This is a genomic window from Streptomyces caelestis (assembly GCF_001279005.1).
Classification (GTDB): Bacteria; Actinomycetota; Actinomycetes; order Streptomycetales; family Streptomycetaceae; genus Streptomyces; species Streptomyces heliomycini.
The window spans coordinates 56912-168443 of the sequence record NZ_LGCN01000002.1 but is presented as its reverse complement, the minus strand read 5'-3'; the positions used below and the strand labels follow the sequence as shown (position 1 = coordinate 168443).

Below are 111532 nucleotides of genomic sequence, written 5' to 3'. Positions count from 1 at the left end.
ATCGACTGCGACACGGATCACCCGGTGCCGCGGAGGCGCCACGCCCTCGCGGCACCGGGAGCGCGAGGGACCGCGTGGCTCCAGCCGCCCACCCAGGGGGACCGGCGTGCAGCCGTCGGCGCCACGCCGGGTCACGGCGCTTCGGCGGTCGGGGGCGCCGAGCCGGGGCGGATCCCGCTCGCCCGCACGTGTGAGGCCCTCTCGGAGCGGGAGGTGCCTCCCGGGACCCTGGAGGCATTGGGAGCCACGACTGCCTCCGGGGCGGGACGGCCCACCGGCGCCGGGCCGGGCGGCGGGACGCCCGGAGATACCGCGGGGCCGGGGCGGTCAGAGGGATCCGGCGGAGCGGGTCGCGGCGGCCGCCGCCTGCTCCAGCTCCTCCGCGGCGCGGCCGATGCGGCGGGCCGAGTCCGTGACCTGCCTGCCGAGCCGTTCCGCCTCGACGAAGACCCGGACGGCGAGCACCCCCAGCACCAGCAGACCCAGGAACCCCACGGCAACCGCGAACATCGGCCAGAACATGAGGGCGAGCCTAGACGGTCGAGTGCAGCCGCAGCGTCCGGACCCCGCCGCCGGTCAGCAGCTCCACGATCCGCTCCCCCGCCGGCTTGCGGACGGCCGCCCCGCACTCGGGGCAGGTGAAGGAGTAGAAGGTGGTGCGGCTGCTGGCGCCGATGGCCAGGCGCAGCGCGCTCGCGGCGAGCTCGAAGCGCTCCCGGCAGTCCGGGCAGCCCGCCCGGAACATCACCGGGGCCACGCTCCTCATCCCCGCGAACGCGGACGCCGCCGTCATGGTCCGCGCACCGGACGTCGCCGACTCGCTCAAAGCCCTCGCTCCTGCCTGTCGTCCTGTCCGTGCGGCTCTGTCCGTCCGGCCGCCTCGACCCCGTCGTACGCCGCCAGCGCCTCGCGGGCCGCCCGCCGGGCGCTGTCGGCCAGCCCGGTCGGCTCGACGATGCGGCCGTCGCGGCCGAGCCGCAGCGCCAGCCGTCTGAGCGAGGCCGGGTCGGGCGTGCGCAGGGTGATGCGCAGCCCGCCGTCGGGAAGCTCGTCCGCGCTGTCGTGCGGGTAGTACTCGGCGACCCAGCGACCGCCCGGTCCGACCTCGACCACCACCTCGGGGTCCTCGGCCGCGGGCTGCACCAGCGCCTCCGACAGGTCCCGCAGCTCGACCTCGGGCGGCGCGGACGGCTCGTCGAGGATGCGGATCTCGGCGACCCGGTCGAGCCGGAAAGTGCGGCGCGCCTCGGAGCGCCGGCACCAGGCCTCGACGTACGTGTGCCCGACGCTGACCAGCCGGATGGGGTCGATCTCCCGCTCGGTGACCTCGTCGCGCGCGGGCGAGTAGTAGCGGATCCACAGTCTGCGGCGCTCGGCGATGGCCCGGTCGACGTCCGCGAAGACGCCGCCCTCGGACTCGAAGGTCACCGACAGCCGGGAACTGGCGCCGGCCGCCTCGCCGGCCGCGGTCTCCACCTTCGCGGTGGCCCGCAGCAGCGCCTGCCGGTCGCCCTCGCGCAGTCCGGGCAGCGTGGCCACGGCGCGGGCGGCGACCAGCAGCGCGGTGGCCTCGTCGGCGGCGAGCCGCAGCGGCTCGGCCGCCTCCGCGCCGAGGGCGGCCGGGTTGTGCCACCAGATGCGCTCGCCGTCGGTGTCGATGTCCAGCAGATCGCCGCCGCGGAAGCTGGTGCCGCACATCGGCAGCACGTCGAGGTCGGAGACCAGCTCGTCCTCGGTGATTCCGAAGGCGCGCGCCACGTCCTCGATCCGGGCGCCGGGGCGCTCCCGCAGATACGTCACCAGGGACAGCATCCGCCGGGTCTGGTCGATGGCGTTCACGGGCCTGACCGGTTTGCCTGCCACGTTCTTGTCCGCTCCCCCTCAGCCCTTGGCCACGGCACGCAGCCGGTCCACCACGTCGGCCCGCAGCTCGGCGGGTTCCAGGACCACCACGTCCGGTCCGAACTCCACCAGCCAGGCGTCCAGGCCGTGCCCGTACGGAATCTCCAACTCGTCCCAGCCGTCACCGAGTTCCCGCACCACCGTGGCCTTCGCCCGAAGGGGGTAACCGGCGTCGGAGCGCAGCCGGATCCGCGCCGAGCGGTCGGCGGTCTCCCCCGCCCAGCTCGCCACGGTCTCCCGCACGGTGACGACGTCCGGCACCGGGACCGTGAACCGGCCGCCGCGCGAGCGCACCTTCCCGGTGATCCGGGAGAGCCGGAAGACCCGCTCGGCGCCCCGGTCGCGGTCCCAGCCGGCCAGGTACCAGTGGCCGCGCCAGCACTCCAGCGCCCACGGTTCGACGTGCCGCTGCCCGGGCTGGGCGGCGTTGGCCTTGCGGTAGTCGAAGACGACCGGCCGACGGTCGCGACAGGCCAGCATCAGCGGCTCGAACGCCGCCTCGTGCACCGGGATGCGCGGCTCCAGCGCGCCATGGGCTCCGTACGGGTCGACGTCCTCGGGGAGGCCGGCCGCGCGCAGCTTCTGCAGGGCGCCGCTGGCCGCTCCGGCGAGCCGGGCCTGCTGCCACACCTTGGCGGCGAGCCCGAGGGCGGCGGCCTCCTCGGCGTCGAGGGTGATGGGCGGCAGCCGGTTGCTGTCGCGGCGGGCGAGGTAACCGACCTCGCCGTCGAGGTTCTCCACGGTCTCGATCACCAGTCCGAGCTCGCGCAGATCGTCCTTGTCGCGCTCGAACATACGGTTGAAGGAGTCGTCCGAGCCCGCTTCGAGGTACGCCTCGATGGACTCGCGCAGCTCACGCTTGCTGAGTGGCCGCCGCGTCCCGAGCAGACACAGCGCCAGATTCATCAGCCGCTCGGCCTTGGCAATGGCCATCGACCCGCTTCGCCTCCCTATGGTGCTTACGACCGACGACCGTACCGCCCCGAGGTGGCGCGGTAAAAGCCGAGGGCCCACGCCCGGACAGGCATGGGCCCCGGATGATCGGCTCCGGTCGGATCAGACGCCGAGCAGGTCGACCACGAAGATCAGGGTCTCACCGGGCTTGATCGCCGGGGTGGGGCTCTGGTTGCCGTAGGCGAGGTGGGCGGGGATGGTCAGCTGACGGCGGCCGCCGACCTTCATGCCCTGCACGCCCTGGTCCCAGCCCTTGATGACCCGGCCGCCGCCCAGCGGGAAGCGGAAGGGGGTGCCGCGGTTCCAGCTGGCGTCGAACTCCTCGCCCGTGCTGAAGGCCACGCCGACGTAGTGCACGGTGACGGTCTGGCCCGCCTGCGCCACCTCGCCGTCGCCCTCCCAGATGTCCTTGATCTCGAGGTCCGCCGGGGGCTCGCCGCCCGGGAAGTCGATCTCGGGCTTGTCGATGCTCACGTCTAACGCTCCTGCTTGTCTGCGGAAAGGCGAACACGCACAGTCTTACATCCTCACGGCGTCACAGCTTCGCGAGGATGTCCACCGAGAAGACCAGGGTCGAGTCCTTCTTGATGCCGCTGCCCTCCGGCGGATTGTCCCCGTAGCCCAGCTCCGGCGGGATGACGATGAGGACCCGGCTGCCGACCTTCTTGCCGGTCAGCCCCTGCGCCCAGCCCTTGACGACCTGCTGCAGCGAGAACGACGTCAGCTGGCCCCGGCCGTACGTGGAGTCGAACTCCTTGCCGCCGTCCCACAGCACCCCCTTGTACTGCACCAGGACGCTGTTCTCGGCGCCGACCTCCTCGCCGTCGCCCTCGATGACGTAGCTCGACACGAGCTTCTTCGGGGCGTCCGCGTCCGGCACCTCGATGGCGGGGGCCTTGCCGTCGGTGTTGGTGCCGACCTCGGGCAGGGCCTTGTCGTCCTGGGCCACCTCGGTGCCCTTGGCGGAGCTCTTGGCGTTGAACGCGTCCTGCACGTCGACCACGAACACCAGCGTGTCGGTGCCCTTGATCCCCGCCTGCTCGTTGCCCTGCTCGCCGTACCCCCACGTGGGCGGGACGGCCATCTGGACGCGGCTGCCGGTCTTCTTGCCGGTCAGCGCGTACCGCCAGCCGTCGATGATGGCGCCCTGGGCGAGCTGGATGGCCAGCGGGCTCTTGCGGTCGTAGGAGTTGTCGAACACCTTCGCGGTACTCCACACCTGGCCCAGGTAGTGGGCGACGATGAAGTCGTTCTCCGCCACCGTCTTGCCGCCGCCCGCGATGACCGTCTTGACCGCGAGGTCCTTGGAGGGGTCCCCGCTGCCCTTGGCGACCGTGGGCTTCTCACCGAACTCCGTGCCCGCCGTGATCGCCGGCAACGGCCCGTCGACGATCTTCGGCGGGGGCGCCGCGGACGTCCGGGGCGCCGAGGGCGACGCGCTGTCGCTGGCCTTGCCCGAGTCGGACTTGTCGTCGCCGCACGCGGCGAGGGTGGCCAGTCCAGCGGGAACGGCAATGAGAAGTGAGCGTCGGCGCACGGTGGGGGCCTCGTAATCATCGATCTTGTGGATGGCGTCCGCGCAACTCTACGGCGTGAGAAGGGCGCCGCACGGTGTAACGTACGGCGCCCGTGTGACGTTCCGGGAATTTTGGGATCCCCCGGTGGAACGTGCCACTCACATTCCGGCGATCAGCTTCTCCACCCGTTCGTCCACCGAGCGGAACGGGTCCTTGCACAACACCGTGCGCTGGGCCTGGTCGTTGAGCTTGAGGTGCACCCAGTCGACGGTGAAGTCGCGGCGCTGTTCCTGGGCCCGCCGGATGAAGTCGCCCCGCAGCCGGGCCCGAGTCGTCTGCGGCGGAACGGACTTGCCCTCGAAGATCTTCAAATCGTTGCAGATCCGGGCCGCTTGCCCCTTTTTCTCCAGCAGGTAGTACAGGCCCCGCCGACGGTGGATGTCGTGGTAGGCGAGGTCTATCTGCGCGACCCTCGGGTGCGACATCGTCATGTTGTGCTTGGCCCGGTACCGCTCGAGGAGCTTGTACTTCATGACCCAGTCGATCTCGGTCCCGATGCGGTCGAGGTCCTCGGACTCGATCGAGTCCAGCGTACGGCCCCACAGCTCCAGCACCTGCTCGATGGTGCCGGTGCGGATGCCCCGGCGCTCGCAGAAGTCCAGCGCCTTCTCGTAGTACTCGCGCTGCACCTCCAGCGCGGAGGCCTCCCGGCCGCTGGCCAGGCGCACCTTGCGCCGCCCCGTGATGTCGTGGCTGACCTCGCGGATCGCCCGGATCGGGTTCTCCAGGGTGAGGTCGCGCATCACGGTGCCCGCCTCGATCATGCGCAGCACCAGGTCGGTGGCGCCGACCTTGAGCAGCATGGTCGTCTCGGACATGTTCGAGTCGCCCACGATGACGTGCAGCCGGCGGTAGCGCTCGGCGTCCGCGTGCGGCTCGTCGCGCGTGTTGATGATGGGCCTCGAACGGGTCGTCGCCGAGGAGACGCCCTCCCAGATGTGCTCGGCGCGCTGGCTGACGCAGTACACCGCCCCGCGCGGCGTCTGCAGCACCTTGCCGGCCCCGCAGAGCAGCTGGCGGGTGACCAGGAACGGGATGAGGATGTCCGCCAGCCGGGAGAACTCCCCGTGCCGGGCCACCAGATAATTCTCGTGGCAGCCGTAGGAGTTGCCGGCGGAGTCGGTGTTGTTCTTGAAGAGGTAGACGTCGCCCGCGATTCCCTCCTCGTGCAGGCGTCGTTCGGCGTCCACCAGGAGCCCTTCGAGAATGCGCTCGCCGGCCTTGTCGTGGGTGACCAGCTCGGTCACGTTGTCACATTCCGGCGTTGCGTATTCCGGATGTGATCCCACGTCGAGATAGAGGCGGGCGCCGTTCCGCAGAAAGACATTGCTGCTGCGGCCCCATGACACGACACGGCGGAAGAGGTACCGCGCCACCTCGTCAGGCGACAGGCGGCGCTGTCCCCTGAACGTGCACGTGACGCCGTACTCGTTCTCCAGCCCGAAAATGCGGCGGTCCATGAGGGAACATTACGCCCGATCACCCGACCTGAAACGAGGTTCGACGGCACGATTTGGATCATTTTCCGAACGAGCCGCGACCACCGCCCTTCCGGCGGGAACCGCCATTACCCGTCCCGTGGCGATCAAAACCAGCAGCGACACGCCGCCCGCGGCCCCCGGCACGGCGAATCCCCACAGCGCCCCGCCCGCCTCGACCACCGGGCCGGTGAGGCCCGTTCCGACCGACGCGCCGACGGTGAAGGTGGTCACCAGCCAGGAGAACGCCTCCGTGACCGTGCCGCGCGGCGCGTGCCGGTCGACCAGCACGAAGGCGCAGGCGATGGCCGGGGCGAGGAAGAGACCGGCGACCACGGTGAGCAACGTCATGGCCACAGCATCCGGCATCAGCATCAGCGGCAGATAACACACCGCCAGAAGGGCCACCAGCACACGCAGTCGCCGCGCGGGCTCACCGCTCCACTGCCGCGCGCCGTACACCGCCCCGCCGATCAGGGCGCCCAGCCCGATCCCCGCCATCAGCCAGCCGTACACATGCTCCCCGCCGTGCCCGTCCGCGTACGTCGCGGCCGCCACGGTAATGGACCCCAGCGCCATCCCCACGGTCAGGAAGGCGCCCAGCAGCGCGAGCAGCCCCGGCGAGCGCAGCGCGCCCAGCCAGTGCGCCTCGCGCGGCGCCGACCGCCAGGCACGCGAGGGCGGCGAGACGACCACGGAGAGGGCCCCCAGCACACCGATGACGTTCAGCACGAGCAGCGCGGCCTGCGCCGACCACAACGAGGTGCACACCGTCACCAGCAGCGGCCCGACGGTGAACATGACCTCCTGGGCCACCGCGTCCATGGCGTAGGCCCGGTGGACATGACCCTCCTCGGGCAGCACGGACGACCACAGGGCGCGCAGCCCGCCCTCCAGGGGCGGGGTGAAGAGCCCCGCCGCGGCCACCGCGCCGTAGGCCACCGCGAGCGACCCGGTCCCCGCGAAGGCGAACAACGCCATCGCCAGCGCCGACAGCACGGCGGCCGGCAACTGCACCCGCGGCTGCCCGCGCAGATCCACCAGCCGCCCCAGCACCGGCTGCCCCACGGCGTTGGCGACGCCGTACACCGCCGCCAGGGCGCCGGCCAGGCTGTACGTACCGCCCTCCGCGCGCACGAACAGCACGATCGCGATGGGGGCGGCCGCGTTGGGCAGCCGTCCCACGAGCGTGCCCACGAGCAGCCGGGCGGCGTGCCGCGCCCGGAGGATCTCCAGGTATCCCGTGGCCATCCCGGCCCCTCCACTGGAAGTTTTACGTATAACGAAGAGCTCCATACGTACCATGGCCGCTGTTCACCAGTCCAGACGAAGGAGCCGCCCGACGATGCCCCGAGCCGGCACCCGCCCCACCAGCCGGGACGTCGCCCGGGCCGCCGGCGTCTCACAGGCCGCGGTCTCCCTGGTCCTCGGCGACAAGTGGCGCGGCCGGGTGTCCGAGGCCACGGCGGAACGCGTCCGCGAGGCCGCGCGCACCCTGGGCTACCGCCCCAACCTGGCCGCCCGCAACCTCCGCCTGGGCCGCACCCGCACGGTCCTCCTGGTCGTCCCCGCCCTCACCACGGAATTCTTCGCCGGCGTCTACACCGGGGCCGCCCGGGTGGCCTCCCGGCACGGCTTCGGCGTGGTCCTCTACCCCTCCCCCGAGGGCATCGGCCCCGCCCGCGACCCCTTCGCGTCCGCGCAGGCCGCCCTGGACGGCGTCATCGCCTCCTCCATGGCCGCGGAGGCCCTCACCGCGATCCGCGGCGACCAGCTGCCGCTGGTGATGCTGGACAGCGACCCCGAGGGCAGTGTGGGCGCGGCCACGGTCAACCTCGACATCGCCGACGGCGTCCGCCAGGTCACGGACCACCTGCTCGGCCTGGGCCACCGGCACTTCCTCCACCTGGCGGCGGACGTGGCGTCCTGGACCTTCGAGGTACGCGCGCGGGAACTGGCGGCACGGCTGCGGGAGGTTCCGGGCACCTCGTTGCGCACCGTGCGGGCGCCCATCTCGATCAAGGGCGCGGAGGCCTCGGCGGAGGCCGCGCTCTCCGGGGCGCCGGCACCTCGTCCGACCGCCGTGATCTGCGACGACGACCAGCTGGCGGCCGGCGCCTACAAGACGGCGCGGCGGCTGGGGCTACGGGTCCCGGAGGAGCTGTCCGTCACCGGAGTGGACGACCTGGCGCTGGCGACGGCGATCGATCCGGAGCTGACGACCGTCCGGCTGGACGCGGAGCTGTTCGGGGAGCGGGGGATGCAGGCGCTGCTGGCGGTCCTGGAGGGACGCGTGCCCTCGGCGGGCGACATCCCGGTCGAGCTGGTGGTACGGGGCTCCACGGCCCCGGCGCGTTCCCCGCGCTGACGGCTTGCAGCCGGCCGGGGGATTCGCGCGGCCCGGTACTCACGGGGTGCCGTCGCCTCGGTGCTCACCGGGGGGGCCGCGCACCCTGGCGCTTGCGGAGCGCCCCGCGCGAGTGTGGGCCAGAGGGTGTTCGCGCAACCCGGCGCTTATGGGGGTGCCTCCCCCACTCTCGGCTTCGCTCGAGCGGGGGACCCCCATGAGCGGGAGGGTACCCCCATCGCCCACCCGTGCCGCCCTGGGGGCACCTCCCAGACCCTTAAGGCACTGGGGGAGGCACGACTGCCCGCGACTGACGCGGCATGCGACTGCCCGCGGGAACGGCTGACGCGGCATGCGACTGCTGGCGGGAACGGCGGCGTGGAATGCCCGCGGAAGGCGGGGAAGACGGCAGGTGGCCGGGTACGGCGGGAAGGGGACGGGGCGGGGGTGGCCGCGTACGGCGCGGAGGGGACGGGGCGGGGGTGGCCGCCCGCAGTGGCCGGCGCGTCCGCACCCCGCACCCCTTCCCGCAGACGTGATCCGCGCCGGTCCGAGGACGGACACCCCCGACGCGGCCCCACCCCACCCACCGGCATCAGGCGCTACCCGAGCCCTCACCTGACCGCACGATGCGCCGCAGGCACAGCCAGCCGCGCTACTCGACGTCTCCGCCGGAGTCCGCCTCCGCCTCGGAGGCCGTCTCCGCGCCACCGGCTTCCAGCAGACGGGACAACTGACGCCCCCCGATCCGCTTGAACTTCCGCTTCTGCGGACGCGTACGATCCAGCACCGCCACCTCCAGCCGCTCCGCGGGAATCTCCCGCTCACTGCCGTTGGTGTCGCGGGACAACGACTGCACCGCCAGCTTCAGCGCCTCCGCCAGCGTCATCCCGTCCCGGTGCCGCTGATCCAGGTACCCGCTGATCTGCTCCGCGTTGCCCCCCACCGCCACCGAGCCGTGCTCGTCCACGATGGACCCGTCGTGCGGCAGCCGGTAGATCTGGTCGCCCTCCGCGGTCTCCCCGACCTCGGCCACCACCAGTTCCACCTCGTACGGCTTCTCCCCCACGCTCGAGAAGATCGTCCCCAGCGTCTGCGCGTACACGTTCGCCAGGCCCCGGGCCGTCACGTCGTCCCGGTCGTAGGTGTAACCCCGCAGATCGGCGTACCGTACGCCCCCGATCCGCAGATTCTCGTACTCGTTGTACTTACCGGCCGCGGCGAACCCGATCCGGTCGTAGATCTCGCTGAACTTGTGCAGCGCACGGGACGGGTTCTCACCGACGAACACGATCCCGTCGGCGTACTGCAGCACGACAAGGCTGCGGCCACGGGCGATGCCCTTGCGGGCGTACTCCGCCCGGTCCGCCATCGCCTGCTGGGGTGAGACATAGAACGGCGTCGACACCGGTTATCCGTCCCTTTCTGTCGAAGTCACTGGACCACCAAACAACCGAACAACCCGCCCCGCGCCTACAGCAGCGAGGCCCGCGGCCCGTCCGGCTGCTCCAGCCGCCGCTCCAGCACCGACCGGGCGATGACGGACGCCTCGTCCTCGGTGAGCCGGCGGAAGCCGTCGTCGGTGATCACGGTGACGATCGGATAGATCCGGCGGGCGACATCGGGACCACCGGTCGCCGAGTCGTCGTCTGCCGCGTCGTACAGCGCCTGCACCACCAGCGTGGTGGCCTCGGCCTCACTCAGGTCGTCCCGGAACAGCTTCTTCATCGCACCGCGCGCGAAGATCGACCCGGAACCGGTCGCGGCGTACCCGTGCTCCTCCGAACGCCCGCCCGTGACGTCGTAGGAGAAGATCCGCCCCTTCTCCCGGTCCACGTCGTACCCGGCGAACAGCGGAACCACGGCCAGCCCTTGCATGGCCATGCCCAAATTCGAACGGATCATCGTCGACAGCCGGTTCGCCTTGCCCTCCAGCGACAGCTGCGCGCCCTCGACCTTCTCGAAGTGCTCCAGCTCCAGCTGGAACAGCTTCACCATCTCCACGGCCAGCCCCGCCGTACCGGCGATCCCCACCGCCGAGTACTCATCGGCCGGGAACACCTTCTCGATGTCCCGCTGCGCGATGACGTTCCCCATGGTGGCCCGCCGGTCACCGGCGAGCACCACGCCGCCCGGGAACGTGACGGCCACGATCGTCGTCCCGTGCGGGGCCTCGATCACGCCCTTCACGGGCGGCAACGACCTCTTGCCCGGCAGCAGCTCCGGCTGGTGCTCGGAGAGGAAGTCCATGAAGGAGGAGGACCCCGGCGTCAGGAAGGCAGCCGGTAGACGCCCGGTGCTACGAGTGTTGGCTTCCACGAAGTTCCCTCCAAGTAGGCGGCAGCCCGACGAACAGCGTCAGGATCGTCTCCCAACTTGCCGATGGCCGAATTGCAGTTGAAGCACAGTACGCCACGGACCTTACCCGTCTTGTGGCAGTGATCCACGTGTACGGCCGGCGCCTTCGAACAGATCACGCAAAGGCCCATTCGAGAGTCGACCATCGCGTCCCGCCCGGCTTCGGCGAGGCCGTAGTGACGCTTCAGGTGCCGGGCCCGCCCTTCGATGGCCCGGCACGCCTTACAGGCTTTCGACAGACCGTCGGAAGCCGTCCTGTTGCGATCCCACTCGGAGTGCGGCTTGATCTTCTCGCAGCGCCGACAGTACTCATGCCCTTCCGGTGCGGCAGCCCTTGGGCGGGGCTTCCTGCCACAGGCATCCTGACGCTGCCGGCAGTACGCCGCAGAGCACTCCCGGCAGTACGCCTGAAGACCGTCTTTCATCGCCTTGTCACTCGCGAAGGCTGCTCGCGGCTTGGACTGCCTGCACCGCGAGCAGCGCTTCACGCTTCCGGCGGACAACCCCAACTCCTCCGTCGCGGCCTTCGAATCAAAGGAAGAGTCACTCTCCGCCCTTCTGAACGAAGGAACGCACGAAGTCCTCGGCATTAGCCTCCAAGACATCGTCGATCTCGTCCAGAACGTCGTCCACGTCCTCGCTCAGCTTTTCCTGACGCTCCTTGAGGTCCTCCGAAGCCTGCGCTTCCGCCGCCTGCTCCTCGACCTCCTCCGTGGACCGGGTGGCCTTCTGCTGTCCGCCGCCGGTGTCCTTGGTCGCCATCACCCTCACCCCGCTCGGTTCGCCCCACACACTTGCTCGGTCAAGATCAGACCCTACTCGCCGGGTCCGACAACGCCCCCGTGGTTGCTCCAACCTACGGGGACCACCTCGATGATTCCCGGACCCGGCGTTTTCCACCCTGTCCGGCCGGCCCTTCCCGGGTACCCCGGTACCCGCTCAGTTTCCCGACAGCACCCTGACCAGGTCTTCCGCCGTACGGCAGCGGTCCAGGAGCTCCTTGACGTGATTACGCGTTCCGCGAAGCGGTTCCAGGGTTGGGACCCTCTGCAACGAGTCCCGGCCCGGCAGATCGAAGATCACCGAGTCCCAGGAGGCCGCCGCGACGTCGTCCGCGTACTGCTCCAGACAGCGCCCGCGGAAGTACGCCCGGGTGTCCTCCGGAGGCTTCGTACGGGCCCGCTCGACCTCTCCCTCGTCCAGCAGCCGCTTCATCCGTCCCCGGGCCACCAGACGGTTGTAGAGGCCCTTCTCGGGGCGCACGTCGGCGTACTGCAGGTCCACCAGGTGCAGCCGGGCGGCGTCCCAGTCCAGGCCGTCCCTGCGCCGGTAGCCCTCCATGAGCTCCCGCTTGGCGACCCAGTCCAGCTCGCCGGCCAGGCTCATCGGGTCGTTCTCCAGCCGGGTGAGCGTGTCCTCCCAGCGGGCCAGCACATCCTTGGTCTGCTCGTCGGCGTCCGCCCCGAACCGCTCCTCGACGTACTTGCGAGCCAGCTCGTAGTACTCCATCTGGAGCTGCACGGCGGTCAGGGTCCGCCCGCTGCGCAGCGTGACGAGCCGCTTCAGGGTCGGATCGTGCGAGACCTGGTGGAGGGTGCGTACCGGCTGGTCCACCGCCAGGTCCACCGCGATGAACCCGTCCTCGATCATGGACAGGACCAGCGCCGTCGTACCCAGTTTCAGGTACGTCGAGATCTCGGAGAGGTTCGCGTCGCCGATGATCACGTGCAGCCGGCGGTATTTCTCCGCGTCGGCGTGCGGCTCGTCCCGGGTGTTGATGATCGGGCGCTTCAGGGTCGTCTCCAGGCCCACCTCGACCTCGAAGTAGTCCGCCCGCTGACTGAGCTGGAAGCCGTGCTCGTGGCCGTCCTGGCCGATGCCGACGCGGCCGGCGCCGGTGAAGACCTGGCGGGAGACGAAGAACGGGGTCAGGTGGCGCACGATGTCCGAGAAGGGGGTCTCCCGCTTCATCAGGTAGTTCTCGTGCGTGCCGTAGGAAGCGCCCTTGTTGTCGGTGTTGTTCTTGTACAGGTGGATCGGCTGGGCGCCGGGGAGCTGGCCGGCGCGTTCCGCCGCCTCGGCCATGATCCGCTCGCCCGCCTTGTCCCAGAGGACGGCGTCGCGCGGGTTGGTGACCTCGGGGGCGCTGTACTCCGGATGGGCGTGGTCCACGTAGAGCCGTGCGCCGTTGGTGAGGATGACGTTGGCCAGGCCGATGTCCTCGTCGGTGAGCTGGCTGGCGTCGGCGACCTCGCGGGCGAGGTCGAAGCCTCGCGCGTCCCGCAGCGGGTTCTCCTCCTCGAAGTCCCAGCGGGCCCGGCGGGCCCGGTGCATCGCCGCCGCGTAGGCGTTCACGATCTGGGACGAGGTGAGCATGGCATTGGCGTTGGGGTGGCCGGGGACGGAGATGCCGTACTCCGTCTCGATGCCCATTACTCGCCGTACGGTCATGCGGCCCTCCTTGCCCGGCGGCGTCCCCGGTCGGGGGCGCTGCTGTACCGCCGGCGCTCCGGTGCGTGTGCGGTGCCCGTCCCCGCACTGCGCGATTCGGCGGTACGGAAGAGCCTAGAACGCCTTTGTGCTGGTGGGGAGATCATTTGCGTCATTGCTGTGCTCCAGCCGTGGCCCGAAAAGCGGTCGGCTGCGGGTACCCGTCGAGGGCACCCGCAGCCGCCCTGGCTTTTACAGGTACTGACCGGTGTTCGCCACCGTGTCGATGGAGCGTCCGGTGTCCGCGCCCTGCTTTCCGGTGATGAGGGTGCGGATGTAGACGATCCGCTCGCCCTTCTTTCCGGAGATGCGGGCCCAGTCGTCCGGGTTGGTGGTGTTGGGCAGGTCCTCGTTCTCCTTGAACTCGTCCACGCAGGCCTGGAGCAGGTGGGAGACGCGGAGGCCCTTCTGGTTCTTCTCGAGGAAGTCCTTGATCGCCATCTTCTTGGCGCGGCCCACGATGTTCTCGATCATGGCGCCGGAATTGAAGTCCTTGAAGTAGAGGACTTCCTTGTCGCCGTTGGCGTAGGTGACTTCCAGGAAGCGGTTCTCCTCGGATTCGGCGTACATCTGTTCCACCGCGGTCTGGATCATGCTCTGGACCGTCATGGACTTGTCGCCGCCGTGCTCGCCGAGGTCGTCGCCGTGCAGCGGGAGGCGTTCCGTGAGGTACTTGCCGAAGATGTCCTTGGCCGCCTCGGCGTCCGGACGCTCGATCTTGATCTTCACGTCCAGCCGGCCGGGACGCAGGATGGCCGGGTCGATCATGTCCTCGCGGTTGGAGGCGCCGATCACGACCACGTTCTGCAGGCCTTCCACGCCGTCGATCTCGGCGAGCAGCTGCGGGACGATGGTGTTCTCCACGTCCGAGCTGACGCCGGAGCCACGGGTGCGGAAGAGGGATTCCATCTCGTCGAAGAAGACGATGACGGGGGTGCCCTCGCTGGCCTTCTCCCGGGCCCGCTGGAAGACCAGGCGGATCTGCCGCTCGGTCTCGCCGACGTACTTGTTCAGCAGCTCGGGGCCCTTGATGTTGAGGAAGAAGCTCTTGCCGGCGGCCTGGCCGGTGACCTCGGCGACCTTCTTGGCCAGCGAGTTGGCGACGGCCTTGGCGATGAGCGTCTTGCCGCATCCGGGGGGCCCGTAGAGCAGCACGCCCTTGGGCGGTCGCAGTTCGTGCTCCTTGAACAGGTCCGGGTAGAGATAGGGCAGCTCGACCGCGTCGCGGATGGCCTCGATCTGGCCGCCGAGGCCGCCGATCTGCTCGTAGCCGATGTCGGGGACTTCCTCGAGGACGAGTTCCTCGACCTCGCTCTTGGGGACGACCTCGTAGACGTATCCGGAGCGGGGCTCCATGAGCAGGGCGTCGCCGGGGCGGATGGTGACGTCCAGCAGCGGCTCGGCGAGCCGCACCACCCGTTCCTCGTCGGTGTGCCCGAGCACCAGGGCCCGCTCGCCGTCCTCGAGGATCTCCTTGAGGGTGACGATGTCGCCGACGCGCTCGAACTCCATGGCCTCGACCACGTTGAGCGCTTCGTTGAGCATCACTTCCTGGCCGCGCCGGAGCTCGTCGAGCTCGACGCTCGGGCTGACGTTCACCCGCAGCTTGCGGCCGCCGGTGAAGATGTCGGCCGTGCCGTCCTCGTTCGCCATGAGGAAGACCCCGAAGCCGGCCGGGGGCTGTGCGAGCCGGTCGACCTCCTCCTTGAGGGCCACGATCTGGTCTCGGGCCTCGCGGAGCGTGCCGGCGAGTCGTTCGTTCTGGGCGGACACGCCGGCCAGGTTGGTCTGCAGCTCGACGATCCGCTCTTCGAGAATCCTCGTGTGTCGCGGAGAGTCGGCGAGCTTGCGTCGCAGGACGGCGATCTCCTGCTCGAGATAGGCAATCTGCCCGGCCGGGTCGTCGGACCCGCGTCCTGGGCGGATGCCGCGGTTCATGTCGTCGTCGTGGGCTGCCACGGTCCTCACCTCCTCCAAGGGGAGCTGGACGCTTCCAGACCCTACCTGGGCGGGTGTCGATTGAAACCCCTAGATCACAAAGACGGTCGGGGTGTGTCCGATCTTCACCCTTGCGCTCTCCCTCACGCCAGGGGAATACCCACCGAAGATGATTGGAACCCAGGCGGAGGTAGGGTCGAAGTGTTCAACACCCGTCAGAGCTGGCCGGATTCCCGTTCGGTTCGACGCAGGAAACGGCAGGAGACATGAGCGTGCAGCAGGAGGCCGGAGTCGGTGGCGAGGCCCTGGAGGTCTGGATCGACCAGGACCTGTGTACCGGCGACGGCATCTGCGCCCAGTACGCGCCCGAGGTGTTCGAGCTGGACATCGACGGTCTGGCCTATGTGAAGAGCCCGCAGGACGAGTTGCTGCAGGACGAGGGGGCGACCACGCCCGTGCCGCTGCCGCTGCTCACGGACGTGGTCGACTCGGCGAAGGAGTGTCCGGGCGAGTGCATCCACGTCCGGCGGGTTTCGGACGGCGTCGAGGTGTACGGCCCGGACGCCGGGTGACCGGCTCGGCACGGCGCGTCACGTCCGTCCGATTTCTCACACGTGGGTGCGCGCGCTCCGCCGTACGCCCGCGCGCGGGTCACACGCTCCTGGCGCCGGACGGGGCGGACCGCACGAACGCGCCGTTCTCCCACCGCCATTTCACGCTCTCGCGCACATCGGGGCAGCAACTGGGCACGTCGGCGGAGGAGTAGCCGAGGAGTGCGGCGGTGACCTCGCCGTCACGTACGGCGAAGTCGTCGACGTTGGTGCGGTCCCCGGGGTCGACGAGGGTGGCCACCACGCGTGGTTCGGTGCCGTCTGCGGCCGGGGTGAGGACGTACACGCCGTCGGGCGGGGTGCCCATCGGGGCGTCGCAGTGGACCACGGCCACCGTCTCCGGGTGTCCGTCGCCGTCGAGGTCGCCGGACGCCTTCTTCTTCACCACGGCCTTCACCCGGCCGCAGTCGAGGGGGAACTCGGCGGCCGCGGGGTCGGGCGGGGCGATGTGCGCCGGGGCGCTCTTCGTGTGCGGTCCGGGGGTCGGGGCCGCGGTGGCGGCGTCGGGGCCCAGGACCGAGGAGAGGGCCACCACACCGGCGAGGGCCGTGGCGGTGGCGACCCAGTGGATGGGCCGGGTGTGCGTGTGGGCGAGCTCCGGGACGGCGGAAGGCTGCACGAGGAGTGTCTCCTGTGAGGGCTGTGCCGGTGGGGGTGGCCAGCATCGTGCCACACGTCACAGGACGGGGGAAACGGCGGGGGTGTGCGGTTCCGGTGCGGGGGAACCTGGAGGGGCTCCGCGCCCCCGTGCCGTCGGTCGGGTCGTCGGATCAACGTGGAAGCGCCGTGGCGTAGTTCCCGGCGATCGCCGGGAACTACGCCACGGCGCTTGTCCGTTGCGGGGTGGCGGGGCGCCTCAGCGGGCGGCGCCTCCGTCGGCGTTGGGGCCCGCGTAGTCCTCGCCGTAGGCTCCCTTGGCGGGGCGGCGGCGGCGCATGGGCGGCTCGACGCCGTCGGCGAGGCGGCGGGCGGTGAGCAGGAAGCCGGTGTGGCCGATCATCCGGTGGTCCGGGCGGACGGCCAGGCCCTCGATGTGCCAGTTGCGGATCATCGTCTCCCAGGAGGTCGGCTCGTTGAAGCAGCCGATCTCGCGGATGGACTCGACCGTCCGGGCGAGCTGGGTGGTGGTGGCGACGTAGCAGCACAGGATGCCGCCGGGGACGAGTGCCTTGGAGACGGCCTCCAGGCACTCCCAGGGGGCGAGCATGTCGAGGATGACACGGTCGACGTCGGCGTCGGACAGGTTGTCCTGGAGGTCGCCGACGGTGAGCTGCCAGGCGGGGTGCGGGCCGCCGAAGTAACGCTCGACGTTCTGCCGGGCGATGTCGGCGAAGTCCTCGCGGCGCTCGTAGGAGTGCAGCATGCCCTGGTCGCCGATGGCGCGCAGCAGGAAGCTGCTGAGCGAGCCGGAGCCGACTCCGGCCTCGACGACGCGCGCGCCGGGGAAGATGTCGGCGAAGGCGAGGATCTGCCCCGCGTCCTTCGGGTAGACGACGGCCGCCCCGCGGGGCATGGACAGGACGTAGTCGGGGAGCAGGGGGCGCAGCGCGAGATAGGCGACGTTCCCGGTGGTGCGGACAACGCTGCCCTCGGGAGCGCCGATCAGCTCGTCGTGGGGGAAGGAACCCTTGTGGGTGTGGAAGTTCTTCCCGGCCTCGAGCGTGAACGTGTAGTGGCGGCCCTTGGGGTCGGTCAGCTGAACCTGGTCCCCGACCTTGAAGGGCCCGCGCCTGCGGGCGGCACCGGTCGGTTCGGACATGTGAACAGCCTACCCGTCCCGGGAGGGGGCGCCGACCACCGCCGGTGCGGGCGGGGGGCTCAGCTGGGCCGCGCCATCGCCTTCACGAAGGCGCGCTCGACGTCGGCCGCGGACAGGACGCCGTAGATCTCGCCGGTGTCCTCGACCACCAGGTACTCGGTGGCCGGGGTGGCGCGCAGCGCGTCCAGGAGGTCCTCGCCGGCGAGCTCGGCGGAGACGTGCATGCCGTCGGTGAGGTCCTGGGCGAGGGTGCCGACCGGTACCCAGGGGCGGCGGTGCTCGGGTACGCCGACGATGGCGGCCTCGCGGACCAGGGAGAGGGGGACGCCGTCGGGGTCGACGACGACCAGGGCGCGGGCGCCGGCGGTGTTGGCGCGGCGCAGGGCCTCGGAGAGGGGCGTGTCGGTCTCGACGGGCACCGCGCGGCGGGTGAGGTTGCGGGCGCGCAGCTCGGGGAGGTGTTCGCGCAGCCGGGCCATGCGCAGGCTGTTGCCGGCGCCGGTCCAGATGATCGCGGCGAGGATGGCGGCGAGCAGGGCGTCCAGGACGGTGTCCATGCCCACGTTGTCCACGGCCTCGGAGCCGAGGGCGCCGGACTGGGTGAGCAGCGGGAGGCCGATCAGGACGACGACGGCGAGGGCGCGGCCGACCCAGGCGGCGGCGACGGTGCCGGTCATGGGTTTGCCGCTGATCGCCCAGACCACGGCGCGGAGCATGCGGCCGCCGTCCAGGGGGAGGCCGGGCAGGAGGTTGAAGACGGCCACGATGAGGTTGGAGATCATCAGGCCGGCCAGCAGGACGCCGGGGACGCTGCTGGGGTCGACGGCCAGCAGCGCGAGGTAGAAGAGGCCGGACAGGACGAGGGAGAGCAGGGGGCCGACGAAGGCCAGCACGAATTCGCGGCCGGGGGTCTCGGCCTCCTTCTCGATCTCGGAGACGCCGCCGAAGAACTGGAGCTGGATGCGGCGCACCGGGAGTTTGAAGCGGAGGGCGGCGAGGGTGTGGGCGAGCTCGTGGACGAGTACGGAGGCGTAGAAGGCGACCGCGAAGAACAGGGAGACGAGGTAGCTGGCGGCGCCGAGCTCGGGCAGCACCCGGTCGATCTGTCCGCCGAACACCCAGGTGATGAGGATGGCGACGAGGAACCAGCTGGGCGCCACGTACACGGGCACTCCGAACGGGCGCCCCATCAGCAGCCCGCCGCGCTGCTCCTGCGGCCGCTGCGGCGTCGCCGGCCGGCCGGCGCCGGAGCGGGCGGGCGGTCGTCCCCCGCCGTGTACGCCGTCCGGCCCGCCCGCGGACGCGGGGGGCTCGTCGGGCCCGGCGGCCGGCGCCCGGGAGCCGGTGCGGGTGCTGTCGGAGGCGGGCTCGTCCGCGGGACCGTCGGTGGGGCGGCCGGGCTCGGGGGTGGTCGGGGGCTGAGGGCCCGTGTGGTCGGGCGACTCGTCGTTGCCGGGTCGCGGCTGTCCGCGCCCGCCGCTTGCGTCCACCGGTGTCCCCTCGTTCGCTGCGTCTCCCGCGCCTGCCGGGCGGGAGGGTCTCGTGTCGATGGTATGCGGCCTGCGGCGCGTGTTCCGCCCCGGCACCCTGTCTCTTCCTCTCCCTCCCCTTCCCTCCCCGCCGTCACGCGCGGCGCCCACGACCGGTCGGGGGTCCGCCCTCGGACCGGCGGGCGAGCGGCCCGCCGCAGGGGTGCGGGGCGTGGACGCGCCGGCCGCCGCGGGCGGCGGCGCCCGCCCCGGTCCCTCCGCTCCGTCGGCGGTGCACGCTCTGTCGGTGGCGGGCCGTAAGGTCTGTGGCATGGAGACCAGCACCGAGGGCGAGGAGCGGGCCGACAGCGGCCCGGGCACCGTGGGCGTACGAGCGGACACGGCCGCCGTACCGCCGGCTTCGCTGTCCCCTTCGCGCGCGAGCGACTTCATGCAGTGCCCGCTGCTGTACCGGTTCCGGGTCATCGACCGGCTGCCGGAGAAGCCGAGCGAGGCGGCGACCAGGGGCACGCTGGTGCACGCGGTGCTGGAGCGCCTCTTCGACGTCCCGGCCGCCGACCGCACCGCGCCCCGGGCGAAGTCGCTGGTCCCGGGCCAGTGGGAGCTGCTGCGCGAGACCCGGCCGGAGGTCGTGGAGCTGTTCGCCGACGATCCGGAGGGCGAGCGGCTGGCGCGCTGGCTGGCGGAGGCGGAGCGGCTGGTCGAGCGGTGGTTCTCGCTGGAGGATCCGAGCCGGCTGGAGCCCGCCGAGCGGGAGCTGTTCGTCGAGGCGGAGCTGGACTCCGGACTGAGGCTGCGCGGCATCATCGACCGGGTGGACGTCGCGCCGACCGGCGAGGTGCGGATCGTCGACTACAAGACGGGCAAGGCGCCCCGGCCGGAGTACGCCGAGGGCGCGCTGTTCCAGATGAAGTTCTACGCCCTGGTGGTGTGGCGGCTGAAGAAGGTGATCCCGCGCCGGCTCCAGTTGGTGTACCTCGGCAGTGGTGACGTGCTGACCTACGACCCCGTGCGCGCGGATCTGGAGCGGGTGGAGCGCAAGCTGCTCGCGCTGTGGGACGCGATCCGGCTGGCGACCGAGACGGGTGTCTGGCGTCCGCGGCCCACGAAGCTGTGCGGCTGGTGCGACCACCGGGCGCACTGTCCGGAGTTCGGCGGCACTCCCCCGCCGTACCCCCTGCCGGTGAGGGCGCCCGAGTCCGGCGGGGCCCAACAGGGCAGAATGGGGCCGGACTAGCGAAGGAGACTCAGGTGGCCATCCGCGTCCTACTGGTCGACGACCAGCCGCTGCTGCGTACCGGGTTCCGGATGATTCTGGAGGCCGAGCAGGACATCGCGGTCGTCGGCGAGGCCGGAGACGGCCTCCAGGCCCTGGACCAGGTGCGGGCGCTGCAGCCCGATGTGGTGCTGATGGACATCCGCATGCCGCGGATGGACGGGGTGGAGGCGACCCGGCAGATCACCGGGCCCGAGCGGGACGGGCCGGCGAAGGTGCTGGTGCTGACGACGTTCGATCTCGACGAGTACGTGGTGGAGGCCCTGAGGGCGGGGGCCAGCGGCTTCCTGCTGAAGGACGCCCCGGCAGGCGAGCTGGTGCAGGCGATCCGTGTGGTGGCCGCCGGGGAGGCGATGCTCGCGCCGAGCATCACGCGCCGGCTGCTGGACAAGTACGCCACGCACCTGCCGTCCGGTGACGAGCCGGTGCCGGACACGCTGCACACGCTGACCGAGCGTGAGGTCGAGGTGCTGAAGCTGGTGTCGCGCGGGCTGTCCAACGCGGAGATCGCCGCGGATCTGTTCGTCAGCGAGACCACCGTCAAGACGCACGTCGGCCATGTCCTGACCAAGCTGGGGCTGCGCGACCGGGTGCAGGCGGCGGTGTACGCCTACGAGAGCGGGCTGGTGCGCCCCGGCGCGCAGTAGCGCGGCAGTCGCCGGTACGGCGTCAGCTCCTGCCGGTCTCCCGGAACCGGAACACGGTCGAGGCAGCGCTCCAGGCCGTACACGCCGTCCTGGACGACCGCGTACTGCTCGGCCTGCCGGACCGGGAGGGCGGGGACGTCCTCGGCGACGGGGTCCTGGATCCGGCCGAAGTCCTCGTCGGTGGCGGAGCGGTCGCTCCGGGCGGCCGTGCGCGGGAGGAGCGATTCGGTGATCGTGTCGGCGTCGTAGTCGTCGTCCGGCACGTTGCCCTCGCCGAGGAAGGGCCCGGTGAAGTCGTCGGCGTCCGGGTGGTCGGGCACCCAGCCCTTGACGTGGACGCCGTACGTGCCGGCCGCGATGTCCTTCTCGTACGGGGCGAAGGGGACGGACTCGACGTCGCGTCGAGGAGTCCGCCGGCGTCGAGCCGTCCGGCGGTCGCCTTCGGTTCCTGGTCGGTGGCCGGCCGGCTCCCTCGGGGAAGCTGAGCAGCGGCTGGAAGACGCCGTTGAACAGCGGCCGGGAGCCGGGGTCGTGGCCGGAGGCGGGGTCGGTGGACAGGACGTCGTCGGACATCCCCACCACGACGCCGGAGCCGTTGGCCCCGGTGTCACCGCTCTCGGTGCCGCAGCCGGTCGACAGGCCCGTGGCCAGTCCCGCCGCGAGGGGCGGGACTGGCCACGGGTGACGCGCATTCACGTGCTGCGCCTTGTCGTTCTTGCTGCCCGGATCGTGCTACCGGTCCGGGTTCGTGCGGTTTCGTCACTCGGTGACGCCGCGCGCGAGCTCCCACAGCTGGAGGGACGAGGAGGAGTTGAGCGCGTAGGCGGTGCCGGTGACGCCGTCGCGGGCGGCGACGTACTGCTTGCCCTGCCACAGCGGGAGCAGCGGGACGTCCTCGGCGACGATGTTCTGGATCTCCGTGAGGCTGTCGGAGGCGGACAGCCGGTCGGCCTGGCGGCGCGACTCGGGGATCAGCTCCTTGATGATCTTGGGGTTGGCGTAGGGCGAGCTGAGGAAGTTGTCCTCGCCGAGGAAGGGGGCGGTGAAGGCGTCGGCGTCCGGGTAGTCGGGGAACCAGCCCATGCCGTAGACGTCGTACTTCTCGTTCTGGGCAGCGGTCTTGAACTTGTTCCAGGTCTCGCTCTTGATGTCGGTCTCGAACAGACCGCTGTCGTTGAGCTGCTTGCTCAGCTGCTCGAACTCCGACTTGGCGGCGGGACCGTAGTGGTCGTGCGTGTAGTGCAGCGTCAGCTTCACCGGGGTGGTGACGCCGGCGTCCTCCAGCAGCTCGCGGGCCTCGGCCACGCTCGGGTCGCCGTACGTGTTGAAGAACGCGTTGGTGTGACCGGTGACGCCGGCGGGGACCAGCGAGAACAGCGGCTCGGCCTGGGAGCCGTAGACGTTGCCGACCAGCTCGCCGCGGTTGATGACCTGGGCCATCGCCTGGCGGACGGCCTTGTCCTTCACGGTGGCGGCTTCGGTGTTGAACGCCAGGTACCGGATCTCCAGACCGGGCGACTCGACCACCTCGATCTCGTCGTCGGTGTTGTTGCTGAGCTCCTGGATCTGCTCGGGCGACATGGTGCGGGTCGCCATGTCGATGTCGCCCTTCTTCAGCGCCTCGCCCATGGCGTCGGCGCTGTCGTAGGAGACCATCTCGACCTTGTCGTTGTTCACCTTCAGTGCGCCCTTGTAGGAGGGGTTCTTGGTGAAGGTGGCGCTGACCAGCGTGCTGTCCTCGACCTTGCCCTCGAAGGTGTACGGACCGGAGCCGTCGATCTCGAAGCCCTCGCGCAGCTTGCCCTTGTCGTAGTTGTCCGGGTTGACGATGCCCGCGACCGGGGTGGACAGCTTGTACGGGAAGGTGGCGTCGGCGCTCTTGAGGTGGAAGATCACCTCGCGGTCGCCCTGCGTCTCGACGGTGTCGACGGTGGACAGCAGCGCGAACACACCGCTGTCGCCCTCGATGGAGATGGCGCGCTCGATGGAGAACTTCACGTCCTCCGCGGTGATCGCGTCGCCGTTGGAGAACTTCAGTCCGTCCCGCAGGGTGCAGCTGTAGCGCTCGTTGCCGGCGTCGGTGAATCCGCACGACTCGGCGGCCTCGGGCACCGGCTCGCCGTCGCCCCGGGGCTGGACCATCAGGGTCTGCACGGTCTGCCGCAGGATGTTCCAGGTACCGACGTCGTAGGCCCAGGCCGGGTCGAGGGGCGCGGGACCGTCCTCCTTGGATGCGGTGAACCGGTCCGTGGTGCCCACGACGATCGCTTCGCCGTCTCCGCTCCCGCCCTCGGTGTCGCCGCAGGCGGCGAGCACCGGCGCGAGCAGGCCCATCGCGGCCGCCAGCACCAAAGTCTTGCGGTTCATGCTCGAGTTTCTCCAGGACTGTCGACTCCGTGTATCCGGCATGCGGGGTTGTTGCAGCGGATCACGGGGATGGGGGCGAGGTTCTCGCGATGACATTAGTCCGCGCCCGCAGGAGGGTTCGCGGCCGCCGGAGTTGAGGGCACATCACGCAGTGGAACCAGGTGTGAACGCACCGGTAAAGGCGCCCGGGGAAGGATTGGTGCACCTTCTCATGAATCAGGACACAAGGGCGCGTCGACGACCTCCGAAATGGTGCGGAAGGCACAGGCGGACATCGCTGTCGACCCCCCTCCATGTGGCGAACCTCACATGCTGAAACGGGCTCGCCGGTACCGGAATTCAGCCATCGCCCAGCGGGCCGAATTCTCCCGGGCGCGCGCCCGGGAGCCCTCGAAGCCGGGCGGCGGGAATTCCGGCGGTAACGCCGCTGCGCTGGGTGAACGCCTAGCGCATTTCCGTCATCACACCATGCAGGAATGTCAGGTCCACGACTTCCAGGGAGGGGACGACCGTCCGCCGGGCGGCCGGGGCGATCGGACCCACCGAGGGCACCGCGACGACCTGGCAGCCCGCCGCCTCGGCGGCGGCGACACCGGTCGCGGTGTCCTCGACGACAGCGCACCGTACGGGGTCCACGCCGAGGCCGGCGGCGGCCGCGAGATACGGGTCGGGGTGCGGCTTGGTGCGCGGCACCTCGTCGCCGGCGATCGACAGCGCGAAGTGCCGGTGGCCCAGCGTGTTCAGCACCCGGTCGATGATGCGCCGGTGGGAAGCGGAGACCAGCGCGGTGGGCATCTCGTACTCGGACAGCTCGGCGAGCAGTCGCGCGGCGCCCGGCATCAGCGGCAGGGCCTGGTCGATGCGGTCCTCGAAGCCGTCGTTGAGCAGCACCGTCAGCTCCGGGAGGTCGATGTCGGCACCGGTGGCCTCGATGAGGAATCCCGCGCTGCGGGTCATGGGGCCGCCGACCACGACATGGCGCCAGGACTCGTCGAGGGTGTGGCCGAGGGAGGCGAAGACCTCCTTCTCGACGTCCCACCAGAAACCCTCGGTGTCCACCAGGGTGCCGTCCATGTCGAGGAACACGGCCTGAAGGGCCGAGCCCTCGGCCGTCTGGGTTCCGAGCGCGGGGACCGTACTGGTCATCCACGTACCTCCTTCACAGGGACGACCAGGCCGGTTCCCACGGGGGGAACCGGCCTGCGGTGGACCGACCAGTGTACGTCGTGCGGGACGCGAACGCCCGGTGTGCCCGGTGGCGCCTCAGCGGGCGTTGAAGTACTTGGCCTCCGGGTGGTGGATGACGATGGCGTCCGTGGACTGCTCGGGGTGCAGCTGGAACTCCTCGGAGAGCCGCACGCCGATGCGCTCGGGTTCGAGCAGTGCGGCGATCTTGGCGCGGTCCTCCAGGTCGGGGCAGGCGCCGTAGCCGAGGGAGAAGCGGGCGCCCCGGTACTTCAGGGCGAACATGTCCTCCATCGCGGCGGGGTCCTCGCCCGCGAAGCCGAGCTCGGAGCGCACGCGCGCGTGCCAGTACTCGGCGAGGGCCTCCGCCAGCTGCACGGAGAGCCCGTGCAGCTCCAGGTAGTCGCGGTAGGCGTCGGCCTCGAACATCCGGGCGGTCTCCTCGCCGATCCTCGATCCGACGGTGACCACCTGGAGGCCGACCACGTCGGTCTCGCCGGACTCCTCCGGGCGGAAGAAGTCGGCCAGGCACAGACGGCGGCCGCGGCGCTGGCGCGGGAAGGTGAAGCGGGTGCGCTCGTTGCCCTGCTCGTCCAGGATGATCAGGTCGTCGTCCTTGGAGACGCACGGGAAGTAGCCGTAGACCACGGCCGCCTCCAGCAGGTTCTCCGTCTGGAGCCGGTCGAGCAGTCCGCGCAGCCTGGGCCGGCCCTCGGTCTCGGCCAGCTCCTCGTAGGTCGGCCCGTCGCCGGTGCGGGCCTGCTTCAGGCCCCACTGGCCCTTGAAGAGGGCGCCCTCGTCGAGCCAGCTCGCGTACTCCTTGAGCTGGATGCCCTTGATCACGCGTGTGCCCCAGAAGGGCGGGGCGGGGACCGGATTGTCGGTGGCGACGTCGGAGCGGACGTGCCCCTCCTCGGGACGCTCCTCGATCTCCACGGTGGCCGCGCGGACCCGGCGCTGCCTCAGTTCGGGCAGCTGTGCGCCGGGCACTCCGCGCTTGATGCCGATGAGGGCGTCCATCAGGCGCAGGCCCTCGAAGGCGTCGCGGGCGTAGCGGACCTCGCCCTGGTAGATCTCGTGCAGGTCCTGCTCGACGTAGGCGCGGGTGAGGGCGGCGCCGCCGAGGATCACCGGATAGTCGGCGGCCAGACCGCGCTGGTTGAGCTCCTCCAGGTTCTCCTTCATGATCACCGTGGACTTCACCAGCAGCCCGGACATGCCGATGACGTCGGCCTTGTGCTCGTCGGCTGCGTCCAGGATCGCGGAGACCGGCTGCTTGATGCCCAGGTTGACGACGTTGTAGCCGTTGTTCGACAGGATGATGTCGACCAGGTTCTTGCCGATGTCGTGCACGTCGCCGCGCACGGTGGCCAGCACGATCGTGCCCTTGCCCACGGCGTCCTCACCGTCTGCGACTTTCTCCATGTGCGGCTCGAGGTGCGCGACGGCGGTCTTCATCACCTCGGCGGACTGGAGCACGAACGGCAGCTGCATCTGGCCGGAGCCGAACAGCTCACCGACCACCTTCATGCCGTCCAGGAGGGTGTCGTTGACGATGTCGAGGGCCTTGCGGGTCGTCAGGGCCTCGTCCAGGTCCTGTTCGAGGCCGTTCTTCTCTCCGTCGATGATCCGCCGCTTGAGGCGCTCCTCCAGGGGAAGGGCCGCCAGCTCCTCGGCCTTGCCGGCCTTCAGCGACTTCGCCGTCGCCCCCTCGAACAAGGCCATCAGCTTCTGCAACGGGTCGTAGCCCTCACGGCGCCGGTCGTGGATCAGGTCCAGCGCCGTTTGGACCTCTTCCTCGCTGAAGCGGGCGATGGGCAGGATCTTCGACGCGTGGACGATCGCCGAATCCAGTCCGGCCTTGACGCACTCGTCGAGGAAGACCGAGTTCAGCAGGATGCGGGCGGCCGGGTTGAGGCCGAAGGAGATGTTCGACAGGCCGAGGGTGGTCTGCACCCGCGGGTGGCGCTCCTTCAGCAGGCGGATGCCCTCGATGGTGGCCAGGCCGTCCTTGCGGGACTCCTCCTGGCCGGTGCAGATGGTGAAGGTCAGACAGTCGACGAGGATGTCCTCCTCGCGGATGCCCCAGTTGCCGGTCAGGTCGTCGATCAGCCGTTCGGCGATCTCGACCTTCTTCTCGGCGGTGCGGGCCTGGCCCTCCTCGTCGATGGTGAGCGCGATCAGCGCGGCGCCGTGCTCCTGCGCCAGCCGCGTGACCTTGGCGAACCGCGACTCGGGCCCGTCGCCGTCCTCGTAGTTCACCGAGTTGATCACCGCGCGGCCGCCGAGCTTCTCCAGCCCGGCCCGGATGACGTCGACCTCGGTGGAGTCGAGGACGACGGGCAGGGTGGAGGCGGTGGCGAAGCGTCCGGCCAGTTCCTCCATGTCGGCGACGCCGTCGCGGCCCACGTAGTCCACGCACAGGTCCAGCATGTGCGCGCCCTCGCGGATCTGCTCGCGGGCCATCTCCACGCAGTTGTCCCAGCGGCCCTCGAGCATCGCCTCGCGGAACTTCTTCGATCCGTTGGCGTTCGTCCGCTCGCCGATCGCCAGGTAGGCGGTGTCCTGGCGGAACGGGACGCTCTGGTAGAGGGAGGCCGCGCCGGGCTCCGGGCGCGGGTCGCGCTCGGCCGGGGCGAGGTCGCGCACGCGCTCCACGAGCCGGCGCAGGTGCTCGGGCGTGGTGCCGCAGCAGCCGCCCACCAGGGACAGGCCGTAGTCGCGTACGAAGTTCTCCTGGGCGTCCGCCAGCTCTCCGGGGGAGAGCGGGTAGCGGGCGCCGTCCTTGGTGAGCTCCGGCAGGCCGGCGTTGGGCATGCAGGACAGCCGGACGCGGGAGTGGCGGGCCAGGTGGCGCAGGTGCTCGCTCATCTCGGCCGGGCCGGTGGCGCAGTTCAGGCCGATCAGGTCGATGCCCAGCGGTTCCAGGGCGGTGAGCGCGGCGCCGATCTCGGAACCGAGCAGCATGGTGCCGGTGGTCTCGACCGTGACCGACACGATCAGCGGGACCTCGAACCCGGCGGTCCCCATCGCGCGGCGGGCGGCGATCACGGAGGCCTTGGTCTGCAGCAGGTCCTGGGTCGTCTCCACCAGCAGCGCGTCCGCGCCGCCCGCGAGCAGGCCCTCGGCGTTCCGCTGGTAGGCGTCCCGGATGGCGGAGAAGGTGGTGTGGCCGAGGGTGGGCAGCTTGGTGCCGGGGCCCATCGAGCCGAGCACCCAGCGGGTGCGGCCGTCCCGCGCGGCGTACTCGTCCGCGGTCTCGCGGGCGATGCGGGCGCCCGCCTCGGACAGCTCGGCGACGCGCTCCGGGATGTCGTACTCGCCGAGGGCGGTGAGGTTGGCGCCGAAGGTGTTCGTCTCCACGCAGTCGACTCCGGCGTCGAAGTACTCGGAGTGGACCGAACGGACGATGTCCGGGCGCGTCAGGTTCAGGATCTCGTTGCAGCCCTCGAGGTTCTGGAAGTCCTCGAGCGTGGGGTCCTGGGCCTGGAGCATGGTGCCCATGGCTCCGTCGGCGACCACCACCCGGGTGGCGAGCGCCTCGCGGAGGGCGGACACACGGGTCCGGCTGTCGGCGGAAGGGGTCTGCGGCAACGAGGCCATGAAAGGGGCTCCCTCTGGGTGCGACGGCTGTCGGCTTTGCGGCTGCCCGGGATCCCCTCACGGAGCGTCCCCGGCTGGGCGCACCTCGCCAGGGTATCCGGGACCGTTCTCCGATGTTCAGGGCGTCCACGGGGCGGACGATGATGGCCGAGAGCCGACGTACGGAGTACGAGTGGCGGAACCGATCACGACCGATCATTAGCGAGAGGTCGACATCGACCGGTAGTGTTCGGCATTGCCGAACAGCGGCAGCGGCACGTCGCGGGTGGACGGCCGAAGGGGACGGAGGCAGTACGGCGATGGCACGGAACATCCAGTCGCTCGAACGGGCGGCGGCGATGCTGCGGCTGCTCGCGGGTGGCGAGCGGCGACTCGGCCTGTCGGACATCGCCTCGTCACTGGGCCTCGCCAAGGGCACCGCCCACGGCATCCTGCGCACGCTCCAGCAGGAGGGGTTCGTCGAGCAGGACGACGCCTCCGGGCGCTATCAGCTGGGCGCCGAGCTGCTGCGCCTGGGCACCACCTACCTCGACGTGCACGAACTGCGGGCACGCGCCCTGGTGTGGACGGACGACCTGGCCCGCTCCAGCGGCGAGAGCGTCTACCTCGGCGTGCTGCACCAGCAGGGCGTGCTGATCGTGCACCACGTCTTCCGGCCGGACGACAGCCGGCAGGTGCTGGAGATAGGGGCCATGCAGCCGCTGCACTCCACGGCCCTGGGCAAGGTGCTGTCGGCCTACGACCCGGTGGCCCACAGCGAGGCCCTGGAGTCCGAGCGCAAGGCCTTCACCGACCGGACGGTGTGCGACCCGGACGGCTTCGAGCACATCCTCGACCTCACCCGCGCGCGCGGCTACGCGGCGGACGTGGAGGAGACCTGGGAGGGCGTCGCCGCCGTCGCCGCCCCCATCCACGACCGGCGGCGCATGCCGGTGGGCGCGGTGGGCATCACGGGGGCGGTGGAGCGGCTGCGCCGGGACGGCGAGCTGCGGCCCGAGCTGATCGCGGCGGTACGGGACTGCGCCCGCGCGGTCTCGCGGGACCTGGGCGCCGGGCGGTTCTGAGCGGAACACGGAGGTGACCGGGGCGCCGCACGGCGTCCCGGTCGCCGTCATGCCCGGGGCGGGCATACCGGGCGCGAGCGGAAGCAACCGCCGCGAAGATCGACAACTCGGGACGCTCCATAACGATCGCGTTTTCGACAACCGAACTCTTGACGCCCACGGGGTGTCGGGAAAGACTCCCGTCCATCGGTCGGCATTGTCGAACACCTACCGGCAATACGAGTTAGAGTGTGACAACGCCAAGGGCCGGCATCGCTCTCATCCCCTGAGGGCGCCAATCCCCGGTGGGACCCGGGGGTCGGCTTCCCTGGACGAAGGACAAAGGAGTCGCGGGTGTCCAGCTCCGACATCTTCATCGGCGAGACCATCGGTACCGCCATACTCATCCTGCTCGGCGGCGGTGTCTGCGCCGCCGTGACGCTGAAGGCCTCCAAGGCCCGTAACGCCGGCTGGCTCGCCATCGCCTTCGGGTGGGGCTTCGCCGTGATGACGGCGGTGTACATCGCCGGACCGCTCTCCGGCGCCCACCTCAACCCGGCCGTCACCGTGGCGCTCGCCCTCAAGGACGGCGAGTGGGGCAACGTCCCGGTCTACTTCGCCGGAGAGTTCCTCGGCGCGATGATCGGCGCGACTCTGGTCTGGGTGGCCTACTACGGCCAGTTCCTGGCCCACCTCACCGACAAGGAGATCGTCGGCGGTCCGGGCGCGCAGGCCACCGCCGCCAAGGCGGTCGAGGCGCAGGAGAAGGGCGCGGGCCCGGTGCTCGGCGTCTTCTCCACCGGTCCGGAGATCCGGCACACGGTGCAGAACCTCGCCACGGAGATCGTCGGCACCTTCGTGCTGCTGCTGGCCATCCTCACCCAGGGCCTGAACGACGCGGGCAACGGCCTGGGGGTGCTGGGCGGTCTGATCACGGCGCTCGTCGTCGTCTCCATCGGCCTGTCGCTGGGCGGCCCGACCGGGTACGCCATCAACCCGGCCCGCGACCTCGGTCCGCGCATCGTGCACGCCCTGCTGCCGCTGCCCAACAAGGGCGGCTCCGACTGGTCCTACGCCTGGGTCCCGGTGGTCGGTCCACTGATCGGCGGCGCCCTCGCGGCCGGTCTCTACAACGTCGCCTTCGCGTAGGCCCCGCATCATGTGACAGCGCTGTACGTACCGCCCCGTAACCAAGGAACTCCCAGGAGCACACAGTGACCGACGCCCACACCGCCGGCCCGTTCATCGCCGCCATCGACCAGGGCACCACCTCCTCCCGCTGCATCGTCTTCGACCGCGACGGGCGCATCGTCTCCGTCGACCAGAAGGAGCACGAGCAGATCTTCCCCAAGCCGGGCTGGGTCGAGCACGACGCCACCGAGATCTGGACCAACGTCCAGGAGGTCGTCGCCGGAGCCGTCGAGAAGGCCGGCATCACCCGCGACGACATCAAGGCCATCGGCATCACCAACCAGCGCGAGACCACCGTGCTGTGGGACAGGAACACCGGTGAGCCGGTCCACAACGCCATCGTCTGGCAGGACACCCGCACCGACGCCCTCTGCCGCGAGCTCGGCCGCAACGTCGGTCAGGACCGCTTCCGCCGCGAGACCGGTCTCCCCCTGGCCTCCTACTTCGCCGGTCCCAAGGCCCGCTGGCTGCTCGACAACGTCGACGGCCTCAAGGAGCGCGCCGAGGCGGGCGACATCCTCTTCGGCACCATGGACACATGGGTCATCTGGAACCTGACCGGCGGCACGGACGGCGGCCGCCACGTCACCGACGTCACCAACGCGTCCCGCACCATGCTGATGAACCTGCACACCATGCAGTGGGACGAGAGGATCGCCGAGTCCATCGGCGTCCCCGCCGCGATGCTGCCCGAGATCCGCTCCTCGGCCGAGGTCTACGGCGAGATCAAGGGCGGCAGACTGGGCGAGCTGCTCGGCGGCATCCCGGTCGCCTCCGCGCTGGGCGACCAGCAGGCGGCCCTGTTCGGCCAGACCTGCTTCGCCGAGGGCGAGACCAAGTCGACGTACGGCACCGGCACCTTCATGGTGATGAACACCGGCGACAAGATCATCAACTCCTACAGCGGCCTGCTGACCACGGTCGGCTACCAGATCGGCGACCAGAAGCCGGTCTACGCCCTGGAGGGCTCGATCGCCGTCACCGGCTCGCTGGTGCAGTGGATGCGCGACCAGATGGGCCTGATCTCCACCGCCGCCGAGATCGAGACCCTCGCGCTCTCCGTCGAGGACAACGGCGGCGCCTACTTCGTGCCGGCCTTCTCCGGCCTGTTCGCCCCGTACTGGCGCTCCGACGCCCGCGGTGTGATCGCCGGCCTCACCCGGTACGTCACCAAGGCGCACCTCGCGCGCGCCGTGCTGGAGGCCACCGCCTGGCAGACGCGGGAGATCGCGGACGCCATGACGAAGGACTCCGGCGTGGAGCTGGCCGCCCTCAAGGTCGACGGCGGCATGACCTCCAACAACCTGCTGATGCAGACGCTCTCGGACTTCCTGGACGCCCCCGTGGTGCGTCCGATGGTCGCCGAGACCACCTGCCTCGGCGCCGCCTACGCCGCCGGCCTCGCCGTCGGCTTCTGGAACAGCACCGACGACCTGCGCGCCAACTGGCGGCGGGCCGCCGAGTGGACCCCCCGCATGGACGCGGAGACCCGCGACCGTGAGTACAAGAGCTGGCTCAAGGCCGTCGAGCGGACCATGGGCTGGCTCGAGGACGAGGAGTAAGAACCGCCATGACCAGCCAGTCCACCCTGCAGTCCGTGCCTGCCCTGGGGACGCACCCGGCGTCCGGCTCGAACCCGAGCCGCGCCGAGACCCGGGAGCAGCTCTCCAAGGCGTCGTACGACCTCCTCGTGATCGGCGGCGGCATCCTGGGCATCTCCACCGCCTGGCACGCCGCGCAGTCCGGCCTCAGGGTGGCTCTGGTGGACGCCGGCGACTTCGCCGGCGCCACCTCCTCCGCCTCCTCCAAGCTGCTCCACGGCGGTCTGCGCTACCTGCAGACCGGTGCGGTGAAGCTGGTGGCGGAGAACCACTTCGAGCGCCGTGCGGTCTCCCGCCAGGTGGCCCCCCACCTGGCGAACCCGCTCACGTTCTACCTCCCCGTGTACAAGGGCGGGCCGCACGGCGCGGCGAAGCTCGGCGCCGGTGTCTTCGCGTACTCGGCGCTGTCCGCCTTCGGCGACGGCGTCGGGCACCTGCTCTCGCCGGCCAAGGCCGCGCAGGACGTGCCGGAGCTGCGCACCGACAACCTCAGGGCCGTGGCCGTGTACGGCGACGACCAGATGAACGACGCGCGCATGGCGCTGATGACGGTCCGCGCGGCGGCCGAGTCCGGCGCGGTCGTCCTCAACCACGCCGAGGTGACGGGGCTGCGCTTCACCCGGGGCCGGGTCACCGGCGCCGAGCTGCGCGACCGTCTGACGGGCGACGAGTTCGGCGTCGACGCCCGCCTGGTGCTGAACGCGACCGGCCCGTGGGTCGACCACCTGCGCCGCATGGAGGACCCGAAGGCCGCGCCGTCCATCCGCCTGTCGAAGGGCGCGCACCTGGTCCTGAAGCGGACCTCCCCGTGGAAGGCCGCGCTGGCCACGCCGATCGACAAGTACCGGATCACCTTCGCCCTCCCCTGGGAGGACATGCTGCTGCTCGGCACCACCGACGAGGAGTTCGAGGGCGACCCGGCGGACGTCGCGGTCACCGAGAAGGACACCGCGCAGATACTCGACGAGGCCGCGTTCTCCATCCGCGACCAGCAGCTCGACCGGGACCTGATCACCTACGCCTTCGCGGGACTGCGGGTGCTGCCCGGCGGTCCCGGGGACACGGCCAAGGCCAAGCGGGAGACGGTCGTCACCGAGGGCCGGGGCGGGATGCTGTCCGTCGCGGGCGGCAAGTGGACCACCTTCCGCCACATCGGCCGTACGGTGATGCGCAAGCTCCAGGAGCTGCCCGGCCACCCGCTGGGCGAGGACTTCGAGCCGATCGCCTCGCTGCCGAAGAAGCTGCCGCTGCCGGGCGTGGCCAACCCCCGCGCGGTGGCCCACCGGCTGCTGGTCGACAGCCCGGCGCCCGGCCCGCGCATGGCCGCGGACACCGCCCGGCACCTGGCCACCCACTACGGTTCGCTGGCCTTCGACATCGCTCGCCTGGCCAACGACGACCCGGCGCTCGCCCGGCGCGTCCACCCGGACGCCCCGGAGATCTGGGCGCAGGTCGTCTGGGCCCGCGACCACGAGTGGGCCGAGACCGCGGACGACGTGCTGCGCCGCCGCACCACCCTGACGATCCGGGGCCTGGCCACGGACGAGGTCCGCGCGAACGTCCAGGAGCTGCTCGACAAGAAGTGACCGGTGCTCCCCCGGCTCCCCCGCACGGGAGCCGGCATCCGGGTCAGGGGCGGCTCCGCGCCGACGGAGCCGCCCCTGACCCGTACATAATGGGCTGGATACATCGGAGGTCTGGTCCGCAGGGAGGCGCGGTATGGCAGTGACCGACGAGGCGATCGAGAAGATCAAGGGAATGATCGTCTCGGGCGCGCTGCGTCCCGGCGCCCGGCTGCCCAAGGAGAGCGAGCTCGCGGCCGAGCTGGGGCTGTCCCGCAACTCGCTGCGCGAGGCGGTGCGCGCCCTGTCGCTGATCCGCATCCTGGACGTGCGGCAGGGCGACGGCACCTACGTCACCAGTCTCGACCCGCAACTCCTGCTGGAGGCGCTGAGCTTCGTCGTCGACTTCCACCGCGACGACACGGTCCTGGAGTTCCTCGCCGTACGCCGCATCCTGGAGCCGGCCGCGACGGCCCTCGCGGCCACCCGGATCGGCGAGGAGCAACTGGACGCTCTGGCAGAGCAGTTGGACAGGCTCGGCGACGAGCCGTCGGTGGAGGACCTGGTCGCCGCCGACCTGGAGTTCCACCGGGGCATCGTGCGCGGCTCCGGCAACTCCGTGCTGTGCTCCCTGCTCGACGGCCTGTCCGGCCCCACCACGCGGGCCCGGATCTGGCGCGGGCTCACCCAGAAGGACGCGGTCGGCCGCACCCTGCACGAGCACCGGGCCATCCTCGCCGCCCTGCGGGACCGGGACGCGGAGGCGGCGCGGTCCTGGTCGACGGTGCACATCGCGAGCGTGGAGCAGTGGCTGCGGTCCACGCTGTGAGTGGTGTTTCCGGGGGTACGGCGGGGCAGTGATGGGGCACTCCCCTTGTGAAGGGGACTGCGGGCGCTCCTCCGGGCACGCCGTAAGGTTGGGGCGTACGCGAGGGCACGTCGGAAGGAGGCGCTGGGTGATCGAGCTCGAGGGGGTTCCCGAGCTGGTCGACCCGGTCATGGTGGCCGCGTTCGAGGGCTGGAACGATGCCGGTGACGCCGCCTCCACCGCGGTCGCGCACCTGGACCGGGAGTGGAAGGGCGAGGTGTTCGCGGCGCTGGACGCCGAGGACTACTACGACTTCCAGGTGAACCGCCCCACGGTGTTCATGGACGGCGGGGTCCGCAAGGTCACCTGGCCGACCACGCGGTTGTCGGTGGTCCGGGTCGGCGGCGAGAAGCCGCGCGACCTGGTGCTGGTCCGCGGCATCGAACCGTCCATGCGGTGGCGTTCGTTCTGCAACGAGATCCTCGGCTTCGCGCACGAACTCGGCGTGGAGCTGGTGGTCGTGCTGGGCGCGCTGCTCGGTGACACCCCGCACACCCGGCCGGTCCCGGTCAGCGGGACCACGTCCGACCCGGACCTGGCCCGCCGCATGGACCTGGAGGAGACCAAGTACGAGGGCCCCACGGGCATCGTCGGCATCCTCCAGGAGGCGTGCGCGCACGCGGGCGTGCCCGCGGTGTCGCTGTGGGCGGCGGTCCCGCACTACGTCTCGCAGCCGCCCAACCCGAAGGCCACCCTGGCCCTCCTCAACCGCCTGGAGGACCTGATCGACGTGCGGATCCCGCTGGGCGAGCTGCCCGAGGACGCGCGCGCCTGGCAGGTGGGCGTGGACCAACTGGCCGCGGAGGACAGCGAGGTGGCCGAGTACGTCCAGACGCTGGAGGAGGCCCGGGACACCGCCGAGCTGCCGGAGGCGTCGGGCGAGGCGATCGCCCGCGAGTTCGAGCGCTATCTGCGGCGCCGTGACGGGGCGTCGGGCCCGCCCGGCGGACACGCCACGGCCGACGGCTCGGACGGTACGTCGTACCGGCGGGAGGGCCCGGGCGGGCGCACCCGCCCGCCGAAGCCGCCGAAGCCGGGGACGGACTTCGATCCGGACCAGGACCCGGGCTCCGGCGGCGACGAGTCGTCGGAGGACTGAACGAAGGGGCGCCCCGTTCACCACGGGGCGCCCCTTCGTCGTCGTGTCCGGTTACAGCGCCACGCCGAGCAGCGCGTCCACCGCGCGGGAGACGACACCGGGCGCGCCGGTGTCCGTGCCGCCGCTCTCCTCCTGGAGCACGGTCCAGCGGTCGACGGCGGCCAGCGCGGCCGGAGCGTCCAGATCGTTGGCCAGGGCCTCGCGGATCTCCTCGACCAGTGCCTCGGCGGGCGGGCCGTCGGGGCGGGAGACCGCGGCACGCCAGTGGTCGAGGCGGGTCACGGCGTCCTGGAGGACCTGGTCGGTCCACTCCCAGTCGGCGCGGTAGTGGTGGGCGAGCAGCGCCAGCCGGATCGCCGCCGGGTCCACCCCGTCGCGCCGCAGCCGGGACACGAAGACCAGGTTGCCCTTGGACTTGGACATCTTCTCGCCGTGCAGGGCGACCATGCCGGCGTGGACGTACGCCTTGGCCATGGGGAACTCGCCGGTGAGCACCTGGGCGTGCGAGGCGCCCATCTCGTGGTGCGGGAAGACCAGGTCGGATCCGCCGCCCTGGACGTCGAAGCCCATGCCGAGGTGGTCGAGGGCGATGGCCACGCACTCGATGTGCCAGCCGGGGCGGCCCCGGCCGAGCGAGCCGCCGTCCCAGCTCGGCTCGCCCTCGCGGGCGGCCATCCAGAGCATCGGGTCGACGGGGTTCTTCTTGCCCGGACGGTCCGGGTCGCCGCCGCGTTCGGCGGACAGCAGCCGCATGGCGGCGGCGTCGAGGTTCGAGACCTGGCCGAAGTGCGGGTCGGACTCGACGGAGAAGTAGATGTCGCCCTCGATCTCGTACGTCGCGCCGAGCTCGCGCAGTCGTTCGACGAGCGGGACGATGCCGGGTATCGCCTCCACGGCGCCTATGTACTGCCGCGGGGGCAGCATCCGCAGGGCCGTCATGTCCTCGCGGAACAGCGCGGTCTCGCGCTCGGCGAGCGCGGTCCAGTCGACGCCGTCCCGTTCGGCCCGCTCCAGCAGCGGGTCGTCGACGTCCGTGACGTTCTGGACGTAGTGAACCTGCCGCTTGGTGTCGAGCCACACGCGCTGCACGAGGTCGAACGCGTTGTAGGTCGCCGCGTGTCCGATGTGGGTGGCGTCGTAGGGGGTGATGCCGCAGACGTAGATGCGGGCGACGGGACCGGGGTCGGAGGTGACCAGGCCCCCGGTCGCGGTGTCGTGGATCCTCAGGTCGCGGCCCTGACCGGGCAGGGCGGGGACCTCGGAAGCGGGCCAGGCATGCATGCCATGAGCCTAACCGGACCGCGGTTCGGAAAACGAACGGGAGCAGGCCGGATGACCGGGAAGGCGCTCTTGCGCCGCGCCGCCCGGCGTGCTGCCGGTCTTGTCCCGGGCGGGTGGTCGTCCCGTTCCGGAGGGGCCGCCGTTGCGTCCGGACAGACCGTCGTCCCGTTCAGACCGGGGGCCAGGGGATGGCCGGCCAGTCGCCGGCCGGCTGCGGGTGGGTGCCGGTGGTGAGGAGGGTCTCCACGCGTGCGCGGGTGGCATCGATCTCCGCGCGGGTGAGGAGGGGGGTCAGGGCGGCGGTGAGGGCGCCGGTGCCGGTGAGGGCCGTTCTGAGGCCCCCGAGGACGTCCAGCGCCTCCGCGGTCAGGGGCTCGCCCGCCCAGCCCCACAGCAGGGTGCGGAGCTTGTTCTCGGCGTTGAAGGTGACCCCGTGGTCGATGCCGTACAGCAGGCCCTCCGCGGTGGGCAGCAGGTGCCCGCCCTTGCGGTCGGCGTTGTTGATCACCGCGTCGAGGACCGCGAGCCGGCGCAGCCGCTCGTCGTCGGCGTGCACGAGCAGCGCGGTGCGGCCCTCGCCGGCCTCGGCGAAGCCGATCGCCTTCCAGCCCGGCTCCGGTTCCTCGCCGTCGACCAGGGCGAGGAGCTCCGCGCCGGGCGCCGTCTCGATCCACAGCTGGCACATGCCCTCGCCGTAAGGGCCGTCGCGGAGCACGGTGGGCGGGACCAGGCCCCAGCCGGTCGCCTCGGAGACCGCGTGGGCGGCGACCTCGCGCCCGGCGAGCGTGCCGTCGGGGAAGTCCCACAGGGGCCGCTCCCCGGCGACCGGCTTGTAGACGCACGCGGCTTCCCGGCCCTCGTGCGTCACGGTGCAGTACAGCGCCGCGTTCGAGGCCTCGCGGATGCGTCCGCGCACGGTCAGCTCGCCCTCGGCGAGCAGCACCGTGACGGCCGGGTCGGCGGCCGTCACGCCCCGCGGCGGTATCCGTTCTGGCGCGGACATACGTGTCCTTCCGGGTCGAGCGGGAGGCTGCACAGCGGGCACGGCGGCCGCCCGGCGTTGACGACGTCGAGGGCGCGCTTGGCGAAGGCCCGGGCCTGCGCGCCGGTGAGCCGGACGCGGAGCATCGGGGGCCCGTTCTCCTCGTCCTGGAGCAGCCGCTCCTCGGCCTCGGCGAGGTCCTCCTCGGACTCGGCGTCCAGTTCGACGAGCGCCTGCGCCTCGACGATCATGCGCTGCTCCTCGCCGTCCCAGGCGAGCGCCATGGTGCCGACGCGGAACTCCTCCTCCACGGGGGTGTCCAGCGGGGCGCTGTCGGTGATCTCGGCCGGCGTCATCGCGGGCACCGCGGCGCTGCCGCCGCTGCGGCGCACGACCTCGTCGAGCAGTTCGTCCATCCGTTCGGCGAGCGCCGCGACCTGGGTCTTCTCCAGGGCCACGCTGGTCACCCGGGAGCCGGCGGAGGCCTGGAGGAAGAACGTACGGCGCCCTGGCAGCCCGACCGTACCGGCCACGAAACGTTCCGGTTGGTCGTAGAGGAACACCTGACGGGACACGTCCTGTCTCCATTGAGAGTCGTGGTGGGCGTGGGGGAAACGGGCGGCTGGTCGAAACGGGGACGCACTGCGGCGACCGCTTCACCCTACTGCGCCCGGCGATCACGGTGCGCCCGCGCCGCCCCCGACCGTGGCGTCGTCGGCCGGCGGCTCCTCGCACGGTGCCAGGGACGCGAAGTCGCCGGTGTCGCCGAGGCGGACGAGAAAGGGGCGCAACCGTGTGTAACGGATCGCGGTGATGGAACACGGTTCAACGGAAATCCGCTGGAAGAGGTCGAGATGAAGTCCGAGTGCGTCCGCGACGAGAGACTTGATGATGTCGCCGTGCGAGCACATGAGGTACACGGCGTCGGCGCCGTGGTCGCGCTCCACCCGCGCGTTCCACTCGCGCACCGCTTCGGCGGCGCGCGTCTGCATCGCGCGCATGGACTCCCCGCCGGGGAAGGCCGCCGCCGACGGGTGCGCCTGCACCACGTCCATCAGGGGCTCGTCCTTGAGCTCGGTGAGCTTGCGGCCCGACCAGTCGCCGTAGTGGCACTCGCCGATGCGGTCGTCGGTGTGCGGGGTGAGGCCGGGACGCGCCTCCAGCAGCGGCCGGAGGGTCTCCCGGCAGCGCTGCAGCGGGCTGGTGACGATCTCGGCCAGCGGCAGCTCGGCGAGCCGTCCGGGCAGTGCGGCGGCCTGGGCGGCGCCGCGGTCGTCGAGGGCGACGCCGGGCGTCCAGCCGGCGAGCAGTCCCTCGGTGTTGGCGGTGGAACGTCCGTGCCGGACCAGGAGCAATGTGGGCATGCGGCCCAGGGTAGGCGCACGCGTGTGTGGTGTGTTCGTCGTGGGAAGGGAGAAGGCGTTTCGTGATCGTCGACTGTGCCATCTATCGGGAGGGGCGACGGTCGGAGGGGCCCCACGACTTCTCCGACGCGCTGGACGAGGCCCGGTCGGCCGGGGGGTTCGTCTGGATCGGGCTGCACGAGCCGACGGCGGACGAGTTCGACCTGGTCGCGCAGGAGTTCAGTCTGCATCCGCTGGCGGTCGAGGACGCCCTCAAGGCCCATCAGCGGCCCAAGCTGGAGGTGTACGACGACTCGCTCTTCGTGGTGCTGAAACCGATCGTGTACGAGCCGCGGAGCGACACCGTCTCGTCCGGTGAGGTCATGATCTTCCTCGGGGACGCGTTCGTGGTGACCGTCCGGCACGGGGAGGGGACTCCGCTGGGAGCCGTGCGCAAGCGGCTGGAGCGGGAACCGGAGCTGCTGGGCGAGGGGCCCACGTCGGTGCTGTACGCGATCGCCGACGCCGTCGTCGACCACTACCTGGTCGTGGCGACCGAGCTGCAGACCGACCTGGAGGAACTGGAGGCGGAGGTCTTCACCCCCGACAGCGGGGGTTCACGGCACACCGCCTCCAGGATCTACACCTTCAAGCGGCAGATCCTGGAGTTCCGGCGGGCGACCGGGCCGCTGGCGATGCCGATGGCGCGGCTGGCGGGGGTGGGCACGTACGGGACGGGGGCGCCGTTCGTGGAGGACAGGGCGCGGCCCTTCTTCCGCGACGTGCACGACCACCTCACCCGGGTGAACGAGTCCGTGGAGGGACTGGACCGGCTGGTCTCGGACGTCCTCTCGGCTCATCTGGCGCAGATCAGCGTGCGGCAGAACGACGACATGCGGAAGATCTCCGCGTGGGCGGCCATGGCCGCGATCCCCACGATGCTCGCGGGGATCTACGGGATGAACTTCGAGCACATGCCGGAGCTACGCTGGGAGTGGTCGTATCCGGTGGTGATCCTGGTGATGGGCGTGCTGGAGGTGCTGTTGTTCCGCCTGTTCAAGCGGCGGGGGTGGATGTGAGGGGCCCGGTCCGGCGTCCGGGTGCGGCCACGTGAACTCCGGTTCCGGGTGCGGTCACGCGAACTCCGGTTCCGGGTTCGCCGGGCCGCCGAGCGCGTCGCGGCGGTCGGGCGTCCTCAGGGAGACCATGCGGCGCCAGCCGCCCAGGCGTTCGTACGCGTACACCGCGTGGATGCCCGCCGCGAGGACCGCCGCCTTGGGCCCGGGCCAGCCGAGGATGCGGCCCATGTGGGCCATCACCGCCAGGCTGACGTCCCGGTAGACGCGGATCTCCGCGAGCGCGCACGCGCGCAGCGTGCGCTGGATGGCGCGGCCGTGTCCGGCGTACGCGAAGCGCAGCAGTTCCTCGTGGCAGTAGGCGAGGTGGTTGTCCTCGTCGTCGGAGATCATCCTGACCGCGCGGCCGAGGTCGGGGTGGTCGGCGAAGTGCTTGCGGAGCAGTTCCATCTGCTCGGAGGCGCGCTGCTCGGTGACCCTGCTGTGGGCGAGGTAGGTGACGACGTCCTGGACGGTGAGCGGCTCGTCGCGCTTCAGCCGGCCGTGGGCCAGGCCGATGCCGTTGCGCTCCAGGAGCATGGTGTAGTCGGTCTCCGGGGGGACCGGGACGGGCTTCAGGCCGCGCTTCCTCATCAGGGCGTTGAAGATGCGGCCGTGCTTGTCCTCGTCGGCGCCGTGCCTGGTGATCTTGGGGGCGAGTTCGCGCTGGGTCTCGGGGACCAGCGCGGCGATACGGGCGTTCTCCCAGCCGCCCTGCGACTCGCCGCTCGCGGCGATGGAACAGAACAGGGCGAAGGACTCGTCGTTGTCGAGGATCTCCTGGAACAGACTCTTGGCCGAAAGCATGGTGGGCCACCTCTCCGCAGGTCCGCGGTTCCGCGAAGAACGAGTCAAGTGCGCGGGGCGGAGGGTGGCAACAGGTGCGCCGGGCGACTCCGCCGAAAGGAGTACGGGGGCGCGGGAGCGTGACCGGGCGGACCGGCGGGCGTTGTGGAGGGTGACGGCCGTGGCGGGGTGGACCCCCGAGCCCCCACCACGGCCGTGAGACCTACGCGAGGCCCGCGCGTTCCAGGGCCTCGGTGCCGGCGCGGAGCGAGGCGAGGCGCTCGTCGAGCGTGAAGCCGGCCGGGGCGAGGGTGAGGGTGGTGACTCCGGCGGCGGCGTAGGCCTTCATCCGGTCGGCGATGCGGTCGACCGAGCCGAGGAGGGTCGTCCTGTCGATCAGGTCGTGCGGGACGGCCGCTGCCGCGCCCTGCTTGTCGCCGGTGAGGTACTTGTCCTGGATCTCGGCCGCCTCGCGCTCGTAGCCCATGCGCCGGGCGAGCTGGTTGTAGAAGTTCTGCTTGCGGCTGCCCATGCCGCCGACGTACAGCGCGGTGTAGGGGCGGAAGGTGTCGGCGAGGGTGGTGAGGTCCTTGTCGTCGCCCACGGCGAGGGGGACGGTGGGGCAGACGTCGAAGCCGTCGAGGGTCTTGCCGGCCTTCTCGCGGCCGGCGCGGAGGTGCCGGACGGCGGTGTCCTCGAGGTGGTCGGCGGAGGGGAAGATCAGCAGGGCGCCGTCGGCGATCTCGCCGGTCTGTTCGAGGTTCTTCGGGCCGATGGCGGCGATGTAGAGGGGGATGTGCTCGCGCTGGGGGTGCACGGTGAGCTTGATGGGCTTGCCGGGGCCGCCGGGGAGGGGGAGCGTCCAGTGCTCGCCCTCGTAGGAGAGGCGCTCGCGGGTCATGGCCTTGCGGACGATCTCGACGTACTCGCGGGTGCGGGCGAGGGGCTTGTCGAACTTGACCCCGTACCAGCCCTCGGAGACCTGAGGGCCGGAAACGCCGAGGCCGAGGCGGAAGCGGCCCTGGGAGAGGGAGTCCAGGGTGGCCGCCGTCATCGCCGTCATCGCGGGCTGGCGGGCGGGGATCTGGAAGATGGCCGAGCCGACGTCGATGCGGCGGGTCTGGGCGGCGACCCAGGTGAGGACGGTGGCGGCGTCGGAGCCGTAGGCCTCCGCGGCCCAGCAGACGGCGTATCCGAGGCGGTCCGCCTCCTGGGCCACGACGAGGTTGTCCGCGTCCATTCCGGCACCCCAGTAGCCGAGGTTGATCCCTAGCTGCATGGCGGCTCTCCCCTTACCGATGAGTAACGTCGCTTGTGCGGAGACCTTATACCTCCGGCGGTCCTGTGGGATGCCCGCGGCGCGGGGTTCGGTCCGGTGGGGGCTGGGGTGGCGCCCGTGGTCGGTGGGTGGGTCGGGGCCGGGTCGGGGGTGTCCGTCCTCGGACCGGCGCGGATCACGCCCGCTGGAAGGGGCGCGGGGTGCGGACGCGCCGGCCGCTGCGGGCGGCCACCCCCGCCCCGCCCCCTGCGCGCCGTACGCGCCCACCCGCAGTCGTTCCCGCCGCTCTCGCGGGCAGTCGCATGCCGCGCCCTCTGCGGGCAGCCGCATGCCGCGTCAGCCGCGGGCAGTCGTGCCGCAGAGCGGCACGGGTGGGCGCGACGCCCCCCACAAGCGCCGGGCCGCGCTGACACCAGCCGGTCGGCACCGGCACGGGGCACCCCGTACGACGCCGGGGCACGTGGAGAGGTCGGCCCGCGCCGGCGTCGGACCGACCGGAAATCCCTTGTCCACAGGTCCCCACGCCCAAGGCTCCGGCCAGTAATCTCGGCGTTCATGGAGCAGAGGCATCTCGGCCGTACCGGCCTGCGTGTGTCCCGGATCGGGCTCGGGACTCTGACCTGGGGTCGGGACACCGACGAGCACGACGCCGCGGACCTCTTGAAGACCTTCTGGGAAGCCGGCGGGACCCTCGTCGACACCGCCGACGTGTACGGCGACGGAGAGTCCGAGTACCTGCTCGGCAGGCTGATGGACGGACTCGTGCCCCGCCGGGACCTCGTCATCTCGACGAAGGCCGGGAGCGTGGCCGACCCGGACCGCCGGGTCGACGGCTCGCGCGGCCATCTGCTCTCCGCCCTGGACGCCTCGCTCGCCCGCCTCGGTACCGACTACGTCGACGTGTGGCACGTCCACGCCTACGACCCCGCCACCCCGCTGGACGAGACGCTCGCCGCGCTCGACACCGCCGTCGGCAGCGGGCGCGTGCGCTACGCCGGGGTCTCCGACTTCTGCGGCTGGCAGCTGGCCAAGGCGGCGACCTGGCAGCTCGCCGCGCCGGGGACGCGGACCCGGCTGGCGAGCACCCAGATGGAGTACTCGCTGCTCCAGCGGGGCGTCGAGCGCGAGGTCCTTCCCGCCGCCCTCGACCTGGGGATCGGGCTGTTGCCGTCCTCGCCGCTCGGCCGGGGCGTGCTCACCGGCAAGTACCGCAACGACGCCGCCCCGGTGGATTCCCGGGGCGCCTCGCAGCACCTCGCCCCGTTCGTCGCGCCGTATCTCGACGACACGGCGAGCCGCATCGTGGACGCCGTGACCACGGCGGCGGACGGGCTCGCCGTGACCGCGCTGCAGGTGGCCCTCGCCTGGGTCCGTGACCGGCCCGGTGTGGCCGCCCCCGTCGTCGGCGCGCGCACCGCGCAGCAGCTCACGGCGGCGTTGTCAGTGGAGGCCCTTAGTCTTCCTGACGAGATCTGCCGGGCTCTCGACGACGTGTCGGCGCCCGTGCACCGCTATCCCGATCACGACTGGAGCACGCTGTGAGCACGGAGCCGCCCGAGACCGCGGAGGACGCCGAGGAGCCGGGGACGTCTGCCGAGGGCACGGAGGTGTCCGAGGCCGCGCAGGTGTCCGAGGCCGAGGCCGAGCTGGCCGCGCAGCGCCTGGAGCGGGAGCGGATCGAGCGGCGGAAGGCGGAGCGGCAGGGGCCGATCGAGGCCGGGGGCAAGCTGAGCGGCACGGCCGCGGATCTGCTGGCCGCCGTGCGGGCCGTGGAGAGCGGGGAGAAGCCGGCCGTCGCCGTGTTCGCGGAGGCCGCGCCCGCGCCGCGGCGGCCCGCTCCCGAGCCCGTGCGCCGGGTTCCGGCCGCGGCGCCGGGGCCGGTGGCTCCCGCCGCCGGCGCCGTCGAGGACCTGCGGGGGGTGCTGGTCCAGGGGGGCGCGCCGGAGGGGATCGCCGTACAGGCCGCCGGTGTGCTCGGGGACGGGGGCGCCGACGTGCTGCGCGCCGATCCCTGGCAGCTGCTGCGGGTCCCCGGGGTGCGGCCCGAGCAGGCGGACGGGTTCGCCCGGGCGTTGCTCGGGGCCGGGCCGGACGACGAGCGGCGGGGGCGGGCGGTCACCGTGTGGCTGCTGGAGCAGGCCGCGCTGGCCGGGCACACCGTGCTGGACATGGCCGCGCTGGTCGCCGCGCTGGGGCGGCAGAAAGTGCCCGAGGCCGAGGAGGCCGTGCAGAACGCCATCGCGGAGGGGGACGTGCTCGTCTTCCAGGACGCCGTCGGCGACGCCGGCGGCGCCGAGGAGGACGGGGAGCCGCCGGTGCGGGTGCTGGTGGGGCTGGAGCGGTGTGCGCTGGCCGAGGAGAGTCTGGCCGACGGACTGGCCCGCCTGGTCGACTCCGTGACCGCGCAGGACGGTGCGGGCGAGGAGTGGGAGCGTGCGGCCGTCTCGGCGGAGGGCTCCGCGGGTGGGCTGATCCGGGCGGTCGCCGGGCACGGGCTGGTGCTGCACACCGGTGGGGAGGCCTCGCTGGCCGAGCCGGCGGCCCTGGTGCGCGCCGCGCGGGGTCTGGGGCTGCGGGTCTGGGCCGCCGCCCACGGTCCGGTCGGGCGCGCCCGGTTCGCGGGCCTGGTCGAGGGGACCGGGGTCGCCACCGTCGCGGGGCTGCTGTCCGGTGCCGAGGGGCCCGGGCGGGACGCCGACGGGGCGCTGGACGTGGATCTGCTGGTGGTGCTCGACGCCCCGCAGCTGGACGTCGAGACCGCCGCGCTGGTGACGGAGTCGCTGCCGGACGGGGCGCGGCTGGTGCTGGCCGGGGATCCGGGAGTGCTGTGGTCGGCGGGGCCCGGGCGGGTGTTCGCGGATCTGCTGGCGGCGCGGGTCTGCCCGCAGGTCGCCTCGCGGCGGCCGGATCCCGGCCCGCTGGGCGAGCTGGTCTCGGGGGTCGGAGTCGGCGAGCTGAACCCGGTGGCGGCGCCCGGCAAGGAGGTCGTGATCGTGCCGGTGCGGGACGCCGGAGAGGCCGTGCACCGGACCGTGCAGCTGGTGGTGGACTCGGTGCCACGTGCCATCGGGGTGCCGGCCGAGGAGACCCAGGTGATCACCCCGGGGCACGGGGGTGCGGTGGGCACGCGGGTACTGAACGCCGCGCTGAAGGAACGGCTGAATCCAGGGCCGGGGCGCTTCGGCGGGTTCGATCCGGGTGACCGGGTCGCCTACTCCCCCGTTCCGGGACGTACGCTGCCGGGCCGCGTGGTGCGGGCCGACGGCGAGGGGCTGCATCTGGAGTGCGGCGGCGAGGAGGTCGTCGTACCCAGGGAGCGGGTGGAACCGTCCCTGCGGCACGGGTGGGCGCTGACCGCGCACCAGGCGGTGGGCTGCCGGTGGCCCGCGGTGGTCGTGGTGCTGCCCGGTGACGCCGTGCAGGCGCTGAGCCGGCCGTGGGTGTACACGGCGTTCAGCCGGGCCGACCGGCATCTGTCCGTGGTGCACGGTGCGGAGCAGGCGCTGCCGCGTGCCGTGGCCGAGGTGCCGGCGAAGCCGCGGACCACCCGGTTGCCGGTGCTGCTGGCCCCGCAGGTCCCGGTGACGGAGGGCTGAGCCGGGCCCGTAGGTGCGCGGGCGGCGGCACCGGGGGTGCCGCCGCCGTGCGGGGCGGGTGCGGTCAGCGGTCCGTGTCGAGGGGTTCCAGGTCCTCGTCCTCGTCCAGGCTCGGGTCGAGCTCGTCCTCGTCGTCGAGGTCCTCCTCGTCGTCGAAGACCGCGCTGACGTCGAAGCGGCACACCACCCGCTGCGGGTCCACCTGCTCGAACGGCGCCTCCAGCCACTCGCCGGGTTCCGCCGGGTCGTCCGATGCCGTCACCCAGAGCGTGGAGTCGCCCTCCTCCAGCCCGAACTCCTTGTGCCGGGAGGCGATCTCGTCCGGCTCGAACTCGCCGAACAGCAGGCCGAGCGCGCCGTGGACGGTGCCTGACACCTCCGCGCTCTCGTCGTCCGCCGCCTCGATCCGCTGGGCGTGCGCGCGCAGCCGCTGGGGTTCCACGACGGCGTAGTCGCGGCGGATCAGCACACTGAGCGCGGCCGGCTCATCGGGGCCGGTGTACGGCGGCGTGTCCTCCGCGCCGGGGATCTCGAAGGGGGTGACCTCGTCGTAGCGGTCGTAGAGCAGTTCGTCGTACGCCTCCGCGGCCGCGGCCAGCTGGTTGAACGCCTCGTAGACGGCCGGGTCGTCCTCCCCCGACCGGCGTTCGACCGCGGCCAGGTGGCGGTCGAGCGCGGTCTTCACCGCCTCGGCGGCGGCGCGTACCTCGGCAGCGGTGGGCTGCGCAGCATCAGACATAGTGCAGACGCTATCCGTACCGGGGCCCGGACCGCACAATAGATGCGATGCCGGAATACGAATTTGTCGACGTGCACGTACCGCGCGGGGTCTCCCGCAACGAGACGGCACGTCTACTGACGGACCATGCGGAGTACGGTCACTGGGAGTTGTACCGCCTGACGCTGATGCGTGACGGCAGTCGCAGGGTGCGGCTGCGGAGGCGGATCATCCGCCAGGTGCGCGCCACCTGGTGATCCTCGACACCCGACCGGAATCACACACGGAGCGGACCCCGCGATCGCGGGGTCCGCTCCGTGTGTCCGGCGTCACGCGGCGGTCCGCGCCTTGCGGTAGAGGACCGCGCCGGCGAGCAGCGCGCCCGCGCCGACGGGCAGGACGAGGCCCATCGGCAGCTCGCTGCCGGTCTGCGCGAGCTGTGCGTCGTGCCGGGGCCGGGTGAGGGAGTGGACGCCCCGCGGGTCGTCGGCCGACGGGCGGTCCGGGGTGCCCGGCCCGTCGCCGGGGCGCCCGGGGCTGCCGGGGCCGCCCGGTTCGCCGGGCTGTCCCGGGGTGTCGCGGTCCGAGCCGCCGTTCGCGCAGCCGCCGCCCTCGGTGGCGTTGCCGGCGCCGAGGATGTCGACGCTGTTGCCGCAGACGTTCACCGGGACGTGGATCGGGACCTGGATGTGGTTGCCGGAGCCCACGCCGGGCGAGCCGGTGTGTCCGTCGGCGTGCGAGCCGCCGTGGCCCCCCGGCGAGGGGGCCCCGCCCTGGTTGGCGCAGGAGTTCCCCACGGACGGGTTGAGGACACCGACGACATTGACCGTGTTGCCGCAGACGTTGACCGGCGCGTGCACCGGCACCTGCACCGTGTTCCCGGAGAGCACGCCGGGCGAGCCGGCGGCGTGGCCGTCGGCGTGCGCGCCGCCGTGGCCGCCGGAGCCGCCGTGGCCGCCCGAGGAGGAGCCACCCTGGTTGGCGCAGGAGTTCCCCACGGACGGGTTGAGGACACCGACGACATTGACCGTGTTGCCGCAGACGTTCACCGGCACGTCCACCGGCGCCTGCACCGTGTTCCCGGAGCCCACACCGGGCGAGCCGGCGGCATGGCCCGCCGCGCCGGAGTCGGCGTGGGCGACCCCGCCCGCGGCGGCGAGGACGCCCGTGGCCGCCGCCATCGTCATCAGGCCCTTGCGGGTGACCTGTCGCATTGCTGAAATCCCTGCCTTCGACCTGGTGCCGGGAATCGGCGTTCCGCAGGATTCCCGGTGTTCCGACGTTCGGTGAGACCCGTCGGCCCCGGAGCACATGGCGCGCGCTCCGGGGCCGACGGGCTCAAGCCCTCAGCGGGCGTTCCCTAGAGGGCGAGGCACGACGTCACTTGTTGATGCAGACGTTGCCGAAGGCGGGGTTCAGCAGCCCGATCACGGAGATCGTGTTGCCGCAGACGTTCACGGGGACGTGGATCGGGGCCTGCACGACGTTGCCGGAAAGGACACCCGGGGAGTGCACGGCGGCACCCTGGGCACCGGAGTCGGCGGCGGCCATGCCCGCGCCCGCGAGAACCAGACCACCGGTGGCAGCCGCGACGGCGACGATCTTCTTGAGCATTATTCCTCCTTGTTGGCAAAGCGATCCAAAGTCGCGGATCACATCACGGCTAACGAGGACGGAGTAATGAGGCTACGAGCTTATCGTCGCATTCACTCTTTTCAGTCAACTCCGCACGTCTGGGCGATTATTGAGGTCATCGGGTAACCGTCTCAGCTCGCGTCGAGGAAGCGGTCGAGCACCCGCACGCCGAACTTCAGACCGTCCACCGGCACCCGCTCGTCGACCCCGTGGAACATGCCGGCGAAGTCCAGCTCCGGGGGCAGCTTCAGCGGCGCGAAGCCGAAGCCCCGGATACCGAGGTCGTCGAAGGACTTGGCGTCCGTGCCGCCGGAGAGCATGTACGGGATGGCCTTCGCGGCCGGGTCCTCGGCCACCAGCGCGGACTGCATCGCGTCCACGAGGGCTCCGTCGAACGTGGTCTCGACGGCCTTGTCGGAGTGGACGTCCTCGCGCCGCACCTTCGGACCGAGGATCCGGTCGAGGTCGGCGAGGAACTCCTCCTCGTGTCCGGGCAGGAAACGGCCGTCCACGTGCGCGGTCGCCTCGCCCGGGATGACGTTGACCTTGTAGCCCGCGCCCAGCTGGGTGGGATTGGCGGTGTTGCTCAGCGTCGCGCCGATGAGCTTGGCGATGCCGCCGAGCTTCGCGAGGGTCCCCTCCATGTCCTCCGGGTCGAGCTCGGTCCCGAGGGCGTCGCCCAGTTCGTCGAGGAAGGCCCGGGTCGTCTTCGTGACGCGGACCGGGAAGGTGTGCCGGCCGAGGCGCGCGACGGCCTCCGACAGCTCGGTGATGGCGTTGTCGCGGTGGATCATCGACCCGTGCCCGGCGGTGCCGGCCACGGTCAGCTTCATCCAGTGCATGCCCTTCTCGGCCGTCTGGATCAGATACAGGCGGCGCTGCTCGCTGACGGTGAACGAGAAGCCGCCCACCTCGCTGATCGCCTCGGTGACGCCCTCGAAGAGGTGCGGGTGGTTGTCGACCAGGTGGCGGGCGCCGTACGTGCCGCCGGCCTCCTCGTCGGCGAGGAAGGCGAGGACGACGTCGCGCGGGGGCTTGCGTCCGCTGCGCAGCCGGTCGCGGACGACCGCGAGGGTCATCGCGTCCATGTCCTTCATGTCGACGGCCCCGCGCCCCCACACGCATCCGTCGGCGATCTCGCCGGAGAAGGGGTGGTGGGTCCAGTCGACGGCGTTGGCCGGTACGACGTCCGTGTGGCCGTGGATGAGCAGCGCGGGCCGGGACGGGTCCTCGCCCTCGATCCGGGCCACCGTGGAGGCGCGTCCGGGGTGCGACTCGAAGATCTCCGGTTCCAGGCCCACCTCGGCGAGCTTCTCGGCGACGTACTCGGCCGCCTTGCGCTCGCCGGGGCCCGAGTGGTCGCCGTAGTTGCTGGTGTCGATCCGGATCAGCTCGCGGCAGAGGTCCACGACCTCGTCCTCACCGGTGACGCTCCTGGCCGTGTCCGTCTCGCTCACGTGCTTCCTCCCGCTGCTGGTGTTCGCGCTGGTGGGTCGTCCTCATCCTCCCTCCCCCGCGGGCGTGCCCCAAGACCCGGCCCGGCCCGTCGTCCGCCGTTCCCACGACGACGCGGCCGGGCGGGGGTGATCGACCGCCCGGAACACCTGGTAATGTTTACGACGTCGCCGCGGGGGGAAACCCGCGCGACAGACACCTTGTCCGGGTGGCGGAATGGCAGACGCGCTAGCTTGAGGTGCTAGTGCCCTTTATCGGGCGTGGGGGTTCAAGTCCCCCCTCGGACACAAGAAGCGCGAGGGCCGCGACCACGAGGTCGCGGCCCTCGGGCGTTGTCGCGGAGGCCGACCATGACCATACGTCCCTGTCCCTGCGGGCTCCCCGAGGCGTACGAGGACTGCTGCGGGCGCTTTCACTCCGGGACCGCCGCCGCGCCCACCGCCGAGCGGCTGATGCGGTCGCGGTACTGCGCGTTCGTGCGGCGGGACGGGGCCTACCTGCTGCGGACCTGGCATCCGCGGACGCGACCGGAGCGGATCGACCTCGATCCCGGGACGCGCTGGACCGGGCTGGAGATCCTGGACACCGACGGCGGGTCCGCCTTCCACACCGACGGGACGGTGACGTTCCGGGCTTCCTACCGGGGCGGCTCGCTGCACGAGCGCAGCCGGTTCGAGCGGGTCGACGGAGCCTGGGTGTACGTCGACGGGGACTTCCTGAGCTGAGGCCGGGGGCGAGTCGGCCGTCCCGGCGCCGGGATCGGGACGCGGTGTCGTCGACGTCCACCGGCGCTTCGCCGGTCGCCTCCTCTCCATCGCCCTGTGCGCGTCGGCGGTGCGGGTGACCGGGTGTGAGGACGACGCGGCCCGGCGGACGGTCCGCGAGGCGGTGGGGCGTGCGGGGAACGGGCCTCAGGCGGGCAGCTTCGTGTCGATGACGAAAGCGATCTCGACGACCTGGCCGGGCAGGGTCAGTTCGGTGACGCCCACGACCGTGGCGGCCGGGCGGTGGTCGCCGAAGTACGCGAGGTTGCCCTCCGCCGCCGCGACGGCGTTGTGCCGCAGGTCCACCGCGTACAGGGTCTGCGAGACGATCTGGTTCCGGGTGGCGCCGTAGTGGCCCAGGACCCTGTCCATGTTGGCGTGGGTCCGCTCGAGCTGGGCGGCGAAGTCGCCCGCGTGGAGGAACTCGCCCGCCTCGTCGAACGCGAGCTGTCCGGAGACGTGGATCAGCTCGCCGGACCTGATCGCCTGTGCGTAGCCGAAGTCGCTCTCGGCCGGCACGCCGAAGGCGAAGACCTCACTGGCAGCCATGGAACTTGCCCTTCCGTTCACTCTCTTGTGGTGACTCGGAAACTGTAGGAGAGTCAGTTCCGGCCTGGAAGAACGCACTTTTCGGTGACTGAGGAACCTGATGGTGACCAAGCATCCGCTCAAGGGCCTGCCCGGGGACGCCGACCTCAGGCGCGCGGACTCCCTGGCGCGGGAGATCTTCTCGGACGTCGCCAACAAGTGGGCGCTCCTGATCATCGAGGCGCTCGGCGAGCGCACCCTGCGCTTCAGCGAGGTGCGCGACGAGGTCGAGGGCGTCAGCCACAAGATGCTCACCCAGAACCTGCGCATGCTGGAGCGCAACGGCCTGGTCGAGCGGAAGGTGCACCCCACCGTGCCGCCGCGGGTCGAGTACACCCTCACCGGGCCGGGCCGGGGCCTGCGCACCACGGTCGACGCGATGTGCGGCTGGACCCACGAGCACCTCGGTCACATCGAGCGGGCACGCGAGCGTTTCGACGCCTGACCGGTGCCCGGCGGCGGCGCGGTCAGGGCGCCAGGATGTCCAGTTCCTGGAGGGCGCCCTCGGTGATCTCGCGGGTCAGCTTCTCCGCGCGGGCGGCGTCGCGTTCGCGGACCGCCTCCGCGAGCTGGACGTGCAGGGTGACGGCGGCGGGGTCGGGGTCCTCGAACATCACCTCGTGGTGGGTGCGGCCGGACAGCACCTCGGCCACGACGTCGCCGAGGCGGGCGAACATCTCGTTGCCGGAGGCGGTCAGGATCACGCGGTGGAACGCCACGTCGTGGAAGAGGTACCCCTCCAGCCGGTGACCGCTGGAGTTGGCGACCATGCCGAGGGCGCACTCGGTCAGTTCGGCGCACTGCTCGGGGGTGGCGTTGCGGGCGGCCAGGCCCGCCGCGACCGGCTCGATCGCCGAGCGCAGCACCGTGAGGGAGCGCAGCTGGCGGGGGCGGTCCGCGCCGGCCAGGCGCCAGCGGATGACCTGGGGGTCGTACACGTTCCACTCGTGGGCCGGCAGGACCGTCACGCCCACGCGGCGCCGGGACTCGACCAGGTGCATGGACTCCAGGACGCGGACGACCTCACGCATCACGGAGCGCGACACGTCGAAACGGTGCGCGAGTTCGTCGGTGCGCAGGACGCTGCCGGGCGGGTACTCCCCCGCGGTGATCTCGGGGCCGAGGGTGTCCAGTACGCGGCCGTGCAGCCCCCGGCCCGTGGTGCTCATGCACTCAGAGTACGGGGCGGATCACGGGAACAAAAAGTCAGACTTATATGTCACAGACTCTTGAATTCGTCGTACCTAATGAGCTTCAGTTGCGTCGACATCACGTGTCGACGAAGACATCAGACAGCGAGGCAGCGATGAACACCCCCCATGTCGTCGTGGTCATGGGCGTCGCGGGCACCGGGAAGACCACCATCGGTCCCCTGCTCGCGGCCCGGTTCGGCGTCCCGTACGCCGAGGGCGACGATTTCCACCCGCCGGCCAACATCGCCAAGATGTCGGCCGGCACCCCGCTCACCGACGACGACCGGTGGCCCTGGCTCGACGCCATCGGCGACTGGGCCCACGGCCGGGCCGGTCTCGGCGGGGTGGTCAGCTGCTCCGCGCTGAAGCGGTCGTACCGCGACCGGCTGCGGGCCGCCGCGCCCGGCGTGGTCTTCGTGCACCTCACCGGTGACCGCGCGCTCGTCGAGGACCGGATGTCGCACCGGCAGGGCCACTTCATGCCCACGGCGCTGCTCGACTCCCAGTTCGCCACGCTCCAGCCGCTGGAGCCGGACGAGGCCGGAGTCGCCGTGGACGTGACGGGCAGCCCCGAGGAGATCAGCGAACGGGCGGCCACCGCCCTGAACGCCCTCCCCGAGCCCACCCCGTAGGTCCCTGACCGGACCCCAGTTCCCGGGGCGCCCCCCACCTCCCCGGTTCCTCCCCGACTCCCCCCTGCACACACAAGGAACCACCGTGACCAGACTCAGCGTTGAGATGCTGGCAGCGGACGCACCCGAGCCGATCACCTCGGCCGGCCACGCCCAGCTGGGCATCGCCGTGCTGCTGGGCATCGCCGTCATCGTCCTGCTCATCACCAAGTTCAAGCTGCACGCCTTCCTGTCGCTGACCATCGGCTCGCTGGCGCTCGGCGCGTTCGCCGGCGCGCCGCTCGACAAGGTGATCACCAGCTTCAGTGCCGGACTCGGCTCCACCGTCGCCGGCGTGGGCGTGCTGATCGCCCTCGGCGCGATCCTGGGCAAGCTGCTCGCCGACTCCGGCGGCGCCGACCAGATCGTCGACACCATCCTCGCGAAGGCGAGCGGCCGCACCATGCCATGGGCGATGGTGCTGATCGCCTCGGTGATCGGTCTGCCGCTGTTCTTCGAGGTCGGCGTGGTGCTGCTGATCCCGGTGGTGCTGATGGTCGCCAAGCGCGGCAACTACTCCCTGATGCGCATCGGCATCCCGGCGCTCGCCGGTCTGTCCGTGATGCACGGTCTGGTCCCACCGCACCCCGGTCCGCTGATCGCGATCGACGCGGTCGGCGCCAACCTCGGGGTGACGCTGGCGCTGGGCGTGCTCGTCGCGATACCGACGGTCGTCATCGCCGGTCCGCTGTTCTCGAAGTACGCCGCCCGCTGGGTCGACGTCCCCGCCCCGGAGCGGATGATCCCGCAGCGGCCCTCCGAGGACCTGGAGAAGCGTCCCGGCTTCGGCGCGACGCTGGCCACGATCCTGCTGCCGGTCGTGCTGATGCTGGCCAAGGCGCTGGTCGACATCGTCATCGACGACCCCGAGCACCAGGTGCAGCGCGTGTTCGACGTGATCGGCTCCCCGCTGATCGCGCTGCTCGCGGCCGTGCTGGTCGGCATCTTCACCCTGGGCGTGCCCGCCGGGTTCAGCCGGGAGCGGATCTCGCAGCTGGTCGAGAAGGGGCTCGTGCCGATCGCGGGCATCCTGCTGATCGTCGGCGCGGGCGGCGGTTTCAAGCAGACCCTGATCGACACCGGTGTGGGCCGGATGATCCTGGAGATCTCCGAGGACTGGTCGATCCCGGCGCTGCTGCTGGCCTGGCTGATCGCGGTGGCGATCCGGCTGGCGACCGGTTCGGCGACGGTGGCGACCGTCTCGGCGGCCGGTCTGGTGGCGCCGCTGGCGGCCGACATGTCGACCACGCACGCGGCCCTGCTGGTGCTGGCGATCGGCGCCGGTTCGCTGTTCTTCAGCCACGTCAACGACGCCGGGTTCTGGCTGGTGAAGGAGTACTTCGGGCTGAACGTCGGACAGACGATCAAGACCTGGTCGATCATGGAGACGATCATCTCGGTGGTCGCCGGCGGTCTGGTGCTGCTGCTGTCACTGATCATCTAGGCGTACGGCCGCGCCTTCCGGCGCACGCCGGCCAAGGGCCCCGGCACCTCGTCGAGGTGCCGGGGCCCTTGCGCGTCCGGGGGCGCGACGGCGCCCTACGAGGTGCGCTCGGCCTCCTTCTCCAGCCGGAACGCCTCGTTGCCGAGCCCGATGCGGGCGTGCTTCTCGGGGGCGCGGGCGCGCAGGACGGCGCCCTGGACCAGGCCGGCGACCAGGGCGAGCCCGATGATGCCGGGCAGGATCCAGCTCAGCGCGGAGCCGGGGCCGGCGCCGACCAGGACGTCGAAGTCCTTGACCGTGTAGCCCGCGATGACGGCCAGGGCGATCCCCGCCAGCGCGGAGGTGACCAGCCGCCGGCTCTGCGCGCCCGCGGCGCCGCGCCGGACGAAGAAGACGACGACGGACAGGGAGGCGATGGCCATCAGCACGATCACGCCGAGCGCGCCGACGTTGCCGCCCCAGGTGAACAGGTGCAGGACCGGCGCGGTCGGGTCGCCGGTCGGCTTGTCGTCGGTGAGCGCGAAGGCGAGGACGAGCACGGCGGCGACGACGGTCTGGAGCAGGGAGCCGGTGCCGGGGGCGCCGCTGGCGCCGGTGGTGCGGCCGAAGGCGGCGGGGAGCAGGCCCTCGCGGCCCATGGCGAAGGCGTACCGGGCGACGACGTTGTGGAAGCTGAGCATGGCCGCGAACATGCCGGTCACGAAGAGGACGTGCAGGACGTCGGTGAAGGTGGAGCCGAGCCGGTCCTCGGTGAGGAAGAACAGCAGTCCCGCGCTCTGCTCCCGGGAGGCGCCGACGATCCCGGAGGGGCCGGTGGCGACGGTGAGCGCCCAGCTGCTGAGGGCGAAGAAGACGGCGACGCCGGTGACCGCGAGGAACATCACGCGCGGCACGACCTCGTGCGGCCTGCTGGTCTCCTCGGCGTAGACGGGAGCCTGTTCGAAGCCGAGGAAGGCGGCGATGCAGAAGCACAGGGCGGTGCCGACGCCGGCGCCGGTGAGCGTGTCCGGGTCGAAGGCGTGCAGCGACAGGCCCTCCTTCCCGGGGTCGGCGACGGCGGCGATGTCGAAGACGACGACCAGCAGCACCTCGATGACCAGCAGCACGCCGAGCAGGCGCGCGTTGACGTCGATCTTCAGCCAGCCCAGCGCGCCGACGGCGAGCACGGCCACCAGCGCCGGTATCCACCAGGCGACCTCGAGGTCGGCGTAGGTGGCGAGGAGGCCGGAGACCTCGAAGCCGAAGATGCCGTAGATGCCGACCTGGAGGGAGTTGTAGGCGACGAGCGCGACGAGCGCGGCGCCCGCTCCGGCGGTGCCGCCGAGTCCGCGGGAGATGTAGGCGTAGAAGGCGCCGGCGTTGTGGACGTGCCGGCTCATCTCGGCGTAGCCGAGGCTGAAGAGGACCAGGACGACGCCGAGGGCCACGAAGAGCAGCGGCTGGCCGACGATGCCCATCACCGCGAATGTGGTGGGCATGACACCCGCGACCACCATGAGGGGGGCGGTCGCGGCGAGGACGGAGAGCAGCAGGCCCCCCGTGCCGAGGCGGTCGGCGCGCAGGGCGCGTTCCTGCCCCTTGAAGGTGCTGATGCCGTCGGCTGTCGCTCTGCTCGTGCGCGTGCTCGAACTGTCCGTCGTCATCTCGAGACCGTCCTTGGGTCGGTGGTGGTTGCGGCGGGTGGGGGGCCGGGGTCAGGCCGTGCCCAGGGCTGCGGCGCGGGCGGTGCGGAAGGCGGTCAGGGCGTCACGGCCGGGGTACGACCAGGGGGCGGGCGTGGCGTGGTCGCCGATGCGGTGGAAGAGGGCGGCCGCCTCGGCGCCCCGGCCCTCGCAGACCTTGGCGTGGGCGAGGAAGTTGAGGTCGACCAGGCGGCGCGGGTGGCCTTCGTGCTCCCACTCCAGCCACCAGTCGAAGGCGGCCTTCATCACCTGCCGGGCGCGACGGCCGACCCAGTGGCCGGAGGCGACCGGGTCGGCGGGTTCGTGTCCGGCGGCGGCCAGGGCGCGGTAGCGCTCGGCGTGCGCGATGACCGGCAGCATCGCCAGCGGCGAGTCGGCGGGGGCCTGTTCGGCGGCCCAGTTGGCGAAGTCGTACACCTCGTGCAGCGGGTCCGGGCCCGCCTCCACGCGGCGCTCGGCGAGCCAGGCGACCAGCAGGTGGTGGGCGTGGTGGTGGTCCGCGTACCGGGTGCGGATCTGCTCGAAGAGCCGGACCACGTCCCCCTCGGCCCCCTGGACGCACTCCAGCAGGAGCAGTCCGAGCCAGGGGGTGGGGTCGGCGGGCGCGAGCTCCGCCGCCCGGCGGCAGGCCTCGCGGGCACGAACCGGTTTCTCCCTGCCCTGCAGCGCGCGCCGCACCTGGGCCAGGGCGAGCAGCACGGACGCGTCACCGGAGTCGGGTTCGGCGAGCAGCCACTCGCGGGCCCAGGGGACGCAGTACGACTCCCGGGCGAGCACCGTGACGCGGTGGCCCCGGCGGTCCCAGTCCTCCCCCGTGCGGACCAGCAGCGAGCGGGTGTTCTGCCATCGGCCCTGGGCCAGCGCGGTCCGCGCGGCGACGAGTTCGGCGTCGTCGAGGGCCTCGTCGAAGGCCTGTGCCGTCCGTCTGCGGGCACGGCCGAGGGGAGGCGGGGGTGGAGGCACCGCGGGACTTCCTCACGCGTTCTTCGTGTGGTCACCGGCTCGCGGCGGGTGGTCGGTACGGCAGTGGTCGGCTGCCGAACGCCACGGACCGGTCACGCACAGCAAACCGCCCGCCAACGGATCGCGTCAAGGGCGTCCCCTGCGTTACTCGCGTCAACTGCGGCCACAGGAGGCCTGCCGGTGACGTCCGGGCTGAAAGGCCGCCCGGGTGGGGCGAGCGGCCGGGCAGGGGCCGGCCGCTGCTTGGATGGCCGTATGAGCACCGAGGAGATCATCGACATCGTCGACGAGAACGACCGGGTGGTCGGGCGGTCCCCGCGCGGGGAGGCCTACGCGCGGGGTCTGCGCCACCGCTGCGTCTTCGTCCTCGCCCGGGACGCCGAGGGGCGGGTCTTCGTGCACCGCCGTACCACCACCAAACAGGTCTTCCCCTCCCTGTACGACATGTTCGTCGGCGGGGTCGTCGGCGCGGGCGAGAGCTACGACGAGGCCGCGCTGCGCGAGGCCGAGGAGGAACTGGGCGTGCGCGGACTGCCTCGCCCCGAGCGCCTCTTCACGTTCCTGTACGACGACGGGGCCGGCCACAGCTGGTGGTCGGCGGTGTACGAGGTGCGGTGCGACCGGCCCGTACGGCCGCAGGCGGAGGAGGTGGCCTGGGGGGACTTCCTGCCGGAGGCGGAGCTGGAGCGGCGGCTCGGGGAGTGGGAGTGGACCCCGGACGGGCTGGCGGCGTACGAGCGGCTCACGGCGCAGCGGTCGGGGCGGGCCGAGCGGTCGGACCCGTCGCGCCGGGGCGGGGACTGAGCAGGGCTCCGTCCCCGGCCGTCGGTCCGGCGCGGGGGCGGCCCCGGTAGGGTCGCCCGCGTGATCGACATTGTGCGGAACGTCCGGTTGTGGTTCGCGCCCGGCGAGGTACGGCGGGAGGGCGACACGCCCGACTACCGGTTCTCGCTGGCGAACGAGCGGACGTTCCTCGCGTGGTTGCGCACCGCGCTCGCGTTGATCGGGGGCGGGTTCGCCGTGGACCAGTTCCTGCCGGACCTGCGCTGGGCGTGGCGGGTCGGGCTGGCACTGGCGCTGCTGGCCGCGGGGGCGCTGTGCGCGTTGCGGGCGGTCAACCACTGGGTGCGGTGCGAGCGGGCGATGCGGCGCGGGGAGGACCTGCCGGTGTCGCGGTTCCCGGCGCTGCTGGGTCTCGTGGTGGCGGTGGTGGCCGTGGCGATGGTCGCCGCGGTGTTCTTCGGGTGGGACGGGTGAGCGGGGCGGCGGCTCGGACCGCCGCGGAGCGGGATCCGGGGCTGCAGCCCGAGCGGACCCGGCTCGCGTGGCGGCGTACGACGCTGTCGGCCACGGTCGCGGCGGTGCTGGCCGTGAAGACGGCGCTGGCGGGTGGGGTGCCGGGGGCCGGGGCGGTGGCGTGCGCGCTGTGCTGTGCCTGCTGGCTGGGGTTTCTGTGGATCGCCCACCGGCGGATCCGAGGGCTGGCGGCGGTGAGTGAACCCGCGGCGCTCGTGCCGCCGTACGCGGCGGTGGCGGTGATCTGCACGGTGGCCATGGCCGGGTGCGGGGCAGTGCTCGTCGGGTCGGGGTGATGCGGGGGCGTGCGGTGGGTTTTTCGCCCCCGCCGCCCCGTCCCTTCCCGTCCCCGGGGGCTGCGCCCCCGGCCCCCCTTCGGCCCTGCGGGCCTCGTCCTCAGACGCCGGACGGGCTGTGAATGCCGGGCGGGGCTATTCGTTCACCGTCACCACGATCTTGCCGCGGGTACGCCCCTCCTGGCTCAGGCGGTGGGCGTCCGCCGCTCGCTCCAGGGGGAGGGTTTCCGAGACGTGGACGGTGACCGTGCCCTGGTCCGCCAGGTCGGAGAGGTGCTGGAGGTCCTGGGGGTCGGGGCGGACGAACCAGTAGCGGCCGCCGTAGTCCACCACCTCGGGGTCGGTGATCGAGGCCAGGCGGCCCTCGGGGGCCAGCAGGTTCGCGGAGGCCCTGAGGGCGTCGCCGCCCACCGTGTCGAACACCGCGTCCACGCCCTCGGGCGCCAGCCCCCGGACCCGTTCGGCCAGGCCCTCGCCGTAGCTCACCGGCTCCCCGCCCAGCCCGCGCACGAAGTCGTGGTTGCGCTCGCTCGCCGTGCCGATGACCCGGGCGCCGAGGTGGGCGGCGAGCTGGACGGCGATGGATCCGACGCCGCCGGCCGCGGCGTGCACCAGGACGGTCTCGCCCCGCTTGACCTCGAGGACGCGGTGCAGCACCTGGTACGCGGTGAGCCCCGCGAGCGGGAGGCCGGCCGCCTCCTCGAAGGACAGGGCGCGCGGCTTGCGCGCGAGGGCGCGCACCGGGGCGGCCACGTACTCGGCGAAGGTGCCGTGCGAGAGGACGTCCTGGCGCACGTAGCCGATGACCTCGTCGCCGACGGCGAACTCCGGTGCGGCGGGGCCCGGCCGGACGACCACGCCCGAGACGTCCCAGCCGGGGACGACGGGGAACACCGGCTGGAGGACCGGGTCGAGATAACCCTCCCGGCACTTCCAGTCGACCGGGTTGACGGCCGCCGCCCGCACCTTCACCAGGACCGAGTCGGGGCCGACCCTGGGGTCGTCGACCTCCCCGAGGCCGAGTACTTCGGGGCCGCCGTACCGTGCGTAGCTGATCGCCTTCATGGGTCCGACCCTCCGGTGTCCGTGCGCGCCGTGCAAGCCGAGTGGCTCGATATACGCCATTGGCGTGGCGGCCGGACGAGGCGCGCCCCTCGTGGCCCCGATCACGTTCGGCCGCCGCTCTGGACGGCATACCGACCGGTCGGCATCATAAGGCGGGTACTGTTTCCTGCCCGTAGGAGCGACGATGAGCACCGACCACCCGCCCGGACTCGATCTCGACCGGCTGCGCGGCCTGCTCGAACGGGAGCGGCCCGGCCTGGTGAACGGCACGCTCACCGGCCGGCTGATCGAGGGCGGCAGGTCGAACCTCACGTACGCGGTCTCCGACGACAGCTCCCGGTGGGTCGTACGGCGTCCCCCGCTCGGCCACGTCCTGGCCACCGCGCACGACATGAAGCGCGAGCACCGGGTGATCAGCGCGCTGCACCCGACCGCCGTGCCGGTGCCGCGCACCGTACTGCTGTGCGAGGACGAGGAGGTGCTCGGGGCGCCGTTCTACGTCATGGACTTCGTCGAGGGCACCCCGTACCGGACGGCCGGCCAGCTCGCCCCGCTCGGCGCCGGGCGCACCCGGGACGCGGTGCTGAACCTGGTGGACACGCTGGTCGAGCTGCACGCGGTGGAGCCCGGCGAGGTGGGTCTCGCCGACTTCGGCCGGCCCGAGGGGTTCCTGGACCGGCAGCTGCGGCGCTGGGGCAAGCAGCTGGACGCCTCCCGCAACCGGGAGCTGGCCGGCATCGACGAGCTGCAGGCGGCACTCGGGCGCGAACTGCCCGTCTCCCCCGCGCCCGCCGTGGTGCACGGCGACTACCGCCTCGACAACGTGCTGATCGGGGAGGACGACGCGATCAAGGCCGTCCTCGACTGGGAGATGTCCACGCTCGGCGATCCGCTGACGGACCTGGGGCTGCTGGTGATGTACAGCATGCCGCTGGGCACGCCGGACTCCCCCGTCTCCACGACCGCCGAGGCGCCCGGGCACCCCACGCCCGCCGAGCTGATCGAGCGGTACGCCGCGCGGTCGGGGCGCGACGTCTCCGCGGTGTCCTGGTACACGGCGTTCGCCTGGTTCAAGCTCGCCGTGATCCTGGAGGGCATCCACTACCGCTACACGCTGGGCCGGACGGTGGGCCGCGGCTTCGACCGCATCGGCGATCTGGTCCCGGTCTTCATCCGGCACGGTCTGACCACCCTTCAGGAAGGCTGACGAACCATGGACTTCGCGTTCGACGCGCGCACCGAGGAGCTGCGCGCCAAGCTGCTCGCCTTCATGGACGAGTACGTTTACCCGGCCGAAGCGGTCGCCCACGAGCAGCGTGCCGGGTTGGACTCGCCGTGGCGGAACGTCCCCGTGGTGGAGGAGCTGAAGGCCGAGGCCCGCCGGCAGGGGCTGTGGAACCTGTTCCTGCCCGACTCCGAGTACGGCGCCGGTCTGACGAACCTCCAGTACGCGCCGCTCGCCGAGATCATGGGCCGGTCCCCGCAGATCGCGCCGACCGTCACCAACTGCGCGGCGCCCGACACCGGGAACATGGAGGTGCTGGCGCAGTTCGGCGACGAGGCGCAGAAGAAGCAGTGGCTCCAGCCGCTGCTGGCCGGTGAGATCCGCTCGGCGTTCGCGATGACCGAGCCGGAGGTGGCCTCCTCCGACGCCACCAACATCACCACCCGCATCGAGCGGGACGGCGACGAGTACGTCATCACCGGCCGCAAGTGGTACATCTCCGGGGCGATGCACCCGGACTGCGCCGTCTTCATCGTGATGGGCAAGACCGACCCGGACGGGGCGGACATCCGCCGTCAGCAGTCCATGGTGCTGGTCCCGCGCGACACCCCGGGCGTCACGATCGAGCGCGCCATGCAGGTGTTCGGCTACGAGGACCACTACCACGGCGGGCACGCCGAGGTGGTCTTCGACCACGCGCGCGTGCCGGTGTCGAACCTGATCGGCGAGGAGGGCGGCGGTTTCGCCATCGCGCAGGCCCGGCTCGGTCCGGGCCGGATCCACCACTGCATGCGGCTGATCGGCATGGCCGAGCGGGCCGTCGAGCTGATGTGCCGGCGGGCGGTGTCGCGTGACGCCTTCGGCAAGGCGCTGGCGCAGCAGGGCGTGGTGCAGAACTGGATCGCCGACGCGCGCGTGGCGGTCGAGCAGCTGCGGCTGCTGGTGCTGAAGACGGCCTGGATGATGGACACCGTCGGCAACCGGGGCGCCCACACGGAGATCCAGGCCATCAAGATCGCCACCCCGCGCACGGTCGTCTCCATCCTCGACCGCGCGATCCAGCTGTACGGCGCGGGCGGGGTCAGCCAGGACTTCCCGCTGGCCGAGCTGTACGCCGGCGCCCGCACGCTGATGATCGCCGACGGCCCGGACGAGGTGCACCAGCGGTCGCTGGCGCGCCGGGAGCTGAAGAAGTACCTGTGAGCCCGCAGCGGCCCGTGGCCCGCCGGCGCCGACGGGCCACGGGCCGTGGGGGGACGGGCCGGCTCAGGGGCGCAGGGCCCGCAGCAGCAGGTCCGCCAGGTGGTCGGCGACCTCCTGCGGGCTGAGCGGGCCCTCGGGGCGGTACCAGGTCGACAGGTGGTGCACGGAGCCGAAGTGGTAGTCGACCACCAGGTCGGCCGGGGTCGCCGTCGAGAAGACGCCCTCCCGCTGGCCCTCCTCGATCAGCGCGCGGAAGCGTTCGTGGTAGCGGCGGCGCTCCGCGCGCACCTGCTTGTTCTTCTCCGGGCCGAGGTGGTGCATGGACCGGAAGAAGATCGACGCGTCGTCGAGGTTCTCGATCGTGGTGACGACGACGTCGGCCGCCGCACCGCGCAGCCGCTTCTCGACCGGCTCGTCGGCGTCCGCGAAGCGGTCCAGGCGTTCCTGCTGGAGGCGCAGCACGCGCGCGTACACCTCGTGCAGCAGGTCGTCCTTGGAGCCGAAGTAGTGGTAGAGCGCCCCCTTGGTGACGCCGGCCGCCTCGACGATCTCCTGTACCGAGGTGCGGTCGTAGCCGCGCTCGGCGAAGAGCCGGGTGGCGGCGGCCAGGAGCCGCTGCGGTACAGGAGCTCCGTCACCGTCCATCGTCCTGGGCACTGCCGCCACCCGCCTTTCCTTGTCACTGCTCGTTCTCGTGGGCCGGGGAACGCGGTTCCCGCCGGAGGATCCTCCCACTGGCCGTCCTCGGCGGCTCCGGCAGGATCTCCGCCTGGCACGGCCACGTGCAGGCGGCCAGTCTCTCCTTGCCGTACGCGGCGAGCGAGGCCGGGTCCGTCCCGGCGCCGGGGCGCGGGCCGACGAAGGCCTTGACGGTCTCCCCGCGGTGTCCGCCGGGCGCGCCCACGACGGCCGCCTCGCGCACCGCCGGGCGCGTGTGGAGCACGTCCTCGGCCTCGCGCGGTCCCGCCTTGCCGCGTTCTCCGGGGGACACCCCCGGGCCCCGGCGAACGCGCTGGTCATGTCCTTCTCGCGGCCGACGGCGCACAGCCGGCCCTCGGGTCCGTCCCGCCGAGTTCGTCGGCCTCGCGGTGGGCCGGGCGGCCGGCGAAGTGGGCGGGGAAGTCGCGGTCGGGGGTCTCGGACACCGCGCGGCGCGGGGCGTGCACCAGGGAGCCGGCAAGCTCCACGGTGGCGCGCCGGACGTCGGTGAGGAGGGCCGGCCCGGGTTCGGCGTGGCCGGAGGCGGTCACCGGGTGGCCTCCCAGTGCTGCTGGATGCGGTTCATGCCGGAGATCCAGCGGTCGGGGTCGGCGGCGCGGGCCCGGTAGTACTCGGCGACCTCCGGGTGCGGGAGGATCAGGAAGCGGTCCTCCTCGATGCCGCGGAAGAGGGCGTCGGCCACGTCCTCCGGTTCGATCGCGGTCGGCTTGAGGACCAGCTCGCCCGCGCTGCCGCTGGCGTCGAGCATGTCGGTGCGCACGCCCTGCGGGCAGATCGCGTGGACCTTCACCCCGCGGTGGCGGTACGTCAGCGACAGCCACTCGGCGAAGGCGTAGGCGCCGTGCTTGGTGACGCTGTAGGGGGCGGTGCCGATCATGGTGAGCAGTCCGGCGGCGGAGACGGTGGAGACGAAGCGTCCGCTGCCGCGCTCCAGCCAGTCCGGGAGCAGCGCGTGCGCCGCGCGGACGTGCGCCATGACGTTGACGTCCCAGGAGAGTGCCCAGCCCTGCTCGTCGAGCGGCTCTCCCGGCTCCCCGCCGCCGCGGCCGACGCCCGCGTTGGCGCAGTACACGTCGACCGTGCCGCCGAGCGCGTCACGGGCCTCGGCGACGATCGAGGAGGCGTCGCCCGCAACGGCCAGGCCGCCGATCTCCTCGGCGACGGCCTTCGCGCGGTCGGCGTCCAGGTCGTTGACGACGACCCGCGCCCCCCGGTCGGCGAAGCGGCGGGCCAGCGCCGCCCCGATGCCGCCCCCGGCTCCCGTGACGACCACCTTCGCACCCTGCCCGGCTTGCACCATCGGTCTCCTTCGACGCGGCTCCCAGCGGCTACCGGCGTCAGACTAACCGGTCGGTATGCGCGGTGGAAGGGGTGTTCCGCGCGGGTCCGGTCCGGTTCGTTCCCCGGGGCGGTCGGGCGCGCTAGCGTGCGTGCGCATGACACCCGCCGCGATCACGGAGGTCACCGCATGAAGCTGTCCAGACGGAGCCTGCTCGCCACCACCGCGGCCGCGGCCGCGGCCTCCGCCGCACCGGCCGCCGCCGCTTCGGGACCGGCGCACGGAGGCGGCCGACGGCTGCGCACCGGGTTCGAACGGCTCGCCGCGGACGGCTACGCCCTGCTCGACGGCCGGCGTGTGGGCGTGGTCACCAACCCGACGGGCGTCACCCGGGACGCACGGCACATCGTCGACGTGATGCACGCCGACGACCGGGTGGACCTGACCGCCGTCTTCGGACCCGAGCACGGCTTCCGGGGCACCGCCCAGGCGGGCGGCGCGGAGGGCCGCCACGACGACCCGGCGACCGGCCTGCCCGTCTACGACACGTACCTGAAGAGCGGTCAGGCGCTCGCCGACGTCTTCGCGGCGTCCGGCGTGGACACGGTCGTCTTCGACGTCCAGGACGTCGGCGCGCGGTTCTACACGTACATCTGGACGCTGTTCGACTGCATGGAGGCGGCCGCGCTCGCGGGCAGGCGGTTCGTCGTCCTCGACCGGCCGAACCCGGTGACCGGGCGGGCCGCGCTGGGCCCGGTGCTGCACGAGGAGTTCGCGACGTTCGTCGGGCGGCAGCCGATCTCCCAGGCGCACGGGATGACGGTGGCGGAGCTGGCCCTGCTGTTCAACGGGGAGTTCCTGACGACGCCGGCGCCGCTGGAGACCGTGACCATGTCGGGCTGGAAGCGGTCGGACTTCTACGACGCCTCCGGGCTGCCGTGGGTGCCGCCGAGCCCGAACATGCCGACGCCGGAGACGGCGCTGGTGTACTCGGGGACGTGCCTGTTCGAGGGGACGAACCTGTCGGAGGGGCGCGGGACCACCCGGCCGTTCGAGCTGCTGGGTGCGGAGGGGATCGACGGGCGCTGGGCGGACGGGGCGAACGCGCTGGGGCTGGAGGGCGTCCGCTTCCGGGAGGCGTACTTCACGCCGACGTTCTCCAAGTTCCAGGGGAGGACCGTCGGGGGCGTCCAGGTGCACGTGCACGACCGGGAGGCGTTCGATCCGGTGCGGACGGGGATCGGACTGCTGATCACCGCCAAGCGGTCGTGGAGCGGTTTCGCCTGGCGTGCGGACGACTGGATCGACAAGCTCACCGGCTCCACGCGCGTACGCACCATGATCGACGCGGGCGCGGACACGGACGAGGTGGTGGCCGGCTGGCAGGAGGAGCTGGCGGGGTTCCGGAGGACGCGGCGGGGGTACCTGCTCTACCGCTGAGAGCGCAGGGTGCGGGACGGCGGCGGGCGGCGCCCCGCCGCCGTTTTGCGTCGGGCGTGCATATCGACGGGGTCTTCAGGAACCCGTGGAAGCCGCCGGGAGTTCTCAGACTGTCGAGGAAGGACTTTTCTCCCCCCGGGGGAGCACACGGAGCGGATGACCGCCGGCGCCCCCGTGGACGACCACAACTGAAGCAGGGTTCAAGGGAGTCGGCCCATGAGTTCCCGCGGCCGGCTGGTGGGGGCCATCGAAAAGAGGAGGGAGCCGATTCGCGTGTCGATACGTCTATTCGGCGACGTCCGTTCGACGACGCCGAAGTGACCGGATTACAGGTGCAGGTGTGACGGAGGTGCAGGACGATGGCCGGTTTCCGGAGTCTGGCGAGACAGGTCCGAGATCCGCGGTGCGATCCGGCGCTGCGGCGCTACTCGCTGCGCAAGTGCCTCGAGCGATTCGCTCCTTACGGGCACAGGGCGACCTGGGACCATCTGTGCTCGCGGGCCGGGTTCGATCCCGAGGACCGCTCCGTCGACCCGGCGCGGCTCGTGGCCGCACTGGACGAACTGGAGGAGGCCCGGGCGGTCTGGCTGGCCTATGAGGTGGAGTTCGCCGAGCGCCGCAGGAAGGAGAAGCACGACGGGCTGCGCAGGCCCGGCAGCGTGGACGACTGGCACCGGCTGACCTGGGGCGGTTTCGGCGTGGCCTGGTGCGACGATCCGCGGGTGCATCCGCGCGAGCCGCTGGCCGAGGTGCTGCGGCGGCTGATAGCCGCGCTGGAGCGCGCGCCGGGTACGGCCTGCCCCGTGTGCCGGGGGGAACGGCTCGTGTGGCGTTTCGACCTGGACCACGAGCCGTCGACGGGCCCGGTCTGCGCGGACTGCGGAATCCTGGTGCCGCGCCCCGTGCTCACCGCGGGGGCCCTGGCGGACGCCCGCAGGGCGAGGCTGCTGGTGTCGGCCTGAGAGGCGGGGAGCGAGGGGGCAGGGGGGCGCAGGGGGTGCCGCGCCCCCCGGCCCCCCGGGGAGCGCCCGGGCGGCACGGTCCGCCTGCCGGCGCTCACGGGGAGCCTCCCCGCTCTCGGCCGCGCCCGGTCGAGGGAGGCGCGACGGCCCGCGGTCACGGGAGCACGGCCGGGCTCACCGCTTGACCCCCGGCCGGTCGGCGCGGCGCGTGCCGCCGGTTTCCGCCAGCAGGCGGGAGCCCGTCAGGCGGTCGCCGAAGACGTCGTCCGGGTTGGACAGGACGCAGCTGTCCAGGGAGAGGCAGCCGCAGCCGATGCAGTCCGTGAGGTGGTCGCGCAGCCGGTTGAGCCGCTTGATGCGCTCGTCCAGCTCGGAGCGCCACGCCTCGGACAGGCGCGCCCAGTCGTCGCGGGTGGGCGTGCGCCCCTCGGGCAGTTCGGCGAGCGCCTCGCGGATCGTGGCGAGCGGGATGCCGACGCGCTGGGCGGCGCGGATGAAGGCGACCCGGCGCAGGGTGTCACGGCTGTAGCGGCGCTGGTTGCCCGCGGTGCGGCGGCTGCTGATCAGACCTTTGGACTCGTAGAAGCGCAGGGCCGAGACGGCGGCGCCGCTGCGTGCGGAGAGCCGGCCGACCGTGAGCTCGTGGATCTTCTCGGGAAGCTGGGGCACCCCCGAACCCTACTCACCCGTCCGGCGGACGGCCGTCGTTGACAGGGACCGCCCGGCGCACCATGCTAAGCAGTTGCTTAGGCATGCGCACACCGGTGCGCTGCGACTACGTGACGCGAGAGGCCGGGACATGGCAGAGCCGAGGATCTTCACGTCCGTCGACGACCTGAGGGCGGCGGTGGGCGAGCAGCTGGGGTACACCGACTGGCTGGAGGTCGACCAGAAGCGGATCAACCTGTTCGCCGAGGCCACCGGGGACCACCAGTGGATCCACGTCGACCCGGAGAAGGCCGCGGCGGGACCGTTCGGGACGACCATCGCGCACGGTTACCTGACGCTGTCGCTGCTGCCGCTGTTCGGCCCGCAGCTGATCTCCGTCGAGGGCGTGAGGATGGGCGTCAACTACGGCACCAACAAGGTGCGCTTCCCCGCGCCGGTCCCGGTCGGCTCGCGGGTGCGCGCCACCGCGACGATCACCTCCGTCGACGAGGTGCCGGGCGGCGTCCAGGTGGCCACGGCGTTCACCGTGGAGCGCGAGGACGGCGACAAGCCGGTGTGCGTGGCCGAGTCGGTGGCCCGCTACTACCTCTGAGCGGGGCCGGCCTCCCCGGCCCCGACCATCCGGAGCACGAGGTCGGCGTAGAGCGCGCCGACCTCCTCGGGGGTGCGGGGGCCGTCGACGTTGAACCAGCGGGCCACGTCGATGCACAGGGAGAGCACCGCGAGCGTGGTGCCCTGGACGTCGATGACGTCGAACTCGCCCGAACGCACGCCCTCCTCGATGAGCCCGCGCACCTCGGCGTCGACCTGCCGGCGCAGTCCGAGGATCTCGGCGCGGGCCTCGGGACCGAGCGAGTCGAGCTCGTACTGCACGACCCTGGCGGTGGTGCGGCCCCCCGCGTGCCAGCGGACGAAGGAGCTGACCGCCTCGGCGAGCCGCCGGGTCGGGGTGCCCTCGGCGCGGGCCGCCGTGCGCAGGATCGCGACGGCCTTCTCGTGGCCGATCCTGCTGATGCGGTGGAGCAGCTCTTCCTTGGTCCTGTAGTGGATGTAGAGCGCGGCCGGGCTCATCCCGGCGCGGCCCGCGATGTCGCGGGTCGTCGTGGCGTGGTAGCCGCGCTCCGCGAACGCCTCCACGGCGGCGAGCAGCAACCGCCGGGCCGCGTCGGGCGTGACCTCACCCCACGGCTGCGCCTCGGCGCCGGCCGTCTCCTCCGCCGTACTCATCGCTCACCTCATTCGCTGGCAGGGCCACCACCATACCGGCAAGGGTGAGCGCTCGCTTAGCGTGCCCGTCGTCACAGCTTCTGCAGCGGGTCGTGCTCGGCGAGCAGCTTCTCCAGGCGGGCCTGGTCGACCCGGTTGACGATCTGCCCGGCCTCCTGGCGGTCGCGGACGACCTTGGCCAGGGTGAAGGCGGAGGTGACGAGGTACAGGACGGCGATGCCCAGGAAGGCGCGGACCCAGGCGTCGGTGTCGAGGTTGAAGATGCCGACCGCGGTGGCGCCCATGGCCACTGCGAAGGACGCGACGGCCTGGCCGTGGAAGGCGGCCGTGCTCTGCTGCTTGACCGGTGTGTCGCTCATGGGGACCAGCATCGGCGGATGTGGCCGCGGCCACATCCGCTCGGGTACTCAGAGCGTACTCAGAACGCCGAGACCCCGGTCAGCGCACGTCCGATGACCAGCTTCTGGATCTGGCTGGTGCCCTCGTAGAGGGTCATCACGCGCGCGTCGCGCAGGAGCTTGCCGGCCGGGTACTCGTCGATGTAGCCGTAGCCGCCGAAGACCTGCAGGGCGTTGTTGGCGGCGCGGACCGCCGCCTCCGAGGCGAAGAGCTTGGCCTTGGAGGACTCGACGGCGAAGGGCCGGCCCCGGTCGATCAGGTCGGCCACCCGCCAGGTGAGCAGCCGGGCCGCGTCGACGTCCACGGCGATGTCGCTGATCAGTTCCTGGACGAGCTGGTGCCGGGCGATGCTCTTCCCGAACTGCTCCCGCTCCCCCGCGTACCGCACGGCCGCGTCCAGGGCGGCCTGCGCTATGCCGACGCAGCCGGCCGCGACCGACATCCGGCCCTTGGCGAGGGCGGACATGGCGACCGAGAAGCCCTTGCCCTCCTCGCCCAGCATCGCGGAGGCGGGCACGCGCACGTCCTCGAGGACCAGTTCCGCGGTGGCCTGGCCGCGCAGGCCGAGCTTGCCGTGGACGGCGCGGCGGGTCAGGCCGGGGGTGTCGGCGGGGACGAGGAAGGCGGAGACGCCCTTGTGGCCGGGGGCGTCGGTCGAGCGGGCGAAGAGCAGGACGACGTCGGCCCAGGTGCCGTTGGTGATGAACATCTTGGTGCCGTTGACGACGTACTCGTCGCCGTCGCGCACCGCGCGGGTGGTGAGGTTCCCGGCGTCGGAGCCGGTGCCCGGCTCGGTGAGGCCGAAGCAGCCGACGTGCTCCCCGGAGGTGAGGCCCGGCAGCCAGGCGCGCTTCTGCTCCTCGCTCCCCCAGGCGGCGATCGTCTTGGCGACCAGGCCGAGGGAGACGGAGACGATGCCGCGCACGGACGAGTCGCCGCGGCCCAGTTCCTCGGTGACCAGGCAGTACGCGAGGTGGTCGCCGCCGCTGCCGCCGTACTCCTCGTCGATCGTCAGCCCCAGGAAGCCGACCCCGCCGAGCTTCTTCACGATGCCGCGGTCGACCTCCTCGGCGCGGTCCCAGGCGGTGGCGTGGGGCGCGACCTCGCGCTCCACGAAGTCCCGGGCGAGCCGGCGGACGGCCTCCTGCTCCTCGCTGAGCTCCAGGTTCATACCGAGTCACTCCATGGGGGATCCGCTTGCCGTGCACGTCCGGAAGACCGTGCACCCTTAAATTAGCACTGCTAGTTTACTGTCGCGGTCCTACTATGTGCGCCATGGCCCGACCGCGCAAGCCCTTGCTCAGCACCGACCGGATCGTCGGTACGGCCCGTGCGCTGGTGGACGCGGAGGGCCTCGCGGCCGTCTCCACGCGCCGGCTCGCCGCGGAACTGGGGGTGAGCGGGCCCTCGCTCTACAACCACTTCCGCACCAAGGACGAGATCCTGGAGGCGGTGGCCGACTCGGTGAGCGCGCTGGTCGACCTGTCGATGTTCGAGGACGGCCGGGACTGGCGGACCGCGCTGCACGACTGGGCGGTCTCCTACCGGGCCGCGCTGCGCGACCACCCGAACATCGTCCCGGTCCTGGCCCGCGGCCCCGGCCGCCGTCCGGCGGCGCTGCGGCTGGCCGACGCGGTCTACGGCGCGATGGTCGCGGCCGGCTGGCCGCCCGCGCAGGCCACCTCCATCGGCGCGCTGATGCGGTACTTCATCATGGGCTCCGCGCTCGGCTCCTTCGCGGGCGGCTTCGTGGACGACGCCAGCGCCTACGACCCCGCCGACTACCCGCACCTCGGGCAGGCCCATCTGCTCGCCGAACAGCAGGAGAAGGTCGACGAGCGGGCCTTCGAGGCGGGACTCACGGCGCTGCTGGACGGGCTGGCACTGCAGTACGAGCAGGCGCGGACCGGCGCCTGAGCGCTCCGCCGGGAGCGCGGCGATGCGCCGTCGATCGTCCGCGGCGCCTTCGTGGCCGGTCGCGCCCGCGCGGCGGTGGCCGCACGACGGCACGGTCCCGTGCGCCTTGAGGGCGCGGACGCTTCGGCGGGGGCCGAAGTGTCCGTGCCGCATGCTGGAGGGCATGACCACCAGGGATCCCCGGGCTGCCGGTCTCGCGCGGCTCGCCGCGCTGGCCGCCGACGAGACGCGGGCCGCGTGCCTGCTGGCGCTGCTGGACGGGCGGGCCTGGACGGCGGGCGAGCTGGCCCGGCACGCCGGTGTCGCCGCCTCCACACTGAGCGAGCACCTGGGCAAACTGGTCGCGGGCGGGCTGCTGGCCGAGGAACGGCAGGGGCGGCACCGGTACGTACGGCTGGCCGACGCGCGGGTCGCGCAGCTGGTGGAGGACCTGGCCGCGCAGGTGTCCCCGGCTGCCGCCGAGCGCCCGCGCACGCTGCGGCAGGCGGGCGCCGGGTCCGCCATGGCCCGCGGGCGGACCTGCTACGACCATCTCGCCGGGCGGCTCGGCATCGCCGTCACGGACGCCTTCGCCGCGCGGGGGCTGCTGCTCCGGGACACCGGGTTCGCGCTCACGGACGCGGGTGTGCGCTGGTTCGCCGCGGCGGGCATCGGCCTGGACCGCCGCGGACGGCGACCGCTGGCCCGCGCCTGCCTGGACTGGACGGAACGCCGCCCCCATCTCGCCGGAGTGGCCGGCGCGGCCCTGTGCCGGCACGCCCTGGAGACGGGGTGGTGCGTGCGCATCGGCTCCGAGCGGGCGGTGAAGGTGACGGAGGCGGGCGAACGCGCGCTGTCCGGACTGCTGGGGATCGACGCGGGGGCCCTCCGGTGACGGCCGGGCCCCGTCCGGGATCCGCGAACATCCCACCCCTCGACCCTTCTGACCTCAGGAGCACGATGCGCACCCCCGTCCCTCACCCCGCCCGTCGCACGGAGGTGCTCGCGGCCTGCGCGGCCGGTGCCACCGTCGTGCTGTGGGCGTCCGCCTTCGTGTCCATCCGCAGCGCGGGGGCCGCGTACTCGCCGGGGGCGCTCGCGCTCGGACGGCTGCTGGCCGGCGCGCTGACGCTGGGGGTGATCTGTCTGCTGCGGCGGGAAGGGCTGCCGCCCCGGCCGGCCCGGCGCGGGATCCTGATATCGGGGGTGCTCTGGTTCGGGTTCTACATGGTGGCCCTGAACTGGGGCGAGCAGCTGGTCGACGCCGGCACGGCGGCGCTGGTGGTGAACACCGGGCCGATCCTCATCGCGCTGCTCGGGGCCCGGCTGCTCGGGGACTCGGTGCCGCCGAGGCTGCTGGCGGGGATGGCCGTGTCGTTCGCCGGTGCGGTGACTGTGGGACTGTCGATGTCCGGCGGGGGCGAGTCCTCGGTGCTCGGGGTGGTGCTGTGCCTGCTGGCGGCCGTGGCCTACGCGGGCGGGGTGGTCGCGCAGAAGCCGGCGCTGGGCGCGGCGAGCCCGCTGCAGGTGACGACGTACGGGTGCCTGGTCGGGGCGGTGGCCTGTCTGCCGTTCGCCGGGCGGCTCGTGGAGGAGGCCGCCGACGCGCCCGTCTCCGCCACGCTCGACATGGTCTATCTGGGCGTCTTCCCGACCGCCCTGGCCTTCACCACCTGGGCCTACGCACTGGCCCGTACGACCGCGAGCCGGATGGGCGCGACGACGTACGCGGTGCCCGCGCTGGTCGTGCTGATGTCATGGCTGGCGCTCGGCGAGGTGCCGGGCCCGCTCACGCTGGTGGGCGGTGCCCTGTGTCTCGCCGGCGTGGCGGTGTCCCGGTCCCGGTCGGGGGCGGCGGCGCGGGCGGCCGCGCCCCCGGGCGCCCGGGAGGAGACCGCCCGCGAGTCCGGCCGGGGGCCGGTCGTCCGGACCCGGGCGAGATCCGGACGACGTCCCTAGAAGACCACCAGGGCCCGTCCGCCCTTGCCCGCCAGCATGGTGTCGAAGGCGGCCGGGATGCCGTCCAGGGCGATGTGTTCGGTGACCAGGGCTCCCGGGTCGAGACGGCCGGCCCGGATGTGTCCGGCGAGGACCGGGAGGTCGCGGGCCGGGTCGGAGTCGCCGTAGACGCAGCCGGAGAGGGTGCGGCCCCAGTGGAAGATCTCCAGGGCGTTGAACGTGACCTGCTGGTCCTTGCCGCCGATGCCGACGACCGTGGTGCGTCCGCCGCGCCGGGTGGACTCCCAGGCCGTGCGGATGGCGGTCGCGCGGCCGACGCACTCCACGGCCGCGTCCACCCCCTCCCCGCCGGTGAGGGCGCGGATCTCGCGGGCCGTGGTGTCGGAGGCGACGAGGTAGTCGGTGGCGCCCGCGGACCGGGCCAGCTCCTCCTTCCGCGGGGAGACGTCGACCGCGACGATCGTGGACGCGCCCGCGATCCGGGCCGACTGGAGCGCCGCGAGGCCCACTCCCCCGACACCGAACACCGCGACCGTCTCCCCCGGGCGCACCTTCGCGGAGTGGTGCACGGCGCCGTAGCCGGTGAGCACCGCGCAGCCCAGCAGCGCGGCGTCGGTGAGCGGGACGCCGTCCGGGGCGGGCAGCACGCAGGAGGCGGACACCACCGTCTCCTCGGCGAACGCGGCGACGTTCAGCCCCGGGTACAGGTCGGTGCCGTCGTCGGCGCGGCGGGCGTGCACCTCGGCGGCCCCGGCCAGGGCGCCCGCGCACAGCCAGACCTCGCCGCGCGCGCAGGCGGGGCAGGCGCCGCAGGAGGGCGCCCAGTTGAGGACCACGCCGTCGCCGGGCGCGACATGGGTGACGCCCTCGCCGACGGCGACGACCGTGCCGGCGCCCTCGTGGCCGAGGACGGCCGGGACCGGCAGGCGCATGGTGCCGTCGGACAGGGACAGGTCGGAGTGGCAGACGCCGGCGGCGGCGAGCCGGACGCGGACCCGGCCGGGGCCGGGTTCGGGCAGGTCGATCCCGGTGATCTCCAGCGGGGCACCGACGGCGGGCAGGACAGCGGCACGTACGGCCATGGTGGTGACGACTCCCCTAGAACTGGAGGGACTTGGTCTGGAGGTACTCGGTCAGGCCGTGTGCGCCGAGTTCGCGGCCCACACCGGACTGCTTGTAACCGCCGAAGGGCGCGAGGGGGTTGAAGCGGCCGCCGTTGATGTCGACCTGGCCGGTCTCCATGCGGCGGGCGAAGGCCACCGCCTCCGCCTCGTCGCCGGCCCAGACGGCGCCGGCCAGGCCGTAGACGGTGCCGTTGGCGATGCGCAGGGCGTCCTCCTCGTCCGCGTAGCGCAGGACCGACAGGACGGGGCCGAAGATCTCCTCCTGGGCGATGGTCATCTCCGGGGTGACGTCGGCGAAGACGGTGGGGCTGACGTGGTAGCCCCTCTCGTGCGGGGAGTCGGGGCCGCCCGCGACCAGCCGGGCCCCCTCGGCCACGCCCTTCTCGATGTAACCGCGCACGCGTTCCCGCTGGCCGGCGTTGACGAGCGGGCCGATGCGGTCGCCGTACTTCGCGGCGGCGGCCGCGGCGAGTTCCACGGCCTCGTCGTACTGGTCGCGGTGGACCAGCATGCGGGTCCAGGCGCTGCATGTCTGCCCGGAGTTGGACATGACGTTGGCGACGCCGACGTTGACCGCGCGGGCCAGGTCGGCGCCGGGCAGGATGACGTTGGCGGACTTGCCGCCGAGTTCCAGGGCGACCTTCTTCACCATGCCGGTCGCGATCGCGCCGATGCGGCGGCCGACGGCGGTGGAGCCGGTGAAGGAGAGCAGGTCGACGCCCGGGTGCTCGGCCAGGGCCTGACCGGCCACCGGGCCGAGGCCGGTGACGAGGTTGAACACGCCCGCCGGGATCCCTGCCTCGTGCACGGCCCGGGCGAACAGCCGCGCGACCAGCGGGGTGTCCTCGGCCGGCTTGACGACGACGGTGCAGCCGGCCGCGAGGGCGGGGGCGGTCTTGGCGACGATCTGGTGCAGCGGGTAGTTCCAGGGGGTGATCGCGCCGACCACACCGACGGGCTCGTGGAACACCGTCGAGTTGCCCGTCCTCTCCTCGAAGGCGTACGTCGCCGCCAGCTCGGCGTACGAGCCGGTCACGGCGATCGGCACGCCCGCGTGGACGGTCTGCGAGAGCTTCAGGGGCGAGCCGAGTTCGGCGGTCACCGTCTCGGCGATCTCGTCCCGCCGGGCCACCAGCCCGTCCCGCAGCGCGGCCAGCCGGGCGGCGCGCTCGGCGGGCGGGGTGGCGGCCCAGCCGGGAAGGGCGGCGCGTGCGGCGCGCACGGCGGCGTCGACGTCCTCCACGGTGCCCGCGGGGACGGTGGCGATCACCCGTTCGTCGGCCGGGTTCACCACCTCGATCACGTCCGGGCCGGCGGCGGGGCGCCAGGCGCCGTCGATGTACATGCCGTCGTGTGCCTTCATCGCGCTTCCTCCGGGGCGGGGTGTCGGTGTCCGACCGCTCAGTCTCGTGCGAGGTTCTAAACTAGCGGTGTTAGTTTTCCCGCGCCAGAGGTCTCCGCGGCCGGTGTCACTCCTCCAGGTCGGGCAGCCGCGCCGGGTTCGGGCAGATCCGTTCGCCGCTCCGGTCGAAGACGAAGAGATGGGCGAGGTCGACCAGGAGCGGTACCTGCATGCCGTGCCGGAGGCGGATGTCGGGGGTGGTGCGGACGACGAGGTCGCCGGGCACGCGGGGCCCGGCGGGGGCGGAGGCGGGCGCCGGATCCGGCGGTCCGGGCCGGGGCGGCGCCGCCGCCGGTCCCGCGCGCAGCGCGCCGACCCGTTCCCGCAGCCGGTGCAGGGCCGTGCCCTCGCGGCGGCGGCGCCGGTCCGGGCGCTCGGGCCGCGGGTGCGGGGCCTCGAGGTCGGGGACGACGGCGGGGCGGGAGCCGGTGTCGAAGTGGACGAGGACCTCGTGGCCCTGGAACTCCAGGTGCTCCACCAGGCCGGTGAGCGCCACCTCCCCGGTCCGCGCGGCGGACGGCTTGGCGATCCGTACGGCCTCCGGGCGCAGGCCCACGATGACCTCGCGGCCCTGCTGCACCCGCAGCAACCGGTGGTCCGGGGACAGCGGTTCGGGCAGCCGCAGGAACTGTTTGCCGAGGCTGATGGTCATCGCCCCGTCGAGCGGGGCGCGCACCAGGCCGCGCAGCAGGTTGATGCGCGGGGTGCCGATGAACGCGGCGACGAAGACGTTGCCCGGCAGGGAGTACACCGTGCGCGGGGTGCCGACCTGCTGGAGGACGCCGCCGCGCAGGACGGCGACGCGGTCGCCGAGCGACATGGCCTCGGACTGGTCGTGGGTGACGTAGACGGTGGTGACGCCCAGCTCCCGGGTGAGCTGGGAGATCTCGGCGCGCAGCCGGTTGCGGAGCTTGGCGTCGAGGTTGGACAGCGGCTCGTCCATCAGGAAGGCGGAGGGGTGGCGGGCGATGGCCCGGCCCATGGCGACCCGTTGGCGTTCACCGCCGGAGAGCTGGGCGGGGAAGCGGTCGAGGAGGTCCTCGATGCCGAGCATGCGGGCGGTGGCGTCCACGCGCGGGGCCGGGTCGGCGCCGGGGGACTCGATGCGCAGCGGGAAGCCTATGTTGTCGCGGCTGGTCATGCTCGGGTACAGGGCGAAGTTCTGGAACACCATCGCCATGTCCCGGTCGGAGGGGGGCAGGTCGTTGCCGTACTCGCCGTCGAGGAACAGCCGGCCCTCGTCGATGTCCTCCAGTCCGGCGATCATCCGGAGCACGGTGGACTTGCCGCAGCCGGAGGGGCCGAGCAGGACGAGGAACTCACCGGGCGCGATGTCCAGCGACAGCCGGTCCACCACGCGGACGCCTCGCGTGTATGCCTTGCTCACGTCGTGCAGGGAGATGGCGCGTGTCATGAGGGTGCCCCCGGGGCGGATCAGGGCGCTGGTGCTCCGCGTTCGGAACGCCCCGTGCGGGCCGCACGGGGCGCGTGAGTCACGGAAGCTAACGGAAAGTAGCAGCCGGGGGAAGATGCCGGGCGGGATCGGGGCGCTCCGGTCCAGCAGGTGAGAAAGCGGACGTCCGGATTCGACGGGGTGACCGGTGTTCCGCGTCAGTCGTCCCCGCCGCTCCCACTGCCGCCGCTTCCCGAGCGGCCGCCCGGACGACGCAGACGCGTCCCCCGACGGTGAGAACGGCGAGAACGGCGACACCGGACAGGACGAGCAGAAACTTGTGGCCCCCCGCCATGTGTGCACGGCACATGTGCGCACAGCCCGCTTCCCGGGGGCGGCGTGTGTGATCGCGCCGTCCCGCCCGTGCGGACGTGCCCGTCGGACACCGGCTAGCGGGCCGTACGGCGTCGGGGTCGGGCGTCGGCGCCCTTCCGGGCGGACGGCGGGTCCTCCGCCGGCCGGGGCGGGGTGCGCAGGGCGACGCCCGACGCCAGGAACAGCAGGGCGCCGAGCATCACGAACGGGGCCGCCGCACCCGCGGCCCCCGCGATCAGGCCGGCCGCCGCGGGTGCGGCGACCTGGCCCAGGCGGTTGCCGGTGAGGCGCAGGGCGAGGGCGGTGGAGCGGGCCTCGGCGGGGGCGGCCTGGACGACCGTCGTCATGGACAGCGGCTGACCGACGCCCAGGCAGAAGCCGAGGACCGCCAGGACCGGGGCCAGCGCCCAGACCGGCAGCGGCAGCGCGACGCCCGCGCACAGCAGCGCCGCCAGCAGGCAGGTCGCCGTCAGCAGCACCATACGGCCGAGCAGGCGCAGCAGTGGGGTGAGGACCAGCCGGCAGGCGATGGTGGCCGCCGCGCGGAGGCTGAGCAGCAGGCCGACGACGGCCGGGTCGATGCCCCGGTGCTCGCCGACCACCGGGAGGTAGGCCGTGAGGATGTCGGTCGCGGACAGCACGGCCAGGCTGATGAGGATGCCCGCGGGGACGCCCCGGGCCCGCAGGATGCCCCGTACCGGCACCCGTGCGTCCTGTTCCGCACGGGGCTTCGGGGCGCCGGGCCGCTCGATGCGCCACAGCGAGGTGAGCGCGACGGCTCCGCCCGCTCCCGCCACCAGCAGGGCGAGCGCGCTGGTCCGGGCCATGTCCGCGCCGATCAGCGCGCCCGCCGCGATGGGGCCGACCAACTGGCCGAGCGAGGCGCCGATGGTGAAGTGGCCGAAGTTGCGGTCCTGTTCGTGCGGCGCGGACTGGCGGGCGACGAGGGACTGCGCGCCGATGACGAAACAGAGGTGGCCGAGGCCCATCACCCCGCTCCACAGGGCCATCGTCCCCAGTGAGCCGGCCAGGCCGCTCAGCGCGCAGCCGCCGGAGACGAGCACCACGCCGACCGGGAGCAGGGGCGCGCAGCGGCCGTGGTCGGTGCGCCGGCCGAGCGGTACGGCGGCGAACAGCGGCAGCAGCGCGTACACGCCCGCGATCACGCCGATCGCCCGCTCGTCCGCGCCCAGTGCCAGCGCCCGGTAGGAGACGGCGGGCCGGGCCATCGACACCGCCCCCTGCGCGAAGCCGAAGGCGATGACGAGGCGGAGCAGCCAGCCGCGGTTCCCACCGGGCGTCATGATCGGGTCCTTCCTGACGGTGGTCCGGGTGTCCGGATCAGATGGTGCCGAACAGGATTCCGGCCGCGAGGATCACCAGGCAGATCGTGGCCGCCCACTTCACCACGAACCGGGTGTGGTCGCCGAACTCGACCCTGGCCATGCCGACCAGGACGTACACCGCGGGGACGAGCGGGCTGGACATGTGCAGCGGCTGGCCGACGAGGGAGGCGCGGGCCATCTCCAGCGGGGAGACGCCGTGCGCGGCGCCGGCTTCGGCGAGGACGGGCAGGACGCCGAAGTAGAAGCCGTCGTTGGACATGAAGTACGTCAGCGGCAGGCTCAGCACACCGGTGACCAGGGCCATGTGCGGGCCCATGCCGTCGGGGATGACGTCCACCATCCACTCGGCCATGTGGTCGACCATGCCGGTGCCCTGGAGGACGCCGGTGAAGACGGCGGCGGCGAAGACCATGCCGGAGACGTTGAGGACGTTGTCGGCGTGGGCCGCGAGGCGGGCCTTCTGGTCGGGGATGTGCGGGAAGTTGACGGAGAGCGCGAGGGCGGCGCCGAGCAGGAACAGCACCGGGATCGGCAGCACCTCCATGATCATGGAGGTGAGCAGGGCGACCGTGAGCAGCGCGTTGAACCAGTAGAGCCTGGGCCGCAGGGTGGGGCGGTCCGGGTCGAGGCCCTGGAAGTCGTCGTCCTCCTCCGCGTCGGCGTCCGGGCCGGCGCCGGAGCCGCCGGTGGGCCGGGCGCCCTTGCCGGGGCCGCCGGCAAAACCCGCGCCGACCAGCACGGTCTCCGTCTCCTCGGCCTCCTCCTCGACCAGCGCCTCGTCCAGCGTCAGCACGCCCAGCCGCCTGCGCTCGCGCAGCCCGAGCACGTACGCGAGGACGACGACGCCCACCAGGCCGACCAGCAGGGCGGGGATCATCGGGACGAAGATGTCGCCGGCGTCGAGCTTGAGCGCGGTCGCCGCGCGGGCCGTCGGGCCGCCCCAGGGGAGGGTGTTCATCACGCCGTTGGCCATGGCGGCGACACCGGTCATCACGACCAGGCTCATCTTCAGGCGCTTGTACAGCGGATACATCGCCGAGACGGTGATCATGAAGGTGGTGGAGCCGTCGCCGTCCAGCGACACGATCGCGGCGAGCAGCGCGGTGCCGACGACGATCCGCATCGGGTCCGCCCTGCAGAACCGGAGGATGCCGCGGACGATCGGGTCGAAGAGTCCGACGTCGATCATCACACCGAAGTAGACGATCGCGAACATGAGCATCGCCGCGGTGGGCGCGAGGCTGGAGACGCCGTCGATGACGTAGTCGCCGAGGTGGGCGCCCTTGCCGACGAACACGCAGAACAGCGCGGGGATCAGCACGAGCGCCGCGATCGGCGACATCTTCTTCAGCATGATCAGGACCAGGAAGGTCGCGATCATGGCGAAGCCGAGGATGGTCAGCATGAGTGGATACCTAACGTTCGCCCTTGAACATCCCACCAGGGCCGGCGGTGCGTCGACGTTAGGTTCCGTAAAGCGGCGTCAACAAGACGTTCACCTGCGAGCAATAAGCGCAAAACCCCAGGTCACAGCTTTGCTCAGGTCAGAGCGCCGAACGTTTTGGTCACGGCGGCGGCCAGGGGGGCCACTTCGACGGGGACCCCGTTGAGGACGGCGTTGCCCGACAGCGGGTCGAGGAGGCTGCCGTCGAGGAGCTGGTTGACGTTGGCGCCGGGGTCGGCGGCGGCGTGCCGCGTACGGGTGCCGGGCCGGTCGTGGCCCCAGCCGTGCGGCAGGCTCACGACCCCCGGGCGCACACCGTCGGTGACCTCGGCGGGGGCGGTCACCTCTCCCCCGGCGCCCTTGATCCGCACCGGCTGTCCGTCCCGTACGCCGAGGCGTTCGGCGTCCTCGGGGTGGAGGTGCAGGGTGCAGCGGTTGGAGCCGCCGGTGAGGGCGGGCACGTTGTGCATCCAGCTGTTGTTGGAGCGCAGGTGGCGGCGGCCGACGAGGACGAGCCCGGCGGGGCGGTCGTCCAGGGCGGCGCGCAGGCGCGGGAGGTCGGCGGCGATCGGGTCCGGCAGCAGTTCGACCTTGCCGCTGCGGGTCTTCAGCGGCTGGGGCAGTCGTGGGCGCAGGGGGCCGAGGTCGATGCCGTGCGGGTGGGCGAGCAGCCTGTCCAGGGTGAGCCCGTCCGGGTCGGCGCCGAAGCCGTCGCCGTAGGGGCCGAGGCGCAGCATCATGTCGAGGCGCCGTTCGGGGCCGTTCTCACCGGTGAGCAGGGAGGCGAGGTCCTTCGGGTCGCGGCCGTGCACCGGGGAGCGCGGTTCCCGGACCGCCTTGGCGAGGGTCTGGTCGATCACCATGGCGTCCACGGCTTCGGGGTCGGCGCCGTGCATGCCGGTCGCGGCGAGGACGAGCCGGGCCAGGATCTCGGTCTCGGCCATGCGGCCGGGCTCCAGGGGGACGGCGGGGCGGGTGTAACGGACCTGGTTGCGCACGGCGAGGGTGTTGAAGGCGAAGTCGTGGTGCGGGCTCTGCGCGGGCGGGGGCGGCGGCAGGACGACGTCGGCGTGGCGTGAGGTCTCGTTGAGGTACGGGTCGACGCTCACCATGAAGTCGAGCGAGCCGAGCGCCCTGTCGAGCCGGTCGCCGTCCGGGGCGGAGAGCACCGGGTTGGCGGCGACGGCGATGAGGGCGCGTACCGGCTCGCCCTCGTCGGTGGGGGTGTCGATCTCCTCGGCGAGGGCGGACAGCGGCAGTTCGCCCTTGGCCTCGGGGTGCCGGCTCACCCGGGAGTGCCAGCGTCCGAGGGCGAAGCCGCGGCCGGGTCCGGCGGGGCGCGGGGTCTTGTCGGTGGCGGCCTGCGGGAAGAGGGCGCCGCCGGGCCGGTCGAGGTTGCCGGTGAGGATGTTGAGGACGTCGACGAGCCAGCTGGCGAGGGTGCCGTGCGGGACGGTGCAGCTGCCGATGCGGCCGTAGACGGCGGCGGTGGGGGCGGCGGCGAGTTCCCGGGCGAGGGTGCGGAGGGTCTCCGCGTCGACGTCGCAGGCGCCGGAGACCGCTTCGGGTGTGAAGTCCCGCAGCGCGGCGGTGAGTTCGTCGAGTCCTTGGATGTGCGGCGCCCGCTCGCCGAGGTCGGCGAGGCCCTCGTCGAGCAGGGTGTGCGCCATCGCCGCGAGGAGCAGCGCGTCGGTGCCGGGGCGGACGGCGAGGTGCCGGTCGGCGAGGCGGGCGGTGCGGGTGCGGCGCGGGTCGATGACGGTGAGGGTGCCGCCGCGGGCCTTGAGGGCCTTGAGCCGGCCGGGGAAGTCGGGGGCGGTGCACAGGCTGCCGTTGGACTCCAGGGGGTTGGCGCCGATCAGCAGCAGGTGGTCGGTGCGGTCGAGGTCGGGTACGGGGATGGCGTTCGCGTCGCCGAAGAGCAGTCCGCTGGAGACGTGTTTGGGCATCTGGTCGACCGTGGAGGCGGTGAACAGGCTGCGGGTGCCGAGCCCGGCGACGAGGACGGGCGGGTAGAGGGCGCCGGCCACGGTGTGGACGTTGGGGTTGCCCAGGACGAGGCCGACGGCGTGCGGTCCGTGCCGCTCGACGACGGTCCGTATCCCGGCGGCCACGGCGTCGAACGCCTCCGCCCAGGTGGCCTCGCGCAGTTCCCCGTCGACGCGGACGAGCGGGGTGCGCAGCCGGTCGGGGTCGGAGTCGACGGCTCCGAAGGCGGCCCCCTTGGGGCAGACGAAGCCCTTGCTGAACACGTCGTCGCGGTCACCGCGGGCGCCGGTGACCCGGCCGTCGTCGATGGTGAGCGTCAGGCCGCAGGTGGCCTCGCACAAGGGGCAGATACGAAGGGCGGTGCGGGGCACGGGGCCTCCCGGGTACGGCGACTGCGGTGACGCGCGGACGGGCCGAGCATACCGACCGGTATGCACGGAGGGGAGGGGGCCGCCGGGGGCGGCTCAGTCCAGCGTCCGGGCCAGATGGGCCCGCAGCATCTCCCGCAACTCGCCGATGACCTTCTCGTCCCCCTCGGGCGCCATCCGGAACGCCAGGTGGACGAGGGCGTCGGCGGTCTCGACGGCGACGAGGACGGTGCGCCGCAGGTCGTCGTCGGCCTCGCGGCCGAGGTGGCCGGAGAGCAGGTCGGTGAGGCGGCCGGCGACGCGGTGGTTGGGTTCGGCGCGGCGGGCGCCGACGGGTATCCGGTGGCCGAAGTCGACGAGGGAGAAGCCGGGGGCGGTGCGCTTCATGTCGAGGTACTCGTCGAGCACGACGTCCACGGCGTGCCGCCAGCCCCGGTCCCCGGTGCCCCCGAGGCGTTCGGCGACCCGTTCCGTGAAGCGTTCCAGATTGCGCTGGGCCAGCGCGTCGGCCATCTGGCGCTTGTTGCCGAAGAAGCGGTAGACGGAGCCGATGGGCACGTCGGCGCGCTGGGCGACGGCACGGGTGCTGAGCTCGTCGTAGCCGACCTCGTCGAGGAGTGCGGCGCAGGCGTCGAGGATCCTGGCCAGCCGTTCGGCGCTGCGCCGCTGCACCGGCGCTCGACGGAGCGATGTCGCGTGGGGCACGGGGCTCATCATGCCCGCTCGCCCCCGCCCGGTGAACCTCGCCCTCCACCGCGGTCCCGCCCGTCCGTTCCGCGCGCCTGTGCCGGGGGCGCCGTCGCGCCCGGCCCGCCGCCCGGGCCGGGGCCGGCTAGCGGTCCGACACCGTGATGTCGGCCGTGCTCTCCACGGGCTCGCCGTCCACGGCCCACACCGAGCCGTCGTCGGCGTGGAGGCGGACGGTGACGTGGTGCGTGCCGCGCGGGACGGAGTGGCCGGGGAGGTGGTGCTCGGGGGTGCGCAGCAGGGCGACGCGGCGGCCGTTCAGTGCGAGGTGCGCCAGGCCGCGGCCGGCCACCGCGCGCCCGCCGGCGCCGTCCGGTGAGAAGCGGAAGTTGCGCACGGTCAGCCGTACGTCCCAGCCGCCGTCGGCGTCGGGGGCGACCTCGACACCGACGGCGGGCGCGTCCGTCTCGTCCACCTCCCGGTAGGGGCGGCCCTCCTCGTCCCGCGCGTCCAGGAGTTCGCCGGCCGGTGAGGGGGGCTTCCCGCCCTGTTCCCGGGCGTCCCCCGGGGCGCAGCCCGCGGATCCGGCCAGGAGTGCGACACAGACCGCGAGCGCGGTGATCATGCTCCGCGTCCACGACATGCCCGGGAGCGTAGAACACGGATGCGACCCGACGGATCCCCCTGAAGTCGGGTTCCGCGTCCTCCGCCGAGAGGAGGAGCCCGGCGGGAACGGAGATCGCCCGGCCCTCTTGCGCCGCGGAAACCGCAATCCTACGGTGTTGCATAGGAATCCGACCGCAAGGGAGCACCGGGCATGAGCGATGGGGGCACCACCCGCGCGAGCGCGTTCGAGCACGAGGGAGCGCGCAAGGTCGCCGAAGGGCTGGAACACCTCTCCGGTTTCGGCAACGAGCACAGCTCCGAGGCGGTCCCGGGCGCCCTGCCCGAGGGCCGCAACGCGCCGCAGCGCGCACCGCTCGGGCTGTACGCGGAGCAGCTGAGCGGTACGGCGTTCACCGAGCCCCGCGCGGAGAACCGCCGCTCCTGGCTGTACCGGATCCGCCCGTCGGCCGCCCACCCGGCGTTCACCCGCACGGGCAACGGGTCGCTGCGCACCGCGCCCTTCACCCAGACCGTGCCCGACCCCAACCGGCTGCGCTGGAACCCGCTGCCGGAGCCCGCCCGGGGCACCGACTTCCTGGCCGGACTGTGGACCCTGGGCGGCAACGGCGACGTCGCCCAGCGCACCGGCATGGCCGTGCACCTGTACCACGCCACCGCCTCGATGGACCGCGTTTTCAGTGACGCCGACGGCGAACTGCTGATCGTCCCCGAGCGCGGCGGGCTGCTGCTGCGCACGGAGTTCGGACTGCTGCATGTGGAGCCGGGACACATCGCTTTGATTCCTCGTGGGGTGCGGTTCCGTGTGGACCTCCTTGAGGAATCCGCCCGCGGTTATGTGTGCGAGAACTACGGGGCGGCGTTCCGGCTCCCCGAGCTCGGCCCGATCGGCGCCAACGGGCTGGCCAACGCCCGGGACTTCCGGGCGCCCGTCGCCGCGTACGAGGACGTCGAGGGGCCGGTGGAGGTGGTGAACAAGTTCTGCGGCAACCTGTGGTCGGCCACCTACGACCACTCCCCGCTGGATGTCGTCGCCTGGCACGGCAACCATGTGCCCTACGCCTACGATCTGCGCCGCTTCAATGTGATGGGCACCATCTCGTACGACCATCCGGACCCGTCGATCTTCACGGTGCTGACGTCTCCGAGCGACACCCCGGGTCTGGCCGGGGTGGACTTCGTGGTCTTCGCGCCGCGCTGGCTGGTGGGCGAGGACACCTTCCGGCCGCCGTACTTCCACCGGAACGTGATGAGCGAGTACATGGGCCTGATCGAGGGCGCGTACGACGCGAAGGCGGAGGGCTTCGTGCCGGGCGGGGGCTCGCTGCACAACATGATGTCGGCGCACGGCCCCGACCGGGAGACGTTCGACCGGGCGAGCGCCGCGGAGCTGCGCCCGCAGAAGATCGACGACGGTCTGGCCTTCATGTTCGAGACCCGCTGGCCGGTGTCGCTGACCCCCCATGCGGCGCGGGCGGAACACCTGCAACAGGACTACGACGCGGTGTGGCAAGGGCTCGAGCGTCACTTCCAGCCGTTGCGCTGAACGTTCCCCGACCGGTACGGATAGCCCGTGACCTCCTTCGCTCCGGATTCGATCGTCCTGAACCGCAAGTTGCCGCTCTGGTATCAGGTGTCGCAGTCGCTGCGCGCCTCGATCCTCGGCCGCTCGCCCCAGGACCCCCTGCGCCTGCCCACCGAGGAACGACTGGCCGGGCACTACGGGGTGAGCGTGCTGACCATGCGGCAGGCGCTGAAGGAACTGGAGGACGAGGGGCTGATCACCCGCCACCGCAGGCGCGGCACGTTCATCGAGCCCGACGCCCGGCGGGGCGCCCCGGTGCGGCTGCTGGGCTCGGTGGACGCGATCGTCGCCCAGCAGTCCGGCATGACGACCGAACTGCTGGAACACGGTCCGGCGCCGGTGCCGACGGGGATCGCCGAGTACTTCCCGGACCTGTCCGAGGCGGCGGCCTACCACCGGTTGCGCAGCGACGAGAAGACGGGCGAGCCGACCAACCACGCCCGCAACTGGGTCCGCCCCGAACTGGCCGCCCGCATCGACCTGGACGACCTGGTGCGGTGGCCGATGACCAAGGTGCTGCGGGACGTCGTCGGGGCGGACATCAGCCGCATCACGGACACGGTGGAGGCGCGGCTCGCGGACCCGGAGACGGCACGGCTGCTCCGAGTGCCGCTGCTCAGCCCGATCCTGCACTACACGGGCGTCACCTACGACACCGACGGCCGCCCCTTGGACGTGGCCGTCATCCACTACCGGGGCGACCGCTTCTCCTTCACGGTGACGCTGGACGCCACCTGATCCGCCGTCCCACAGGTCGTACGATGCCCTGCGTGACGCACGACGACGCTCCGCTGCTGGCGGACCTCATGCCGTGGTCCGTCGCACCGCCGCGGCTCGGCCGGGGGTGGCCGGCGGCCCCCGACGCGGCGTCCCTGAAGGCCCGTTGGAACGCCCTGGTGAAGGCCGAGGGGCCGGACCGCGAGGCGCTGTTCGGGTCGACCCGTTCCCGGACGCCGTACACCGCGGTCGGACAGCTGCCGGGACGCGGCGGCGGCACGGAGAGGCTGGCCCGCGCGTCGGGCCCGTGCCCCGAGCCGGTACGGGTGCTGCACGGCCCGTTCGACGAGCAGTGGCTGATCCCCGACCAGCGGCTGATCGACGCGGCCCGGCCGGAGCTGTGGCGGGTGGCGGACGAGCGGCAGGTCTTCGTCGTGGAGGCGGGCACCGCCCGGGACCTCACCGGCCCTCCCCTGCTGGCGACTTCCCTGCTGCCGCTGCTGCGCGCCGGCCGCGTCCGCCCGCTGTACCGCCGGCCGGGCGCCGCGGAGCCGAACCTGGCCCCGGGCCTGACGGAACACCTCGCCGCCAGGCTCGGCCGGGACGCCTCGCCGGTGGACGTCCTCGCCTGGGCGATGGCGGCGGCGCACGTCACGCCGGCCGGGCCCGCGGTGCCGCTCACCGGGGACGCCGGCGTGTGGGCGCGGGGCGTCGCGGTGGGCCGCCGGATGCTGTGGCTGTCACGGCGCGACGGGGAGCGTCCCCGGCTTCCCGGCGGGCGCCGCCCGTACGTGCGCGCCCCGCTGTCCTCCCGGCCGGTGACCGTGGACTACGACCGGGACGAGGAGGCCCTGCTGCTCGGCGACGGCCGCATCTCCCCGGTGCCGCACGGGGCCTGGGACTTCGAGGCCGGCGGTGTCCGGGTGCTGGAGCGGTGGTTGGCGGCCCGCACGGAGCCGGCCGAGCCGGGCACCCTGGCCGCGATCCGACCGGCCCACTGGCCCCAGAGCTGGACCTCGGAGCTGCTGGAACTGATCACGGTCCTCGCCCTGCTGGCCGAACTGCGCCCGCAACAGGCCGCGTTGACGGGCCCGGCCGTCCCCGACCCGATCACACCGGCCGAGCTGCACACGGCGGGCGTGCTCCCGGTGCACCCCTCCGCACGTCGCCCCGCCTCGGTGCTGGACGCCCGCGAGGAGGGGCCGGAGGGCCAGCTCGCGCTGATCTGAGGGTCAGCCGCGGGGCTCGAAGCCGTCGAGCACCCGGCCGAGCGCCCGGTCGAACACCGCCTCCAGATCGATCGGCCCGGCGTCCTCCGCGAAGGCCGCCGCCATCCGCGGGTACGCACCGGTCGCGATCCTGCCGCCCAGGTAGGCGATCCGGATCGCGTCCTCCCGCTCCTGCGACCAGGGCAGCGAGCGGGTGCGTTCGGCGGTGGCCAGCTCGTTGGTGACGTAGGTCGTCACGATGCCGTTCAGCATCGCGATCAGCTCCAGCTTGGTGCCGTAGGGCGCGGGGAGCGGGTCCAGGCAGGCCAGGCAGTGTTCGAGGTAGCGCAGGGAGTTGGGGCTGAAGCCGTGGACCGGCGACATCAGCCGCGGCAGCCACGGGTGGCGGTGCATCAGCGCGCGGGTCTGGTGGGCCACCCGGAGCATGTCGGCGCGCCAGTCGCCGCTGGGCTCCCACAGCTCGTGCTCGCCTCCGGCCGCGTCCACCATCAGCTCGTACAGATCCTCCTTGCGGGGGACGTAGTTGTACAGCGACATGGTGCCGCAGCCCAGTTCGGCGGCGACGCGGCGCATGGAGACCGCGTCCAGACCCTCGGCGTCCGCGATCCGCACCGCCGCCGCCGCGATGTCGGCGCGCGTGTGCGCCGGTCGGGGTCCACGGCCGGTGCGCTCGGGGCGCGCCCAGATCACTTGGGGTTCGGCCGCTCGGCCCGCCATCGGTCATCACCTCTTCCACCATCGTAGTTACGTACACCGTACGTAGTGCGCTATGGTCGCCCCATGACTACTACGTACGGTGTACTTAGTGAGGGTCTGGAGAAGCGCTTCGGGGAGGTCCACGCCCTGCGCGGGCTGGATCTGGCGGTGGCCGAGGGCACGGTGTGCGGGGTGCTCGGGCCCAACGGGGCGGGCAAGACGACGGCCGTCCGGCTGCTGACCACGCTGGCGCGGCCCGACGCGGGCTCCGCGCGGATCGCGGGCCACGACCTCCTGCGGGAGGCCGCCGCCGTACGGCGCAGGATCGGCGTCACGGGCCAGGACACCTCGATCGACGGGGACCTCACGGGCCGCGAGAACCTGCGCCTGTTCGCCCGGCTGCACCGGGTGGGCGGGGCGGCCGGGCGGGCCGCCGAACTGCTGGAGCGCTTCGGACTGACGGAGGCGGCCGACCGGCCGGCGTCCGGCTGGTCGGGCGGCATGCGGCGCCGGCTGGACCTGGCGGCGAGCCTGATCCGCCGTCCCGAGGTGCTGTTCCTGGACGAGCCGACGACCGGGCTCGACCCGGCCAGCCGCAATCTGATCTGGGAGGCGGTCCGCGAGCTGGCCGGCGGGGGCGCCACCGTGCTGCTCACCACCCAGTACCTGGAGGAGGCCGACCGGCTCGCCGACGACATCGCCCTGGTGGACCGGGGCCGGGTCGCGCACACCGGCTCTCCGGCCGAGCTCAAGGCGCTGGTCGGCGCGCACGCCGAGGTGGTGGTGGCGGACGCGGAGGCACTGGTGGCGGCGGCCGGGGTGCTCGACCGGCTGACGGGCGCGCAGCCGTCCCTCGACCGGGAGCGCAACGCCGTCGGCGCGGTCACCAAGGATCCGACGCTCACCCTCCCGCACCTGGTGCGCACGCTGGACGCGGCGGGTGTGCCGCTGCTCGACGCGAGCCTCAGGCCGCCGACCCTCGACGACGTGTTCCTGCGGCTGACCGGCGGATCCGGCCCCCGCCACCCCCTCGACGACAAGGAGCGTGCCGCATGAGCACGTTGGCGTACGACGGCACCGCGATGCTCGGCCGGCAGCTGAGGCGGATGCGGAACAACCCGGGGCTGCTGGTCCTCACCCAGACGATGCCCGTCAGCATGCTGCTCTTCTTCGGCTACGTCTTCGGCAGCGCGCTCGCCGTGCCGGGCGCGGAGTACCGGTCCTTCCTGGTACCGGGTCTGCTGGTGGCGACGGCGGCGGGCGGGGTCATGACCGGCATGTTCCAGTCGGCGCAGGACGTCCACCGGGGGGTGACGGACCGGTTCCGCACGCTGCCGGTGAGCCGGGCGGCCGTGCCGGTGGGCCAGGCGGCGGCGGACGTGCTGGTGACGGCGGCCGGAACGGTGCCGTTCCTGCTGGTGGGGCTCGCGGTGGGCTGGCGGGTGGAGGGCGGCGCGCTCGCGGCCGTGGGCGCCGTCGCCCTGTTGCTGCTGTTCCGGTTCGCCTGCGTGTGGATCGGGATGTACCTCGGCCTGCTCACCCGGAACGAGGAGGCGGCCGGTCAGCTGGGCGGGGCGACCTTCCTGCTGCCGCTGCTGTCCAGCGCGTACATCCCGACGGCGGGGCTGCCGGACGGGCTGCGCACGGTCGCGGAGTGGAACCCGATCAGCGCGGTGGCGACGGCGCTGCGGGACCTGTTCGGCAACGCGCCCGTGCCCGACGGGGCGGCCTGGCCGGTGGCGCATCCCGTCGCGGGGTCACTGGGGTGGTGCGCGGTGCTGCTCGTGGTGTTCGTGCCCCTGGCGGTACGGCAGTACGGGCGCGGGAGGGGGTGAGGCCCCGCGGTATGTCAGGTTCCTGCCAGGGTGGAGCCGGTCGGTGCGCCCCCGGAGCACTGCCGGGTGGGAACGGGGGCGCCGGCACGGGGAGGTGCCGGTGTCGGAGCGGGTGCCGCCGCGGGGAGGGCGGCCGGGGCGGGGCGCCGCGCCGGGACGGCGGTGGACCGTCCGGGCGCCGGCGCTACCGGCTGCCGAACAGGGAGCGGCGCAGCCGACGCAGCGGGGCGAAGAGCGAGACGCGGCTCGCCCGGGCCCGCGCGCTCCTGGCACCGCGGTCGTGCGCGGTGTCACGCGCGATGAGCTCGCGCATCAGCAGCGTCGCCTCGGCCGTCTCCCGCTGCGGGACCGCGGGCCCGCCGAGAACCGAGAGATGACGGTCGAGGCGCGAACTGGTCGCGCTGCTACCGCACGTGATCGCAGGGACCCTGGCCCTGCTGCGCACCGTTATCTGTTCCATGTCACTCCCCACCCGTACGAGTCCACCCGGCCCGGGCAGGGTAACCCTATCGCCCCGGCCGGGCGCCCGTGTATCGAGGTCACAGGATTCACCTTCCCCATAAGGGGGTTGACGAACACGCGTCGATTACTCTCCGAATCCGACCGTTTTCAGGGCGAGTTGGACGATGGGCTGCGAGGTGGGCCGCGGTGACCCGCCCTCGGGTTCGACGGTCACGGCGAGTGACGTCGCGGCGGTGTCCAGACCGGAGGCGATCAGGGGCGCGTCGCCCTCGAACAGCCCCAGGGAGCGCGGTCGCGCGTCCGGACCCATGAGCCAGAGCTGGCGCACACGTCCGTTCGGGGGGTCGCCGTATCCGCCGAGGGTGACGACCGCGCTGCGGGTCGATGCGGAAGCGATCACTCCGATCGTGCGGCCCCGCGCGTCCCGGCCGCTGCTCGCACGGGCGTCCGGGGCGGCGAGAACGTGGGCGATCTCACGTGACCGGTCGCGTTCGGCGTCCAGCTGCTCCCGGGTCCCGTCCGCCTGGACGGCGAAGAGCGCGGCGACGACGAGCGCCGCGGCGGCGGTGGCCGTCGCGAACGGCACGAACAGCGGAGTGCGGCGCCGCTCGCGGGGGCGCGGCGGGGGCGCGGCGCCCCAGACGTGCGGCGGGAGCCGCGACGCACGCGCGCGCGCCGGTTCCCGGGGCGCGGGTTCCTGCGGGGTGGTCCGGACGGCGGCCAGGACCCGTTCCCGCAGCGCGGCCGGGGCGGGGGCGGCCGTGGACCAGGCGAGGCGGACGGCGTCCTCGGCGAGGGCCCGCACCTCGGCGGCGCAGCGGGCACAGGACGTCAGGTGCTTCTCGAAGCGGACGCGTTCGGCGGGTTCCAGGGCGTCGAGGGCGTAGGGGGCGGCGAGCGAGTGCGGGTCCCCGCGGCGCGGCAGTCGGTCGAACAGGCTCATGCCGCGCCTCCCAGGCAGTCGCGCAGACGGGTCAGTCCGTCGCGCATGCGGGTCTTGACCGTGCCCAGCGGGAGCGACAGCCGCTCGGCCACCTCCCGGTAGGTATAGCCGTCGTAGTAGGCGAGGGTGACCGACTGTCTCTGGAGTGCGGTGAGGCGGTCCAGGCAGCGGCGCACCCACTCGCGTTCGAGTCCGGCCTCCACCTCCTCGGCGACCTGGTCGAAGGCGGGGCCGTGGCCGCGCCGGGCCTCGCGCCGCTCGCGTTCGCCGGCCGCGCGGGCGCTGCGCACCCGGTCGACGGCGCGGCGGTGGGCGAGGGTGAGGACCCAGGACAGCGCGCTGCCCCGGCCGGGGTCGAACCGCGCGGCGGAGCGCCAGAGTTCGAGCAGCACCTCCTGGGCCACCTCCTCGGACTGGGCGGGATCGCGCACCACGCGCCGCACCAGCCCGTACACCGGCCCGGAGACCAGCCCGTACAGGTCCTCGAACGCCTTCTGGTCACCTTGGGCCACCAGCACCAGCAGCTCGTCCGCCTCCAACGCGCATCCCCCTCTCCGGCCCCGGCGGGCCGCCCGGTCACACGAGGCATGCGCGGCGAGCGAGCCTCCGGACGGTAAGTACGGATCGCGGGACCGAAAACGCGGGTCGGCGGCGAGAAACGCCACGGGCGTACGGACCCCGCGGGAGGGGGCCCGGATGAATTCCCGCACTCGACCAATCCGGCCCGCCGTCCGCTCCGAAGACCGGTGCGTCAAGGCAAGTCGGCACGGAGGACGGACGGCATGACAACTGATTCCAGGACCGGTGCGGGGCGCGGGAGTCTCGCGACCCTGATCTGCGGCGCGCTGGCCGCCGGGGGGCTCGCGGCCGTCGGCGCGACCGCGCTGGGGCCCGAGGCGGCCTCCGCCTCCAGCCACCGGGAGGCCCCGCTGGTCTCGGGCGCCCCGCAGTACGACAACACGGACCTGTACGCGTTCGTCAGCCCCGACAGGCCGGACACGACGACGATCATCGCGAACTGGATCCCCTTCGAGGAGCCGGCCGGCGGACCGAACTTCTTCACGTTCGCCGAGGACGCGCAGTACGACCTGCGCGTCGACAGGGACGGCGACGCGCGGGAGGACCTGGTCTTCCGGTACTCGTTCAGGACCCACACGAAGAACGACAGGACGTTCCTGTACAACACGGGCCCGGTCGAGAGTCTCGACGACCCCGACCTCAACATCACGCAGACGTACGACCTCGAACTGATCAAGCTGCGCGACCTGAAGGCGGTGTCGAGGACCAAGGTCGCCGACGACGTGCCGGTGGCGCCGTCGAACGTCGGCAAGGCGTCGATGCCGGACTACGACACCCTGCGCGAGCAGGCGGTACACGAGCTCGCCGGGGGCGCGCAGACGTTCGCCGGGCAGGCCGACGACCCGTTCTTCCTGGACCTGCGGGTCTTCGACCTGCTGTACGGCGGGAACCTCTCCGAGGTCGGCAACGACACCCTCAAGGGCTACAACGTCAACTCGATCGCCCTTCAGGTGCCCAACGGCCTCATCACCGAGTCGCACGAGCAGCCGGTCGTCGGCATCTGGTCGACGACGCAGCGCAAGAACGCCCAGGGTGACTTCGTACAGGTCTCGCGCCTGGGCAACCCGCTGGTGAACGAGGTCGTCAACCCGCTGAAGGACAAGGACGCGTTCAACGCGTCCGCGCCCCGGGACGACGCGCGGTTCCTGAAGAACGTCACCGAGCCGGAGCTGCCGAAGCTCATCGAGGCGATCTACAAGATCCCGGCGCCGGACGGGCCTCGCGACGACCTGGTCGACGTGTTCCTGAAGGGCGTCGAGGGGCTCAACCAGCCGCCGCACGTGACGCCGTCGGAGCAGTTGCGCCTCAACACCTCCATCAAGCCCGCCGCCGAGCCCAAGCGGCTCGGTGTCCTCGACGGGGACACCGCCGGCTTCCCGAACGGCCGCCGCCTCACCGACGACGTGATCGACGCCTCGCTCCAGGTCGTCGAGGGGGAGCTGGTCGGGGCGGAGAACGACCTGGGGGACGCGGTCGACGCCAACGACAAGGAGTTCGGGGCGGCCTTCCCGTATCTGGCGAACCCGACGGAGGGGTCGCGCGGTCCGCTCGCCGAGGGCGTGGACGGCGGCGACGACGTGCGCAGCCAGCTCGGTGACGCGCTGCGGCCGACGGGTGCGGAGGGGGCCGACGACACGGTCCTGATCGCCGCGTCCGCCGGTGCGGGGGCCGGCGGGCTGCTGCTGATCGGCGCGGCGCTGATGTGGTGGCGCCGGATGCGCGGCCGGGCGTACTGACCCCGGCCCTCCCCGACCGGCGCGGCCCGTCCTCACCGCACGGGCCGCGCCGCCGACCCCCGCACCACCCGGCCAACGACCGAGGAGCAGGACCATGCCTCCGCGTACCCACGGCAGCCCTCCGAACGGCGGGCGCGGCGCCGAACCGCCCTCGCCGGCGGAACCCGGCCACGACAGGACACCGGACGAGGCGGCGCATCGCCGCGGCCCGGACGGGGGACGTGCCCGGCCCGGGGCCCAGGGGCCGCCGCCCCGGGAGCCGGACCGATGGCGCGTGCCGGCGGCCGGCCCCGAGCCGGCGGCCTTCCGGCGCGCGGTGGACGGCCGCCGGACGGACGGCGGGCGGGAAGCGGCGGCGGAGCACCGGACGGGCCCCGGTGAGGACGTGTCCGAGGGGCGGACGCACCGCCGGTGCGGGACCCCGCCCGAGGACGAGGACGGCCGCCGCGCGCCGTCCGCCCCGGCCGCCGACGGCGGGGGCGAGGACCTCGGACCGGCCGGTGCGGGCGCCGACGGCCACGGTCGGGACCCCGGACCGGCCGGTGCGGGCGGCGCGGGGCAGCGGGTCGGCGCGCCGCGGCGGTTCTCCGCTGCCGCGCGGCGGTCGCGCTGGGCGCGCCTCACCGTGTGCGCCGGGCTGCTGGCCGTCGCGATGACCGCCGGGGCCGTCGCGGTGGAAGGCGGCCGGGACGAGGGGCGGGCCGGGGCGGCCGGCGCCGCGCCGGTGGTCGCCGCCGGGGCGCTCGCCGGGGGTGACCTCGGGGCCGGAATCCGGTCGTTGCAGGCCCACCTGCGGGCGCAGCCACGGGACTTCGGCGGCTGGGCCACCCTCGGAACCGCCTACGTCGAGCAGGCGCGGACCCAGGGGGACCCCTCGCGCTATCCGCAGGCCGAGCGGGCGCTCGAGCGTTCCCTCGCGCTCGCACCCGGCAACGAGCGGGCCCTCGCCGGACGGGCCGCCCTCGCCGCCGCGCGGCACGACTTCACCGGCGCCCTGGCGTACGCCGACCGGGCGCTGGAGCAGAACCCCCACAGCGAACGCGCCCTGTGCTCCCGCATCGACGCGCTGGTCGAACTCGGCCGGTACGAGGAGGCCGCCGACGCCGCCGCCACCGCCGACCGCAGGCGGCCGGGGGTGCCCGTGTTCACGCGGTACGCGTACGTGCGGGAACTGCGCGGTGACGTGCGCACCGCGCGGGAGGTGCTGCGGCGGGCCCTCGACGGCGCGTCCTCGCCCGCGGACGTGGCGTACGTCGCGACCGCGCTGGGGCAACTCGCCTGGAACCAGGGCGAGTACGAGGCGGCTCTCACGCACTACGCGCGGGCGCTCGCCGCCGACGACGGCTACCTCCCCGCCCTGGAGGGCCGGGCCCGCGCACAGGCCGCGGGCGGCGACCGCGCGGGCGCCGTGAAGACGCTGGAGCAGGTCGTCGTCCGCTCCCCGCTGCCCGGCCCGCTGGTCGCGCTCGGCGAACTGTACGAGGAGCGCGGCGCCGACGGCGACCGCGCGAAGGCGCGCGACCAGTACGCCCTCGTCGACGCCTGGACCGCGCTGGCCCGGGCCGGCGGGGTCGACGCCGACCTCGACACCGCGCTCGCCGCCGCCGACCACGGGGACGCCGGTGAGGCGCTGCGCGCGGCCCGCGCGGAGTGGGACCGGCGGCACAGCGTGCACACCGCGGACGCCCTCGCCTGGGCCCTGCACGTCAACGGCCGCGACGAGGAGGCCCTTCCGTACGCCCGCCGCGCCACGGCCACCGGCTACCGCGACGCCGCCTTCCTCTACCACCGGGGCGTGATCGAGAAGGCCACCGGGCACGACCGCGCCGCCCGCCGCTCCCTCACCGCCGCGCTGGAGCTGAACCCCGGCTTCTCCCCGCCCGGCGCCCGTGCGGCCCGCGCCGCGCTGAAGGAACTGGAGGCGGCACGTTGAACCCCCGCCGCATCGCCGCCGGTACCACCGTCCTCGCCGCCTGCGCGCTCGCGCTGGTCCCGGCCGGCCCGGCGAGCGCGCACCCGCTCGGCAACTTCACCGTCAACCGCTACGACGGGCTGGTGGCCGCCCCCGGTGAACTCCGCGTCCACCACGTCGAGGACCTCGCCGAGATCCCGGCCGCCCAGGCCGGGCCGGACATCGAACGGCTGGGCCGGGACGCGTGGGCCCGGCAGCGCTGTGCCGCCGCCGCGCGGGACAGCGAGGTCCGGGTCGACGGGCGGGCGGTCCCGCTCACCGTGGGCGCCTCCCGCGTGCGCGTGCGGCCCGGTCAGGCGGGGCTCGACACCCTGCGCGTGGAGTGCGGGCTGACCGTGCCCCTCCCCGAGGGTGAAACGGCCGACCTCCGCTTCCGCGGGGCGGGCGCGTCGTCCGGGCCGGGCTGGCGGGAGATCACCGCGCGGGGCGACCGTACGACGCTCACCGCCTCGGACGTGCCGACCGCCTCGCTCTCCGGCGAACTGACCCGGTATCCGGAGAGGCTGCTCTCCTCCCCGGCCGACACCAGGGCCGCGGCCCTGCGCATCCGCCCCGGCGGCCCGGCTCTGGCGGAGGCGGAGGCGGAGGCGGAAGCGCCCGCCTCCGCCGTGCTCCCGCGCGGTGCCGACCGCTGGACCCGCGCGCTCGACGACCTCGTCGCCCGGCGCGACCTGACCGCGGGTTTCGCCGCGCTCGCGCTGCTGCTCGCCGTCGGGCTCGGCGCGCTGCACGCGCTCGCCCCCGGTCACGGCAAGACCCTCATGGCCGCGACGGCGGCGGCGCGTGGAGGCCGGGCCCGGCTGCGTGACGTGCTGCCCATGGCCGCCTCGGTCACGGTCACCCACACGCTCGGCGTGGTCGCCCTGGGGCTGCTGGTCACGGCCGGTTCGGCCGCCGCGCCCTCGGTGATCGCCTGGCTGGGCGTCGCGAGCGGCGTCCTCGTCACCCTGGCCGGCGCGAGCCTCGTACGCCGGGCCCTGCGCAACCGGAACCCCACGCACCACCACGGGCACGAGCACGGCCCCGAACACGAGCACGGTCACCCGCACCCGCACCCGCACCCGCACCCGCACGGACACACGCACACCCACGGCGGCCGCACCCACACCCACCCCACCGCCCCCACCCTGCGCGGCACGATCCTGCTCGGTCTCGCCGGCGGGCTGGTACCCAGTCCGTCCGCCGTCGTGGTGCTGGTCGGCGCCGCCGCGCTCGGTCAGGCCTGGTTCGGGCTGCTGCTCGTCGTCGCGTACGGCGTCGGACTGGCCCTGACGCTCACCGCGGCCGGGTACGCGGTCGTGAAGGCGGGCAGCGGCGTGACCGGGCTGCTGGCCCGGCGCCCCCGCTGGGCGGCGGCCCCGTGGGCGGTCCTCGTGCGCCGGAGTGCGCCCCTGGGGTCGGCGTTCGTCGTCGTGGCCCTGGGGGCCGGATTGGTGTTCAGGGGGGCGGCATCCGCACTCGGCTGAGCTACTTTCATGGGGAAAGGGAGAATTCGCCCGGCTGCGAAGGGGGGCGCCGTGTCCGGAGAACCGGGCGGTGAACGGGTGGTCGCGGGCCGGTACCGGCTGCTGTCGCCGCTGGGCGAGGGCGGCATGGGCACCGTGTGGCGGGCCCGCGACGAGGTGCTGCACCGCGAGGTCGCCGTCAAGGAGGTGCGCGCCCCGGCCGGGCTGCCGGCGTCCGACGTGGAGCGGATGTACGCCCGGCTGGAGCGGGAGGCGTGGGCGGCGGCGCGGATCGCCGACCGCAATGTGGTGACGGTGTACGACGTGGCCGCCGAGGACGGACGGCCGTGGATCGTCATGGAGCTGGTGCGCGGTCTGTCGCTGGCCGAGGTGCTGGACGCGGAGGGGCCGCTGTCGCCGCGGCGGGCCGCGCACATCGGCGCGGAGGTGCTCTGCGCACTGCGGGCCGCGCACGCGGCGGGGGTGCTGCACCGGGACGTGAAGCCGGCCAACGTGCTGATCGCGAACGACGGGCGGGTCGTGCTCACCGACTTCGGGATCGCCATGGTCGAGGGCAGCTCCGCGCTGACCATGACCGGGGAGGTCGTCGGTTCGCCCGAGTTCCTCGCGCCGGAGCGGGCGTTGGGGCGCACGCCCGGGCCCGGGTCGGACCTGTGGTCGCTCGGTGTGCTGCTGTACGCGGCGGTCGAGGGCCACTCGCCCTTCCGCCGGGACACCCCGCTCGGCACGCTGCGGGCGATCGTCGACGAGGAGTTGCCGCCCCCGCGCCGGGCCGGTCCGCTCGCCCCGGTCGTCGAGGGGCTGTTGCGGAAGGACCCGGCCGAGCGGCTGTCGGCGGAGCGGGCGCAGCAGGACCTGCGGCTGATCGGGGCGGGGGGCGCTCCCCGCGCGGACACGGCGCGTTCGGCGCCGTACCCCCCGACGGTGGCCGCGCCGCCACGGCCAAAGACGTACGCGCCCGCTTCCCCGGCGCCGGTCGCGGGAGCGGCGACCACCACGGCCGGCCGGCCCGGGCGCGACCGGCGTGCCGCGATCGCCCTGGTGGCGGGTGCGGTCGTCCTGGCACTGGCGCTGGCCGGGCTGACGTACGCGCTGCTGGACCGCGGGAGCGGCGAGCCCGACGCCAAGGGGGCCGGGGACCGGGCGAGTTCGCCCGCGCGGACCGGTGACGACGGGGACGACGGCGGTGTGCCGAGGACGGACGGTCCGACGCCGTCCCCCACCGCGAGCGGGGAGGAGAAGGAGGAGAAAGGAAAGTCCACTCCCCCGCCGCAGACGGTGTCGGTGACGGTGACCGGCGCGCACACGGAGTACTCCGGAGGCTGTCCGCCGGCGCACGAGCGGGCGCCCGCGTTCACGGCGACGTTCACGGTGGGGCGGTTGCCGGCCGAGGTCTCCTACCGCTGGGTGGCCGAGGACGGCTCGGTGGACGATCCGGGCTGGCGGACGCTGTCGTTCCCCGAGGGGGGCGGGCGTACGCGGCACGACACGGTGGTCGTGACGACGTACCCGGAGACCGGGACGTATCGGAGCGAGATCGGCGTGGAGGTCCGAAAGCCGGTGCGGACGGCCTCCGGGACGGTGCCGTTCTCGGTGACGTGCGAGACGGAGACCCCGCCGGACGGGGCCTCCGCCTCTCCTTCCGGTTCGGACGACGGGTCCTGAGGGTCAGGCCACCGCGTCGAGCACCGGCAGATAGCCGCCGGACTGTCCGGCGGCCGTCGGGTGGTACGAGTTGCCGATGTTGAGCCAGTCCACGCTGTGCAGCCAGGAGCTGCCGGAGCAGATCTCGTGGCCGGTGAAGGTGGCGCGTACGTCGCCGAAGGTGAAGCCGTGGGCGCCGGCGCGCCGGGCGATGGCGTTGTCGAGGTGGTCGGCGGCGTCGTTGACCGCCTTCCGCTTGGTCTCGGAGAGACCGATGCAGGAGGTGCCGAGCTCGTAGAAGCGGGGGTAGCCGAGCACCACGACGCGGGCGTTGGGGGCCCGGTCGCGGATCGCCGAGTAGACGCCGTCGAGCTTGCCGGGCAGCGTCGAGTCGACGTACGCCTTCGCGGTGGCGATCCGCGAGAGGCAGGTGCTGTCGGACTGGAGCACACAGGTCGTCATGACGTCGGCGAAGCCGGCGTCGTTGCCGCCGACGCTGATCGAGACCAGGCCGGTCGAGGTGGAGAGCGTGCCGAGCTGACCGGAGAGGACATCACCCGTTCGGGCGCCGGAGCAGGCCTTGAAGTCGAAGGACGAGGGGGAGTTGGCGGCCGCCCAGAGGTAGGGGTGGGCCTTCGTGCTGCGCTTGCAGTCGCCGCTGCCGGAGATGTAGCTGCCGGCTCCGACACCGGAGGCGTAGGAGTCGCCGAGGGCCACATAGCCGCCCGCGGCGGCCTGTGGGGACGCCTGCGCCGTCGCGGCCCCGGTCAGGGCGGTGGTGACGGCGAGGAGGAGCGAGCCGAGGAAGAGGACGATTCGGGAACGTCTCATGGAACCTCCCTTGAGCAGGATCTCTGCCGCAACCGTCGTACCAACTACGCGTGTTGACCGGAAGTGTTCATGCCAAAACTGTTGCCGTTCAATCCTGGACGAAATCTGGCCGCAGGGACTTTCGGGCCTTGACGGCCCTTACGGGGTGCGCCACATTGAAGCCCGGCATCCGACACTTCGGGGGGCAAAGTCGGCCATGCGGATCCACACATCCGGGCAAGAGAGGTACGGAACGGCCGAACCGGCGAAAGCGTGATCGGCCGTTCCAGATCCTGCCATTCGGTTTTAATCGTCAATACCGTCACACATCTCACTCGCACCGGTCCGTCGGCAAGCGGCTCCAGGGGAGGGCTCAGGACCGCGACGAACCGGCGCGGGGCGCGGTAGGGGGGTGCCGTGCCCGGTGGCCGCAGGCGGTGACCGGGCCGTGCCGCGCGGCCGGCCGCCGTTTTCGCGGCCGACCAGTTCTGCCAGCTCACCTGACGTGCGCGTCGGCTCCGTGCGTCGTGTCGTGGGGTGAGAACCCCCCTTTCGAACCGGACGAACAGCCGGGCCGCCCGAGGGGCGGGCGGTCCGCCGGACGAGAGGGACCAGACTCATGAGTTCCGTTCTGCGGTCGGCGACCGAGGACCAGGATCCGCCGACCGCCCGCACGTACCGGCCCGTCTCCTCCCACCTGGCCATCGCGCCGCCGGTGAGCGTGGTGATACCGGCCATGAACGAGGCGGAGAACCTGCCGTACGTCTTCAAGACGCTTCCCGACTGGATCCACGAAGTGGTCCTGGTCGACGGCAACTCCACCGACGACACCGTCGAGGTGGCCCGCGGACTGCGGCCCGGCGTCAAGGTCGTCGGCCAGAGCGGCACGGGCAAGGGGGACGCGCTGCGCTCCGGCTTCGAGGCCTGCACCGGCGACATCATCGTGATGGTCGACGCGGACGGCTCGGCGGACGGCAACGAGATCGTCAGCTACGTCTCCGCGCTGGTCTCCGGCGCGGACTTCGCCAAGGGGTCCCGCTTCGCCAACGGCGGCGGCACCGACGACATGACGTTCATCCGCATGCTGGGCAACCGGGTGCTGTGCGCCGTCGTCAACCGCAAGTTCGGCGCCCGGTACACCGACCTCTGCTACGGCTACAACGCCTTCTGGCGGCACTGCCTGGACGAGATCGACCTCGACTGCACCGGCTTCGAGGTCGAGACCCTGATGAACATCCGGGTCGTCAAGGCCGGCCTCAGGGTGCAGGAGATCCCCAGCCACGAGTACCTGCGCATCCACGGCACGAGCAATCTGCGGGCCGTGCGCGACGGGCTGCGCGTGCTGAGAGTGATCCTCGGGGAGCGTTCCAACCGGCGTGCGCTGCGCCGGCGTCCGCGCCCCTCGCCGCTGCTCGCCACGGTCCGGGGGAAGGTCTCTTGAGCGATCCCGGCACCCCGGGCGTCTCGGTCGTGATCTGCGCCTACACCGAGGACCGCTGGGAGGACGTCCTCGCGGCGGTCGCCTCGGTGCGGGCGCAGTCACGGCCGGCCCTGGAGACCCTGCTGGTCGTCGACCACAACCGGGATCTCCTGGAGCGCCTGGGCAAGGAGTACGAGGAGGCCGACGACGTGCGGGTGCTCGCCAACACGGGCCCCCGCGGCCTGTCCGCCGGCCGCAACACCGGGATCGCCGCCTCGCGCGGGGAGGTCGTCGCCTTCCTCGACGACGACGCGGTGGCCGAGCGCGACTGGCTGAAGCACTTCGCCGAGGCGTACGACGATCCGCGCGTGATGGCGGTCGGCGGGCGCACCGAGCCCGCCTGGGCGTCGGGCCGGCGGCCCGCCTGGTTCCCCGAGGAGTTCGACTGGGTGGTGGGCTGCGCCTACCGGGGCCTGCCGCGCGGGCGGGTGCGGGTGCGCAACGTGCTCGGCGGCAACGCCTCCTTCCGGCGCGAGGCCTTCGACGCGGCGGGCGGCTTCGCCACCGGCATCGGACGCGACGGGGACGAGCGCCCGCTGGGCGGCGAGGAGACGGAACTGTGCATCCGCCTCGGCCGCGCCCGCCCCGACGCGGTCCTGCTGATCGACGACCGCGCGGTGATCCACCACCGGGTGCCCGAAGTCCGCGAACACTTCCGCTACTTCCGTACGCGGACCTACGCCGAGGGGCTGTCCAAGGCGCTGGTGGCCCGCAGCGTGGGGGCGAAGAAGGGGCTCGAGTCCGAACGCCGGTACACCACGCGCGTGCTGCCGGCCGGGGTGGCGCGGGGACTGCGCGACGCCCTGCTGGCCCGTCCGGGCGGGGCGGGGCGCGCGGGGGCGATCGTGGCCGGGGTGCTGACGGCGGCCGGCGGCTACCTGGTGGGGAGCGTGCGGGCCCGGCGGGGCGGGGTCACGTTCTCCGTGGCGGTCGTCGCGGAGGCCGGCCGTGACTGACGTACGCGTGCCGATCCTCATGTACCACGCGGTCGCGGACGATCCCGGCGAGGCGACCCGCGCCCTGTCCGTGTCCCCGGGGGCGTTCGCCGAGCAGATGGCGGTGCTCGCGGACCGGGGCCTCACCCCCGTCACCACGGCCGAACTGGCCGCGCGCTGGCGTTCGGGCCGCCCGCTGCCCGCCCGGCCGGTCCTCGTGACGTTCGACGACGGGTACGAGGGCGTGCACCGGCACGCGCTGCCCGTGCTCGCCGAACACGGCTTCCCGGCCACCCTGTTCGTCTCCACCGGCTGGCTGCGGGGCCCGTACGACACCGGCGGCGGCCCGGACACCATGCTCGGCTGGGACCAGGTGCGCGAACTGGCCGGCGCCGGCGTCGAGATCGGCGGGCACAGCCACAGCCACCCGCAGCTCGACCGGCTCGACGACCGCCGGCTGCGCTCCGAGCTGATCCTGTGCAAGGAGATCGTCTCGGACCAGCTGGGCCGCGTGCCCGCCTCGTTCGCGTATCCCTACGGCTACTCCAGCCGCCGGGTGCGCCGGGCGGTGCGCGAGACGGGGTACGCCCAGGCGCTCGCCGTCGGCAACGGTCTCGCCCGCCGCGCCCAGGGCCCGTACGCCCTGCGGCGCGTGACGGTGCGACGGTCGACGGACACCGCCGCGTTCGAACGGCTGGTGGAGGGGCGGGGCGTCGCGCGCGCCTTCGCCCGGGACCGCGCGCTGACCAAGGGGTACGCGGTGGTGCGCCGGACCCGGCGGGCACGGGGGCTGATCCGCCGGCCGACGGACTGAGGCGTGGCGACCGTGCGCGTGCACCCGGAAACCGGGTGCGCGCGGCGCCCGTGTGACCGATCATGGCGGCATGTCCGCGCAACCGCACGACGCACTGCCGATCCGGCTCAACGTCGACGACAGCGACTCCCCGTCCGACGTCGTCGACGCGCTGTTCCTCGGCCGCTTCGCGACGGGCGAGCAGCCGTACTCGCACGCCGTCAACATCGACCGCGTACGCTCCGGCGCGACCCTGCTGCCCGCGAACGCGCGGGTGCTGCGGATCGCCAGGGACGACGACCGCAGCGCCACCCTGGCCGAGGGCGAGGGCTGGACGCTGCTGGTCTCCCGCTGGAACCGGGGGGCCGACGTCACGGTCACCGCGACCAGCGCCGACCTCGCCGCGAGGATCCTGGGCGAGGCCACCGACGGCGCGGCGGACGAGCCCGAACCGCAGCCGGAGAACGTCACCATGGGCTTCTGGTACGTCTCCCCGCGGCGCGGCCCGCACCGCACCACCCGGCAGATCTCGGCGGGCACCTGGGAGGAGATCCGGCCCAACTACACGGCGCCGGTGGCGGACGCGATGGACCGCCTGATGAAGACCACCCCCGAGGACATCTCGGGCCGGCTGCTCCTGCTGCACGGCCCGCCGGGCACCGGCAAGACCTCCGCGCTGCGCACGCTGGCCCGGTCCTGGCGGGACTGGTGCCAGGTGGACTGCGTGCTGGACCCCGAGCGGCTCTTCGGTGACGTCGGCTATCTGATGGACATCGCGATCGGCGAGGAGGACGCGACGGGCAAGGGCCGCTGGCGGCTGCTGCTCCTGGAGGACTGCGACGAGCTGATCCGGGGCGAGGCCAAGCACACCGCCGGGCAGGCGCTGTCCCGGCTGCTGAACCTGACGGACGGTCTGCTCGGCCAGGGCCGCAACGTCCTGGTGGGCGTCACCACCAACGAGGACCTGGAGCGCCTGCACCCGGCCGTGGTCCGCCCCGGCCGCTGCCTCGCCCGGATCGAGGTGGGCCGGCTGACCCGCGCGGAGGCGGCGGACTGGCTGGGCTCCGAGGAGGGCGTCGGCCGCGAGGGCGCGACCCTGGCCGAGCTGTACGCCCTGCGCCGGGGCACCTCCCCCACGTCCCTCCCGGAACCCCGCGGGGACGCGGACGCGGGCCTGTACCTGTAGGTGCTTCGACGGCCGTACGACCCCTGTTCGCCGGGACGCCGGGGATCGGTACGAGGACCGACGAGGGGCAAGCGACACGGCCGACGCTCACCCGCACCCCTCAGGGGCGCGGGGAACTGCGCGACCGGCCGCAACGGACCCGCAACTGAGATCAAACCCCGCCGCGACGGCGCTCACGCCCCGTAAGCCGCACGCAGTGCGTCCCGCACGGCAGCCAGCGCCGCCTCCTCCGAGCCGCCGAGCCGCCGCGCCCTGGCGGCGAAATCCTGCGCCGCGGACGCCAGCTCCCGCTCCGCCGCCGCCCCCGCCGCGGCGATCAGCGTCCCGTTGCGCCCCCGCGTCTCGATCACCCCGTCCGCCTCCAGCGCCCGGTACGCCTTGGCCACCGTGTTCGCGGCGAGCCCGAGCGTCTCGGCCAGCCCCCGCACCGTCGGCAGTCTGTACCCCACGGGCAGCGCTCCCGACCGCGCCTGCTCGGAGATCTGCGCCCGTACCTGCTCGTACGGGGGCGCGCCGTCATCGATCCGGATCTTCAAGGTCACGGCCCGATTGTCGCGCACCCCGGCGGAAAATGAGAGGCGCCCCGAACCCGCCCCCCGTAGCGTGCGCCTCCATGACCGTCACCGTTCGCGATCTTCTTCCCGACGCCCGCGCCGACCTCGAGGGCTTCGCCCGTGTCCGGCACGCCGCGCTGCCGTTCTTCCTCGTCACCCCGGAGTCCCTGGCCCACGACCTGGGCCACCTGCACCCCGACGCCCACTACCGGCCCCTGGTCGCCGTGGCCGACGGCGAGGTGATCGGCACGGCGCAGGTGCACCTGACCCACGAGAGCTCCGAGCCCGGCCAGGGCAACGTCAACGTGTACGTGCACCCCGGGCACACCCGCCGGGGCGCCGGGACGCTGCTGGTGCGCGCCGCCGAGGAGCACCTGGCCGCGCACGGGGCGACCAGGCTGTTCGCCTGGGTGCTGGACGAGCCGGGCAACCGCGCCTTCGCCGAGGCGCACGGCTACCGTGCGAGCCGCTCCGCCCACTTCCTCCGCCTGGACCTGGCGAACGGCGCCCTCCCCCCGCTGCAGGACCCGCCGCCGGGCGTGGAACTGCGCCCGGGTTCGGACTTCGCCGGTGACCCGCGCCCGCTGTTCGCACTGGACGCGGAGACGACGGCGGACGAGCCCAGTGACGTGGACTACGCGTTCACGGACTACGAGGCCTGGCTGGAGGAGACCTGGCGGCACCCCCTGTTCAGTCCCGGGCTGACCACGGTGGCGCTGGTCGACGGCCGCCCCGCCGCCTTCTCCGCGGCCCGCACGGACGGCGGCACCCGGTACGCCACGGCCATGACCGGCACCGCCCGCGCCCACCGCGGCCGGGGCCTGGCCAAGCTCGCGAAGAACGACTCCCTGCATCGCGCCCGCGCGGCCGGGTACACGGAGGCGTTCACGGGCAACGACACCGGGAACGGGCCGATGATCGCGATCAACAAGTGGTTCGGGTACGAGATCTGCGGAACGGAGGTGCGGTATGTCCGCGCACTCGGCTGACGGGCCGACGCGGGTGGAGGTCGTGCTCGTCAAGGCGGGACGGATGAAGATCCGCTACCCGGCCGAACTGCTCGCCGACGACGGCACCCGCGCCACCGTGCGCGCCCCCTGGGCGGGTGACGGCGTGCGCGACTTCGGTTTCGTCCGCTTCGAACCCGGTGACGTGTTCACGGAGCACTACTGGCGCGACCGGTGGTACTCGGTGAAGGAGGTCCGCGCCGCCGACGGCACCCTCAAGGGCCACTACTGCGACATCACCCGGCCGGCCGAGTTCTCCGGCGGCCGGCTGGTCGTCGAGGACCTCGACCTGGACCTATGGGTCTCCGCGGACGGCACGGACGTACGGCGGCTAGACGAGGACGAGTTCGCGGCGAGCGGTCTGCTCACCACGGATCCCGAGGCGGCGGCCGCCGCGGTGGCCGCCCTCGACGAGCTGGACGCCCGGGCCCGCGAGGGCGGGTTCGGCGCGCTGCTCGCCTGAGGGCGCCGGATCAGTCCGGGACCGCGACCACCGCGTACCGCTCGTCGTCCACGTCCCGGCCCCACAGCGCCGTGTCCGGGGACAGCCGCTCCACGCCCACCCGCCCGCCGAGCGGGGCCAGGAGGGCGGCGAGCCGGCCGGCGGGTATGCCGACCGGGCTCACCGTCCCCCACACCCCCTCGACCAGCACCAGCCGTCCTCCGGGCCGCAGCGGGTCCCGCCAGCGCCGCAGCGCCCGGTCCGGTTCGGGCAGCGTCCACAGCACGTGCCGGACCAGGACGGCGTCGTAGCGCTCCTCGCCGACCGGTGGCGCCGTCGCGTCGCCGACGAGGAACACGGCGTCACGCCCGGCGAGCTTCTCCCGGGCGAGCGCCACCATCGCCGAAAAACGGTCGACGCCGGTCACCCGGTGCCCCCGCCCGGCCGCGAGGAGGGACAGGCTGCCGGTGCCGCAGCCGAGGTCGAGGACGGCACCGGGCCGCCCCGGCAGCCAGGCCCGCAGCCGCGCCGCCCAGGCCGCGCGCACCTCCGGATCGCGCAGCCCATGGTCCGGATCCTCGTCGAACGCGGCGGCCTCCGCGTCCCAGTCGACACCGTCGGTACCCGCCCCGTCACCGCCGTGGATCGTCATGGCCCCAGAGTGACACCCCCCACTGACAATCGATTCGTGACAGCGGCCACAGACAGAACGGGACCGATGAGGAACTCTCCCCCGAAAGGTCCGCCTCCGTGAGAACACGGAACCCGGTGGACCCCGAAGGAGGCAGCCATGCGCCGTGTCACCGTGCAGAAGCCCCCGAGGAGGACGGACACCCGCCGGATCCGTGAGGAGGCCGACGAGCGCCCCGCGGGACGACCCGAGGTCCGCGAGGACATCGCCCGCACCTGGTGGCCCGACGGCTGACCGTCCCGGCACCCGCCCGATCCGGCGGGCGCCTACCTGATCCCAGCCTGAGCACTCCCTTAACGCGGCCATAAGGATCTCCCTCCGCGGCCTTCGACAGGCGATTCCGCTGGTTCGGGGGGCTAGTTTCTGAGCCACCCCCACGGGATTCACCACCCCCCACCCCGATCCAGTGATCGCTGTCGAGGAGTTGCTGCCCCATGCCCGCACGCCGCAAGGCCGCTGTCGCCACCGCCGTCGGCCTCGTTCCGCTCGCCCTGACCGGGCTGTCCGCCGCGCCGGCGTCCGCGCACGGTTCGATGGGCGACCCGGTCAGCCGGGTCTCGCAGTGCTACGCCGAGGGCCCGGAGAGCCCGAAGTCGGCGGCGTGCGGGGCGGCGGTCGCGGCCGGCGGCACCCAGGCGCTGTACGACTGGAACGGCATCCGCATCGGCGACGCCGGCGGACGCCACCGGGAGCTCATCCCCGACGGCGAGCTGTGCAGCGCCGGCAACGAGGCGTTCAAGGGGCTCGACCTGGCCCGCGCCGACTGGCCGGCGACGAGCGTGAGCAGCGGCTCGCACACCTTCGAGTACCGCGTGACCGCCCCGCACAAGGGGACTTTCACGGTGTACATCACCAAGCCCGGCTACGACCCGTCGCAGCCGCTGGCCTGGGACGACCTGGACCTGGCGAACCCGGTGGCGACCGTCACCGACCCGGCCGCCTCGGGCGGGTTCTACACCTTCGCCGGCACCCTCCCCGAGCGCTCCGGCAGGCAGCTGCTGTACGCGGTCTGGCAGCGGTCGGACAGCCCGGAGGCGTTCTACTCCTGCTCCGACGTCGTCTTCGGCGGCGGATCCCAGGCGGGTGGGGGCAAGGCGGGCAGCGGCGAGGCCGCCGCCGGCTCGGGCGGGACCCCGAAGGAGGCCGCCGCCCCGGCCCCGGCCGCCTCCGCCCCGTCCGAGGAGCAGATCGAGGCGGGCGCCGGCAGGTCGACCGTCGAGAACCACGGGCACGGCGACGACGACCCCCACACCTCGGCGGAGCCGGCCGCGGCGGACGGCGACACCGCCTCGGAGACCGCCGACGACGGCGCCACCGCCAACCGGCCGAAGGCAGCGGGATCGTCGCGGAACCTCGCGGAGACCGGCGGAGACGGCACCACCCCGTACCTGATGATCGGCGGCGCCGCGGCGCTGGCGCTCGGCTCGGCGGCGCTGTTCGCCTCCGCGCGACGGCGCACGGCGACCGGGCGGCACGGCCGCTGAAGGTGACCCGGGGCCCCGTCCGGCGGCTCAGGCCGGACGGGGCCCCGCCGCGCGCGCCCGTGTGGACACGTGTCAGCTGAACGCGGAGGCGCAGGTCGTGGGCGTGGCGCGGGCCGGGTCGAGGGCGTTGGCCACCTCGTGGAAGGCGACCCGGTCGAACAGCCCGATCGCCAGGTGCTCGGACAGGTCGAGCGGGCAGAGGTCCTGGAGCAGGACGTTGCGCACGCTCGGCCCGGTCAGGTATTGGCTGCGTTGACATCCTCCCGGACCTGAAGGCCCGGGATTCCCGCCTGCTCCCACACCAGCGGTGTGGGTCGCTTCGGGTGGGTTCCTGCTTCGCCGCGCGGTGCGGGCACGGGTGCCCGTCTTACCTGCGCTCCACAGGCTGTCACCGCCAGTCCAGCGGCCTTGGCGACGTTGACCGCCGCGTTGATGTCCCGGTCCAGGACGGTCCCGCACGCCCCGCACGTCCACACGCGGACGCTGAGCGGCTTAGGGCCGTCCTTGACGCCGCATACGGAGCACACCTGACTGGTGGGCTCGAAGCGGCCGATCTTCACGAAGGTGCGCCCATAGCGGGCGGCCTTGTACTCCAGCATCCCGACGAACGCCGACCATCCGGCGCCGTGGACGGACTTGGCCAGGCGCGTGCGCGCGAGCCCTTTCACCGCCAAGTCCTCCAGGGCGACCGCTTGGTTCTCGCGGATCAGCTTCGTGGAGAGCTGGTGGTGGAACTCGCGGCGTGCGTCGGCCACTCGCGCGTGAGCGCGGGCGACCTTCACCCGGGCCTTGTTCCGGTTGCTGCGAAGCACCGGCACCCCATCTTCACCGACCGGCAGCAGGGAGCTGTGCGCCTGGCGGGGTGAGATTCCCGCCGGCACCAGGGCGCCCGCGCACACCGTCAACCGGGAGGAGATCTTCCATCTGCTCTCCGGCGAACTGCTGATCACCCTCGAGGGCACCACTCACCGTGTCACCGCCGGCGACACGGTGATCATCAACCCCGGCGCGACCCTCGCCGTCGAGAACCCGGCCACCGAGGTCGCCGTCTCCTGGGTCACCACGTCCCGCGGCCTGGAGGCGACCCTGGCCGACGGCACACGCGTGGTGCCGCCGTGGGCCAACTGAGACCGGCCCGCCCCTCCGTGCGGAGGGACGGGCCGTCGCAGGGGGGCGGAGGTCAGCCGATCCGGGCGCCGGTCGCCGCGAGAGCCTCCGTCACCGGCTGGAAGAAGGTCGTACCGCCCGAGGTGCAGTCGCCGCTGCCGCCGGAGGTGAGGCCGACCGCGCTGCCGCCCGAGAAGAGCGAGCCGCCGCTGTCGCCGGGCTCGGCGCAGACCGTGGTCTGGATCAGGCCGTGGACGATGTCGCCGTTGCCGTAGTTCACGGTGGCGTCCAGACCGGTGACCGTGCCGGAGTGCACCTGGGTCGTGGAGCCGCTGCGGGTGACCCGCATGCCGACGGTGGCCTCGATGGTGCCGGAGATCGCCTGCGTGGAGCCGTCGTAGAGGTTCACCTCGCTCGGGTGGGCGACGTCGGCGGTGTACTTGACCAGGCCGTAGTCGTCACCCGGGAAGCTGGACGCCGCGTTCTCGCCGATCACGGTGCCCGAGGAGTCCGACCAGGTGGAGATCCCCTCGGTGCAGTGCCCGGCGGTGAGGAAGTGCGGCTCGCCGCCCTTGGTCACGTTGAAGCCGAGCGAGCAGCGTCCGCCGTCTCCGGTGATGGCGTCGCCGCCCGCCACGAAGGGCTTGTACTCTCCCTTGGTACGCCGCAGTTCGGCCTTGGCGCCCAGCGAGTCGACGACCTCCGCCAGCTTGGCCCACTCGGCCTCGGAGACCGTGCGGTCCGCGGTGACGACGATCTTGTTGGTGGTCGGGTCGGTCACCCAGGCGGTGCCCGGGACGGTGGCGTCCTGTTCGAGGGTGGTGCGCGCGCTCTTCAGCTCGGCGAGGGAGTTCGCCACGACTCTCGCCCTGGCGCCGGCCGACTCGACGGTCTCGGCCGCGGCCTCGTCGAGCACGTTCACCACGAGGGACTCGCTCTTCGCGTCGTAGTACGTTCCCGCCGCGTCGGCGCCCAGGTCCTGGGTGAGCGTCGAGGCGAGCTTTCCGGCCGCTCCGACCGAGAGGGGCCGGGGCGCGAAGTCCGCCGGAACCTCGCTGGCGTTCGCAGTCTGGAAGGTGACCGCGCCGGCGGCCAGCGCGGCGATGCCCGCACCCGCCACGACCGCACGTCGCCCGGGTATGCGTCGGTGCTTCAACTCACGTCCTCCTGTGGGGGGACGGTCCGGAAGGTCGTGGGGGCCTCTCCGGACCGGAAGGTGTACGGCTGCGGGGGCAGAACACGAAAGAAGCCACGTCCGCGCCGGTCGAACGGCGCCCACTCTTCCGAACCCGACAGGGGGCACACAAGGTCGACTTCAGGACGCGCGTACGGCAACGACCTCACGCCCCCTATGTCCTGACAGGCCATGGACACGCAGGGCGGTTCGGACTGCAAACGCTACGGGTGAGTAACCGGCGGCGGGATGCGCGGAAGCCGACCTTGGCTTGAATTCGCCCCTCCATGGCCCTGCCCCAGGAGCGGCGCGGCGGGCGGACGTTGCTCCCGCACCGGTCCCGGGGCCGGTGGCGCGGGGTGTCGGACGCGTCCGCGGTCCGCCTCGGCCCGGCGCGCCGCGGACCGCTTCACGGTGTCGGGCGGGGAGACGTCCTCGGGCCTCGACGCGGTCGGTCCGCACGTCCCGGACAAGGGCGAGCCCCCGCACGGCTGTCGCGTGCGGGGGCTCGTCGTGCTGCCGGCTGCGAGGGGACCGGTGGCGCCGGCCGGTCCCGGCGGGCCGGCCTAGTAGACGCTGACGCCGTAGGCGCTCAGGGCCTCCGTCACCGGCTGGAAGAAGGTCGTGCCGCCGGAGGAGCAGTTGCCGCTGCCGCCGGAGGTCAGACCGTACGCGGTGCCGTTGCTGCCGTAGAGCGCGCCGCCGGAGTCGCCGGGCTCGGCGCAGACCGTGGTCTGGATGAGACCGGAGACGATGTCGCCGCCGCCGTAGTTGACGGTGGCGTTCAGGGCGGTGACCCGGCCGCTGTGGGTGCCGGTGGTGGAGCCGTCACGGATGACGGTGGTGCCCACGCTCGGGGTGGCCGCGCGGGTGATGTCCACGCCGTTCGCGGTGCCGGGCCGGCTGACGGACCCGGTGTACCGGACGATGCCGTAGTCGTTGCCCGGGAAGCTGGACCCGGCCGTCGAGCCGATGGCCGTGGTGCGCGCGGAGTTGGAGTACCAGGTGCCCGCGCCGTCGGTGCAGTGACCGGCGGTCAGGAAGTACTGGGTGCCGCTGCTGTCCTGGACGTTGAAGCCGAGGGAGCAGCGCCAGCTGCTCGCGTAGATGGCGTCGCCGCCCTGGATGAGCTTGCTGATCTTGCCCGGGGTGCGCTTGACGGTGATCGCACCGGCTTCGTCCCCGGCCTGCCGCTTGATCTTGTTGATCTCGGCCTGGGAGACGGTGCTGTCGACGGTCAGGAGCACCCGGTTGGTCTTGCTGTCGACGGCCCAGGCGGTGCCCGGGACGTCGGCCTTCAGCACCGAGCCGCTGACGCTCTTGAGCTCGGCGGAGCTGAAGGTGGTGGGGGTGTCGGACGCGTTCGCGCTGGGGACCGCGATCGCGGCGGCGGCCACGAGGCCGGTGGATACGGCGATCAGCCGAGTCCGTCTCGAGATGCCGCTGCGGGGGGTGGTGCGCTTGATCCTCACTTCTCGTTCCTCCACAAAGGAAGTAGGGGGCCCTCGTGGGGTTGTGGGCCCGGTGAGGCGCAGCCAGGGAGCCGGGTGCCCGGATTCCGAACACGCCGTGCTCCTGACAAGCGCTGTGGGCGAGTATTCGGCCGACCGACCGTTCGGCGCAAGGGTGCCTTTTGGACGTCGACCTTTGAACCGTCTAGGAGATTTGGTCCGGGTGCGAGACTGCGTTACCAGTGGTCACACCCGCCTCACGACCGGTCGAACAACCGCACGGTGTCCGGAATTCGCCCCTCCGGATAACCGGTCCGTCAGCAGT

General features: G+C 72.7%; 107 protein-coding genes, 1 tRNA gene and 4 pseudogenes (1 of these 112 only partly in view). 48 read left to right on the top strand and 64 right to left on the bottom strand.

The annotated features are described in order from the left end of the window. Positions 1–327 precede the first annotated feature (327 nt). From ADK41_RS02260 to ADK41_RS02225, 8 genes are all read right to left on the bottom strand, one after another. On the bottom strand, positions 328–522 hold the full coding sequence (locus ADK41_RS02260; protein ID WP_030835700.1) for a hypothetical protein: 195 nt from the start codon (positions 520–522) through the stop codon (positions 328–330). Positions 523–532: 10 nt separating this feature from the next. Then, positions 533–826: a hypothetical protein gene (locus ADK41_RS02255; protein ID WP_030835703.1), complete on the bottom strand. Its 294-nt coding sequence runs from the start codon at positions 824–826 to the stop codon at positions 533–535. Then, positions 823–1863, bottom strand: coding sequence for a helix-turn-helix transcriptional regulator (locus tag ADK41_RS02250; protein WP_078662193.1), 1041 nt, complete (start codon positions 1861–1863; stop codon positions 823–825). Before ADK41_RS02250 ends, ADK41_RS02255 begins: the two co-directional genes overlap by 4 nt. An 18-nt stretch (positions 1864–1881) precedes the next feature. Further along, positions 1882–2835 carry a helix-turn-helix transcriptional regulator gene (locus ADK41_RS02245; RefSeq protein ID WP_030835710.1) on the bottom strand — a complete coding sequence of 318 codons (954 nt, stop codon included), beginning with the start codon at positions 2833–2835 and terminating at the stop codon, positions 1882–1884. A gap of 123 nt (positions 2836–2958) precedes the next feature. Then, the gene (locus ADK41_RS02240) at positions 2959–3330 is read right to left on the bottom strand and encodes an FKBP-type peptidyl-prolyl cis-trans isomerase (RefSeq protein WP_030835713.1); all 372 of its coding nucleotides are present in this window, start codon (positions 3328–3330) and stop codon (positions 2959–2961) included. Between the two features lie 61 nt (positions 3331–3391). Next, entirely contained in the window at positions 3392–4393 is a 1002-nt protein-coding gene (locus ADK41_RS02235; RefSeq protein ID WP_030835715.1) for an FKBP-type peptidyl-prolyl cis-trans isomerase, read from the bottom strand. A 138-nt stretch (positions 4394–4531) separates the two neighbouring features. Further along, the gene (pafA, locus tag ADK41_RS02230) at positions 4532–5893 is read right to left on the bottom strand and encodes a Pup--protein ligase (RefSeq protein WP_030835718.1); all 1362 of its coding nucleotides are present in this window, start codon (positions 5891–5893) and stop codon (positions 4532–4534) included. 9 nt (positions 5894–5902) lie between these two features. Next, complete coding sequence (locus ADK41_RS02225) at positions 5903–7162, bottom strand: MFS transporter (protein ID WP_030835721.1); 1260 nt, start codon at positions 7160–7162, stop codon at positions 5903–5905. Between the two features lie 94 nt (positions 7163–7256). Here ADK41_RS02225 and ADK41_RS02220 point away from each other — a divergent pair, with 94 nt between their 5' ends. Beyond that, positions 7257–8279 carry a LacI family DNA-binding transcriptional regulator gene (locus ADK41_RS02220; protein WP_030835724.1) on the top strand — a complete coding sequence of 341 codons (1023 nt, stop codon included), beginning with the start codon at positions 7257–7259 and terminating at the stop codon, positions 8277–8279. Between the two features lie 634 nt (positions 8280–8913). On the opposite strand, the gene prcA is transcribed toward ADK41_RS02220, so the two are convergent. The 6 genes from prcA to arc form a co-directional block, all read right to left on the bottom strand. Further along, positions 8914–9666 (bottom strand): proteasome subunit alpha, encoded by a 753-nt coding sequence (prcA, locus tag ADK41_RS02215; protein ID WP_030825917.1) that lies wholly within the window; start codon positions 9664–9666, stop codon positions 8914–8916. A gap of 65 nt (positions 9667–9731) precedes the next feature. Continuing rightward, entirely contained in the window at positions 9732–10577 is an 846-nt protein-coding gene (gene prcB / locus ADK41_RS02210; RefSeq protein WP_037804120.1) for a proteasome subunit beta, read from the bottom strand. Then, positions 10529–10762 (bottom strand): endonuclease VII domain-containing protein, encoded by a 234-nt coding sequence (locus ADK41_RS44155; protein ID WP_420706760.1) that lies wholly within the window; start codon positions 10760–10762, stop codon positions 10529–10531. Before ADK41_RS44155 ends, prcB begins: the two co-directional genes overlap by 49 nt. Positions 10763–11159: 397 nt before the next feature. After that, positions 11160–11378, bottom strand: a complete 219-nt coding sequence (locus ADK41_RS02205) for a ubiquitin-like protein Pup (RefSeq protein WP_030825909.1) — start codon at positions 11376–11378, stop codon at positions 11160–11162. 177 nt (positions 11379–11555) lie between these two features. After that, the gene (gene dop, locus ADK41_RS02200) at positions 11556–13067 is read right to left on the bottom strand and encodes a depupylase/deamidase Dop (RefSeq protein ID WP_348538598.1); all 1512 of its coding nucleotides are present in this window, start codon (positions 13065–13067) and stop codon (positions 11556–11558) included. Positions 13068–13298: 231 nt separating this feature from the next. Continuing rightward, the gene (arc, locus tag ADK41_RS02195; RefSeq protein ID WP_030825903.1) at positions 13299–15065 is read right to left on the bottom strand and encodes a proteasome ATPase; all 1767 of its coding nucleotides are present in this window, start codon (positions 15063–15065) and stop codon (positions 13299–13301) included. Between the two features lie 245 nt (positions 15066–15310). Between arc and ADK41_RS02190 the strand changes: the two genes are divergently transcribed. Then, on the top strand, positions 15311–15616 hold the full coding sequence (locus tag ADK41_RS02190; protein ID WP_030825898.1) for a ferredoxin: 306 nt from the start codon (positions 15311–15313) through the stop codon (positions 15614–15616). Positions 15617–15695: 79 nt separating this feature from the next. On the opposite strand, the gene ADK41_RS02185 is transcribed toward ADK41_RS02190, so the two are convergent. The 3 genes from ADK41_RS02185 to ADK41_RS02175 form a co-directional block, all read right to left on the bottom strand. Beyond that, positions 15696–16274, bottom strand: a complete 579-nt coding sequence (locus ADK41_RS02185) for a hypothetical protein (protein ID WP_030825895.1) — start codon at positions 16272–16274, stop codon at positions 15696–15698. Between the two features lie 237 nt (positions 16275–16511). Then, entirely contained in the window at positions 16512–17414 is a 903-nt protein-coding gene (locus tag ADK41_RS02180) for a tRNA (adenine-N1)-methyltransferase (protein WP_004933426.1), read from the bottom strand. Positions 17415–17473: 59 nt separating this feature from the next. Further along, positions 17474–18904: a site-2 protease family protein gene (locus tag ADK41_RS02175; RefSeq protein WP_030825888.1), complete on the bottom strand. Its 1431-nt coding sequence runs from the start codon at positions 18902–18904 to the stop codon at positions 17474–17476. A 310-nt stretch (positions 18905–19214) separates the two neighbouring features. Between ADK41_RS02175 and ADK41_RS02170 the strand changes: the two genes are divergently transcribed. Together ADK41_RS02170 and ADK41_RS02165 are read left to right on the top strand one after the other, a co-directional pair. Then, positions 19215–20141, top strand: a complete 927-nt coding sequence (locus tag ADK41_RS02170) for a RecB family exonuclease (RefSeq protein ID WP_030825886.1) — start codon at positions 19215–19217, stop codon at positions 20139–20141. A gap of 14 nt (positions 20142–20155) precedes the next feature. After that, positions 20156–20827, top strand: coding sequence for a response regulator (locus tag ADK41_RS02165; protein ID WP_030825884.1), 672 nt, complete (start codon positions 20156–20158; stop codon positions 20825–20827). On the opposite strand, the pseudogene ADK41_RS02160 reads toward ADK41_RS02165, so the two are convergent. The 4 genes and pseudogenes from ADK41_RS02160 to metH all read right to left on the bottom strand — a co-directional run. Further along, positions 20791–21290: pseudogene (locus ADK41_RS02160) on the bottom strand (hypothetical protein); the annotation flags it as partial. The gene ADK41_RS02165 and the pseudogene ADK41_RS02160 sit on opposite strands and share 37 nt — an antisense overlap. Before the next feature lie 296 nt (positions 21291–21586). Then, entirely contained in the window at positions 21587–23194 is a 1608-nt protein-coding gene (locus ADK41_RS02155) for an ABC transporter substrate-binding protein (RefSeq protein ID WP_030825879.1), read from the bottom strand. Between the two features lie 444 nt (positions 23195–23638). Continuing rightward, a complete protein-coding gene (locus ADK41_RS02150; protein ID WP_030825877.1) occupies positions 23639–24340 on the bottom strand; it encodes an HAD family hydrolase in 702 nt (233 codons plus the stop codon). A 117-nt stretch (positions 24341–24457) separates the two neighbouring features. Then, positions 24458–27982: a methionine synthase gene (gene metH / locus ADK41_RS02145; RefSeq protein WP_030825872.1), complete on the bottom strand. Its 3525-nt coding sequence runs from the start codon at positions 27980–27982 to the stop codon at positions 24458–24460. 299 nt (positions 27983–28281) lie between these two features. Between metH and ADK41_RS02140 the strand changes: the two genes are divergently transcribed. The 6 genes from ADK41_RS02140 to ADK41_RS02115 all read left to right on the top strand — a co-directional run bounded on the left by ADK41_RS02140 (position 28282) and on the right by ADK41_RS02115 (position 35346). Continuing rightward, a complete protein-coding gene (locus tag ADK41_RS02140; protein WP_030825870.1) occupies positions 28282–29046 on the top strand; it encodes an IclR family transcriptional regulator in 765 nt (254 codons plus the stop codon). Between the two features lie 333 nt (positions 29047–29379). Then, complete coding sequence (locus tag ADK41_RS02135) at positions 29380–30174, top strand: MIP/aquaporin family protein (protein ID WP_030825868.1); 795 nt, start codon at positions 29380–29382, stop codon at positions 30172–30174. Positions 30175–30239: 65 nt separating this feature from the next. Continuing rightward, complete coding sequence (glpK, locus tag ADK41_RS02130; protein WP_030825867.1) at positions 30240–31778, top strand: glycerol kinase GlpK; 1539 nt, start codon at positions 30240–30242, stop codon at positions 31776–31778. 8 nt (positions 31779–31786) lie between these two features. Continuing rightward, on the top strand, positions 31787–33403 hold the full coding sequence (locus ADK41_RS02125; RefSeq protein WP_030825865.1) for a glycerol-3-phosphate dehydrogenase/oxidase: 1617 nt from the start codon (positions 31787–31789) through the stop codon (positions 33401–33403). A 133-nt stretch (positions 33404–33536) separates the two neighbouring features. Continuing rightward, positions 33537–34208 carry a FadR/GntR family transcriptional regulator gene (locus ADK41_RS02120; RefSeq protein WP_030825863.1) on the top strand — a complete coding sequence of 224 codons (672 nt, stop codon included), beginning with the start codon at positions 33537–33539 and terminating at the stop codon, positions 34206–34208. A gap of 127 nt (positions 34209–34335) precedes the next feature. Further along, complete coding sequence (locus tag ADK41_RS02115) at positions 34336–35346, top strand: PAC2 family protein (protein WP_030825861.1); 1011 nt, start codon at positions 34336–34338, stop codon at positions 35344–35346. Between the two features lie 51 nt (positions 35347–35397). Here ADK41_RS02115 and mshC read toward each other — a convergent pair whose 3' ends face one another. The 4 genes from mshC to ADK41_RS02095 form a co-directional block, all read right to left on the bottom strand. Continuing rightward, the gene (gene mshC, locus ADK41_RS02110; protein ID WP_030825859.1) at positions 35398–36627 is read right to left on the bottom strand and encodes a cysteine--1-D-myo-inosityl 2-amino-2-deoxy-alpha-D-glucopyranoside ligase; all 1230 of its coding nucleotides are present in this window, start codon (positions 36625–36627) and stop codon (positions 35398–35400) included. A gap of 169 nt (positions 36628–36796) precedes the next feature. Continuing rightward, positions 36797–37630: an SCO1664 family protein gene (locus tag ADK41_RS02105; protein ID WP_199821958.1), complete on the bottom strand. Its 834-nt coding sequence runs from the start codon at positions 37628–37630 to the stop codon at positions 36797–36799. Continuing rightward, a complete protein-coding gene (locus ADK41_RS02100) occupies positions 37594–38184 on the bottom strand; it encodes a DUF3090 domain-containing protein (RefSeq protein WP_030825853.1) in 591 nt (196 codons plus the stop codon). The genes ADK41_RS02105 and ADK41_RS02100 overlap by 37 nt, the downstream gene beginning before the upstream one ends. Before the next feature lie 102 nt (positions 38185–38286). Then, on the bottom strand, positions 38287–38973 hold the full coding sequence (locus ADK41_RS02095; protein WP_030825850.1) for a histidine phosphatase family protein: 687 nt from the start codon (positions 38971–38973) through the stop codon (positions 38287–38289). 62 nt (positions 38974–39035) lie between these two features. Between ADK41_RS02095 and corA the strand changes: the two genes are divergently transcribed. Continuing rightward, positions 39036–40031 (top strand): magnesium/cobalt transporter CorA, encoded by a 996-nt coding sequence (corA, locus tag ADK41_RS02090; RefSeq protein ID WP_030825846.1) that lies wholly within the window; start codon positions 39036–39038, stop codon positions 40029–40031. Positions 40032–40085: 54 nt separating this feature from the next. On the opposite strand, the gene ADK41_RS02085 is transcribed toward corA, so the two are convergent. Both ADK41_RS02085 and ADK41_RS02080 read right to left on the bottom strand, forming a co-directional pair. After that, entirely contained in the window at positions 40086–40874 is a 789-nt protein-coding gene (locus ADK41_RS02085; protein WP_030825844.1) for a ferritin-like domain-containing protein, read from the bottom strand. A 202-nt stretch (positions 40875–41076) separates the two neighbouring features. After that, positions 41077–42132, bottom strand: a complete 1056-nt coding sequence (locus ADK41_RS02080; protein ID WP_030825842.1) for an LLM class F420-dependent oxidoreductase — start codon at positions 42130–42132, stop codon at positions 41077–41079. Positions 42133–42687: 555 nt separating this feature from the next. Between ADK41_RS02080 and ADK41_RS02075 the strand changes: the two genes are divergently transcribed. After that, positions 42688–43674 (top strand): aldo/keto reductase, encoded by a 987-nt coding sequence (locus ADK41_RS02075; RefSeq protein ID WP_030825840.1) that lies wholly within the window; start codon positions 42688–42690, stop codon positions 43672–43674. Beyond that, complete coding sequence (locus tag ADK41_RS02070; RefSeq protein WP_037804116.1) at positions 43671–45728, top strand: ATP-dependent DNA helicase; 2058 nt, start codon at positions 43671–43673, stop codon at positions 45726–45728. The genes ADK41_RS02075 and ADK41_RS02070 overlap by 4 nt, the downstream gene beginning before the upstream one ends. A gap of 64 nt (positions 45729–45792) precedes the next feature. Here ADK41_RS02070 and ADK41_RS02065 read toward each other — a convergent pair whose 3' ends face one another. Next, positions 45793–46467, bottom strand: coding sequence for a hypothetical protein (locus tag ADK41_RS02065; RefSeq protein WP_030825836.1), 675 nt, complete (start codon positions 46465–46467; stop codon positions 45793–45795). 47 nt (positions 46468–46514) lie between these two features. Here ADK41_RS02065 and ADK41_RS02060 point away from each other — a divergent pair, with 47 nt between their 5' ends. Beyond that, positions 46515–46703, top strand: coding sequence for a DUF5703 family protein (locus ADK41_RS02060; RefSeq protein WP_030825834.1), 189 nt, complete (start codon positions 46515–46517; stop codon positions 46701–46703). 72 nt (positions 46704–46775) lie between these two features. On the opposite strand, the gene ADK41_RS02055 is transcribed toward ADK41_RS02060, so the two are convergent. The 3 genes from ADK41_RS02055 to ADK41_RS02045 form a co-directional block, all read right to left on the bottom strand. Next, complete coding sequence (locus ADK41_RS02055) at positions 46776–47660, bottom strand: chaplin (RefSeq protein ID WP_030825830.1); 885 nt, start codon at positions 47658–47660, stop codon at positions 46776–46778. 166 nt (positions 47661–47826) lie between these two features. Further along, positions 47827–48060 (bottom strand): chaplin ChpH, encoded by a 234-nt coding sequence (gene chpH, locus ADK41_RS02050; RefSeq protein ID WP_030825827.1) that lies wholly within the window; start codon positions 48058–48060, stop codon positions 47827–47829. Between the two features lie 152 nt (positions 48061–48212). Next, positions 48213–49538 (bottom strand): M20/M25/M40 family metallo-hydrolase, encoded by a 1326-nt coding sequence (locus ADK41_RS02045; RefSeq protein WP_030825824.1) that lies wholly within the window; start codon positions 49536–49538, stop codon positions 48213–48215. A gap of 200 nt (positions 49539–49738) precedes the next feature. On the opposite strand from ADK41_RS02045, the gene ADK41_RS02040 reads away from it, so the two are divergent. Both ADK41_RS02040 and ADK41_RS02035 read left to right on the top strand, forming a co-directional pair. Beyond that, positions 49739–49823: transfer RNA gene (locus ADK41_RS02040), tRNA-Leu, on the top strand. Between the two features lie 63 nt (positions 49824–49886). Further along, positions 49887–50261, top strand: coding sequence for a YchJ family protein (locus ADK41_RS02035; protein WP_030825821.1), 375 nt, complete (start codon positions 49887–49889; stop codon positions 50259–50261). Between the two features lie 186 nt (positions 50262–50447). Here ADK41_RS02035 and ADK41_RS02030 read toward each other — a convergent pair whose 3' ends face one another. Then, positions 50448–50849: a RidA family protein gene (locus ADK41_RS02030; RefSeq protein ID WP_030825818.1), complete on the bottom strand. Its 402-nt coding sequence runs from the start codon at positions 50847–50849 to the stop codon at positions 50448–50450. A gap of 100 nt (positions 50850–50949) precedes the next feature. Here ADK41_RS02030 and ADK41_RS02025 point away from each other — a divergent pair, with 100 nt between their 5' ends. Then, a complete protein-coding gene (locus tag ADK41_RS02025; RefSeq protein ID WP_030825815.1) occupies positions 50950–51333 on the top strand; it encodes a winged helix-turn-helix transcriptional regulator in 384 nt (127 codons plus the stop codon). A 22-nt stretch (positions 51334–51355) separates the two neighbouring features. Here ADK41_RS02025 and ADK41_RS02020 read toward each other — a convergent pair whose 3' ends face one another. Then, complete coding sequence (locus tag ADK41_RS02020; RefSeq protein WP_030825813.1) at positions 51356–52057, bottom strand: FadR/GntR family transcriptional regulator; 702 nt, start codon at positions 52055–52057, stop codon at positions 51356–51358. A gap of 137 nt (positions 52058–52194) precedes the next feature. On the opposite strand from ADK41_RS02020, the gene ADK41_RS02015 reads away from it, so the two are divergent. Together ADK41_RS02015 and ADK41_RS02010 are read left to right on the top strand one after the other, a co-directional pair. Continuing rightward, positions 52195–52713 (top strand): gluconokinase, encoded by a 519-nt coding sequence (locus ADK41_RS02015; RefSeq protein ID WP_030825810.1) that lies wholly within the window; start codon positions 52195–52197, stop codon positions 52711–52713. Between the two features lie 85 nt (positions 52714–52798). After that, the gene (locus ADK41_RS02010; protein WP_030825807.1) at positions 52799–54196 is read left to right on the top strand and encodes a gluconate:H+ symporter; all 1398 of its coding nucleotides are present in this window, start codon (positions 52799–52801) and stop codon (positions 54194–54196) included. Between the two features lie 95 nt (positions 54197–54291). On the opposite strand, the gene ADK41_RS02005 is transcribed toward ADK41_RS02010, so the two are convergent. Together ADK41_RS02005 and ADK41_RS02000 are read right to left on the bottom strand one after the other, a co-directional pair. Then, positions 54292–55839, bottom strand: a complete 1548-nt coding sequence (locus ADK41_RS02005) for an APC family permease (protein ID WP_030825804.1) — start codon at positions 55837–55839, stop codon at positions 54292–54294. Between the two features lie 51 nt (positions 55840–55890). Then, positions 55891–56841: a hypothetical protein gene (locus ADK41_RS02000; protein WP_030825800.1), complete on the bottom strand. Its 951-nt coding sequence runs from the start codon at positions 56839–56841 to the stop codon at positions 55891–55893. A 255-nt stretch (positions 56842–57096) separates the two neighbouring features. Here ADK41_RS02000 and ADK41_RS01995 point away from each other — a divergent pair, with 255 nt between their 5' ends. The 3 genes from ADK41_RS01995 to ADK41_RS01985 are packed head-to-tail and all read left to right on the top strand — an operon-like array spanning position 57097 to position 58433. After that, positions 57097–57645 carry an NUDIX hydrolase gene (locus ADK41_RS01995; RefSeq protein ID WP_030825797.1) on the top strand — a complete coding sequence of 183 codons (549 nt, stop codon included), beginning with the start codon at positions 57097–57099 and terminating at the stop codon, positions 57643–57645. Between the two features lie 60 nt (positions 57646–57705). After that, a complete protein-coding gene (locus ADK41_RS01990) occupies positions 57706–58098 on the top strand; it encodes a YidH family protein (protein ID WP_030825794.1) in 393 nt (130 codons plus the stop codon). Further along, positions 58095–58433 (top strand): DUF202 domain-containing protein, encoded by a 339-nt coding sequence (locus ADK41_RS01985; protein ID WP_030825791.1) that lies wholly within the window; start codon positions 58095–58097, stop codon positions 58431–58433. Before ADK41_RS01990 ends, ADK41_RS01985 begins: the two co-directional genes overlap by 4 nt. Positions 58434–58568: 135 nt before the next feature. Here the strand turns inward: ADK41_RS01985 and ADK41_RS01980 are convergent, their stop codons facing one another. Then, complete coding sequence (locus tag ADK41_RS01980; RefSeq protein WP_030825789.1) at positions 58569–59498, bottom strand: NADP-dependent oxidoreductase; 930 nt, start codon at positions 59496–59498, stop codon at positions 58569–58571. 184 nt (positions 59499–59682) lie between these two features. Between ADK41_RS01980 and ADK41_RS01975 the strand changes: the two genes are divergently transcribed. Together ADK41_RS01975 and ADK41_RS01970 are read left to right on the top strand one after the other, a co-directional pair. Then, positions 59683–60705 carry a phosphotransferase family protein gene (locus tag ADK41_RS01975; RefSeq protein WP_030825787.1) on the top strand — a complete coding sequence of 341 codons (1023 nt, stop codon included), beginning with the start codon at positions 59683–59685 and terminating at the stop codon, positions 60703–60705. A gap of 6 nt (positions 60706–60711) precedes the next feature. Next, complete coding sequence (locus tag ADK41_RS01970) at positions 60712–61926, top strand: acyl-CoA dehydrogenase family protein (protein WP_030825785.1); 1215 nt, start codon at positions 60712–60714, stop codon at positions 61924–61926. A gap of 63 nt (positions 61927–61989) precedes the next feature. On the opposite strand, the gene ADK41_RS01965 is transcribed toward ADK41_RS01970, so the two are convergent. The 4 genes and pseudogenes from ADK41_RS01965 to ADK41_RS01950 form a co-directional block, all read right to left on the bottom strand. Next, on the bottom strand, positions 61990–62583 hold the full coding sequence (locus ADK41_RS01965; protein ID WP_030825783.1) for a TetR/AcrR family transcriptional regulator: 594 nt from the start codon (positions 62581–62583) through the stop codon (positions 61990–61992). Between the two features lie 22 nt (positions 62584–62605). Then, positions 62606–62896, bottom strand: a pseudogene (locus ADK41_RS42720) (AMP-binding enzyme); the annotation flags it as partial. 46 nt (positions 62897–62942) lie between these two features. After that, positions 62943–63176 (bottom strand): hypothetical protein, encoded by a 234-nt coding sequence (locus ADK41_RS42715; RefSeq protein ID WP_030825779.1) that lies wholly within the window; start codon positions 63174–63176, stop codon positions 62943–62945. Further along, on the bottom strand, positions 63173–63946 hold the full coding sequence (locus ADK41_RS01950) for an SDR family oxidoreductase (protein WP_030825776.1): 774 nt from the start codon (positions 63944–63946) through the stop codon (positions 63173–63175). Before ADK41_RS01950 ends, ADK41_RS42715 begins: the two co-directional genes overlap by 4 nt. 168 nt (positions 63947–64114) lie before the next feature. Between ADK41_RS01950 and ADK41_RS01945 the strand changes: the two genes are divergently transcribed. Both ADK41_RS01945 and ADK41_RS01940 read left to right on the top strand, forming a co-directional pair. Then, the gene (locus tag ADK41_RS01945) at positions 64115–65365 is read left to right on the top strand and encodes an exo-beta-N-acetylmuramidase NamZ family protein (protein ID WP_030825771.1); all 1251 of its coding nucleotides are present in this window, start codon (positions 64115–64117) and stop codon (positions 65363–65365) included. 359 nt (positions 65366–65724) lie between these two features. Then, positions 65725–66327 carry a hypothetical protein gene (locus ADK41_RS01940; RefSeq protein ID WP_030825768.1) on the top strand — a complete coding sequence of 201 codons (603 nt, stop codon included), beginning with the start codon at positions 65725–65727 and terminating at the stop codon, positions 66325–66327. A gap of 174 nt (positions 66328–66501) precedes the next feature. On the opposite strand, the gene soxR is transcribed toward ADK41_RS01940, so the two are convergent. Next, positions 66502–66996 (bottom strand): redox-sensitive transcriptional activator SoxR, encoded by a 495-nt coding sequence (gene soxR / locus ADK41_RS01935; protein WP_030825765.1) that lies wholly within the window; start codon positions 66994–66996, stop codon positions 66502–66504. Positions 66997–67126: 130 nt separating this feature from the next. On the opposite strand from soxR, the gene ADK41_RS01930 reads away from it, so the two are divergent. Beyond that, on the top strand, positions 67127–67588 hold the full coding sequence (locus ADK41_RS01930) for a MaoC family dehydratase (protein WP_030825762.1): 462 nt from the start codon (positions 67127–67129) through the stop codon (positions 67586–67588). Here the strand turns inward: ADK41_RS01930 and ADK41_RS01925 are convergent. The 3 genes from ADK41_RS01925 to ADK41_RS01915 form a co-directional block, all read right to left on the bottom strand. After that, complete coding sequence (locus tag ADK41_RS01925) at positions 67579–68223, bottom strand: TetR/AcrR family transcriptional regulator (protein WP_030825760.1); 645 nt, start codon at positions 68221–68223, stop codon at positions 67579–67581. The two genes, ADK41_RS01930 and ADK41_RS01925, sit on opposite strands and share 10 nt — an antisense overlap. 71 nt (positions 68224–68294) lie before the next feature. Beyond that, positions 68295–68582: a YiaA/YiaB family inner membrane protein gene (locus ADK41_RS01920; protein ID WP_030825757.1), complete on the bottom strand. Its 288-nt coding sequence runs from the start codon at positions 68580–68582 to the stop codon at positions 68295–68297. Between the two features lie 59 nt (positions 68583–68641). After that, on the bottom strand, positions 68642–69793 hold the full coding sequence (locus ADK41_RS01915) for an acyl-CoA dehydrogenase family protein (protein ID WP_030825754.1): 1152 nt from the start codon (positions 69791–69793) through the stop codon (positions 68642–68644). A 104-nt stretch (positions 69794–69897) separates the two neighbouring features. On the opposite strand from ADK41_RS01915, the gene ADK41_RS01910 reads away from it, so the two are divergent. From ADK41_RS01910 to ADK41_RS01900, 3 genes are all read left to right on the top strand, one after another. Continuing rightward, positions 69898–70539 (top strand): TetR/AcrR family transcriptional regulator, encoded by a 642-nt coding sequence (locus tag ADK41_RS01910; RefSeq protein ID WP_030825751.1) that lies wholly within the window; start codon positions 69898–69900, stop codon positions 70537–70539. Between the two features lie 151 nt (positions 70540–70690). Next, the gene (locus ADK41_RS01905; protein WP_030825748.1) at positions 70691–71413 is read left to right on the top strand and encodes an ArsR/SmtB family transcription factor; all 723 of its coding nucleotides are present in this window, start codon (positions 70691–70693) and stop codon (positions 71411–71413) included. A 65-nt stretch (positions 71414–71478) separates the two neighbouring features. Beyond that, positions 71479–72477 carry a DMT family transporter gene (locus tag ADK41_RS01900; RefSeq protein ID WP_051843144.1) on the top strand — a complete coding sequence of 333 codons (999 nt, stop codon included), beginning with the start codon at positions 71479–71481 and terminating at the stop codon, positions 72475–72477. On the opposite strand, the gene ADK41_RS01895 is transcribed toward ADK41_RS01900, so the two are convergent. The 8 genes from ADK41_RS01895 to ADK41_RS01860 all read right to left on the bottom strand — a co-directional run bounded on the left by ADK41_RS01895 (position 72474) and on the right by ADK41_RS01860 (position 83248). Next, positions 72474–73559 carry a Zn-dependent alcohol dehydrogenase gene (locus tag ADK41_RS01895; RefSeq protein WP_030825742.1) on the bottom strand — a complete coding sequence of 362 codons (1086 nt, stop codon included), beginning with the start codon at positions 73557–73559 and terminating at the stop codon, positions 72474–72476. The genes ADK41_RS01900 and ADK41_RS01895 overlap by 4 nt on opposite strands. Positions 73560–73575: 16 nt before the next feature. Then, positions 73576–74964: an aldehyde dehydrogenase family protein gene (locus tag ADK41_RS01890; RefSeq protein ID WP_030825739.1), complete on the bottom strand. Its 1389-nt coding sequence runs from the start codon at positions 74962–74964 to the stop codon at positions 73576–73578. A 106-nt stretch (positions 74965–75070) separates the two neighbouring features. After that, a complete protein-coding gene (locus tag ADK41_RS01885; RefSeq protein ID WP_030825736.1) occupies positions 75071–76417 on the bottom strand; it encodes an ABC transporter ATP-binding protein in 1347 nt (448 codons plus the stop codon). A 428-nt stretch (positions 76418–76845) separates the two neighbouring features. Then, the gene (locus tag ADK41_RS01880; RefSeq protein ID WP_030825733.1) at positions 76846–78075 is read right to left on the bottom strand and encodes an MFS transporter; all 1230 of its coding nucleotides are present in this window, start codon (positions 78073–78075) and stop codon (positions 76846–76848) included. A 37-nt stretch (positions 78076–78112) separates the two neighbouring features. Beyond that, the gene (locus ADK41_RS01875; RefSeq protein ID WP_324604889.1) at positions 78113–79558 is read right to left on the bottom strand and encodes a CitMHS family transporter; all 1446 of its coding nucleotides are present in this window, start codon (positions 79556–79558) and stop codon (positions 78113–78115) included. A 98-nt stretch (positions 79559–79656) separates the two neighbouring features. After that, positions 79657–81921: a molybdopterin oxidoreductase family protein gene (locus ADK41_RS01870; RefSeq protein WP_030825728.1), complete on the bottom strand. Its 2265-nt coding sequence runs from the start codon at positions 81919–81921 to the stop codon at positions 79657–79659. A gap of 93 nt (positions 81922–82014) precedes the next feature. Further along, positions 82015–82632: a TetR/AcrR family transcriptional regulator gene (locus ADK41_RS01865; protein ID WP_030825725.1), complete on the bottom strand. Its 618-nt coding sequence runs from the start codon at positions 82630–82632 to the stop codon at positions 82015–82017. A gap of 118 nt (positions 82633–82750) precedes the next feature. After that, on the bottom strand, positions 82751–83248 hold the full coding sequence (locus ADK41_RS01860; protein ID WP_030825722.1) for a hypothetical protein: 498 nt from the start codon (positions 83246–83248) through the stop codon (positions 82751–82753). A 174-nt stretch (positions 83249–83422) separates the two neighbouring features. Between ADK41_RS01860 and hmgA the strand changes: the two genes are divergently transcribed. Genes hmgA through ADK41_RS01845 form a run of 3 tightly spaced genes read left to right on the top strand, consistent with a single transcriptional unit; the run spans position 83423 to position 86760 of the window. Then, positions 83423–84775 carry a homogentisate 1,2-dioxygenase gene (gene hmgA, locus ADK41_RS01855; protein ID WP_030825719.1) on the top strand — a complete coding sequence of 451 codons (1353 nt, stop codon included), beginning with the start codon at positions 83423–83425 and terminating at the stop codon, positions 84773–84775. A 27-nt stretch (positions 84776–84802) separates the two neighbouring features. Beyond that, positions 84803–85552 (top strand): GntR family transcriptional regulator, encoded by a 750-nt coding sequence (locus tag ADK41_RS01850; RefSeq protein ID WP_030825716.1) that lies wholly within the window; start codon positions 84803–84805, stop codon positions 85550–85552. Positions 85553–85575: 23 nt separating this feature from the next. Continuing rightward, positions 85576–86760, top strand: a complete 1185-nt coding sequence (locus ADK41_RS01845) for a type ISP restriction/modification enzyme (protein WP_030825713.1) — start codon at positions 85576–85578, stop codon at positions 86758–86760. A 3-nt stretch (positions 86761–86763) separates the two neighbouring features. On the opposite strand, the gene ADK41_RS01840 is transcribed toward ADK41_RS01845, so the two are convergent. Then, positions 86764–87477, bottom strand: coding sequence for a TetR/AcrR family transcriptional regulator (locus ADK41_RS01840; RefSeq protein WP_030825710.1), 714 nt, complete (start codon positions 87475–87477; stop codon positions 86764–86766). 63 nt (positions 87478–87540) lie between these two features. On the opposite strand from ADK41_RS01840, the gene ADK41_RS01835 reads away from it, so the two are divergent. Then, on the top strand, positions 87541–88512 hold the full coding sequence (locus tag ADK41_RS01835) for a daunorubicin resistance protein DrrA family ABC transporter ATP-binding protein (protein ID WP_030825707.1): 972 nt from the start codon (positions 87541–87543) through the stop codon (positions 88510–88512). Next, entirely contained in the window at positions 88509–89291 is a 783-nt protein-coding gene (locus ADK41_RS01830) for an ABC transporter permease (RefSeq protein ID WP_030825704.1), read from the top strand. The genes ADK41_RS01835 and ADK41_RS01830 overlap by 4 nt, the downstream gene beginning before the upstream one ends. A 184-nt stretch (positions 89292–89475) precedes the next feature. Here ADK41_RS01830 and ADK41_RS01825 read toward each other — a convergent pair whose 3' ends face one another. The 3 genes from ADK41_RS01825 to ADK41_RS01815 all read right to left on the bottom strand — a co-directional run bounded on the left by ADK41_RS01825 (position 89476) and on the right by ADK41_RS01815 (position 91235). Beyond that, complete coding sequence (locus ADK41_RS01825) at positions 89476–89751, bottom strand: hypothetical protein (protein WP_030825701.1); 276 nt, start codon at positions 89749–89751, stop codon at positions 89476–89478. A 126-nt stretch (positions 89752–89877) separates the two neighbouring features. Then, a complete protein-coding gene (locus ADK41_RS01820) occupies positions 89878–90696 on the bottom strand; it encodes an anti-sigma factor (protein ID WP_030825698.1) in 819 nt (272 codons plus the stop codon). Next, on the bottom strand, positions 90693–91235 hold the full coding sequence (locus ADK41_RS01815) for a sigma-70 family RNA polymerase sigma factor (RefSeq protein WP_030825695.1): 543 nt from the start codon (positions 91233–91235) through the stop codon (positions 90693–90695). The genes ADK41_RS01820 and ADK41_RS01815 overlap by 4 nt, the downstream gene beginning before the upstream one ends. 243 nt (positions 91236–91478) lie before the next feature. On the opposite strand from ADK41_RS01815, the gene ADK41_RS01810 reads away from it, so the two are divergent. From ADK41_RS01810 to ADK41_RS01795, 4 genes are all read left to right on the top strand, one after another. Next, on the top strand, positions 91479–93011 hold the full coding sequence (locus ADK41_RS01810) for a DUF4331 domain-containing protein (protein WP_030825692.1): 1533 nt from the start codon (positions 91479–91481) through the stop codon (positions 93009–93011). Between the two features lie 94 nt (positions 93012–93105). Continuing rightward, complete coding sequence (locus ADK41_RS01805) at positions 93106–94944, top strand: tetratricopeptide repeat protein (protein ID WP_037804101.1); 1839 nt, start codon at positions 93106–93108, stop codon at positions 94942–94944. Continuing rightward, the gene (locus ADK41_RS01800) at positions 94941–96449 is read left to right on the top strand and encodes a nickel transporter (RefSeq protein ID WP_030825686.1); all 1509 of its coding nucleotides are present in this window, start codon (positions 94941–94943) and stop codon (positions 96447–96449) included. Before ADK41_RS01805 ends, ADK41_RS01800 begins: the two co-directional genes overlap by 4 nt. 78 nt (positions 96450–96527) lie before the next feature. Further along, complete coding sequence (locus ADK41_RS01795; protein ID WP_030825683.1) at positions 96528–98114, top strand: serine/threonine-protein kinase; 1587 nt, start codon at positions 96528–96530, stop codon at positions 98112–98114. Between the two features lie 3 nt (positions 98115–98117). Here the strand turns inward: ADK41_RS01795 and ADK41_RS01790 are convergent, their stop codons facing one another. Beyond that, positions 98118–98924, bottom strand: a complete 807-nt coding sequence (locus tag ADK41_RS01790; protein WP_030825680.1) for an SGNH/GDSL hydrolase family protein — start codon at positions 98922–98924, stop codon at positions 98118–98120. Positions 98925–99522: 598 nt separating this feature from the next. Here ADK41_RS01790 and ADK41_RS01785 point away from each other — a divergent pair. From ADK41_RS01785 to ADK41_RS01770, 4 genes are all read left to right on the top strand, one after another. Next, a complete protein-coding gene (locus tag ADK41_RS01785) occupies positions 99523–100344 on the top strand; it encodes a glycosyltransferase family 2 protein (protein WP_030825677.1) in 822 nt (273 codons plus the stop codon). After that, positions 100341–101339 carry a glycosyltransferase family 2 protein gene (locus tag ADK41_RS01780; RefSeq protein ID WP_030825674.1) on the top strand — a complete coding sequence of 333 codons (999 nt, stop codon included), beginning with the start codon at positions 100341–100343 and terminating at the stop codon, positions 101337–101339. Before ADK41_RS01785 ends, ADK41_RS01780 begins: the two co-directional genes overlap by 4 nt. Then, positions 101332–102132, top strand: a complete 801-nt coding sequence (locus tag ADK41_RS01775; RefSeq protein WP_030825671.1) for a polysaccharide deacetylase family protein — start codon at positions 101332–101334, stop codon at positions 102130–102132. The genes ADK41_RS01780 and ADK41_RS01775 overlap by 8 nt, the downstream gene beginning before the upstream one ends. A gap of 70 nt (positions 102133–102202) precedes the next feature. Next, positions 102203–103297: a DUF5925 domain-containing protein gene (locus ADK41_RS01770; protein ID WP_030825668.1), complete on the top strand. Its 1095-nt coding sequence runs from the start codon at positions 102203–102205 to the stop codon at positions 103295–103297. A 173-nt stretch (positions 103298–103470) separates the two neighbouring features. Here the strand turns inward: ADK41_RS01770 and ADK41_RS01765 are convergent, their stop codons facing one another. Then, the gene (locus ADK41_RS01765) at positions 103471–103839 is read right to left on the bottom strand and encodes a GntR family transcriptional regulator (RefSeq protein WP_030825665.1); all 369 of its coding nucleotides are present in this window, start codon (positions 103837–103839) and stop codon (positions 103471–103473) included. 71 nt (positions 103840–103910) lie between these two features. Between ADK41_RS01765 and ADK41_RS01760 the strand changes: the two genes are divergently transcribed. Together ADK41_RS01760 and ADK41_RS01755 are read left to right on the top strand one after the other, a co-directional pair. Beyond that, positions 103911–104840 (top strand): GNAT family N-acetyltransferase, encoded by a 930-nt coding sequence (locus tag ADK41_RS01760; protein ID WP_030825662.1) that lies wholly within the window; start codon positions 103911–103913, stop codon positions 104838–104840. Beyond that, entirely contained in the window at positions 104821–105321 is a 501-nt protein-coding gene (locus tag ADK41_RS01755) for a DUF402 domain-containing protein (protein ID WP_030825660.1), read from the top strand. The genes ADK41_RS01760 and ADK41_RS01755 overlap by 20 nt, the downstream gene beginning before the upstream one ends. Positions 105322–105331: 10 nt before the next feature. Here ADK41_RS01755 and ADK41_RS01750 read toward each other — a convergent pair whose 3' ends face one another. Next, a complete protein-coding gene (locus tag ADK41_RS01750) occupies positions 105332–105952 on the bottom strand; it encodes a class I SAM-dependent methyltransferase (RefSeq protein ID WP_030825657.1) in 621 nt (206 codons plus the stop codon). Between the two features lie 138 nt (positions 105953–106090). Here ADK41_RS01750 and ADK41_RS43830 point away from each other — a divergent pair, with 138 nt between their 5' ends. Together ADK41_RS43830 and ADK41_RS01745 are read left to right on the top strand one after the other, a co-directional pair. Then, positions 106091–106225: a hypothetical protein gene (locus tag ADK41_RS43830; protein ID WP_106979451.1), complete on the top strand. Its 135-nt coding sequence runs from the start codon at positions 106091–106093 to the stop codon at positions 106223–106225. A 200-nt stretch (positions 106226–106425) separates the two neighbouring features. Further along, on the top strand, positions 106426–107475 hold the full coding sequence (locus tag ADK41_RS01745; RefSeq protein WP_030825654.1) for a lytic polysaccharide monooxygenase auxiliary activity family 9 protein: 1050 nt from the start codon (positions 106426–106428) through the stop codon (positions 107473–107475). 72 nt (positions 107476–107547) lie between these two features. Here the strand turns inward: ADK41_RS01745 and ADK41_RS38615 are convergent. Further along, positions 107548–107727: pseudogene (locus tag ADK41_RS38615) on the bottom strand (lipase); the annotation flags it as partial. Further along, a pseudogene (locus ADK41_RS01740) lies at positions 107712–108275 on the bottom strand (RNA-guided endonuclease TnpB family protein); the annotation flags it as partial. The pseudogenes ADK41_RS38615 and ADK41_RS01740, both read right to left, overlap by 16 nt. On the opposite strand from ADK41_RS01740, the gene ADK41_RS01735 reads away from it, so the two are divergent. Beyond that, positions 108274–108603, top strand: coding sequence for a cupin domain-containing protein (locus ADK41_RS01735; protein WP_234318738.1), 330 nt, complete (start codon positions 108274–108276; stop codon positions 108601–108603). The pseudogene ADK41_RS01740 and the gene ADK41_RS01735 sit on opposite strands and share 2 nt — an antisense overlap. A 52-nt stretch (positions 108604–108655) precedes the next feature. Here ADK41_RS01735 and ADK41_RS01730 read toward each other — a convergent pair whose 3' ends face one another. The 3 genes from ADK41_RS01730 to ADK41_RS01720 all read right to left on the bottom strand — a co-directional run. Beyond that, positions 108656–109738, bottom strand: a complete 1083-nt coding sequence (locus tag ADK41_RS01730; RefSeq protein ID WP_051843141.1) for a S1 family peptidase — start codon at positions 109736–109738, stop codon at positions 108656–108658. Between the two features lie 584 nt (positions 109739–110322). After that, entirely contained in the window at positions 110323–111228 is a 906-nt protein-coding gene (locus tag ADK41_RS01725) for a S1 family peptidase (RefSeq protein ID WP_030825643.1), read from the bottom strand. Positions 111229–111524: 296 nt separating this feature from the next. Further along, positions 111525–111532, bottom strand: the 3' portion of a protein-coding gene (locus ADK41_RS01720; protein WP_030825640.1) for a DUF5685 family protein. 1153 nt of this gene lie beyond the right edge of the window; only the last 8 of its 1161 coding nucleotides appear in the window; its start codon lies off the right edge, out of view; the stop codon is at positions 111525–111527.

What these genes read in the sequence shown, in the direction of transcription:
- ADK41_RS02260 (WP_030835700.1), bottom strand. Translation starts at nt 522, where the DNA reads ATGTTCTGGCCGATGTTCGCGGTTGCCGTGGGGTTCCTGGGTCTGCTG.
- ADK41_RS02245 (WP_030835710.1), bottom strand. Translation starts at nt 2,835, where the DNA reads ATGGCCATTGCCAAGGCCGAGCGGCTGATGAATCTGGCGCTGTGTCTG.
- pafA (WP_030835718.1), bottom strand. Translation starts at nt 5,893, where the DNA reads ATGGACCGCCGCATTTTCGGGCTGGAGAACGAGTACGGCGTCACGTGC.
- ADK41_RS02225 (WP_030835721.1), bottom strand. Translation starts at nt 7,162, where the DNA reads ATGGCCACGGGATACCTGGAGATCCTCCGGGCGCGGCACGCCGCCCGG.
- ADK41_RS02220 (WP_030835724.1), top strand. Translation starts at nt 7,257, where the DNA reads ATGCCCCGAGCCGGCACCCGCCCCACCAGCCGGGACGTCGCCCGGGCC.
- ADK41_RS44155 (WP_420706760.1), bottom strand. Translation starts at nt 10,762, where the DNA reads ATGGTCGACTCTCGAATGGGCCTTTGCGTGATCTGTTCGAAGGCGCCG.
- ADK41_RS02205 (WP_030825909.1), bottom strand. Translation starts at nt 11,378, where the DNA reads ATGGCGACCAAGGACACCGGCGGCGGACAGCAGAAGGCCACCCGGTCC.
- dop (WP_348538598.1), bottom strand. Translation starts at nt 13,067, where the DNA reads ATGACCGTACGGCGAGTAATGGGCATCGAGACGGAGTACGGCATCTCC.
- ADK41_RS02190 (WP_030825898.1), top strand. Translation starts at nt 15,311, where the DNA reads ATGAGCGTGCAGCAGGAGGCCGGAGTCGGTGGCGAGGCCCTGGAGGTC.
- ADK41_RS02180 (WP_004933426.1), bottom strand. Translation starts at nt 17,414, where the DNA reads ATGTCCGAACCGACCGGTGCCGCCCGCAGGCGCGGGCCCTTCAAGGTC.
- ADK41_RS02170 (WP_030825886.1), top strand. Translation starts at nt 19,215, where the DNA reads ATGGAGACCAGCACCGAGGGCGAGGAGCGGGCCGACAGCGGCCCGGGC.
- ADK41_RS02155 (WP_030825879.1), bottom strand. Translation starts at nt 23,194, where the DNA reads ATGAACCGCAAGACTTTGGTGCTGGCGGCCGCGATGGGCCTGCTCGCG.
- ADK41_RS02150 (WP_030825877.1), bottom strand. Translation starts at nt 24,340, where the DNA reads ATGACCAGTACGGTCCCCGCGCTCGGAACCCAGACGGCCGAGGGCTCG.
- metH (WP_030825872.1), bottom strand. Translation starts at nt 27,982, where the DNA reads ATGGCCTCGTTGCCGCAGACCCCTTCCGCCGACAGCCGGACCCGTGTG.
- ADK41_RS02140 (WP_030825870.1), top strand. Translation starts at nt 28,282, where the DNA reads ATGGCACGGAACATCCAGTCGCTCGAACGGGCGGCGGCGATGCTGCGG.
- ADK41_RS02125 (WP_030825865.1), top strand. Translation starts at nt 31,787, where the DNA reads ATGACCAGCCAGTCCACCCTGCAGTCCGTGCCTGCCCTGGGGACGCAC.
- ADK41_RS02120 (WP_030825863.1), top strand. Translation starts at nt 33,537, where the DNA reads ATGGCAGTGACCGACGAGGCGATCGAGAAGATCAAGGGAATGATCGTC.
- mshC (WP_030825859.1), bottom strand. Translation starts at nt 36,627, where the DNA reads ATGCATGCCTGGCCCGCTTCCGAGGTCCCCGCCCTGCCCGGTCAGGGC.
- ADK41_RS02105 (WP_199821958.1), bottom strand. Translation starts at nt 37,630, where the DNA reads ATGTCCGCGCCAGAACGGATACCGCCGCGGGGCGTGACGGCCGCCGAC.
- ADK41_RS02095 (WP_030825850.1), bottom strand. Translation starts at nt 38,973, where the DNA reads ATGCCCACATTGCTCCTGGTCCGGCACGGACGTTCCACCGCCAACACC.
- ADK41_RS02085 (WP_030825844.1), bottom strand. Translation starts at nt 40,874, where the DNA reads ATGCTTTCGGCCAAGAGTCTGTTCCAGGAGATCCTCGACAACGACGAG.
- ADK41_RS02080 (WP_030825842.1), bottom strand. Translation starts at nt 42,132, where the DNA reads ATGCAGCTAGGGATCAACCTCGGCTACTGGGGTGCCGGAATGGACGCG.
- ADK41_RS02075 (WP_030825840.1), top strand. Translation starts at nt 42,688, where the DNA reads ATGGAGCAGAGGCATCTCGGCCGTACCGGCCTGCGTGTGTCCCGGATC.
- ADK41_RS02065 (WP_030825836.1), bottom strand. Translation starts at nt 46,467, where the DNA reads ATGTCTGATGCTGCGCAGCCCACCGCTGCCGAGGTACGCGCCGCCGCC.
- ADK41_RS02060 (WP_030825834.1), top strand. Translation starts at nt 46,515, where the DNA reads ATGCCGGAATACGAATTTGTCGACGTGCACGTACCGCGCGGGGTCTCC.
- ADK41_RS02055 (WP_030825830.1), bottom strand. Translation starts at nt 47,660, where the DNA reads ATGCGACAGGTCACCCGCAAGGGCCTGATGACGATGGCGGCGGCCACG.
- chpH (WP_030825827.1), bottom strand. Translation starts at nt 48,060, where the DNA reads ATGCTCAAGAAGATCGTCGCCGTCGCGGCTGCCACCGGTGGTCTGGTT.
- ADK41_RS02035 (WP_030825821.1), top strand. Translation starts at nt 49,887, where the DNA reads ATGACCATACGTCCCTGTCCCTGCGGGCTCCCCGAGGCGTACGAGGAC.
- ADK41_RS02030 (WP_030825818.1), bottom strand. Translation starts at nt 50,849, where the DNA reads ATGGCTGCCAGTGAGGTCTTCGCCTTCGGCGTGCCGGCCGAGAGCGAC.
- ADK41_RS02025 (WP_030825815.1), top strand. Translation starts at nt 50,950, where the DNA reads ATGGTGACCAAGCATCCGCTCAAGGGCCTGCCCGGGGACGCCGACCTC.
- ADK41_RS02020 (WP_030825813.1), bottom strand. Translation starts at nt 52,057, where the DNA reads ATGAGCACCACGGGCCGGGGGCTGCACGGCCGCGTACTGGACACCCTC.
- ADK41_RS02015 (WP_030825810.1), top strand. Translation starts at nt 52,195, where the DNA reads ATGAACACCCCCCATGTCGTCGTGGTCATGGGCGTCGCGGGCACCGGG.
- ADK41_RS02005 (WP_030825804.1), bottom strand. Translation starts at nt 55,839, where the DNA reads ATGACGACGGACAGTTCGAGCACGCGCACGAGCAGAGCGACAGCCGAC.
- ADK41_RS01995 (WP_030825797.1), top strand. Translation starts at nt 57,097, where the DNA reads ATGAGCACCGAGGAGATCATCGACATCGTCGACGAGAACGACCGGGTG.
- ADK41_RS01980 (WP_030825789.1), bottom strand. Translation starts at nt 59,498, where the DNA reads ATGAAGGCGATCAGCTACGCACGGTACGGCGGCCCCGAAGTACTCGGC.
- ADK41_RS01975 (WP_030825787.1), top strand. Translation starts at nt 59,683, where the DNA reads ATGAGCACCGACCACCCGCCCGGACTCGATCTCGACCGGCTGCGCGGC.
- ADK41_RS01970 (WP_030825785.1), top strand. Translation starts at nt 60,712, where the DNA reads ATGGACTTCGCGTTCGACGCGCGCACCGAGGAGCTGCGCGCCAAGCTG.
- ADK41_RS01950 (WP_030825776.1), bottom strand. Translation starts at nt 63,946, where the DNA reads ATGGTGCAAGCCGGGCAGGGTGCGAAGGTGGTCGTCACGGGAGCCGGG.
- ADK41_RS01945 (WP_030825771.1), top strand. Translation starts at nt 64,115, where the DNA reads ATGAAGCTGTCCAGACGGAGCCTGCTCGCCACCACCGCGGCCGCGGCC.
- ADK41_RS01940 (WP_030825768.1), top strand. Translation starts at nt 65,725, where the DNA reads ATGGCCGGTTTCCGGAGTCTGGCGAGACAGGTCCGAGATCCGCGGTGC.
- ADK41_RS01930 (WP_030825762.1), top strand. Translation starts at nt 67,127, where the DNA reads ATGGCAGAGCCGAGGATCTTCACGTCCGTCGACGACCTGAGGGCGGCG.
- ADK41_RS01925 (WP_030825760.1), bottom strand. Translation starts at nt 68,223, where the DNA reads ATGAGTACGGCGGAGGAGACGGCCGGCGCCGAGGCGCAGCCGTGGGGT.
- ADK41_RS01920 (WP_030825757.1), bottom strand. Translation starts at nt 68,582, where the DNA reads ATGAGCGACACACCGGTCAAGCAGCAGAGCACGGCCGCCTTCCACGGC.
- ADK41_RS01915 (WP_030825754.1), bottom strand. Translation starts at nt 69,793, where the DNA reads ATGAACCTGGAGCTCAGCGAGGAGCAGGAGGCCGTCCGCCGGCTCGCC.
- ADK41_RS01910 (WP_030825751.1), top strand. Translation starts at nt 69,898, where the DNA reads ATGGCCCGACCGCGCAAGCCCTTGCTCAGCACCGACCGGATCGTCGGT.
- ADK41_RS01905 (WP_030825748.1), top strand. Translation starts at nt 70,691, where the DNA reads ATGCTGGAGGGCATGACCACCAGGGATCCCCGGGCTGCCGGTCTCGCG.
- ADK41_RS01900 (WP_051843144.1), top strand. Translation starts at nt 71,479, where the DNA reads ATGCGCACCCCCGTCCCTCACCCCGCCCGTCGCACGGAGGTGCTCGCG.
- ADK41_RS01895 (WP_030825742.1), bottom strand. Translation starts at nt 73,559, where the DNA reads ATGGCCGTACGTGCCGCTGTCCTGCCCGCCGTCGGTGCCCCGCTGGAG.
- ADK41_RS01890 (WP_030825739.1), bottom strand. Translation starts at nt 74,964, where the DNA reads ATGAAGGCACACGACGGCATGTACATCGACGGCGCCTGGCGCCCCGCC.
- ADK41_RS01885 (WP_030825736.1), bottom strand. Translation starts at nt 76,417, where the DNA reads ATGACACGCGCCATCTCCCTGCACGACGTGAGCAAGGCATACACGCGA.
- ADK41_RS01880 (WP_030825733.1), bottom strand. Translation starts at nt 78,075, where the DNA reads ATGACGCCCGGTGGGAACCGCGGCTGGCTGCTCCGCCTCGTCATCGCC.
- ADK41_RS01865 (WP_030825725.1), bottom strand. Translation starts at nt 82,632, where the DNA reads ATGAGCCCCGTGCCCCACGCGACATCGCTCCGTCGAGCGCCGGTGCAG.
- ADK41_RS01860 (WP_030825722.1), bottom strand. Translation starts at nt 83,248, where the DNA reads ATGTCGTGGACGCGGAGCATGATCACCGCGCTCGCGGTCTGTGTCGCA.
- hmgA (WP_030825719.1), top strand. Translation starts at nt 83,423, where the DNA reads ATGAGCGATGGGGGCACCACCCGCGCGAGCGCGTTCGAGCACGAGGGA.
- ADK41_RS01845 (WP_030825713.1), top strand. Translation starts at nt 85,576, where the DNA reads ATGCCCTGCGTGACGCACGACGACGCTCCGCTGCTGGCGGACCTCATG.
- ADK41_RS01840 (WP_030825710.1), bottom strand. Translation starts at nt 87,477, where the DNA reads ATGGCGGGCCGAGCGGCCGAACCCCAAGTGATCTGGGCGCGCCCCGAG.
- ADK41_RS01835 (WP_030825707.1), top strand. Translation starts at nt 87,541, where the DNA reads ATGACTACTACGTACGGTGTACTTAGTGAGGGTCTGGAGAAGCGCTTC.
- ADK41_RS01830 (WP_030825704.1), top strand. Translation starts at nt 88,509, where the DNA reads ATGAGCACGTTGGCGTACGACGGCACCGCGATGCTCGGCCGGCAGCTG.
- ADK41_RS01825 (WP_030825701.1), bottom strand. Translation starts at nt 89,751, where the DNA reads ATGGAACAGATAACGGTGCGCAGCAGGGCCAGGGTCCCTGCGATCACG.
- ADK41_RS01820 (WP_030825698.1), bottom strand. Translation starts at nt 90,696, where the DNA reads ATGAGCCTGTTCGACCGACTGCCGCGCCGCGGGGACCCGCACTCGCTC.
- ADK41_RS01810 (WP_030825692.1), top strand. Translation starts at nt 91,479, where the DNA reads ATGACAACTGATTCCAGGACCGGTGCGGGGCGCGGGAGTCTCGCGACC.
- ADK41_RS01805 (WP_037804101.1), top strand. Translation starts at nt 93,106, where the DNA reads ATGCCTCCGCGTACCCACGGCAGCCCTCCGAACGGCGGGCGCGGCGCC.
- ADK41_RS01790 (WP_030825680.1), bottom strand. Translation starts at nt 98,924, where the DNA reads ATGAGACGTTCCCGAATCGTCCTCTTCCTCGGCTCGCTCCTCCTCGCC.
- ADK41_RS01785 (WP_030825677.1), top strand. Translation starts at nt 99,523, where the DNA reads ATGAGTTCCGTTCTGCGGTCGGCGACCGAGGACCAGGATCCGCCGACC.
- ADK41_RS01770 (WP_030825668.1), top strand. Translation starts at nt 102,203, where the DNA reads ATGTCCGCGCAACCGCACGACGCACTGCCGATCCGGCTCAACGTCGAC.
- ADK41_RS01760 (WP_030825662.1), top strand. Translation starts at nt 103,911, where the DNA reads ATGACCGTCACCGTTCGCGATCTTCTTCCCGACGCCCGCGCCGACCTC.
- ADK41_RS01755 (WP_030825660.1), top strand. Translation starts at nt 104,821, where the DNA reads ATGTCCGCGCACTCGGCTGACGGGCCGACGCGGGTGGAGGTCGTGCTC.
- ADK41_RS01750 (WP_030825657.1), bottom strand. Translation starts at nt 105,952, where the DNA reads ATGACGATCCACGGCGGTGACGGGGCGGGTACCGACGGTGTCGACTGG.
- ADK41_RS43830 (WP_106979451.1), top strand. Translation starts at nt 106,091, where the DNA reads ATGCGCCGTGTCACCGTGCAGAAGCCCCCGAGGAGGACGGACACCCGC.
- ADK41_RS01745 (WP_030825654.1), top strand. Translation starts at nt 106,426, where the DNA reads ATGCCCGCACGCCGCAAGGCCGCTGTCGCCACCGCCGTCGGCCTCGTT.